This is a genomic window from Streptomyces sp. MJM8645 (assembly GCF_001625365.1).
GTDB lineage: Bacteria > Actinomycetota > Actinomycetes > Streptomycetales > Streptomycetaceae > Kitasatospora.
Map to the genome: position 1 here is coordinate 1481546 of NZ_LJJF01000001.1, position 115343 is coordinate 1596888.

The 115343-nt window shown below is 72.3% G+C and carries 107 protein-coding genes and 1 pseudogene (2 of these 108 running past the window's edge); 25 read left to right on the plus strand and 83 right to left on the minus strand.

Annotation, left to right across the window (positions count from 1 at the left end):
• From A6F73_RS06115 to A6F73_RS06185, 15 genes are all read right to left on the minus strand, one after another.
• Positions 1-232, minus strand: the beginning of a protein-coding gene (locus tag A6F73_RS06115; RefSeq protein WP_063346834.1) for a GNAT family N-acetyltransferase. The gene continues 419 nt to the left of window position 1, outside the view; 232 of the gene's 651 nt are visible here — the first part of the coding sequence; the start codon lies at positions 230-232; the stop codon falls past the left edge of the window.
• Between the two features lie 193 nt (positions 233-425).
• On the minus strand, positions 426-1640 hold the full coding sequence (locus A6F73_RS06120; protein ID WP_063346835.1) for an IS30 family transposase: 1215 nt from the start codon (positions 1638-1640) through the stop codon (positions 426-428).
• A gap of 93 nt (positions 1641-1733) precedes the next feature.
• Positions 1734-2558 carry a MetQ/NlpA family ABC transporter substrate-binding protein gene (locus tag A6F73_RS06125; RefSeq protein WP_063346836.1) on the minus strand — a complete coding sequence of 275 codons (825 nt, stop codon included), beginning with the start codon at positions 2556-2558 and terminating at the stop codon, positions 1734-1736.
• Between the two features lie 58 nt (positions 2559-2616).
• Entirely contained in the window at positions 2617-3345 is a 729-nt protein-coding gene (locus A6F73_RS06130; RefSeq protein ID WP_063346837.1) for a methionine ABC transporter permease, read from the minus strand.
• Complete coding sequence (locus tag A6F73_RS06135; RefSeq protein ID WP_063346838.1) at positions 3342-4367, minus strand: ATP-binding cassette domain-containing protein; 1026 nt, start codon at positions 4365-4367, stop codon at positions 3342-3344. Before A6F73_RS06135 ends, A6F73_RS06130 begins: the two co-directional genes overlap by 4 nt.
• A gap of 579 nt (positions 4368-4946) precedes the next feature.
• Positions 4947-5450, minus strand: coding sequence for a GNAT family N-acetyltransferase (locus A6F73_RS06140; RefSeq protein WP_063346839.1), 504 nt, complete (start codon positions 5448-5450; stop codon positions 4947-4949).
• A 489-nt stretch (positions 5451-5939) separates the two neighbouring features.
• Positions 5940-6197, minus strand: coding sequence for a hypothetical protein (locus A6F73_RS06145; RefSeq protein ID WP_159398377.1), 258 nt, complete (start codon positions 6195-6197; stop codon positions 5940-5942).
• Positions 6198-6304: 107 nt separating this feature from the next.
• Positions 6305-7741 carry an argininosuccinate lyase gene (argH, locus tag A6F73_RS06150; protein ID WP_063346841.1) on the minus strand — a complete coding sequence of 479 codons (1437 nt, stop codon included), beginning with the start codon at positions 7739-7741 and terminating at the stop codon, positions 6305-6307.
• Positions 7742-7785: 44 nt separating this feature from the next.
• Complete coding sequence (locus A6F73_RS06155; RefSeq protein ID WP_063346842.1) at positions 7786-8979, minus strand: argininosuccinate synthase; 1194 nt, start codon at positions 8977-8979, stop codon at positions 7786-7788.
• 182 nt (positions 8980-9161) lie between these two features.
• Positions 9162-9710 carry an arginine repressor gene (locus A6F73_RS06160; protein WP_063346843.1) on the minus strand — a complete coding sequence of 183 codons (549 nt, stop codon included), beginning with the start codon at positions 9708-9710 and terminating at the stop codon, positions 9162-9164.
• Between the two features lie 23 nt (positions 9711-9733).
• Positions 9734-10939 carry an acetylornithine transaminase gene (locus A6F73_RS06165; protein WP_063346844.1) on the minus strand — a complete coding sequence of 402 codons (1206 nt, stop codon included), beginning with the start codon at positions 10937-10939 and terminating at the stop codon, positions 9734-9736.
• On the minus strand, positions 10936-11811 hold the full coding sequence (gene argB, locus A6F73_RS06170) for an acetylglutamate kinase (protein WP_063350977.1): 876 nt from the start codon (positions 11809-11811) through the stop codon (positions 10936-10938). The genes A6F73_RS06165 and argB overlap by 4 nt, the downstream gene beginning before the upstream one ends.
• A gap of 143 nt (positions 11812-11954) precedes the next feature.
• On the minus strand, positions 11955-13109 hold the full coding sequence (gene argJ / locus A6F73_RS06175; RefSeq protein ID WP_063350978.1) for a bifunctional glutamate N-acetyltransferase/amino-acid acetyltransferase ArgJ: 1155 nt from the start codon (positions 13107-13109) through the stop codon (positions 11955-11957).
• Positions 13110-13123: 14 nt separating this feature from the next.
• Positions 13124-14152, minus strand: a complete 1029-nt coding sequence (gene argC / locus A6F73_RS06180) for an N-acetyl-gamma-glutamyl-phosphate reductase (RefSeq protein ID WP_063346845.1) — start codon at positions 14150-14152, stop codon at positions 13124-13126.
• A gap of 162 nt (positions 14153-14314) precedes the next feature.
• On the minus strand, positions 14315-15517 hold the full coding sequence (locus tag A6F73_RS06185; RefSeq protein WP_063346846.1) for a methyltransferase: 1203 nt from the start codon (positions 15515-15517) through the stop codon (positions 14315-14317).
• An 82-nt stretch (positions 15518-15599) separates the two neighbouring features.
• On the opposite strand from A6F73_RS06185, the gene A6F73_RS06190 reads away from it, so the two are divergent.
• Positions 15600-16025 (plus strand): VOC family protein, encoded by a 426-nt coding sequence (locus A6F73_RS06190; RefSeq protein WP_063346847.1) that lies wholly within the window; start codon positions 15600-15602, stop codon positions 16023-16025.
• Between the two features lie 85 nt (positions 16026-16110).
• Positions 16111-16485, plus strand: coding sequence for a S4 domain-containing protein (locus tag A6F73_RS06195; RefSeq protein ID WP_063346848.1), 375 nt, complete (start codon positions 16111-16113; stop codon positions 16483-16485).
• 32 nt (positions 16486-16517) lie between these two features.
• Here A6F73_RS06195 and A6F73_RS06200 read toward each other — a convergent pair whose 3' ends face one another.
• Positions 16518-17024: an FBP domain-containing protein gene (locus tag A6F73_RS06200; RefSeq protein ID WP_063346849.1), complete on the minus strand. Its 507-nt coding sequence runs from the start codon at positions 17022-17024 to the stop codon at positions 16518-16520.
• Positions 17025-17181: 157 nt separating this feature from the next.
• Positions 17182-18066 (minus strand): SAM-dependent methyltransferase, encoded by an 885-nt coding sequence (locus tag A6F73_RS06205; RefSeq protein ID WP_079135470.1) that lies wholly within the window; start codon positions 18064-18066, stop codon positions 17182-17184.
• A 275-nt stretch (positions 18067-18341) separates the two neighbouring features.
• Here A6F73_RS06205 and A6F73_RS06210 point away from each other — a divergent pair, with 275 nt between their 5' ends.
• Complete coding sequence (locus tag A6F73_RS06210) at positions 18342-19301, plus strand: polysaccharide deacetylase family protein (protein WP_079135471.1); 960 nt, start codon at positions 18342-18344, stop codon at positions 19299-19301.
• Between the two features lie 44 nt (positions 19302-19345).
• On the opposite strand, the gene A6F73_RS06215 is transcribed toward A6F73_RS06210, so the two are convergent.
• A complete protein-coding gene (locus A6F73_RS06215; RefSeq protein WP_063346850.1) occupies positions 19346-20164 on the minus strand; it encodes an SDR family oxidoreductase in 819 nt (272 codons plus the stop codon).
• Positions 20165-20446: 282 nt separating this feature from the next.
• Between A6F73_RS06215 and A6F73_RS06220 the strand changes: the two genes are divergently transcribed.
• Positions 20447-21316, plus strand: a complete 870-nt coding sequence (locus A6F73_RS06220) for a 3-hydroxybutyryl-CoA dehydrogenase (protein ID WP_063346851.1) — start codon at positions 20447-20449, stop codon at positions 21314-21316.
• Positions 21317-21385: 69 nt separating this feature from the next.
• Here the strand turns inward: A6F73_RS06220 and A6F73_RS06225 are convergent, their stop codons facing one another.
• The 11 genes from A6F73_RS06225 to infC form a co-directional block, all read right to left on the minus strand.
• Entirely contained in the window at positions 21386-22228 is an 843-nt protein-coding gene (locus tag A6F73_RS06225) for a chitosanase (protein WP_063346852.1), read from the minus strand.
• A 118-nt stretch (positions 22229-22346) separates the two neighbouring features.
• Positions 22347-23321 (minus strand): ABC transporter permease subunit, encoded by a 975-nt coding sequence (locus A6F73_RS06230; protein ID WP_063346853.1) that lies wholly within the window; start codon positions 23319-23321, stop codon positions 22347-22349.
• Complete coding sequence (locus tag A6F73_RS06235; protein ID WP_063346854.1) at positions 23318-24256, minus strand: ABC transporter ATP-binding protein; 939 nt, start codon at positions 24254-24256, stop codon at positions 23318-23320. The genes A6F73_RS06230 and A6F73_RS06235 overlap by 4 nt, the downstream gene beginning before the upstream one ends.
• Positions 24253-24684, minus strand: a complete 432-nt coding sequence (locus A6F73_RS06240) for a GntR family transcriptional regulator (protein WP_063346855.1) — start codon at positions 24682-24684, stop codon at positions 24253-24255. Before A6F73_RS06240 ends, A6F73_RS06235 begins: the two co-directional genes overlap by 4 nt.
• 153 nt (positions 24685-24837) lie before the next feature.
• Positions 24838-27339, minus strand: coding sequence for a phenylalanine--tRNA ligase subunit beta (gene pheT / locus A6F73_RS06245; protein WP_063346856.1), 2502 nt, complete (start codon positions 27337-27339; stop codon positions 24838-24840).
• The gene (gene pheS, locus A6F73_RS06250) at positions 27339-28460 is read right to left on the minus strand and encodes a phenylalanine--tRNA ligase subunit alpha (RefSeq protein ID WP_063346857.1); all 1122 of its coding nucleotides are present in this window, start codon (positions 28458-28460) and stop codon (positions 27339-27341) included. The genes pheT and pheS overlap by 1 nt, the downstream gene beginning before the upstream one ends.
• 301 nt (positions 28461-28761) lie before the next feature.
• Positions 28762-29865: an ATP-binding protein gene (locus A6F73_RS06255; RefSeq protein WP_063346858.1), complete on the minus strand. Its 1104-nt coding sequence runs from the start codon at positions 29863-29865 to the stop codon at positions 28762-28764.
• A gap of 110 nt (positions 29866-29975) precedes the next feature.
• A complete protein-coding gene (locus A6F73_RS06260) occupies positions 29976-30842 on the minus strand; it encodes an RNA methyltransferase (RefSeq protein ID WP_063346859.1) in 867 nt (288 codons plus the stop codon).
• Positions 30843-30946: 104 nt separating this feature from the next.
• Entirely contained in the window at positions 30947-31342 is a 396-nt protein-coding gene (gene rplT / locus A6F73_RS06265) for a 50S ribosomal protein L20 (protein ID WP_030055649.1), read from the minus strand.
• A gap of 109 nt (positions 31343-31451) precedes the next feature.
• Positions 31452-31646 carry a 50S ribosomal protein L35 gene (gene rpmI, locus A6F73_RS06270; protein ID WP_030055648.1) on the minus strand — a complete coding sequence of 65 codons (195 nt, stop codon included), beginning with the start codon at positions 31644-31646 and terminating at the stop codon, positions 31452-31454.
• 141 nt (positions 31647-31787) lie between these two features.
• Positions 31788-32558: a translation initiation factor IF-3 gene (infC, locus tag A6F73_RS06275; protein WP_079135472.1), complete on the minus strand. Its 771-nt coding sequence runs from the start codon at positions 32556-32558 to the stop codon at positions 31788-31790.
• A 482-nt stretch (positions 32559-33040) separates the two neighbouring features.
• On the opposite strand from infC, the gene A6F73_RS06280 reads away from it, so the two are divergent.
• A complete protein-coding gene (locus tag A6F73_RS06280; RefSeq protein ID WP_063346861.1) occupies positions 33041-33418 on the plus strand; it encodes a DUF1844 domain-containing protein in 378 nt (125 codons plus the stop codon).
• Positions 33419-33494: 76 nt separating this feature from the next.
• Here the strand turns inward: A6F73_RS06280 and A6F73_RS06285 are convergent, their stop codons facing one another.
• On the minus strand, positions 33495-34268 hold the full coding sequence (locus A6F73_RS06285) for an SseB family protein (protein WP_063346862.1): 774 nt from the start codon (positions 34266-34268) through the stop codon (positions 33495-33497).
• Between the two features lie 91 nt (positions 34269-34359).
• Between A6F73_RS06285 and A6F73_RS06290 the strand changes: the two genes are divergently transcribed.
• Positions 34360-35583: an alanine racemase gene (locus A6F73_RS06290; protein ID WP_063346863.1), complete on the plus strand. Its 1224-nt coding sequence runs from the start codon at positions 34360-34362 to the stop codon at positions 35581-35583.
• A gap of 292 nt (positions 35584-35875) precedes the next feature.
• Positions 35876-36799: a lytic polysaccharide monooxygenase gene (locus A6F73_RS06295; protein ID WP_063346864.1), complete on the plus strand. Its 924-nt coding sequence runs from the start codon at positions 35876-35878 to the stop codon at positions 36797-36799.
• A gap of 153 nt (positions 36800-36952) precedes the next feature.
• Here the strand turns inward: A6F73_RS06295 and A6F73_RS42470 are convergent, their stop codons facing one another.
• The 4 genes from A6F73_RS42470 to A6F73_RS06315 form a co-directional block, all read right to left on the minus strand.
• Entirely contained in the window at positions 36953-38134 is a 1182-nt protein-coding gene (locus A6F73_RS42470) for a DUF2510 domain-containing protein (RefSeq protein ID WP_063346865.1), read from the minus strand.
• Positions 38135-38262: 128 nt separating this feature from the next.
• Positions 38263-39051: a 3-oxoacyl-ACP reductase gene (locus tag A6F73_RS06305; protein WP_063346866.1), complete on the minus strand. Its 789-nt coding sequence runs from the start codon at positions 39049-39051 to the stop codon at positions 38263-38265.
• Between the two features lie 6 nt (positions 39052-39057).
• A complete protein-coding gene (locus A6F73_RS06310; protein WP_063346867.1) occupies positions 39058-40434 on the minus strand; it encodes an aldehyde dehydrogenase family protein in 1377 nt (458 codons plus the stop codon).
• A gap of 5 nt (positions 40435-40439) precedes the next feature.
• Entirely contained in the window at positions 40440-41825 is a 1386-nt protein-coding gene (locus A6F73_RS06315) for a glutamine synthetase family protein (RefSeq protein WP_063350980.1), read from the minus strand.
• Positions 41826-41977: 152 nt separating this feature from the next.
• Here A6F73_RS06315 and A6F73_RS06320 point away from each other — a divergent pair, with 152 nt between their 5' ends.
• From A6F73_RS06320 to A6F73_RS06330, 3 genes are all read left to right on the plus strand, one after another.
• Positions 41978-42706 carry a gamma-glutamyl-gamma-aminobutyrate hydrolase family protein gene (locus A6F73_RS06320; RefSeq protein WP_063346868.1) on the plus strand — a complete coding sequence of 243 codons (729 nt, stop codon included), beginning with the start codon at positions 41978-41980 and terminating at the stop codon, positions 42704-42706.
• 155 nt (positions 42707-42861) lie between these two features.
• Positions 42862-43929 (plus strand): cation diffusion facilitator family transporter, encoded by a 1068-nt coding sequence (locus tag A6F73_RS06325; protein ID WP_063346869.1) that lies wholly within the window; start codon positions 42862-42864, stop codon positions 43927-43929.
• Positions 43930-43987: 58 nt separating this feature from the next.
• Positions 43988-44890 (plus strand): 5'-3' exonuclease, encoded by a 903-nt coding sequence (locus A6F73_RS06330; protein ID WP_063350981.1) that lies wholly within the window; start codon positions 43988-43990, stop codon positions 44888-44890.
• A gap of 73 nt (positions 44891-44963) precedes the next feature.
• Here the strand turns inward: A6F73_RS06330 and A6F73_RS06335 are convergent, their stop codons facing one another.
• The 5 genes from A6F73_RS06335 to A6F73_RS06355 are packed head-to-tail and all read right to left on the minus strand — an operon-like array spanning position 44964 to position 48850.
• Entirely contained in the window at positions 44964-46058 is a 1095-nt protein-coding gene (locus tag A6F73_RS06335; RefSeq protein ID WP_063346870.1) for a radical SAM protein, read from the minus strand.
• Positions 46059-46071: 13 nt separating this feature from the next.
• On the minus strand, positions 46072-46605 hold the full coding sequence (locus A6F73_RS06340) for a class IV adenylate cyclase (RefSeq protein WP_063346871.1): 534 nt from the start codon (positions 46603-46605) through the stop codon (positions 46072-46074).
• Positions 46592-47200 carry an AAA family ATPase gene (locus A6F73_RS06345; RefSeq protein ID WP_063346872.1) on the minus strand — a complete coding sequence of 203 codons (609 nt, stop codon included), beginning with the start codon at positions 47198-47200 and terminating at the stop codon, positions 46592-46594. The genes A6F73_RS06340 and A6F73_RS06345 overlap by 14 nt, the downstream gene beginning before the upstream one ends.
• Positions 47201-47228: 28 nt before the next feature.
• Complete coding sequence (locus tag A6F73_RS06350) at positions 47229-48179, minus strand: hypothetical protein (protein ID WP_159398378.1); 951 nt, start codon at positions 48177-48179, stop codon at positions 47229-47231.
• Positions 48176-48850, minus strand: coding sequence for an ATP-binding protein (locus A6F73_RS06355; RefSeq protein ID WP_063346874.1), 675 nt, complete (start codon positions 48848-48850; stop codon positions 48176-48178). The genes A6F73_RS06350 and A6F73_RS06355 overlap by 4 nt, the downstream gene beginning before the upstream one ends.
• Positions 48851-49115: 265 nt before the next feature.
• Here A6F73_RS06355 and A6F73_RS06360 point away from each other — a divergent pair, with 265 nt between their 5' ends.
• Together A6F73_RS06360 and A6F73_RS06365 are read left to right on the plus strand one after the other, a co-directional pair.
• A complete protein-coding gene (locus A6F73_RS06360) occupies positions 49116-50396 on the plus strand; it encodes a helix-turn-helix domain-containing protein (protein WP_079135475.1) in 1281 nt (426 codons plus the stop codon).
• Positions 50397-50416: 20 nt separating this feature from the next.
• Positions 50417-51013, plus strand: coding sequence for a GNAT family N-acetyltransferase (locus A6F73_RS06365; protein ID WP_063346876.1), 597 nt, complete (start codon positions 50417-50419; stop codon positions 51011-51013).
• A gap of 182 nt (positions 51014-51195) precedes the next feature.
• Here the strand turns inward: A6F73_RS06365 and A6F73_RS06370 are convergent.
• Together A6F73_RS06370 and A6F73_RS42895 are read right to left on the minus strand one after the other, a co-directional pair.
• Positions 51196-51936, minus strand: a pseudogene (locus A6F73_RS06370) (transposase family protein).
• A 7-nt stretch (positions 51937-51943) separates the two neighbouring features.
• Positions 51944-52228 (minus strand): hypothetical protein, encoded by a 285-nt coding sequence (locus tag A6F73_RS42895; protein ID WP_244293309.1) that lies wholly within the window; start codon positions 52226-52228, stop codon positions 51944-51946.
• 268 nt (positions 52229-52496) lie between these two features.
• Between A6F73_RS42895 and A6F73_RS39110 the strand changes: the two genes are divergently transcribed.
• A protein-coding gene (locus tag A6F73_RS39110; RefSeq protein ID WP_244293310.1) for an IS5 family transposase occupies positions 52497-53329 on the plus strand; the annotation gives its coding sequence in 2 pieces (ribosomal slippage) (positions 52497-52823 and positions 52826-53329; 831 coding nt in all).
• Here A6F73_RS39110 and A6F73_RS06390 read toward each other — a convergent pair.
• Together A6F73_RS06390 and A6F73_RS06395 are read right to left on the minus strand one after the other, a co-directional pair.
• A complete protein-coding gene (locus A6F73_RS06390; protein WP_063346880.1) occupies positions 53297-53698 on the minus strand; it encodes a hypothetical protein in 402 nt (133 codons plus the stop codon). The genes A6F73_RS39110 and A6F73_RS06390 overlap by 33 nt on opposite strands.
• 713 nt (positions 53699-54411) lie before the next feature.
• Positions 54412-57264, minus strand: a complete 2853-nt coding sequence (locus tag A6F73_RS06395) for a DEAD/DEAH box helicase (protein ID WP_063346881.1) — start codon at positions 57262-57264, stop codon at positions 54412-54414.
• A gap of 310 nt (positions 57265-57574) precedes the next feature.
• On the opposite strand from A6F73_RS06395, the gene A6F73_RS06400 reads away from it, so the two are divergent.
• Together A6F73_RS06400 and A6F73_RS06405 are read left to right on the plus strand one after the other, a co-directional pair.
• A complete protein-coding gene (locus A6F73_RS06400; protein ID WP_063346882.1) occupies positions 57575-57949 on the plus strand; it encodes a hypothetical protein in 375 nt (124 codons plus the stop codon).
• A gap of 29 nt (positions 57950-57978) precedes the next feature.
• Entirely contained in the window at positions 57979-58371 is a 393-nt protein-coding gene (locus A6F73_RS06405) for a metalloregulator ArsR/SmtB family transcription factor (RefSeq protein ID WP_063346883.1), read from the plus strand.
• Between the two features lie 73 nt (positions 58372-58444).
• Here A6F73_RS06405 and A6F73_RS06410 read toward each other — a convergent pair whose 3' ends face one another.
• Positions 58445-59617 (minus strand): aminotransferase class V-fold PLP-dependent enzyme, encoded by a 1173-nt coding sequence (locus A6F73_RS06410; protein WP_244293311.1) that lies wholly within the window; start codon positions 59615-59617, stop codon positions 58445-58447.
• Positions 59618-59699: 82 nt separating this feature from the next.
• Between A6F73_RS06410 and A6F73_RS06415 the strand changes: the two genes are divergently transcribed.
• The 3 genes from A6F73_RS06415 (at position 59700) to soxR (ending at position 65048) form a co-directional block, all read left to right on the plus strand.
• Positions 59700-61790 carry a prolyl oligopeptidase family serine peptidase gene (locus A6F73_RS06415; RefSeq protein WP_208869054.1) on the plus strand — a complete coding sequence of 697 codons (2091 nt, stop codon included), beginning with the start codon at positions 59700-59702 and terminating at the stop codon, positions 61788-61790.
• A 159-nt stretch (positions 61791-61949) separates the two neighbouring features.
• Positions 61950-64319: an immune inhibitor A domain-containing protein gene (locus tag A6F73_RS06420; protein WP_063346884.1), complete on the plus strand. Its 2370-nt coding sequence runs from the start codon at positions 61950-61952 to the stop codon at positions 64317-64319.
• A gap of 246 nt (positions 64320-64565) precedes the next feature.
• On the plus strand, positions 64566-65048 hold the full coding sequence (gene soxR, locus A6F73_RS06425; RefSeq protein WP_063346885.1) for a redox-sensitive transcriptional activator SoxR: 483 nt from the start codon (positions 64566-64568) through the stop codon (positions 65046-65048).
• Positions 65049-65338: 290 nt separating this feature from the next.
• On the opposite strand, the gene A6F73_RS06430 is transcribed toward soxR, so the two are convergent.
• From A6F73_RS06430 to A6F73_RS06450, 5 genes are read right to left on the minus strand one after another with little or no spacing between them, the layout of a single operon-like run.
• Positions 65339-66316 (minus strand): oligopeptide/dipeptide ABC transporter ATP-binding protein, encoded by a 978-nt coding sequence (locus A6F73_RS06430; protein WP_079135478.1) that lies wholly within the window; start codon positions 66314-66316, stop codon positions 65339-65341.
• Entirely contained in the window at positions 66313-67311 is a 999-nt protein-coding gene (locus A6F73_RS06435; protein ID WP_063346887.1) for an ABC transporter ATP-binding protein, read from the minus strand. Before A6F73_RS06435 ends, A6F73_RS06430 begins: the two co-directional genes overlap by 4 nt.
• Entirely contained in the window at positions 67311-68297 is a 987-nt protein-coding gene (locus A6F73_RS06440; RefSeq protein ID WP_063346888.1) for an ABC transporter permease, read from the minus strand. Before A6F73_RS06440 ends, A6F73_RS06435 begins: the two co-directional genes overlap by 1 nt.
• A gap of 31 nt (positions 68298-68328) precedes the next feature.
• Entirely contained in the window at positions 68329-69288 is a 960-nt protein-coding gene (locus A6F73_RS06445; RefSeq protein ID WP_063346889.1) for an ABC transporter permease, read from the minus strand.
• Between the two features lie 13 nt (positions 69289-69301).
• Positions 69302-71053 carry an ABC transporter substrate-binding protein gene (locus A6F73_RS06450; protein WP_063346890.1) on the minus strand — a complete coding sequence of 584 codons (1752 nt, stop codon included), beginning with the start codon at positions 71051-71053 and terminating at the stop codon, positions 69302-69304.
• 214 nt (positions 71054-71267) lie between these two features.
• Here A6F73_RS06450 and A6F73_RS06455 point away from each other — a divergent pair, with 214 nt between their 5' ends.
• Positions 71268-72734 carry an aminopeptidase P family protein gene (locus A6F73_RS06455; protein WP_063346891.1) on the plus strand — a complete coding sequence of 489 codons (1467 nt, stop codon included), beginning with the start codon at positions 71268-71270 and terminating at the stop codon, positions 72732-72734.
• Between the two features lie 17 nt (positions 72735-72751).
• On the opposite strand, the gene A6F73_RS06460 is transcribed toward A6F73_RS06455, so the two are convergent.
• Genes A6F73_RS06460 through A6F73_RS06470 form a run of 3 tightly spaced genes read right to left on the minus strand, consistent with a single transcriptional unit; the run spans position 72752 to position 75717 of the window.
• Complete coding sequence (locus tag A6F73_RS06460; protein ID WP_063346892.1) at positions 72752-73777, minus strand: nitronate monooxygenase; 1026 nt, start codon at positions 73775-73777, stop codon at positions 72752-72754.
• Between the two features lie 48 nt (positions 73778-73825).
• On the minus strand, positions 73826-74491 hold the full coding sequence (locus tag A6F73_RS06465; protein WP_279634881.1) for a response regulator transcription factor: 666 nt from the start codon (positions 74489-74491) through the stop codon (positions 73826-73828).
• 26 nt (positions 74492-74517) lie between these two features.
• Positions 74518-75717 (minus strand): sensor histidine kinase, encoded by a 1200-nt coding sequence (locus A6F73_RS06470; protein ID WP_063346893.1) that lies wholly within the window; start codon positions 75715-75717, stop codon positions 74518-74520.
• A 164-nt stretch (positions 75718-75881) separates the two neighbouring features.
• Here A6F73_RS06470 and A6F73_RS06475 point away from each other — a divergent pair, with 164 nt between their 5' ends.
• Positions 75882-76958: an ABC transporter permease gene (locus A6F73_RS06475; RefSeq protein WP_063346894.1), complete on the plus strand. Its 1077-nt coding sequence runs from the start codon at positions 75882-75884 to the stop codon at positions 76956-76958.
• Positions 76955-77635, plus strand: a complete 681-nt coding sequence (locus A6F73_RS06480; RefSeq protein ID WP_063346895.1) for an ABC transporter ATP-binding protein — start codon at positions 76955-76957, stop codon at positions 77633-77635. The genes A6F73_RS06475 and A6F73_RS06480 overlap by 4 nt, the downstream gene beginning before the upstream one ends.
• A gap of 1 nt (position 77636) precedes the next feature.
• Here A6F73_RS06480 and A6F73_RS06485 read toward each other — a convergent pair whose 3' ends face one another.
• From A6F73_RS06485 to arc, 25 genes are all read right to left on the minus strand, one after another.
• Positions 77637-78233: a Uma2 family endonuclease gene (locus tag A6F73_RS06485; protein ID WP_063346896.1), complete on the minus strand. Its 597-nt coding sequence runs from the start codon at positions 78231-78233 to the stop codon at positions 77637-77639.
• Positions 78234-78352: 119 nt separating this feature from the next.
• Complete coding sequence (locus A6F73_RS06490) at positions 78353-79063, minus strand: GntR family transcriptional regulator (RefSeq protein WP_063346897.1); 711 nt, start codon at positions 79061-79063, stop codon at positions 78353-78355.
• A gap of 127 nt (positions 79064-79190) precedes the next feature.
• Positions 79191-80072 (minus strand): ornithine cyclodeaminase family protein, encoded by an 882-nt coding sequence (locus A6F73_RS06495; RefSeq protein ID WP_063350985.1) that lies wholly within the window; start codon positions 80070-80072, stop codon positions 79191-79193.
• A gap of 107 nt (positions 80073-80179) precedes the next feature.
• Positions 80180-81208, minus strand: coding sequence for a proline racemase family protein (locus tag A6F73_RS06500; RefSeq protein ID WP_063346898.1), 1029 nt, complete (start codon positions 81206-81208; stop codon positions 80180-80182).
• The gene (locus tag A6F73_RS06505) at positions 81208-82578 is read right to left on the minus strand and encodes an aldehyde dehydrogenase family protein (protein ID WP_244293592.1); all 1371 of its coding nucleotides are present in this window, start codon (positions 82576-82578) and stop codon (positions 81208-81210) included. Before A6F73_RS06505 ends, A6F73_RS06500 begins: the two co-directional genes overlap by 1 nt.
• 104 nt (positions 82579-82682) lie before the next feature.
• Positions 82683-83687: a proline racemase family protein gene (locus A6F73_RS06510; RefSeq protein WP_063346900.1), complete on the minus strand. Its 1005-nt coding sequence runs from the start codon at positions 83685-83687 to the stop codon at positions 82683-82685.
• Between the two features lie 116 nt (positions 83688-83803).
• Complete coding sequence (locus A6F73_RS06515) at positions 83804-84712, minus strand: dihydrodipicolinate synthase family protein (RefSeq protein WP_167745852.1); 909 nt, start codon at positions 84710-84712, stop codon at positions 83804-83806.
• Positions 84713-84790: 78 nt separating this feature from the next.
• On the minus strand, positions 84791-86263 hold the full coding sequence (locus tag A6F73_RS06520) for an NAD(P)/FAD-dependent oxidoreductase (protein ID WP_063346902.1): 1473 nt from the start codon (positions 86261-86263) through the stop codon (positions 84791-84793).
• Complete coding sequence (locus A6F73_RS06525) at positions 86244-86558, minus strand: (2Fe-2S)-binding protein (protein WP_063346903.1); 315 nt, start codon at positions 86556-86558, stop codon at positions 86244-86246. The genes A6F73_RS06520 and A6F73_RS06525 overlap by 20 nt, the downstream gene beginning before the upstream one ends.
• An 86-nt stretch (positions 86559-86644) precedes the next feature.
• Positions 86645-87814, minus strand: a complete 1170-nt coding sequence (locus A6F73_RS06530; protein ID WP_063346904.1) for an FAD-dependent oxidoreductase — start codon at positions 87812-87814, stop codon at positions 86645-86647.
• 162 nt (positions 87815-87976) lie between these two features.
• Complete coding sequence (gene tatC / locus A6F73_RS06535; RefSeq protein ID WP_244293312.1) at positions 87977-88918, minus strand: twin-arginine translocase subunit TatC; 942 nt, start codon at positions 88916-88918, stop codon at positions 87977-87979.
• 76 nt (positions 88919-88994) lie between these two features.
• Positions 88995-89312, minus strand: coding sequence for a Sec-independent protein translocase subunit TatA (gene tatA / locus A6F73_RS06540; RefSeq protein WP_063346906.1), 318 nt, complete (start codon positions 89310-89312; stop codon positions 88995-88997).
• A 315-nt stretch (positions 89313-89627) separates the two neighbouring features.
• Positions 89628-89804, minus strand: coding sequence for a hypothetical protein (locus A6F73_RS41315; protein WP_159398379.1), 177 nt, complete (start codon positions 89802-89804; stop codon positions 89628-89630).
• 54 nt (positions 89805-89858) lie between these two features.
• Positions 89859-90089, minus strand: a complete 231-nt coding sequence (locus A6F73_RS06545; protein ID WP_063346907.1) for a hypothetical protein — start codon at positions 90087-90089, stop codon at positions 89859-89861.
• A gap of 3 nt (positions 90090-90092) precedes the next feature.
• Positions 90093-91040: a WYL domain-containing protein gene (locus A6F73_RS06550; RefSeq protein WP_063350986.1), complete on the minus strand. Its 948-nt coding sequence runs from the start codon at positions 91038-91040 to the stop codon at positions 90093-90095.
• 26 nt (positions 91041-91066) lie between these two features.
• Positions 91067-92059, minus strand: coding sequence for a WYL domain-containing protein (locus A6F73_RS06555; protein WP_063346908.1), 993 nt, complete (start codon positions 92057-92059; stop codon positions 91067-91069).
• A 173-nt stretch (positions 92060-92232) separates the two neighbouring features.
• The gene (locus tag A6F73_RS06560; protein ID WP_063346909.1) at positions 92233-92616 is read right to left on the minus strand and encodes an FKBP-type peptidyl-prolyl cis-trans isomerase; all 384 of its coding nucleotides are present in this window, start codon (positions 92614-92616) and stop codon (positions 92233-92235) included.
• Between the two features lie 163 nt (positions 92617-92779).
• On the minus strand, positions 92780-94090 hold the full coding sequence (locus A6F73_RS06565; RefSeq protein ID WP_079135480.1) for an FKBP-type peptidyl-prolyl cis-trans isomerase: 1311 nt from the start codon (positions 94088-94090) through the stop codon (positions 92780-92782).
• A 242-nt stretch (positions 94091-94332) separates the two neighbouring features.
• The gene (locus tag A6F73_RS06570) at positions 94333-95319 is read right to left on the minus strand and encodes an FKBP-type peptidyl-prolyl cis-trans isomerase (RefSeq protein WP_063346910.1); all 987 of its coding nucleotides are present in this window, start codon (positions 95317-95319) and stop codon (positions 94333-94335) included.
• A gap of 135 nt (positions 95320-95454) precedes the next feature.
• Entirely contained in the window at positions 95455-96816 is a 1362-nt protein-coding gene (gene pafA, locus A6F73_RS06575) for a Pup--protein ligase (RefSeq protein ID WP_063346911.1), read from the minus strand.
• A gap of 121 nt (positions 96817-96937) precedes the next feature.
• Positions 96938-97693, minus strand: a complete 756-nt coding sequence (prcA, locus tag A6F73_RS06580) for a proteasome subunit alpha (RefSeq protein ID WP_063346912.1) — start codon at positions 97691-97693, stop codon at positions 96938-96940.
• A 31-nt stretch (positions 97694-97724) separates the two neighbouring features.
• The gene (gene prcB / locus A6F73_RS06585; protein ID WP_063346913.1) at positions 97725-98567 is read right to left on the minus strand and encodes a proteasome subunit beta; all 843 of its coding nucleotides are present in this window, start codon (positions 98565-98567) and stop codon (positions 97725-97727) included.
• A 163-nt stretch (positions 98568-98730) separates the two neighbouring features.
• The gene (locus A6F73_RS06590) at positions 98731-98949 is read right to left on the minus strand and encodes a ubiquitin-like protein Pup (RefSeq protein WP_031069167.1); all 219 of its coding nucleotides are present in this window, start codon (positions 98947-98949) and stop codon (positions 98731-98733) included.
• A gap of 174 nt (positions 98950-99123) precedes the next feature.
• A complete protein-coding gene (dop, locus tag A6F73_RS06595) occupies positions 99124-100635 on the minus strand; it encodes a depupylase/deamidase Dop (RefSeq protein WP_208869055.1) in 1512 nt (503 codons plus the stop codon).
• A 230-nt stretch (positions 100636-100865) separates the two neighbouring features.
• Positions 100866-102632, minus strand: coding sequence for a proteasome ATPase (gene arc, locus A6F73_RS06600; RefSeq protein WP_063346914.1), 1767 nt, complete (start codon positions 102630-102632; stop codon positions 100866-100868).
• Positions 102633-102917: 285 nt separating this feature from the next.
• Between arc and A6F73_RS06605 the strand changes: the two genes are divergently transcribed.
• Positions 102918-103223 carry a ferredoxin gene (locus A6F73_RS06605; protein ID WP_063346915.1) on the plus strand — a complete coding sequence of 102 codons (306 nt, stop codon included), beginning with the start codon at positions 102918-102920 and terminating at the stop codon, positions 103221-103223.
• 13 nt (positions 103224-103236) lie between these two features.
• Here the strand turns inward: A6F73_RS06605 and A6F73_RS06610 are convergent, their stop codons facing one another.
• The 3 genes from A6F73_RS06610 to A6F73_RS06620 form a co-directional block, all read right to left on the minus strand.
• The gene (locus tag A6F73_RS06610) at positions 103237-103842 is read right to left on the minus strand and encodes a hypothetical protein (protein WP_079135481.1); all 606 of its coding nucleotides are present in this window, start codon (positions 103840-103842) and stop codon (positions 103237-103239) included.
• Between the two features lie 125 nt (positions 103843-103967).
• Positions 103968-104927 (minus strand): tRNA (adenine-N1)-methyltransferase, encoded by a 960-nt coding sequence (locus A6F73_RS06615; protein ID WP_063346916.1) that lies wholly within the window; start codon positions 104925-104927, stop codon positions 103968-103970.
• 45 nt (positions 104928-104972) lie between these two features.
• The gene (locus A6F73_RS06620) at positions 104973-106193 is read right to left on the minus strand and encodes a site-2 protease family protein (protein ID WP_063346917.1); all 1221 of its coding nucleotides are present in this window, start codon (positions 106191-106193) and stop codon (positions 104973-104975) included.
• 168 nt (positions 106194-106361) lie between these two features.
• On the opposite strand from A6F73_RS06620, the gene A6F73_RS06625 reads away from it, so the two are divergent.
• Together A6F73_RS06625 and A6F73_RS06630 are read left to right on the plus strand one after the other, a co-directional pair.
• Entirely contained in the window at positions 106362-107270 is a 909-nt protein-coding gene (locus A6F73_RS06625; RefSeq protein WP_063346918.1) for a RecB family exonuclease, read from the plus strand.
• Positions 107270-107941 (plus strand): response regulator transcription factor, encoded by a 672-nt coding sequence (locus A6F73_RS06630; protein ID WP_063346919.1) that lies wholly within the window; start codon positions 107270-107272, stop codon positions 107939-107941. Before A6F73_RS06625 ends, A6F73_RS06630 begins: the two co-directional genes overlap by 1 nt.
• Before the next feature lie 99 nt (positions 107942-108040).
• On the opposite strand, the gene A6F73_RS06635 is transcribed toward A6F73_RS06630, so the two are convergent.
• The 3 genes from A6F73_RS06635 to metH all read right to left on the minus strand — a co-directional run bounded on the left by A6F73_RS06635 (position 108041) and on the right by metH (position 114376).
• Complete coding sequence (locus tag A6F73_RS06635; RefSeq protein ID WP_063346920.1) at positions 108041-109660, minus strand: ABC transporter substrate-binding protein; 1620 nt, start codon at positions 109658-109660, stop codon at positions 108041-108043.
• A gap of 353 nt (positions 109661-110013) precedes the next feature.
• Complete coding sequence (locus tag A6F73_RS06640) at positions 110014-110715, minus strand: HAD family phosphatase (protein ID WP_063346921.1); 702 nt, start codon at positions 110713-110715, stop codon at positions 110014-110016.
• Positions 110716-110869: 154 nt separating this feature from the next.
• The gene (gene metH, locus A6F73_RS06645; protein ID WP_063346922.1) at positions 110870-114376 is read right to left on the minus strand and encodes a methionine synthase; all 3507 of its coding nucleotides are present in this window, start codon (positions 114374-114376) and stop codon (positions 110870-110872) included.
• 143 nt (positions 114377-114519) lie between these two features.
• On the opposite strand from metH, the gene A6F73_RS06650 reads away from it, so the two are divergent.
• Positions 114520-115343: the 5' portion of a hypothetical protein gene (locus A6F73_RS06650; RefSeq protein ID WP_208869056.1), read on the plus strand. It continues 268 nt past the right edge of the window; 824 of the gene's 1092 nt are visible here — the first part of the coding sequence; it begins with the start codon at positions 114520-114522; the stop codon falls past the right edge of the window.

Below are 115343 nucleotides of genomic sequence, written 5' to 3' on the forward strand. Positions count from 1 at the left end.
GGTACTCGGTGACGGCGAAGACGATGCCGCGGCCGGCGGCCCGGTGGGCGGGGGCGAGGGTGCGGGCGAGTTCGGTCGCGTACGCCTCGGTGAAGGGGTGCGGCAGATCGGTCCAGGCCAGGACGAGTTCGTCCGCCATCATCGTGGCCAGGCCGGGCGCGTCGTCCTCCGCAAGGGGCCGCAGCAGAAGCCGTTCGGTGCTGATGGCGGTCTCGGGGAAGCTCGCTGCCATGCCGTCTCTCCTCGCCGGGTCGTGAACACAACACCGTACGCCCCCGCCGTGCCCCGGGTGTCACGCGGTGCGCCGCCCGCACGACGGTACGTCAGAACGCCGCCGACCAGGGCGCCCCGGGTGCATCCTGCCCGACCGGGCCCCGGACGAATCGGCGGTTTCTAGGGATCGTCGCAACACGTGGTTGGTTTGATCAGGCCGCGAGTAGTTTATGCAGGCGCTCGGCTGGGGTTTCCCAGCCGAGCGTTTTGCGTGGGCGGCCGTTGAGTTCGGCGGCGACCTCTGCGAGGTGTTGCGGGCCGTGGGTGGTCAGGTCGGTGCCCTTGGGGAAGTACTGCCGCAGGAGCCCGTTGGTGTTCTCGTTGGAGCCGCGCTGCCAGGGGCTGGCGGGGTCGCAGAAGTAGACCGGGACGCCGGTGGCGACGGTGAACGAGCCGTGGGAGGCCATCTCCGCGCCCTGGTCCCAGGTCAGCGACCGGACCAGGTGGCCGGGCAGGGACTGCACGGTGTCCACCAGGGCGTCGCGAACGTGCTCGGCGGCGCGGCCGTGGGGCAGGTGCAGGAGCATCACGTAGCGAGTGGCGCGCTCGACCAGGGTCCCGATGGCGGAGGCGCCGTCCTTTCCGATGATCAGGTCGCCCTCCCAGTGGCCGGGCACTGCCCGGTCTTCGGCCTCGGCCGGGCGTTCGCTGATCATGACCATCGGGGTGGCGAACCTGGGCCTGCGTGCGGCGGCCTGGCGGTGGGGGACGCGGCGCGCGTGGCCGGTGCGCAGGGCGCCGGCCAGCTCGCGGCGGAGCTCCCCGCGGCCTTGGACGTAGAGGGCCTGGTAGACAGTCTCGTGGACCACGTGCATCTCCGGCCGCTCGGGAAAGGTGTCCCGCAGAGCCTGGCAGATCTGCTCCGGACTCCACTTCCTGTCCAGACGGTCCTGGATGAAGTCCCGCAGCTCGGGGTTGCGGCCGATCCTGCCAGGCTTGGGACGGGGCTTTCGGGCATCGGCGCGGGCCTGTGCGGCGTGCGGGCTATAGGCCCCGCTGTCCGGGTGCCGGTTGCGGCGGATCTCCCGGCTGACCGTGGACGGGCTGCGGCCCAGCTCGGCGGCGATCGCGCGGACGGTGGCCTTCTCCCGCAGCCGGTCGGCGATGTGGAGCCGGTCGGCCTCGCTCAGGTAGCGGGACGGAGCGGAAGGCGGCACCACCGCGTTGGCCGGTGGTGCCGCCTTGTTCCTGCCCGACGGGTTGCGGCCGTTGCGCCACCGCTTGCCCGTCCGGTGGTTGATCCCCACACGCCGACACGCTTCGGCGCTACTCAGGCCCTGGTCCATGAGCCGGAAGTATTCCTCCCGCTCACGGACCAGAGGCCTCGTGGTGTGGTTCGCCCGGACCCTGCGGATCTCGAAGTCCATCGCACCCCTTGAACTGGGGTGTTGCAACGACTCCTAGAACCCAAGGGTGCGGCGGGGGCCCGGTCGGGATCAGGGCGTGGATCGGACCGCGGCTCAGAAGGCCGGGATGACCGAGCCCTGGAAGGTGTCGTCGATGTACTTCTTGACCTCGTCGGAGTGCAGCAGCTCGGCCAGCTTCTTCACGCGCGGGTCGTTCTCCTTGCCCTTCTTCACGGCGAGGATGTTGGCGTACGGGTTGCCCTCGGCCTTCTCCAGCACCAGCGCGTCGGTGGCGGGCTTCAGGCCGGAGTCGAGCGCGTAGTTGCCGTTGATGACGGCGGCGTCGAGGTCGGCGATGGAGCGGGGCAGCTGGGCGGCCTCCAGCTCCTTCCACTTGAGGTTCTTCGGGTTGCCCGTCACGTCGGCCGGGGTGGCGGCGGTGGTGACGCCGTCCTTCAGCGTGATGAGCTTGTTGTCAGCGAGCAGCTTGAGCGCGCGGCCCTCGTTGGTGGCGTCGTTGGGCAGGCCGACGGTGGCGCCGTCCGGCAGGTCGGCGATCGACTTGACCTTCTTGGAGTAGACGCCGAGCGGCTCCAGGTGCACGGGCTCGACCGAGACGATGTCGGTGCCGTGCTTCTTGTTGAAGTCCTCCAGGTACGGGACGTGCTGGAAGTAGTTCGCGTCGGCCGAACCGTCCTGCACCGCCGTGTTGGGGGTCACGTAGTCGGTGACCTCCTTGATGTCGAGCTTGAGGCCCGCCTTGGCCGCGAGGTTGTCCTTGACGTACTTGAGGATCTGCCCGTGCGGGGTGGGGCTGGCGATGACCTTGAGCGGCGCGTTCGGGTCCGAGGAGGAGGACCCGGAGCTGCCGCACGCGGCCAGCGAGAGGGCGATGCCGGCGGTGGCGAGGATGCTGGTGAACTTCAGGGCGTTGCGCACGAAAAGTGCCTTTCTGCGTGATACGGGGAGCCGTGGTCCGGTGTCGGACCCGGGAGGTCTAGGGGGCGACGAGGTCCTCGTCGGGGGCGGCCGGCGCGCGGCCCAGCAGGCGGGTCCGGCCGCCGGTGCCGCCGCGGTTGGCGAGGCGCCGGACGGCGAAGTCGCCGATCAGCTGGACGGCGGTGACGAGGATCACCAGCTCGGCCACGATGACCCACATGAAGGCGGTCTCGAAGCGCTGGTAGCCGTAGTTGACGGCGAGCGTGCCGAGGCCGCCGCCGCCGACCGTGCCGGCCATCGCGGAGTAGCTGATCAGCGTGATGATCGTGGTGGTCACCGAGGCGGCGATGCCGGGCAGCGCCTCCGGGAGCAGCGTCTTGCGGACGATCGTCCAGGTGCTGCCGCCCATCGCCTGGACGGCCTCGACCAGGCCGCGGTCGACCTCGCGGATGGAGGTCTCGACCAGGCGGGCGAAGAACGGGATGGCGCCGATGGTGAGCGGCACGGTCGCCGCCTGCCAGCCGATGGAGGTGCCGACCAGCCAGCGGGTGAAGGAGATCAGCGCGATCATCAGGATGATGAACGGCACCGAGCGGGCGATGTTCACCACGAAGGCGATCGACTTGTTGACGGCCCGGTTGGCCAGCAGCCCGCCCTTGTCGGTCAGCACCAGCAGGATGCCCAGCGGCAGGCCGAGCAGCACGGTGACGGCCGTGGAGACGCCGACCATCTGGAAGGTCTCCTGCGTGGCGGGCCCCATCAGGGCCCACATCTGGTCCCAGGTCATGCCACCGCTCCGTCCGCCGCGCCCAGTACGTCCACCTGCAGGCCCTGCTCGCGCAGGTAGCCGATCGGCACCACGTTGTCCTGGTGGCCGCCGGAGAGCTCGACCCGCATCCGGCCGACCATCCGGCCGGCGATGGTCTCCACCGCGGCGCCGAGGATGTTGATGTCGATCTGGTAGGTGCGGGCCAGCTGGGAGACGAAGGGCTGGGCCGAGGAGTCGCCCTGGAAGGTGATCTCCAGCACGGTCGAGCCGGGGTGGCCGGTGCCGAACTCGCTGAGCGGGAACAGCTCGCGGGCCAGCTCGGAGCCGGGTTCGGCCAGCAGGTCGGTCAGCCTGCCGGACTCGACCACCCGGCCGCCGCGCATCAGGGCCGCGGAGTCGCAGACGGACTTGATGACGTCCATCTCGTGGGTGATCAGCAGGACGGTGAGGCCGAGCTGCTGGTTGAGGTCGCGCAGCAGTTTGAGGATCGAACGGGTGGTCTCCGGGTCGAGCGCCGAGGTGGCCTCGTCGGAGAGCAGCACCTTGGGGTCGCCGGCCAGGGCCCGGGCGATGCCGACGCGCTGCTTCTGGCCGCCGGAGAGCTGGTTGGGGTAGCTGCGGGCCTTGTCGCCGAGCCCGACCAGGTCGAGCAGTTCGGCGGCCTTGCGGCGGCGCTGGGTGCGGTCCAGTCCGATGATCTCCAGCGGGAGCTCGACGTTCTGCTGGACGGTCCGCGAGGAGAGCAGGTTGAAGTGCTGGAAGACCATGCCGATCCGGCGCCGCGCCTCCCGCAGTTCCCGGCCGGCCCGGTTCTCGCCGCCGGACAGCGCGGTCAGCTCGACCCCGTCCACCGTGACGGTGCCGGAGGTCGGACGCTCCAGCATGTTCACGCAGCGGATGAGGGTGGACTTGCCGGCACCGCTGGTGCCGACGACTCCGTAGACCTCGCCAGGGCGGACGTGCAGGTCGACGCCGGCGAGGGCGCTCACCTCGCGGCCTCGGGAGCGGTAGACCTTCGTGAGGTCCGTGGTGGTGATCACAGCTGCTTCCGTGGGTCGGGGGCGGGCGGCGGGCGGCCACCCGACCGGGGTGCGGTCGGCGACGTGCACGGCGCTTCGCCAGGGGGATCCGGACCTGCCACCTCTTGATCGTGGCCGCTGCGCGGCCGGGCCGCGCGACGGCGTGGCCCTTACGAGTCATCGGGCGCGAGTCACGGGCACGAGTCGTCGTGGACGACCACCCGCCCATGGGTGGGCAGGCGGGGAGAAGGGGTGTGGCAGGCTGGGCGCGCTCGCACGGACGGGAACGACGCCGGGTCTCGCTTCGGGGCGCGAGGTGGGGGCACCCTCAACCGGGTGCCGGGGGCGGTGGCCCTCAGCGGTGACACATTCGACGGCACATGGCGCGCTCACCTGCCGGCAGGGTGCCGGTGGGGGTCCATTTCGTCGTCGCAGTCATGTGAGCCAGTAAATCAGATGGGTCGATTTGGACCCAATTACTTGGATGTGATGTCCGCAATGCGGACACCCGGCGCCGCCACCAGCGACGATACGGCTCGGCGCCGCCACCGGAGTGTCCGGATGGTGGCGGCGCCGTGCGGGCCGGAACGGGCGGAGGGCTCAGGCGGTCGCGGCGAGCGACACCACGGCGGGCTTCTCCAGGTGCACCAGGCTGAGCCGGTCGGTGACCGGCTCGACCGCGGACTGGCGGTAGCCCAGGCGGGTGTACAGCCGCAGGTTGCCGAGGCTGCGGTGGCCGGTGAACAGGCGGTAGGAGGTCACCGGACGGCCGTCCTCGGCGAGGCGGCGCTCCAGCGCGTCCAGCAGCCGGCCGCCCAGGCCGTGCCGCTGCATCCTCGGGTGGACGACCAGGCGCCCTATCCGGCCGACGCCCTCGGCGTCGACGTGACCACGGACGGTGCCGACCACCTCGTCGCCCAGCCGGGCGACCAGGACGTACTGCCCGGACAGTTCGGCGCGCAGGCTCTCCAGGCTCTGCGTCAGGGGCTCGATCGCCCAGTCGCCGTACAGCTCCGCCTCGGGCTGGTAGCCGAGGTACTGGAGCTTGAGGATCTGCTCCGCGTCCTCAGCGTCCGCCGCCGAGATGATCACGCTCATGCCCATGTGCTGGGGCCTCCCCATCGTCGTGCCCGGCGCGCAAACGTGAGGGTGCCGCACCGGATGTCCTGCCGGAGATGTCCCGGCCGGGGATCTGCCCTGACCGGGGGTGGCGCACGAACGTACCAGCCGCGCGGCCCGGAAGTGCCCGGGTCGACGGCGACGCGCTCACGCTCAGTATCCGAGCGATCGCGGCACCGTCAAGAGCTACGTTCGCCAGCGCTCTACCCGCGTGTCAGCTGCTCTCAACCTTCCGGGCGTTCGACGTGGCGAGGGTCACGCGGGGGCGGGGCGGGTGGTGGGGCGGCTGGTGGGCGCCGCGCGCGGGGCGTGGCCGGGGGCGGCGACGGCTCGACGTGGCGAGGGTCACCCGGGGTGGCGGAGGTCGGTGGCGGTGGCCGACGGGGGCGGCCGGGCGTGCGGAGCGTCACCCGGGCGGAGCCGCCTCCGGGGTGATCCGCGTGCGGAGCGTCACCGGCCGCTCGCGGATACCGCTCACGGGTACCGCTCGGCATGGAGGAGGATCCGCAGGCAGGCGAGGCAGCGGGAGCGGGTCGGCCCGATCGAGCCGCGCGGCATGCCGAGGCGTTCGGAGAGCTCCCGGTAGGTCGGCGGCGGATCCTCGGCGAGGGCGGCGACCAGCTCGGGGCAGCGGCCCGGCAGGCCGGCCACGGTCTCGCGGACCACGCGGCGGCGGCGTTCGGCGAGGAAGACGTCCTCGGCGGAGGGGACGGGCGGAAGGGTAGTGCACACACCGTGCATGACGGGCCGGGGCGGGCCGGGTTACGCCCGACCGGGGGTGCGGACGCCGGAGGGGCGCGACGGTCGGACCGTCACGCCCCTCCCCCGCAGACCGGCGGTCAGCCCTGGATCCACTCCTGCTGCCGCGCCAGGTCCGCCTTCACCTCGGCGAGCTGGACCGCCACCGCCGACGGCGCGGTGCCGCCGCGCCCGCTGCGCGAGGCGATGGCGCCGTGCACGCTGAGCACCGACCGGACCTCGGGCGTCAGGTGCACCGAGATCGCCGCGAACTGCTCGTCCGTCAGGTCGGACAGCTCGATGCCCTCGGCCTCGCAGACCTTGACGCAGGCGCCGGCCACCTCGTGCGCGACCCGGAACGGCACGCCCTGCCTGACCAGCCACTCGGCGATGTCGGTGGCGAGCGAGAAGCCGGCCGGGGCCAACTCCTCCAGCCGCTCCCGGTGCACGGTGAGGGTGGCCATCATCCCGGTGAACGCGGGCAGCAGCACCTCCAGCGTGTCGCAGGAGTCGAACACCGGCTCCTTGTCCTCCTGGAGGTCCCGGTTGTAGGCGAGCGGCAGTGCCTTGAGGGTGGCCAGCAGGCCGGTCAGGTTGCCGATCAGCCGACCGGACTTGCCCCGGGCGAGCTCGGCGATGTCCGGGTTCTTCTTCTGCGGCATGATCGAGGAACCGGTGGAGAAGGCGTCGTGCAGCGTGATGAAGCCGAACTCCTTGGTGTTCCAGATGATCACCTCCTCCGCGATCCGGGAGAGGTTGATGCCGATCATCGCGGTCACGAACGCGAACTCGGCGACGAAGTCGCGCGAGGCCGTGCCGTCGATGGAGTTGCCGACCGAGCCGCCCTCGAAGCCGAGGTCGGCGGCGACGGCCTGCGGGTCGAGGCCGAGCGAGGAGCCGGCCAGCGCCCCGGAGCCGTACGGGGAGACGGCGGTGCGGACGTCCCACTGGCGCAGCCGCTCGGCGTCCCGGCCGAGGGCCTGCACGTGCGCGAGGACGTGGTGGGCGAAGAGGACGGGCTGGGCGTGCTGGAGGTGCGTGCGGCCCGGCATCGCGGTGTCCGGGTGCGCCTCGGCGAGGCCGACCAGGGCGTGCTGGAGGTCGAGCACCAGGGCGCCGATGGTCTTGGCGTGGTCCCGCAGGTACATCCGGAACAGGGTGGCGATCTGGTCGTTGCGCGAGCGCCCGGCCCGCAGCTTGCCGCCGAGGTCGGCGCCGAGGCGCTCCAGCAGGCCGCGCTCCAGGGCGGTGTGCACGTCCTCGTCGGCGACGGTCCCGGTGAAGGTGCCCGCCTGGACGTCGGCGAGCAGCTGGTCGAGGCCGGCCAGCATCGCGGCGAGCTCGTCGTCGGAGAGCAGGCCGGCCTTGTGCAGGACCCGGGCGTGGGCCTTGGAGCCGGCGATGTCGTACGGCGCGAGGCGCCAGTCGAAGTGGACCGAGGCGGAGAGCCTGGCCAGCGCCTCGGACGGGCCGTCGGCGAAGCGCGCGCCCCAGAGGCGGACGTCGGCGGTCTGGTCGGCGTGCTGGTCGGCGGACATCGCGTGGGCTCCTGACGGGGAAGGGGGGTGGGGACGGGAGGGGATCAGGCGAGGTCGCGGCGGGCGGCGAGCTTCGAGGACATCCCGAAGATCTCGATGAAGCCCTTGGACATCGACTGGTCGAAGGTGTCGCCGGTGTCGTAGGTGGCGAGGTTGAAGTCGTACAGCGACTGGTCGGACTTGCGGCCGTTGACCACGGCCCGGCCGCCGTGCAGGACCATCCGGATCTCGCCGGTGACGTGCTGGTTGGCCTCGTTCACGAAGCCGTCCAGCGCGCGCTTGAGCGGGGAGAACCAGAGGCCGTCGTAGACGAGTTCGGCCCAGCGCTGCTCCACCTGCCGCTTGTAGCGGGCGAGTTCGCGCTCGACGGTGACGTTCTCCAGGGCCTGGTGGGCGGTGATCAGGGCGATCGCGCCGGGGGCCTCGTAGATCTCCCGGGACTTGATACCGACCAGCCGGTCCTCGACCATGTCCAGCCGGCCGATGCCCTGGGCGCCGGCCCGCTTGTTCAGCTCCTCGATGGCCTGGAGGACGGTGACCTTGCGGCCGTCGATCGCCACCGGGACGCCGGCGTCGAAGGTGATGACCACCTCGTCGGCCTCGCGCGGGGCGGCCGGGTCCTGGGTGTAGTCGTAGACGTCCTCGATCGGGGCGTTCCAGATGTCCTCCAGGAAGCCGGTCTCGACGGCCCGGCCGAAGACGTTCTGGTCGATCGAGTACGGGGACTTCTTGGTGGTGGCGATCGGCAGGCCCTTGGCCTCGGCGAAGGCGATCGCCTTGTCCCGGGTCATCGCGTAGTCGCGCACCGGGGCGATGCACTTCAGGCCGGGGGCCAGGGAGTTGATGCCGACCTCGAACCGGACCTGGTCGTTGCCCTTGCCGGTGCAGCCGTGCGCGACGGTGGTGGCGCCGTGCTTGCGGGCGGCGGCGGCCAGGTGCTTGACGATGACCGGCCGGGACAGCGCGGAGACCAGCGGGTACTGGCCCTGGTAGAGCGCGTTGGCCTTGATCGCCGGGAGGCAGTACTCGTCGGCGAACTCGTCGCGGGCGTCCGCGACCTCGGCCTCGACGGCGCCGCAGTCCAGCGCGCGCTGGCGGATCGCCTCCAGGTCCTCGCCGCCCTGGCCGACGTCGACGGCGACGGCGATGACCTCGGCGCCCGTCTCCTCGGCGATCCAGCCGATGCAGACGGAGGTGTCCAGTCCGCCCGAGTAGGCGAGTACGACGCGCTCGGCCACGGCTTTCTCCTTACAGCTCTACGTACAGGGTTTCCGTACAGATTTACGGCGACAGGCATAAGTATGCACTAGTCCGTATGAAACACAAAACCCCGGCCGGGGAAGTTCTCCACCGGTCGGGGTTTCGTGTCGTGTCGCGTCGTTGTGCGTCGTGACGCGTCGGGGTCTCGCGTCGGGGCGCGCTACTGCGCCTTCGCCTGGGCGAGTTGCATGAGGTGGTCGGCGAGCGCCTGGCCGCCCGCCGGGTCCCGGCTGATCAGCAGGACGGTGTCGTCACCGGCGATGGTGCCGATGATCTCGAACACCTCCGCCTGGTCGATCGCCGAGGCGAGGAACTGCGCGGCCCCCGGAGGGGTGCGCAGCACCACCAGGTTGCCGGATGCCGTCGCGGAGACCATCAGCTCGCCGGCCAGCCGGGCCATCCGGCCCTCGCTGGCCGACTCGCCCATTGGCGCGCGCGGCGTGCGGTCGCCGCCCTCCGCCGGGACGGCGTAGATCAGCGCGCCGTCCCGGTTGCGGATCTTGACCGCGCCCAGCTCGTCCAGGTCCCGGGAGAGGGTCGCCTGGGTGACCACGAGTCCGTCGTCGGCGAGCAGCTTGGCGAGCTGGCTCTGCGAGCGCACGGGCTGGCGGGTGAGCAGGTCCACGATCCGCCGGTGCCGCGCGGTGCGGGTCTGCGGCACCTGCGGCGACGGGCCTGCGGCGGACGGGCCGGAGTGGGAAACGGTCATGTGGTTATTCTCCCGGACAACGGTCAGCTCGCATCGGCCGGGGCGCCCTCGCGCACCGCCCGCAGGACGCCCGGCAGAGCGGCGAGGAAGGCGTCCGCCTCCTGCTCGGTCAGCACCAGCGGCGGGGCCAGCCGGACGGCGTCCGGGACGGCCGCGTTGACCAGGAAGCCCGCCTCCTGCGCGGCGGCCTGCACCTGTACCGACACCGGCTCGGTGAGCACGATGCCGAGCAGCAGTCCGGCGCCGCGCACGTGCGAGACCAGCGGGTCGCCGATCGCCTCGACGCCCTGGCGCAGCCGCTCGCCGAGCTTGCGGACGTGCTCCAGCAGGCCCTCGGACTCGATGGTGTCCAGCACCGCGAGCCCGGCCGCCGCGGCCACCGGGTTGCCGCCGAAGGTGGTGCCGTGCTGGCCCGGGGTGAGCAGTTCGGCGGCCTCGCCGAAGGCCAGCACCGCGCCCATCGGCAGCCCGCCGCCGAGCGCCTTGGCGAGGGTGACGACGTCCGGCTCGACGCCCTCGACGGCCTGGTGGGCGTACCAGTACCCGGTGCGGCCGACGCCGGTCTGGATCTCGTCCAGGATCAGCAGGGTGCCCGTCGCCCGGGTGATCTCGCGGGCCGCCCTCAGGTAGCCCTCGGGCAGCGGGATCGCGCCGTTCTCGCCCTGGACCGGCTCCAGGAAGACCGCCGCGGTCTCGGTGGTGACGGCCGCGCGCAGCGCCTCGACGTCGCCGAACGGGACGTGCGTGACGTCGCCGGGCAGCGGGCGGAACGGCTCCTGCTTGGCCGGCTGGCCGGTGAGCGCGAGGGCGCCCATCGTCCGGCCGTGGAAGGCGCCCTGGAGGGCGACCAGGTGGGTGCGGCCGGTCCGGCGGCTGATCTTGAACGCGGCCTCGTTGGCCTCGGCGCCGGAGTTGCAGAAGAACACCCGGCCGCCCTCCCGGCCGTCCAGCCGCAGCAGCCGCTCGGCGAGGGCGATGGTCGGCTCGGCCATGAAGAGGTTGGAGACGTGGCCCAGGGTGGCGATCTGCCGGCTGACCGCCTCGACGACCGCCGGGTGGGCGGTGCCGAGGGCGTTGACGGCGATGCCGCCGAGCAGGTCGGTGTACTCCTTGCCGTCGGCGTCCCAGAGCTTGGCGCCCGCACCGCGCACCAGCGCGATCCGCGGGGTGCCGTAGTTGTCGGTGAAGGCGTGCTGCCACCGGCCGGTCAGTTGCTCGTTCGCGGTCATGCCAGTCCCCCGGTCACGGTCTGTTCGTCGTCCGGCACGACCATCGTGCCGATGCCCTCGTCGGTGAAGATCTCCAGCAGCAGGCTGTGCTGCACCCGGCCGTCCAGGACGCGGGCGGTGCCCACCCCGGAGCGGACGGCGCGCAGGCAGCCCTCCATCTTGGGGAGCATGCCGCTGGCCAGGCTCGGCAGCAGCTCCTCCAGCTCGCTCGCGGCGAGCTGGCTGATCACGTCGTCGGAGTTCGGCCAGTCCGCGTAGAGGCCCTCGACGTCGGTCAGGACCACCAGCATCTCGGCGCCCAGCGAGACCGCCAGGGCGGCCGCGGCGGTGTCGGCGTTGATGTTGTAGACGTGGCCGTCGGCGCCGCGCGCGATCGAGGAGATGACCGGGATCCGGCCGTCGGCGATCAGCGCCTTCACGGCGCCGGCCTCGATGTTGACGATGTCGCCGACCAGGCCGATGTCGACCTGCTCGCCGTCCACCACCGCGTACCGCTTGACCGCCGTCATGGTGTGCGCGTCCTCGCCGGTCATGCCGACGGCGAACGGGCCGTGCTCGTTGAGCAGGCCGACCAGTTCGCGCTGCACCTGGCCGGCCAGCACCATCCGGACCACGTCCATGGTCTCGGGGGTGGTGACCCGCAGGCCGTTGGTGAAGCTGGACTCCAGGCCGAGCCGCTCCAGCTGGGCGCTGATCTGCGGGCCGCCGCCGTGCACCACGACGGGGTGCAGGCCGGCGTAGCGCAGGAAGACGACGTCCTGGGCGAAGGCCGACTTGAGGCTCTCGTCCACCATGGCGTTGCCGCCGAACTTGATCACGACGGTCTTGCCGTGGAAGCGCTCCAGCCACGGCAGCGCCTCGATCAGCGTCATCGCCTTGGGCAACGCGGTGTTGTTGCGGGCCTGTTCGCCCTTGGGTGCGATCTTCACGGGTGTCCCTCGTCCGAACGGGTGTCGCGCATCGGGTGTCGCGGATCAGGTGTCGCGCATCGGTGGCGCGCGTCACCTGTCGGGCATCAGGTCGAGTAGGCGCTGTTCTCGTGGACGTAGTCGGCGGTGAGGTCGTTGGTCCACAACGAGGCGCTCGCCGTACCGGCGTTGAGGTTCGCGGTGATGACGACCTCGCGGCCGGCCATGTCCACCAGGGTGCGGTCCTCGCCGACGCTGCCGTCCTTGCAGACCCAGACGCCGTTGATGGCCACGTCCAGCCGGTCCGGCTCGAAGGCGGCGTCGGTGGTGCCGATCGCGGCCAGCACCCGGCCCCAGTTGGGGTCCTCGCCGTGGATCGCGCACTTGAGCAGGTTGTTGCGGCTGATCGTCCGGGCGACGTCGACGGCCTCCTGCTCGGTGGCGGCGCCGGTGACGTCGATCCGGATGTCCTTGCTGGCGCCCTCGGCGTCGGCGATCAGCTGGCGGGCCAGGTCGGCGCTGACGGTGCGGACCGCCTCGGCGAACTCGGCCTCGTCCGGGACGACGCCGGAGGCGGCCGAGGCCAGCAGCAGCACGGTGTCGTTGGTGGACATGCAGCCGTCGGAGTCGATCCGGTCGAAGGTGGTGCGGGTGGCGCCGCGCAGCGCGGTGTCCAGGGCGGCGGCGTCCAGGTCGGCGTCGGTGGTGATCACGACCAGCATGGTGGCCAGGCTCGGGGCGAGCATGCCCGCGCCCTTGGCCATGCCGCCGACCGTCCAGCCCGCCGGGCTGGTGACCTGGGCGGTCTTGTGCACGGTGTCGGTCGTCTTGATGGCGATCGCGGCGGCCTCGCCGCCGGTCGCGCTCAGCTCCCGGGCGGCCAGCGCGACGCCGGGCAGCAGGACGTCCATCGGGAGGCGCTCGCCGATCAGGCCGGTGGAGGCGACGGCGACCTCGCCGGCGTTGAGCTCCAGCTCCTCGGCGACCTTCTCCGCGGTGGTGTGGGTGTCCTGGAAGCCGAGCGGGCCGGTGCAGGCGTTGGCGCCGCCGGAGTTGAGGACCACGGCGGACACCTGGCCGCCCTTGAGGACCTGCTCGGACCAGACGACCGGCGCGGCCTTGACCCGGTTGGCGGTGAAGACGCCGGCGGCGGCGAGCGCGGGGCCGTCGTTGACCACCAGGGCGAGGTCCGGGGTGCCGGAGGCCTTGATGCCGGCGGTCACGCCGGCGGCCCGGAAGCCCTTGGCGGCCGTCACGCCCACGTTCGTACTGTTGCTCACGGTGCGACTCCGTTCACGGGAAGGCCCAGCTCCTCGGGCAGGCCCAGGGCGATGTTCATGCTCTGCACCGCGCCGCCCGCGGTGCCCTTCACGAGGTTGTCGATCGCGCTGATCGCGATGATCCGCCCGGCGGTGGCGTCCAGCGCGACCTGGACGAGGGCGGTGTTGGCGCCGTAGACGCTGCTGGTCTGCGGCCACTGCCCCTCGGGCAGCAGGTGGACGAACGGCTCGTCCGCGAACGCCTCGGTGTAGGCGGCGCGCAGGCTCTCGGCGGTCACGCCGGGCCGCGCCTTGGCGGAGCAGGTGGCGAGGATGCCGCGCGGCATCGGGACGAGGGTCGGCGTGAAGGAGACGGTGACGGGCTCGCCCGCGACCGGGGTGAGGTTCTGCACCATCTCCGGGGTGTGCCGGTGCACGCCGCCGACGCCGTACGGGCTGACGTTGCCCATGACCTCGCTGCCCAGCAGGTGGGTCTTGGCGGCCTTGCCCGCACCGGAGGTGCCGGAGGCGGCGACCACGACGGCCTCCGGCTCGGCGAGCCCGGCCGCGTATGCCGGGAACAGCGCCAGGGACACGGCCGTCGGGTAGCAGCCGGGCACGGCGATCCGGTTGCTGCCCTTCAACGCGGCCCGGTGGCCGGGGAGTTCGGGCAGGCCGTAGGGCCAGGTGCCGGCGTGCGCGGAGCCGTAGAACTGCTCCCAGTCGGTGGCGGCGCGGAGCCGGAAGTCGGCGCCGCAGTCGACCACCAGGACGTTGTCGCCGAGCGCCTCGGCGACGGCGGCGGACTGGCCGTGCGGCAGCGCCAGGAAGACCACGTCGTGGCCGGCCAGCACCTCGGGGGTGGTGGGTTCGAGGACGCGGTCGGCGAGCGGGATCAGGTGCGGCTGGAGCGCGCCCAGCCGGGTGCCCGCGTTCGAGCCGCCGGTCAGCGCCCCGATCTCCACCTCCGGGTGGCCGAGCAGCAGACGCAGCACCTCGCCGCCCGCGTATCCGCTCGCGCCGGCGACGGCGACTCGCAACGCCATGGCGTTCCTCCTTTGTTGTGGCATGAATATACGCAGCACGGAACATTCATGCAAGGAGCTGCGGTCAGGACCCCGGAGAACGCCCGAAAACCGCCGTGCGTCCGCCCGGCCGGGCCGCCACCGGCCCGCGACCGACCCTCCCCCGACCGGGCGGACGCCGGACTACCGCTTGACCGCGCGCAGCACCACGAACTTGGGGTTGCCCGCCACCAGCTGGCAGTTCCCGAAGAGACGCCGCAGCTTGACGTGGTAACCGAGATGGCGGTTGCCGACCACCCACAGCTCCCCGCCCGGCCGCAGCGCCCGCCGGGCACCGGTGAACATCCGCCAGGCGGTGGCGTCCGTGGTGGCCTGGTGCGAGTGGAACGGCGGATTGTTCAGGACGAGGTCCACCGAGCCCGCGGGCGCCACCTCCGGCGCCAGCGCGTCGGCCGTCAGGAACTCCGCCCGGGCGTCCGGGCCCAGATTGGCGCGGAAGGTCTCCTCCGCCGACGCCACCGCCTGATGGGACTCGTCGACGAACACCAGCTCCGCACCCGGCCCGGCCAGCGCGGCGGCCGTGCCGACCACGCCGTTGCCGCAGCCCAGGTCGACCACCCGGGCCCCGGGCGCCGGGGTCGGCAGGTGGCCGAGGAAGAAGCGGGTGCCGATGTCGAGGCGCTCGGCGCAGAACGTGCCGGCGTGGTTGACCACCGTGCGCCCGGACACCGCTCCGACGTCCGGCGGCAGCGCGTAGCGGTGCGGCCACGGGCTGGGGCCGGGATCCAGCGCCGGATCCGGGGTGCAGAAGATCAGCCGGGCCTTGCGGGCGGCGAGCGAGGTGCGGGTCGGGCCGAGGATCCGCTCGAAGAGCTCGAGCGTGGAGGTGTGGATCTCGGCGACCATGCCGGCGCCGACCACCACCGTGCCCGGGTGGACGGCGGGGGCCAGCCGGTGCAGCTGGTCCTCCAGCAGGGCCAGGCTCTTGGGCACGCGCACCAGCAGGACGTCGATCCGCTCCGGCGGGGCGTCCCGGGTGGTCATTAGCCGGGCCGGGTCGACGGTGGCGCCGGCCCGCACCAGGTTGGCCAGGGTGGCCTGCCGGCCGAGGTGGGAGTCGACGATCTGCACCGGCTCGTGGGCGGCCAGCGCGGTGGTCAACGCGCCCCAGCGGTCGCCCAGGACGACGATCCGGCGGCCGACCAGGTCGGTCGCGGTGCCGGCGGCGCTGTCCGCCTCGCCCGCGAGGTGGCGCAGCAGGTACTCGTCGGCCGCGCCCCAGGCCCGCAGCCGCTCACGCGGGTCCTCGGGGAAGCGGGTGAGGTCGAAGGCGCCCCACGGCGTGCTGAACAGGGTCGCCGCGGCGGGCGTGATCTCGGGATTCATCGTGTTCTCAGGCTATCCGACGGCCCGACGGGGAACCGTTTCGACGGATACTGGAAGAGCCCGGCCGAGAGGGGTGAGGGCGATGGACTGGAAGCTCGAAGTCGTGGTGGTCCCGGTGTCGGACGTGGACCGCGCAAAGCTGTTCTACGAGGAGCTGGTCGGCTTCACGGTCGACCACGACACCCGGTTGCGCGACGGGGTCCGGGTCGTCCAGCTGACTCCCCCGGGCTCCACGTGCTCCATCGTGGTGGGCACCGGGGTCATCGGGGCGCCGCCCGGATCCGTGAAGGGACTACAGCTGGTGGTACCGAACATCGACAAGGCGCACGCCGAACTCGCGGCCCGGGGCGTCGAGGTCAGCCCGGTCCAGCACTTCGAGGCGGGCAGCCGGGTGGACGGGCACGGCGAGGCGTGGAACTCCTTCGTGTTCTTCAACGACCCGGACGGCAACGGCTGGGCGGTCCAGGAGGCTCCGCAGGCGGCCCGGATGGTGCCGGAGGCGGCGTAGCAGGCGCCGCGGGCTCGGGCGCGGGCTCGGGCCGGGCTCGGGCCGGGCTCGGGCTCGGGCCAGGCGGCTTGGGTAGGCTCCAGGGATGGCTGAACACGAGGGAAGCGTGCGGGTGGACAGCTGGATCTGGTCGGTCCGGCTCACCAAGACGCGGGCGCTGGCCGCCGCCGCCTGCCGGGCCGGACACGTGCGGGTGAACGGCGAGCGGGTCAAGCCGGCCCAGGCGCTGCGCCCCGGGGACGAGGTCCGGGTCCGCGAGGAGGGCTACGAGCGGGTCGTCGTGGTGCAGAAGCTCATCCGCAAGCGGGTCGGCGCGACGGTGGCGGCGGACTGCCTGATCGACAACAGCCCGCCGCGGCCGCCGCGCGAACTCGTCGCGACGGCCGGCGAGCGGGACCGGGGCGCCGGTCGCCCGACCAAGCGGGAGCGGCGCGACCTCGACCAGCTGCGCGGGCACTGAATCCCCTCAGCGTGCGGTGTCGGCGCGTCCCGTCATCGCGCGGTGTCGGCGAGCACCTTGGCGAGGAACGCGTCCAGGTTGCCCACCGTCCGGTCGATCTGCCGCTCCAGCGGCAGCGACTCGTCGGGCCTGGTCACCAGGGCGGACTTCTTCAGCCCGCGCACGTACAGCGAGCAGGCGAGGTCGGCGCAGATGTACGTGCCGACGGTGTTGCCCTCCCGCCCGGCCGCCCCGGCCCGGCGGGCGGCGAGCAGCGCGACGCCGGAGCCGGCGTGCGCGGTGATGCACAGCGAGCAGACGTTGGTCTTGGTGAGGCTGCGGCGGATCGTCGGCACCCGCAGCGTCACGCCGACCGGCTCGCCGCCGTACGACGCCACCAGGTAGGCCCGGTCGGGCGCGCCCTGGTCCCGCCAGCCGAGGAAGTCCAGGTTCTCCCAGGGCAGTTCCGCCAGGCCCCGGGGAAGGTTGAGCCGACTGGCCTCGCCCTTGGAGCAGTTGACGAAGGACGCGCGGATCTCGTTCTCGTTCAGGGGTTCCATGCCGCGGAAGCTAACACCGGCCCGCCCGCGCTGTCGTGCCAATTTCTCCCGGTACGCACCGGGGAGGGTGACGGGCTGTCAGTGGCCGAGCCTAAGGTGTTTGCGAGGCCGGTCCCGGCGTAGGAGGGAGGCGCCGGGGCCGCCTCGTGAACCGGGGCTACGGCTTGAACGCGACGCCCGCGTAGGCGGAGACGTCCTGCCAGCCTTCGGGGAGTTCGGTGGTGGGGACGTGGCCGGGGGTGGGGCGCCAGAGCGGGAGTTGGACCAGGCCGGGGCCGGCGAACTCGAAGTCGCCGAAGAAGGGTTCGACGCCGGCGCGCGGGCGCAGCACCAGGGGGGCGCTGGCGCTGCGGTAGATGCGGGTGCCTTCGGCGGCGCTCTCCCGGGAGGCGAAGTCGGGGCTGCCGTGGGAGAGGATCAGCGCGCTGCCGGGGGCGAGCGCGTCGCGCAGGGTGCGGACGATCTGCTGGGCGCCGTCCTCGTCGCGGATGAAGTGCAGCACGGCGACGAGCATCAGCGCGACCGGCCGGGACAGGTCGACGGCGGCGAGCAGGCCCGGGTGGTCGAGGATGGCGGCCGGGTCGCGCAGGTCGGCCTCGATGACCGAGGTGTGTCCGGCGGGGTGGCCGGCCAGCAGGGCGCGGGCGTGGGTGGCGACGATCGGGTCGTTGTCGACGTACACCACCCGGGCGTCCGGGGCGACCCGCTGGGCGACCTCGCTGGTGGAACCGACGGCCGGGATGCCGGTGCCGATGTCGACGAACTGGCGGATGCCCCGGCCGGCGGCGAACTCCACCGCGTCGCCGAGGAACTGCCGGTTGGTGCGGGCCAGCAGCGGCAGCGCGGGGTAGGCGGCTATGGCGGCCTGGGCGGCCTTGCGGTCGGCCTCGAAGTTGTCCTTGCCGCCCAGGTAGTAGTCGTACATCCGGGCGGTGTGCGGGATGCCGGTGTCGAGCTCGCTCGGCGGCTGCCAGTCGTCCGCTCTGGCCCAGTCCCAGTCGGTGCCGGTGGCCTCGCCGACGGCTGCGCTGTCCTCGTGCATCCTGTTCCGCCCCCCTCTGCCGTGCTCACTGCCGGAAATGGCACCGCCGCGGCGGTCGGCGGGCCCGCCCGGTACGACGGGGGTGACCCGCGTCCGGCCCGGCCACCCTCCCGTGGCGTGCGGTGCGCCGTGATCGTATCCGACGACACGCCGGTGAAACAGCGGGAGTTCAGGTTTACGCAACACCCGGGCAGTGGAGTGTGTGCACGTCAATGGCGGTACCGGGACGCTCCTCGGATCGCCGTGGGTGGCCGCCGTCCCTATGCTGACTGCCGATGACTGCCGACCGCCGCACCGTACTGCGCACCGCCGTCCAGCTGGCCGCCCTGACCGCCGCCAGCGGGTTCCTCAGCGCGTGTGCCTCCGGCACCCCGCGCCGGGCCGACGCCGGGGGGCTCGCCGTGCACCCGGGCACCCTCGACCCGCAGCACACCACCGACCCGGCCTGGAACGGCGGCGAGGGCCCGGCCTCCCCCGTACCGTCCGCCCCACCGGAGCCGCAGCCCACCGGGGCCGACCCGACCGCCGGTACCGACCCGGCCACCGGCGCGGAGCCGGCCGCCGGGGCCGCGACGCCGCCCACACCCCCGCCCACGCCTCCGACGCCGCCGGTGCTGCCGCCGCTCGCCGCCGGCACCCCGGTCGAGGTGGTGAACGGGCCGCGCACCAGCAAGTTCGTGGCGCTGACCTGCCACGGCAGCGGCGATCCGAAGCAGGCCACCGCGCTGCTGGAGGCCGCCGAGCAGCGCGGCATCAAGCTGACCGTGATGGTCGTCGGCAGCTGGCTCGACCAGCAGCCGCAGATGGCCCGCCGGATCCTGGACGCCGGCCACGAGCTGGGCAACCACACCCAGAACCACCTCGACCTGTCGACGATGACGGCCGCCCAGGTGCACGACGAGATCGCCCAGTGCGCCGAACGGCTGCAGCGGCTCACCGGCTCGATCGGCCGCTGGTTCCGCCCGTCCGCCGCGCAGTACGCCACCCGGACGGTGCGCGAGCAGGCGAAGGCGGTCGGCTACGAGCACGTGCTGTCCTTCGACGTCGACCCGCGCGACTACAACGACCCGTCGGCCGCCGAGTTGCAGCGCCGGGTGCTGAAGTCGGTGCGCGGCGGGTCGGTGGTCGCCCTGCACATGGGCCACCAGTGCACGGTGGACGCGCTGCCGGGCATCCTGGACGGCCTCGCCAAGGCGGGTCTGAAGCCGGTGACCGCCAGTCAGCTGTGCGCCTGACCGCTCTTCGGACCAGGAAAGACCGCGTCGGCCGAGGGGCCCGTTCAGCCCATCGGGTCGTCCGCCTTGTACGGACGCATCCGCAGCGTCCGGGCGTCCGCCGCGCGGATCTCCGCGGCCCGGTTGACCAGTTCCTCCAGGTCGTCCCGCCCGGCGTGGATGAACCGGCCGTGCAGGCCGTCGAAGCGGCCGCGGGCGGCGTCCACGGTGACCGCGACCATGTACGGGATGGAGCCCCAGGTCTGCGTGTCCTTGAACATCGGCATGGCGGCGGTCATGTCGGTTTCGACCGCGCCGGGGCTGATGTCGAGGATGACGATGCCGTGGCGGGCCAGCGAGTCCGCCATGTTGTCGGAGAGCTGGAGCAGCGCGCCCTTGGAGGTCGCGTACGCGGTGTAGTGGCCGTCCGGGCGCAGGGCGAAGCCGGAGTTGAGGTTGACCACCCGGCCGCGCCGCCGGGACACCATGCCGGGCAGGACGCAGCGCAGCAGGTTGTAGGGGCCGCGCAGGTTGGTCTCGATCACCTGCCACCACTGGTTGGCGTCGGTCTCCCAGAGCGGCACCTCGGCGCGGTCGACCAGGCCGGCGTTGTTGATCAGCAGGTCGATCGGGCCGAGGTCGCGTTCGACGACCCGGACGGCCTCGCGGACGGCGCCGGCGCGGGTGACGTCGGCGGTGACGGCGACGCCGCGGGAGCCGCGCCGGGCGCACTCCTTGAGGGTGTCGGTCAGCGTCCCGTGGGTGCGGCCGACCAGGCCGACGGCCATGCCCTCGGCGGCCAGGCCGATGGCGATCTCCCGGCCGATTCCCCGGCCCGCGCCGGTGATCAGGGCGACCTGTCCTGTGAGCGATCCCGTCGGCACCGTGTGCTCCCTTCCCGTCCCCGGCCCCCATCTGCGGCATTCTTCCGGCCGCCGCACGGGCCCGGCCCCGGGCGCACGGGCGGCGGGCCCGGCCTCACCCGTTCGGACGACTGCTCGCCCTGGCACCCGGCCGGGGAGGGGGTGACCTACTGGCCGGTACGGAGTAGTAACGTCGTCGGGACGGTGACCGGTGCACCCATTCCGGCACACCGGCCCGTTGACCAGCAGCTCGCTGGGTCACCAGTCGCTGGGCGATCCCCAGCACCACCGAAGGGCAACTGAGTGAGTGACATCGCGCGCGTCGGAGTGATCGGCTGCGGCCTGATGGGGTCGGGCATCGCGGAGGTCTTCGCCCGGGCCGGGCTGGACGTCCTGGTGGCGGAGGCCAGCGGCGAGGCGCTGGAGTTCGGCCGTACCCGGCTGACCAACTCCCTGGACACGGCGGTCAAGCGCGGCAAGCTGAGCCCGGAGGAGCGGGACGCGGCGCTGGCCCGACTGGCCTTCACCGTGGACCTGGCCGACTTCGCCGACCGCGACCTGGTGGTCGAGGCGGTCGCCGAGCGCGAGGACATCAAGGTCAAGATCTTCCAGACCCTGGACCAGGTGGTCGAGCGCCGGGACGCGATCCTGGCCTCCAACACCTCGTCGATCCCGATCGTGAAGCTGGCCGCCGCCACCTCCCGCCCCGAGCAGGTGATCGGCCTGCACTTCTTCAACCCGGCGCCGGTGCAGAAGCTGGTCGAGGTCATCCCGACGCTGACCACCTCGGCGGTGACCACCGAGCGGGTCGAGGCCTTCGCCTCCCAGGAGCTCGGCAAGGAGCCGATCCGCGCCCGCGACCGGGCCGGCTTCGTGGTCAACGCGCTGCTGGTGCCCTACCTGCTGTCCGCGGTGCGGATGTTCGAGTCGGGCGTGGCCACGGCCTCCGACATCGACAAGGGCATGGAGGCCGGCTGCGCCCACCCGATGGGCCCGCTGCGGCTGTGCGACCTGATCGGTCTGGACACCATCGTCTCGATCGCCGAGTCGATGTACGACGAGTACAAGGAGCCGCTGTACGCGGCTCCCCCGCTGCTGTCCCGGATGGTCGACGCGGGCCTGCTGGGCCGTAAGTCCGGCCGCGGCTTCTACGACTACACCGCGAGCGCCTGAGCACCGGCCGGTGGATGGCGGCGGGGCCCGGGAGCGAGGTGCTGCTCCCGGGCCCCGCTCGGCGTTGCGTCAGCTGTTGATGGCGTAACTGTCGCCGTAGACCTTCCACTTGAGCGGCGGGTTGAGGTCGAAGTTCTTCGCGTTGAGGAAGACCGACTGCTCGGTGTCGACCCGGCTGGTGTCGGAGTGGGCCTGCTCCTTCTTCATGACCACCTTGCGGGCGTCCAGGAAGGCCTTGAGGTAGGTGGCCTCGTCGCCGCCCTGGGCGGGGGTCTTGGCCTTCTTCAGGGCGGCGGCGCGGATGCCGCCGAAGCTGTCCGAGCTGTTGCCGGGGCCGTGCATGACGATGGCGTCGTAGTAGGCGAACTGGCCGAGCGCGCGCAGGCCGTCGGACTTGGCCTGGTTGACGGCGGGGTTGAAGTACACCCGGTCGCGCTCGTCGTTCTGGGCCTGCTGGAAGACCGTGTCCTTGGCGGCGGCGGCCCAGTCGTTGACGAAGGGGGTGCCGAGGCCGGCGTGCGAGGCGCTGCCGTTGACCTTCTTCAGGGCCGGCAGGTACTTGGCGAGGACGTTGCCCGGCTTGAGGTCGGTGTAGTGCTGGACGAGGTCCAGCATGTCGCCGGTGCCGGAGCAGAAGCCGATGATGCCGGCGGTGTAGCCGCGCCCGTCGCCGATGTCCTCGATGTACTTGTACTGGGCCTTCCAGTCCAGCGAGGAGTTCTCCGCGCTGGACACCAGCTGCATCGCGATGTCCTTCTTGTGCGGGTCGTCCAGCCCGACTCCCTTGAGCTGGACGGACGTCGCGGACGTCGGCGCGGCGGTGGCGGCGCCGGCGGCCGCGACCGTGAGGGGCGCGGCCACCAGGGCGGCGGCGAGGGCGATGCGGAGGGCACGGTGGTGCTGGGGACGCATACGATGCTCCGTTTCCTCGGGGGGTTAGGAAACTTTCCTAACGAGAATTAAGGGCCCTCCTTCCCCGTCCCCGCAAGGGTTTTGACAAAGTCTCTTCAAGGCTCTTCAAAGACGCAGGTCAGACCGCCCGCCTGCGCACCCACCAGACCGCCGCCGCGCACAGCAGCACCGCCAGGGCCGCCATCCAGCCGAGCTCGATGAACTGGAACGACCAGTAGCGACTGCCCGGTTGGTAGATCTCGTGCGCCGAGTAGCCGCCCTCGCTCACCAGCTTCTGGGCGCCGTAGTAGTCGTTCCCCGCGTCGTAGAGCCGCCCGATGCTCATCCGGTTCCCGGCCGGGTCGGTGATCCACGTGCTCCCCTCCCAGCGGTGGTCGACCGAGGCCTGCGCCAGCGTGTGCAAGGTGTCCTGGAGCGGGGCACGGTAGTCGAACCGCAGGGACTGGGCGACCAGCGTGGACACGACCGAGGCCGCCACCCCGATCCCCACCGCCACCACCGTCCGCCGCAGCACCGCGCCCGCGAGCGCGGACAGCGCGAAGACCAACAGGACCCGGCCGACCAGGGCGGGCGCGGCGGCCGTGAACAGCAGCGGCGTGAAGCGGCCCGACTGCCTCGCCATCGGCTCCAGCCACCAGTTGGTCACCACGCCCGCCAGCGCCGTCGCGACGGCCAGCACGCCGCCCGCGACGGCCAGCACGCCCACCGTCCACCTGGTCCGTCCGGCCCCCTGGGTCCAGGCGAAGCGGACCGTGCCGTGCTCGAACTCCCGTGCCAGCAAAGGGCCGCCGGCGAAGGCGCCGAGGGCGCCGCCGAGGAAGTAGACGATGTTCGCGCCGACCATCAGCTCGGTGCCGTACTCGCGCAGGAACCCCTTCCAGTGCTCGTTGCAGGCCCGCGTCGCCATGTCGCAGTCACCCGCGCCGGACCGGTCGAACCCGGCGTGCAGGAAGTACCCGGTGACGGCCAGCAGCAGGACGAGCCCGGCCAGGACGCCCAGCAGCACCCGCAGCGCGGGCCGGTGCCGCAGCCACGCCGCCCGCACCACCCCGGCCCGGGGCAGCGCGGCGGGAACGGCGGTGACGGCACTCATGACAGCATCGCTTTCTCGGACGTACGGACGGACGCGCGGACGGCCCCGCGCGGGCCGGGCAGGGCGGAGGCGGTCGGCTCGCGCAGGTAGGCGAGCACCAACTCCTCCAGGCCGACGCGCTGTTGGCGCCAGCCGGCGGAGACCGGGGCGTCCACGCCGCCGGTCCGCACCAGCAGGTGCGACTGCGCCCCGGCCCTGCGGTCGCGGACCACCGGCAGCCGGGCGGCGACCTCGTCCGCCCCGGCGGTCGGGCCGGTCAGCATCCGGTGGCCGGCCACCAGGTCGTCCGCCTCGCCCGCCACCTGGACCCGGCCGCCGCCGAGCACCACCAGGTGGTCGCAGCTCTGCTCCAGCTCGTTGACGGCGTGCGAGGAGAACACCACGGACAGGCCGTCCTCGGCCACGGCGGTCAGCAGCACCGCCATGAAGTCGTGCCGGGCCAGCGGGTCCAGAGCGGCCAACGGCTCGTCCAGCAGCAGCAGTTCGGGGCGCTTGGCGAGCGCCAGGGCGAGCGAGACCTGGGCCTGCTGGCCGCCGGAGAGGCGGCCGTACCTGCGGTCCAGCGGGATGCCGAGGCCCTCCAGGTGGGCGTGCGCCCGGGCGTCGTCCCAGCGGCGGTTCAGGTACCGGCCCATCCGGAGCAGGTCGCGCACGGGCACTCCGGGGTAGAGCGCGGCGTTCTGGGCGACGAACCCGATCCGGTCCAACGCCGCCGGTGAGCCCGGCAGTTGGTCGCCGAGAACGGTCATGGCGCCCTCGCTCGGCCGGGTCAGCCCGGCGGCCAGGCCCAGCAGCGTGGTCTTGCCGGCGCCGTTCGGCCCGACCAGTGCCACCACGCGCCCGGCGGGGACGGCCAGATGGCAGTCCCGCAGCGCCCAGGAGCGGCGGTAGCGCTTGCCGATCCCGCCGCAGTCGATCACGGTGTCCGCCGTCATGACGCCACCTCTCCGTTCCGCAGGTCGCGCAGCGTGTCCTCGAACACCGCGGTCATCCCGTCCTCGTCCAGCCCGGTGGCCCGCGCCGCGCACATCCAGTCCAGCAATCCCCGCCGCAGCGCGGCCCGTTCGCGCAACGGCACCACCCCGGCGGGCAGTCCGCGCACGAACGTGCCCTGGCCGCGCCGGCCGACGGCCAGGCCGCGGTGCTCCAGCTCGCGGTACGCCTTGAGCACGGTGTTCGGGTTGATCGCCAGCCCCGCCACCACCTCGCGCACCCGGGGAAGCCGGTCCCCCTCCGTCAACCAGCCCATCCGCAGCGCCTGTTCGACCTGCTGCACGAGTTGCAGATAGGTCGGGACACCGGAGGCCGGGTCCAGGCGGAACTCGATCGGAGGGGGCGGGTCGACGTCTTTATCTAGTTCCATAGTTAATGAGTTAAGTGGACATGGTGACGTTCCGTCAAGCCAAGGAAAGGCGAGGAAAGGCGAGGGATGGCTAGGGAAGGCAGGAAAAGTCGAGGAAAGGCAAAGGGCCCCGCCCGGACCGAGGTCCGAACGGGGCCCTGGGGCCTGACGGGATCAGGCGCCGCGCAGCACCGCGCCGGTGCGGGCGACGGCCTCGGCGACGGCCGCCTCGCGGGCGGCGGTCGCCTCGTCGGCGGTCAGCGTGCGGTCCGCGGCGCGGAAGCGCAGCGCGTACGCCAGCGACTTGCGGCCCTCGCCGACCTGCTCGCCGGTGAAGACGTCGAACAGCCGGATGGCCTCCAGCAGTTCGCCCGCGCCGGAGCGCAGCGCGGCCTCCACGTCGGCGGCCGGAACGGCGGCGTCGACGATCAGCGCGACGTCCTGGGTGGCCACCGGGAAGCCGGAGACCGCAGGGCCGTTGACCTTCTCGGCGCCGTCCGCGGTGAGCAGGTCGACGTCGATCTCCATCGCGCTGGTGCGGGCCGGCAGGCCGAGCGCCTTGACGACGCGCGGGTGCAGCTCACCGGCGTGGCCGACCACCCGGTCGGTGCCGGTGACGACCAGCTCGGCGCAGCGGCCCGGGTGCCACGGCGCCCGCTGCCCCTGCCGCACGGTCAGCTCGACGCCGGCCGCGCGGGCCACCGTACGGGCCGCCTGGACGGCGTCCGCCCAGGACGCCCCGGCGCCCTGGCCCCACCAGCCGGACGGCAGCCGCTCGCCCGCGAGGGCGACGGCGACCCGGCGCGGCTGGTCCGGCAGCGCGGCGTCCAGCGCGGCCAGCTCCTCGGCGCTGGGCCGGCGGTCGACGGCCGGACGCGGGGCCACGGACAGCTCGTCCTTGGGCAGGAAGACGGTGCCGGTCTCGTAGATCGCCAGGTCGGTGTTGCCGCGGCCGACGTTGCGGCGCAGTGAGCCGAGCAGGCCCGGCAGCAGCGTGGTGCGCAGCGCCGGCTCCTCGTCGTTGAGCGGGTTGACCAGCTTGACGGTGCGCCGGCGCCGGTCGTCCGGCTCCAGGCCGAGCGCCTCGAAGGCGCTCTCGCCGAGGAACGGGTAGTTGTTGACCTCGACGTAGCCGGCCCCGGCCAGCGCGACGCCGATCCGGCGGTGGACGCGCTGGGCCTCGGTCAGGCCCTTGCCCGGGGGCACGTTGGGCATCCGGGCGGGGACGTTGTCGTAGCCCTCCAGCCGGATGACCTCCTCCGCGAGGTCGTACGGGTCGGTGAGGTCGGGGCGCCAGGTCGGCGGGGTGACCTCCAGGACGTCGGCGCCGGCGACCGAGCAGCCGATCTCCTGCAGGCGCCGGGTCACGGTCTCGCGGCCGTACGCGGTGCCGGCGACCCGGTCGGGCAGGTCGGCGGAGATGGTGATGGTGCGCACCGGGTGCGGGGCGGCGATGTCGGTGACCCCGGCCTCGGCGGTGCCGCCGGCGATCAGGACCAGCAGGTCGACGGCGCGCTGGGCGGCGGCGCGGGCGGCCTCCGGGTCGACGCCGCGCTCGAAGCGCTTGGACGCCTCGGAGGGCAGCTTGTGCCGCTTGGCGGCGCGGGCGATGGCGACCGGCTCGAAGTGCGCCGCCTCGATGATCACCTCGGTGGTGCCCGGGCCGGCGGCCGGGTCGAGGATCTCGGTGGAGGCGCCGCCCATGACACCGGCCAGGCCGATCGGGCCGCTGTTGTCGCAGATCAGCAGGTCCTCGGCGGAGAGCTTGCGCTGCACGCCGTCGAGGGTGGTCAGGCTCTCGCCCTGCTCCGCCCGGCGGACCGTGATCGGGCCGCTCACGCGCTGCTTGTCGTAGGCGTGCAGCGGCTGGCCGACCTCCAGCATCACGTAGTTGGTGATGTCGACGGTCAGCGAGATCGGGCGGATGCCGGCCTTCTGGAGGCGGCGCTGCAGCCAGATCGGGGACTTGGCGGTCGGGTCGATGCCGACGACCGTGCGGGCCACGAAGCGGTCGCAGCCGGCCGGGTCGTTGACCTTGACCAGGTAGCCGAAGGAGTTGGCCGGCGGCACGTCGAGCAGCGCCGGGTCGGCCAGCGGCAGCCCGTACGCGGCGGCGGCCTCGCGGGCGACGCCGCGCAGCGACAGGCAGTAGCCGCGGTCCGGGGTGACGGCGATGTCCAGCACCTCGTCGACCAGCTGGAGCAGCTCGATCGCGTCGGTGCCGGGCTCGAACTCCGGCGGGAGCACGATGATGCCGTCGTGGTCGTCGCCCATGCCGAGCTCGCGGGCCGAGCAGATCATGCCGGCCGAGGTGCGGCCGTAGGTCTGGCGGGCCGCGATCGGGAAGGGACCGGGCAGCACGGCGCCCGGGAGCACCACGACGACCTTGTCGCCGACGGCGAAGTTGGTGGCGCCGCAGACGATCTCCTGCGGCTCGCCGGTGCCGTTGGCGTCGCCGACGTTGACGAGGCAGTGCCGGATCGGCTTCTTGAAGCCGGTCAGCTGCTCGATGGAGAGCACCTCGCCGACCACCAGCGGGCCCTTGAGGTCGCCGCCGAGCTGCTCGACGGTCTCGACCTCCAGGCCGGCCCGGACCAGGCACTCCGCCACGTCACGGCCGGTCTCGCCGGCCGGCAGGTCGACGTACTCACGCAGCCAGGAAAGCGGGACGCGCATCAGATCTCCATCCCGAACGGGAGGGTGAAGCGCACGTCACCCTCGACCATGTCGCGCATGTCGGCGACGTTGTGACGATTCATCAGGATCCGCTCCAGGCCCAGGCCGAAGGCGAACCCGCTGTAGCGGTTGGGGTCGACGCCGCAGGCGACCAGCACGCGCGGGTTGACCACGCCACAGCCGCCGAGCTCGATCCAGCCCTCGGAGGAGCAGGTCCGGCAGGGGCGGCCCGGGTTGCCGACGCTCTCGCCGCGGCACACGAAGCACTGCAGGTCGATCTCGGCGCTCGGCTCGGTGAACGGGAAGTACGAGGGGCGCCAGCGCAGCTCCAGGCCGCCGCCGATCAGCTTCTCGACCAGCACCTCGATGGTGCCCTTGAGGTCAGCGAAGGTGATGCCCTCGTCCACCGCGAGGCCCTCGACCTGGCGGAACACCGGGGTGTGCGTGGCGTCCAGCTCGTCGGTGCGGTAGACGCGGCCGGGGCAGACCACGTAGACCGGGGGCTCGCGGTCGAGCAGGGTGCGGGCCTGGACCGGGGAGGTCTGGGTGCGCAGCACCACGCCGGAGTCGGCGGAGCCGTCCGGGGCCTGCACGAAGAAGGTGTCCTGCATCGAGCGGGCCGGGTGGTCCGGGCCCAGGTTGAGGGCGTCGAAGTTCAGCCACTCGGCCTCGGCCTCGGGGCCCTCGGCGACCTGGTAGCCCATCGCGACGAAGGTGTCCTCGATGCGCTCGGCCAGGGTGGTCAGCGGGTGCCGGGCGCCGCGCGGGGCGCGGTCGTACGGCAGCGTGACGTCCACCGCCTCCTCGACCAGCACGCGGGCGTCGCGCTCCGCCTCCAGCTCGGCCTGCCGCTTGGCGAGGGCCTTGTTGACGGCGCCGCGGGCCTGGCCGATCAGCTTGCCGGCGGCGGCCTTGGCGTGCGGGGGCAGGGCGCCGATCTCGCGGTTGGCGAGGGAGAGCGCGGAACGGTCGCCGGTGTGGGCGACCTTGGCCTCCTTCAGCTCGTCGAGCGTGCTGGCGGCGGCGAAGGCGGCGACGGCCTCGTCCCGCGCCTGCTCCACCACCTCGGGCTTGAGGGCCTCGACCTCGACCGGGTCGTACGACTTGTTGGGTGCCGACATCTCTATCTTCCCGTGCTCCTGCTCGTCCGTGCTCAGGTAAGGGTGGCTGCCTCTGCGGTACGCCCGGTGTGGCCGGGGCACGGGCAGCCGTTCTCCGTACGACGGGGAAGAGGGGTGTCCGCGGCTCAGCCGCGCAGGGCGTACCACAACGCCAAAGGTCGAGTGTAGTCGCAGCGCGTAGCGCGGCTGCCTGGAAGCCCGTCCAGCGGGACCCCGGAGCATGCGTTCATGCTCCTTCAGAGCATGCTCTGCTCGTCGTTCATCTCTTTCAGAGCATGCTCTGCTTGTCGTTCATGCTCTTTCAGAGCATGAAGTCCGGAACGCTGGCGGGCAGGATAAATCGGAACCGGGCGCCGCCGCAGGGGGCCCGGTCGACCCGGATCGAGCCGCCGTGGGCCTCCACGATGCCCTTGACGATGTACAGGCCCAGGCCGGTGCCGCCGCGCTTGGAACCGCGCCAGAAGCGGGTGAAGACGCGCGGCATCGACTCCTCGGGGATGCCGCTTCCTTCGTCGCTCACGGTGACCGCGGTTCCTTCCACGATGCGGGGAGGGGTGCCCGAGCGCTCCCAGAGGGGTGCCTCGACGACCTCCTTGGCCGGTGCCACCTCGATCGTGACAGTTCCCTCGCCGTGGCGCACCGCGTTTTCCAGCAGGTTGGCCAGCACCTGGTCGACCTTGTCCGGGTCGGCCCACAGGACGGTCAGCGACTCGCTGATCCGGACGTCGAAGCGCTCCTCGGGGATGCCGGTGGCGACCTTGCGCTCGACGTGCCGGCGCACCGCGGCGGCCAGGTCGACCACCTGCTTGCGCAGCTCCAGCCGGCCGGCGTCGATCCGGGAGATGTCCAGCAGCTCGGCGATCAGCCGGGTGACCCGGTCGGCGTCGGCGTCCACCGTCTCCAGCATCAGCCGCTTCTGCCCGTCGGTGAACCGCTCCCACTTGGCCAGCAACGTCGCCGTGAAGCCCTTGACGCTGGTGAGCGGCGAGCGCAGCTCGTGGGCGACGGTGGCGATCAGCTCGGCGTGGCTGCGCTCGGTGCGGCGCCGGGCCTCGGTGCCGCGCAGCGCGACCACCACCCGCTGCGGCGGCCCCAGCGGCACGTCCCGGACGTACCGGGCGGAGACCAGCACCTCGCGGCCACCGGGCAGCAGCAGGTTGCGCTCCGGCTGGCCGGTGCGGGTGGCCAGGCCGCCGTACGGGTCGGTCAGCTGCCACCAGCGGCGGCCGTCCAGGTCCTCCAGCGGGAGGACGTCCTCCAGCCCGCTACCGAGCGCGGCCTCCGGGGGCAGGCCGGTGAGCCGGGCCGCGGCCCGGTTGAAGCAGACCACCCGGCCCAGCGCATCGGCGACCACCAGGCCGTCCGGTAGGTCGTCCGGGTCGAGCTCTGGCCCGCTGCCGACCATGGGTGTCCTCCCCGATTACCCACCGTGCCGTTCCCCCCACAGAGGCAGACCCTAGCGCCTCGCAGCCCCCTGTAGTAGGCCCTCGGCCGGTGGCGACTGGAGCGTGCGGGTCAGGCGTTCGAGCGGCAGCCGCCGGGCGAGCGCTGCGCCCGGGCCGAGGCGTACAGGCAGACGGCCGCGGCGGTGGCCAGGTTGAGGCTCTCGGCGTGCCCGTGGATCGGGACGCGCACGACCTCGTCGGCCAGCGCGCGGGTCTCCTCCGGGAGCCCCCAGGCCTCGTTGCCGAACACCCACGCGCCGGGCGCGCCCAGGGTGCCCTCGTCGAGCTCCTGGTCCAGGTCGCGCTCCCCCGCGCCGTCCGCGGCGAGCACCCGGACCCCGGCCGCGCGCAGCTGCGCGACGGCCTCCTCGACCGGCACGCCGACCGCCACCGGCAGGTGGAACAGGCTGCCGACGGAGGCCCGGACGGCCTTCGGGTTGTACAGGTCCACCGAGGCGTCGGTGAGCACCACGGCGTCCGCGCCGGCCGCGTCGGCGGTGCGCAGCACGGTGCCGGCGTTGCCGGGGTCGCGGACGTGGGCGAGGACCGCGACGAGCTTGGGGCGGGCCTTGAGCACCTCGGCGAACGGGGTGTCGATGAAGCGGCAGAGCGCCACGATGCCCTGCGGGGTCACCGTGTCGCAGATGTCGGCGATCACCTCGTCGGTGGCGGTCAGCACCGGCAGCCCCTCGGCCAGCGTCGCCTCGACGAGGGCGGCGTGCCGCTCGGCGGCCTCCGGGGTCACGTACACCTCGACCACGGCGTGCTCGGCCGATTCCGGCAGCTGGCCGAAGGCGACGGCCTCCCGGACGGCCTGCGGGCCCTCGACCAGGAAGCGGCGTTCCTTGGTGCGCTGGTTCCGCTTGGCGAGCCGGCGGGCGGCGACGACGCGCGGCGAGCGCAGGGAGGTGAGCAGGGGGGTGTCGGTGCTCGGCATGGTCTCGTTCTCTGTGGCGGGCGGCGCTGAAGATCCGGGGAAACGCAGAACCGGACCCGCAGGGAGCCTGCGGGTCCGGTCAGAGCTCAACTGATCTCGGAAGATCAGGCGGCGTCGGCGGCAGCCTTGGGGGCGTTCACGTCGGCCGGCAGCGCCTTCTGGGCGACCTCGACCAGCGACGCGAACGCGCCCGGGTCGTTGACGGCCAGGTCGGCCAGCATCTTGCGGTCGATCTCGACGCTGGCGGCCTTCAGGCCCTGCACGAAGCGGTTGTAGGTGATGCCGTTGGCACGGGCCGCAGCGTTGATGCGCTGGATCCACAGCTGACGGAAGTCGCCCTTGCGCTTCTTGCGGTCGTTGAAGTTGTAGACCAGCGAGTGGGTGACCTGCTCCTTGGCCTTGCGGTACAGGCGCGAGCGCTGGCCACGGTAGCCGCTGGCGCGCTCCAGGATGACCCGGCGCTTCTTGTGGGCGTTGACTGCCCGCTTGACGCGTGCCACTTGATTACTCCTTGGGTTGGACCACGGACTACTTCACGTGGTCCGTCATTCGAATGGGTCGGGAAGGATCAGCTGCCCCGCTCACGGCTCGCGCCGGGCGGGAGGGCGATCACTTGCCGAGAAGCTTCTTGATCTTCTTGGCGTCAGCGGGGGCCAGCTCGACGGTCCCGGCCAGCTTGCGGGTCAGCGTCGAGGGCTTGTGCTCCAGGAGGTGGCGACGGCCGGCGCGCTCGCGGAGCACCTTGCCAGAGCCACTGATCTTGAAGCGCTTGCTGGCGCCACTGTGCGTCTTCTGCTTCGGCATTTCGCCGTATCTCCTCGTCGGTCCCGTCCGCGCCCGCGCGGCCTGCGCCACGCGGGCGTGAACTGGATGGATCTGTGTGACCGGGCGGGGCGCCCCGTCACCTTGGGGCCGGTCTCCCGGGCCGCCCTGGCCGGTGAAGGCTCAGGCGCCCTGGGAGGCGGCCGGCTGCTCGACCGGAGCGTCGGCCTCGACGGCCGGCGCCTCGGCCGGGGCGTCCTGTGCCTCGGCCGCCTCGGTCACCTCGTCGTCGGCGACCTCGTCATCGGCGACCTCGTCGTCGACCAGCAGGTCGTCGTCCAGCAGGTCGTCGTCCGCAGCGGCGTCGGAGCCGGGGGTACGGCCCTGACGCTCGGCCTTGCGGGCGTCGGCGAGGGCGCGGGCCTCGGCCATCGCCTCGGTCTTCTTCTTGTGCGGGCCAAGAACCATGATCATGTTTCGGCCGTCCTGCTTCGGCGACGACTCGATGAAGCCCAGGTCCTGGACGTCGTCGGCGAGCCGCTGCAGCAGGCGGAAGCCCAGCTCGGGGCGGGACTGCTCACGACCACGGAACATGATCGTGATCTTGACCTTGTCGCCCTGCTTGAGGAACCGGACGACGTGACCCTTCTTGGTGTCATAGTCGTGCGGGTCGATCTTCGGCCGGAGCTTCATCTCCTTGATGACCGTGTGCGCCTGGTTCTTGCGCGCCTCACGGGCCTTCATGGCCGACTCGTACTTGAACTTGCCGTAGTCCATGAGCTTGCACACCGGCGGCCGGGCGGTCGCCGCGACCTCGACCAGGTCAAGGTCGTACTCCTGCGCGAGCTCCAGCGCCTTGGCAAGCGGCACGATGCCGACCTGCTCGCCGCTGGGACCGACGAGTCGCACCTCCGGGACGCGAATCCGGTCGTTGATGCGGGGCTCGGTGCTGATGGGGCCTCCTCGGTTGCACCTTCTGCGATGCGGCCGTCGGACGGCGGACGCACGTAGTGGACTCGACCACTGGGCGGGGCTTCATTCGTGCTGCGCTGCCCGGCACCTGTTCGGCACCGTGTGCACCGCGACACGAAAAAAGCCCCGCTCGGTACAAGCGGGGCTCCACACAATCCGGGGGCAACACCCTGGTGAGGAGCGCTGCTGCGACTCGGCGCCGTGGCGCCCGTCGCGGACCGGGACCCGTCGACCCTGAGGTCGACCAGGTGGGAGACTTTCGCGGTTGCCCTCTCGGGCCTCCTGGGTGGAGCCTCCTCTTGCTGGCCAGGTGCCCATACGGGATCCCGGCCGGTCAGTCTCGAAGCATACAGCGCTGCGGAGTCGAACGCTATTCCGCCCCACCTCACCACCTTTGTCCGCCTCCGGAAGGGCCCTTGTACGCTCCAGGGGTACTGACACCGGCACGACGGAACGAGCCCCCCTTGAGCAGCGAGCCCACCAAGACCCCCGGCGCGGACGACGACGCGATCGGCTTCGACGACCTCACCCGGGACATCGCCGAGGTCCCGGCCGTCGAGGTGATCACCACCGTCGCGGTGCACCTGATGAGCGCCGCCGCGGTCAAGTGCGGCCTGGCCGAGGGCGGGGAGAAGGACAAGGACCTCGACGAGGCCCGCAAGCTGATCACCGCGCTGGCCGGGCTCGTCACCGCCGGCGCCCCGGAGATCAGCAACTTCCACGCGGCGCCGCTGCGGGACGGCCTGCGCTCGCTGCAGCTGGCCTTCCGCGAGGCCTCCATCGTCCCGGACGCGCCGGGCACGGGCCCGGGCGAGAAGTTCACCGGGCCGGTCTACTCCTGACCCGGACGCGACTCGGGGGCGGTGCGTCACGCGACGCACCGCCCCCGACGCACTTCCTACGGCTCCCTACCGCTCCCTACCGCCGGTAGAGCGGCTCCCCCGGCAGCTCCGCGCTCGCCGGCAGCACCGCGAGGTCCAGCCCCCGGTCCAGCCGCACCCGCAGCACCGGGTCGGCGGCCACCGCCCGCCCGACCCGCTGCACGGCCGCCTGCAGCCCGTCCTGGTCCAGCGCCGGGTCGAACACCACCGCGAGCACCCCGTCCGCGCCCTCCGAGGCTGCCAGCAGCCCGGTGAGCACCTGCGGCTCGGCCGCCAGCAGCCCGCGGACCGCCTCGCGCACCTCCGGGTCCCGGGCCGGCGGCAGGAACGGGCGGTTCTCCGCGAGCGCCCGCAGCCGGGCACCGCTCAGCTGGAACGGCACCGGCCCGGCCGGGTCGACCAGCAGGGTGTCGGCGCGCTCGGAGAAGGCGACCATCGCGGCCTGCGGGGCCGCCGTCGGCGCCGGGCGGGCGTCGGCACGCCAGCGGGCGAGCGAGTCGAGCGAGGTGAAGGCCGGCAGCGCGCGGCGCCCGTCCGGGGCCTCCAGCACCGGGACGGCCATGTCGCTGGTCTTCTCGTGCTTGTGCCCGTGCGCGTCCACCTCGACCTCGCCGAGGATCGCGACGATCGGGACCATCAGCCGGGTGGGGGTCAGCGCCGCCAGCACCTCCGGCTCGGCCGCGCGGTCCTGCGACCAGCGGGCGAGGGCCTCGGCGAGCGCCGGGTCGGCGGTGCCGTCGTCGTCGGAGAAGCCGGGGTTCGGGATGCCCTTGCCGACGAACGCCGGGTTGGAGAAGTCTTTGCGGTCCACCCGCCCGACCCTATGCCACCGCGCGCGAGCCGCCCCATTTCCCTGCACGCGGGGCCTACCCACCGGTAGTGCGGTGTGGCACCCTGCGCCCATGGTGATCCTCGACGCACCCGCGACCGCCCCCACCCCGGTCTCCGACCGCCTCCGGTACGACCGGGCCACCGCGCACCTGGACGGGCCGGTGGCCGTCGTCGACCTCGCCGCCTTCGACGCCAACGCCGCCGACCTGGTGCGCCGGGCCGCCGGCAAGCCGGTCCGGGTGGCCAGCAAGTCGGTACGCTGCCGGGCGCTGCTGGACCGCGCGCTGGCCGTGGACGGCTTCGCCGGGGTGATGAGCTACACCCTCGACGAGTCGCTCTGGCTGGCCCGTACCGGCGTGCGCGACGTCCTGCTCGCCTACCCCTCCGCCGACCGGTCCGGCTACACCGAGCTGACCGCCGATCCGGCGCTCGCCAACGAGGTCACCGTCGTCCTCGACGACCCCGCCCAGCTGGACCTGATCGACAAGGCCCGCGGCGGCGACGCCGAGGTGCGGGTCTGCCTGGAGCTGGACACCGCGCTGCACCTGCTCGGCGGGCGGGTCCGGGTGGGCGCCCGGCGCTCCCCGCTGCGCACCCCCGAGGACCTCGGCGCCTTCGCCGAACTCGTCCAGCACCGCCGGGGCTTCCGGGTGGTCGGCCTGATGGCCTACGAGGGGCACGTCGCCGGGGTGGGCGACCAGGTGCCCGGCCGGCCGCTGCGCTCGCAGCTGATCCGGCTGATGCAGGCCAGGGCCAGGACCGAACTGGCCGAGCGGCGGGCGGCCGTGGTCCGGCGGCTGCGGCGGGTGGCCGAGCTGGAGTTCGTCAACGGCGGCGGTACCGGCAGCGTGGAGTCCACCGTGGCCGAGCGCGCGGTCACCGAGGTCGCGGCCGGCTCCGGGCTCTACCTGCCCCGGCTGTTCGACAACTACCGCTCGTTCCAAGGCCGTCCGGCCGCGCTGTTCGGCCAGCCGGTGGTGCGCCGCCCCGGCGTCGGCGTGGTGACGGTGCTCGGCGGCGGCTACCCCGCCTCCGGCGCGGCCGGCCCGGACCGCTCGCCGGTGCCGTACCTGCCGCAGGGGCTGCGCTACGACCCGATGGAGGGCGCCGGGGAGGTGCAGACCCCGCTGCTCGGCGCGGCCGCGGACGACCTGCTGATCGGCGACCGGGTCTGGTTCCGGCATGCCAAGGCGGGCGAACTGTGCGAGCGCTTCACCGAACTGCACCTGATCGAGGGCGACCGGATCGCCCGGACCGTCCCGACGTACCGGGGCGAGGGGAAGGCGTTCCTGTGACCGGCCTGCGGCCGGCGGCGGCCTGACCGCCCGAACGGCCGTCCGACGACCTTTCCGGAGCCTTAAGCGGGCCCGATGGAACGCCTAACCCGGCCGTTCCGTCGGGCCTTTGCCCTGTTCGGGGGCCTACAGTCCGTCAGGAAGCGTGGCGCGCACGACTATTGCCAGCTGGTCCAGACCAATCATACGCTCTGGCCAGGGGTCCGCGGTCCGGGCCGGCGGCCCCCGAACGGGCAGGCGTGTCCGCTCCCCCCACACCCGCCCGGAACGACGGTCAAGGAGTCCCCACCCCATGTCCATCAAGCGAAGTGCCCTGTCCGTCGGCGCGGTCGGCGCCGCGGCCCTCGCGGTGGCCGTTTCCACCGCAGGCACCGCCAGCGCCCACGGCACCATGACCAACCCGGTCAGCCGGGTCGCCGCCTGCTACGCCGAGGGCCCCGAGCACCCGGTGTCCCAGATCTGCAAGGACCTCGTCGCCGCGAGCGGCACCCAGCCGCTGTACGACTGGAACGAGGTCAACATCGCCAACGCGGCCGGCAACCACCAGGCGCTGATCCCGGACGGCAAGCTCTGCTCGGCCAACCGCGACAAGTACCAGGCCCTGGACTGGCCGCGCACCGACTGGCCGGCCACCGCCGTCAAGGCGGGCGCCTTCACCTTCCAGTTCCGCACCACCGCGCCCCACGTGGGCACCCAGACCGTCTACATCACCAAGCCGGGCTACGACCCCACCAAGCCGCTGAAGTGGTCGGACCTCGACCCGACGCCGGTCGCCCAGGTGCAGGTCGACCGCACCGCCACCAACGGCTTCTACACCTACGCCGGCACCCTGCCGCAGCGCACCGGCCGCCAGCTGCTGTACACGGTCTGGCAGCGCAGCGACAGCCCGGAGGCGTTCTACAGCTGCTCCGACGTCGACTTCGGCGCGGCCACCGCGGCCGGCGCCCCGGCCGTCTCGGCGCTCACCGCGCAGGCCCCGGCCGCGCCCAGCGACGCGCAGATCGCGGCCGACGCTCCCAAGTCCACGGTCGCCCACCACGGCCACGGCGGCGACCCCAACTCCCCGGCCGGCGCCGTGATCCCGACCGCCGCCGCGGCCGTCGGCACGTCGGCCACCGGCCCGCTGCTGCTGGCCGGCGCCGCCGCGATCAGCGTGGGCTGGGCCGGCATGGTGCTCCGGCGCCGTCGCGTCGAGGCTGTTCGACGCGACTCCTGACGCCGGACGCGGGGCCGGGGCGGCCAAACCCCCGTCCGGCCCGGTTCCGCGGCTCCACCCCGTCCGGAACGAACGGCGGCGGCCCACCCGGAGAGTGCTCTCCGGGTGGGCCGCCGCCGTGTGAGGAGCGGGTGGCTCAGGTGCTGGTGCCGCTCAGGTGCTGGTGCCGCCGGTGCCACCGGTGGCGCCGCCGGGGAGCCCGCCGCCCGGGATGGACGGCAGCTTGCCCTTGAAGTCGGCGATGCCGTTGACGATGGTGTCCATCAGGCCGACGTCCGGCGCCTTGTCGGCGATGTCGAAGCCGAAGTGCACGGAGATCAGCGACTTGCCGTCGGTGGACGGGAAGACCACCGTCTGCACGTAGCCGTTGTTGCCCTTGGGCGCGTCGACCTTCCAGCGGACCAGGTAGCCGTCCTGGCCGTTGACCTTGACCGCCTCGGACTTCAGCTCCTGGTGCCCGGTGATGGCGCCGTACGAGTCCTTGGCCGCCTTGTCGATGTCGGCCTTGGCGGCCGCCTGGGCGTCGGTACCGCCGCCGTCGATCCGGCCGGTGGTCACCCCGCCGAGGCTGCACAAGCCGTTGCCGTCCGGACACTGGTACGAGCCGACGACGACCGAGGCGTAGCCGTCGTTGGTGTAGCCGCCCTGCCAGCCGGAGGGGACGGGCAGGGTGAGCCCGTTCACCAGGTCGATCGCGTTGCCGGCGCCGGGCCTGGCCTTGCCGCTGCCGCCGTTCCCGTTCCCGCCGTTCCCGCCGTTCCCGCCGTTTCCACCGGTCCCGTTGCTGCCGTCGCCGCTACCGCCGTTGTTGTTGCCACCGTTGCCGTTGTTGCCGTTCCCGCTGCCGCCGTTCCCGTTGCCGCCGAGGCCCGGGAAGCCGTTCCAGGGGCCGTTCTCGCCGTTCGGCACGGCCTGCCGGGCACTGCGCTGCGGGCGGTTGTCGCTCTGGCCGTCCATCGCCAGGAAGGTGATCCCGGAGCCGGTGCCCAGGCCGAGCAGCGCCGCGACGGTGGCGGCGATCATCATCGGGGACGGCCGGCGCCGGGGCTTGCGCGGCGGCGGTGCCTCGGAGCCGTAGGCGGTGCCGAAGGGCGGCGGCTCCGGGTAGCGGACGGTCGGCCCGCTGTCCAGCACCTCGCCCTGCAGCACCGTGGGCTCGCCGGCCGGCCCCGGCCCCGGAGCCCCGGCCGCCGGGGGCACCGGCTCCGGGGCGTCCGAGGGTGCGGGCCGGGTGCTGGCCGTCCAACCCCTGCCGTCCCACCAGCGCTGCGGCCTCGGGTCGCCGCCGGTGTCCTTCGGGTCCGGGTACCACCCGGCGGGAATCTGCTCGCTCACAACAGAGAATCTAAAGGCACGCGGATAAGCGCGAAATCAGCGCGGCCTCGAATTCCGGTGGTTTTCGATGAGATTACGGTGAGAAGGGGCGCGACGGGCACGCTCAGGACCGTCGGGCCCGCCCGGGGCTACAGCGGGGTCACGTAGGCGCCCGAGATGCCGCCGTCCACCAGGAACTCACTCGCCGTGATGAAGGACGAGTCGTCGCTCGCCAGGAAGGCCACCGCGGCGGCGATCTCCTCGGCCCGGGCGAACCGGCCCAACGGGATGTGCACCAGCCGGCGGGCCGCCCGCTCCGGGTCCGTGGCGAACAGCTCCCGCAGCAGCGGGGTGTCCACCGGCCCCGGTGACAGCGCGTTCACCCGGATCCCCTCCCGGGCGAACTGCACGCCCAGTTCCCGGGACATCGCCAGCACCCCGCCCTTGGAGGCGGTGTACGAGATCTGCGAGGTGGCCGCACCCATCCGGGCCACGAAGCTGGCCGTGTTGATGATCGAGCCCCGCCCGTGCCGCCGCATGTACGGCAGCGCGGCCTTGCAGCACAGGTACACCGAGGTCAGGTTGACCTCCTGGACCTTGCGCCAGGCGTCCAGGCCGGTGGTCAGGATCGAGTCGTCCTCCGGCGGCGAGATGCCCGCGTTGTTGAACGCGACATCCACGCTCCCGTACGTCTCGTACGCCTCGTCGAACAGCGCCTCGACCATGTACGGGTCGGTGACGTCGGTGTGCACGAACAGGCCGCCGACCTCCTTGGCGGCCGCCCGCCCGGACTGCTCGTCCAGGTCCGCGCAGACCACCTTCGCGCCCTCCGAGGCGAGCCGGCGGGCGGCCGCCAGGCCGATCCCGCTGCCGGCGCCGGTGATCACGGCGGTGCGGCCGACCAGGCGGCGGCACACCGGGGCGTCGTTCTCCGTCATCGGCTGCTACTCCTCGCTGTGGATGAAGACGTTCTTGGTCTCGGTGAAGTGGCGCAGCGCGTCCGGCCCCAGCTCCCGGCCGACCCCGGACTCGCCGTAGCCGCCGAACGGCGTCCAGTACCGCACCGAGGAGTGCGAGTTGACCGACAGGTTGCCCGCCGCGACGCCGCGGGCCAGCCGCAGCGCCCGGCCGAGGTCCCTGGTCCAGATCGAGCCGGACAGGCCGTAGCGGGTGGCGTTGGCCAGCCGCAGCGCGTCCGCCTCGTCGGTGAACGGCAGGACGGCGGCGACCGGGCCGAAGATCTCCTCGGTGACGGCCGGCACCTCCGGGTCGGCCGGCGCGATCACCGTCGGCGGGTACCAGTAGCCGGGCCCGTCCGGCACCGCGCCGCGGGCCAGCACCGGCAGGTCCGGGGTGACGTAGGAGGCGACCCGGCGCACCTGGGCGGCCGAGATCAGCGGGCCCAGCCGGGTCTCCGGGTCCGCCGGGTCGCCGGTGCGCAGCGCCTCGACGGCGGGCAGCAGCAGCGCCAGGAAGTCGTCGTACGCCTCGCGTTGGACCAGGATCCGGCTGCGGGCGCAGCAGTCCTGGCCGCTGTTGTCGGCGAAGGACATCGGGTCCGCGGCGCGGGCCAGGTCGGCGTCGGCGAAGACGATGCTGGGGCTCTTGCCGCCCAGCTCCAGGGTGACCCGCTTGGCCCGGGCCGCGCAGCGGGCGGCCACCTCCTTGCCGACCACGGTCGAGCCGGTGAAGACGATCTTGCGGACCGCCGGGTGGTCCACCAGGGCCCGGCCGGTCGTCCCGCCCGGGCCCGGCAGCACCTGGAACAGGCCCTCCGGCAGCCCTGCCGCCAGGGCGAGTTCGGCCAGCCGCAGCGCGGTGAGCGGGGTCGCCTCGGCGGGCTTGAGCAGGACCGCGTTGCCCGCCGCCAGGGCCGGTGCGAAGCCCCAGGCGGCGATCGGCATCGGGAAGTTCCACGGCGCGATCACCCCGACCACGCCGACCGGCTCGTGGAAGGTCACGTCCAGGCCGCCGGCCACCGGGATCTGGCGGCCGGTCAGGCGTTCCACTCCCCCGGCCGCGTACTCCAGCAGGTCCCGGACGTTGCCGGCCTCCCAGCGGGCGTTGGCCACGGTGTGTCCGGCCTCGCGCACCTCCAGTGCGGCCAGTTCCGGCACGTGCACCTCGACCTGGTCGGCGAACCGGCGCAGCAGCCGGGCCCGTTCGCCCGGTGCCAGCGCCGCCCAGGCCGGCTGGGCCTTCGACGCGCGCTGGACCGCCGCGTCCACCTGCCCCGCGGTGGTGTCCGGGACGGTGGCGAGCACCTCGCCGGTGGCGGGATTGCGGACGGTGCTGACGGTGGGGTCGGTGGGGTCGGTCATCGGCCTCACATCCGTTCGAAGGATCGGTAGCGCTCCCAGTCGGTGACGGTGCCGTCGAAGGCGCACTGCTCCACCCGGGCCATGTTCAGGTAGTGCTCGACCACGTCGTCGCCGAAGGCCACCCGGGCCAGCTCGCTGTCGCCCCACAACTCCGCGGCCTCGCGCAGCGAACCGGGCACCCGGGCGTACTCCTCGACGGCGTAGGCGTTGCCCAGGCACGGCGCCGGCAGCTCCAGTTTCCGCTGCAGCCCGTGCAGGCCGGCCGCGATCATCCCGGCCACCGCCAGGTACGGGTTGACGTCCCCGCCCGGCACCCGGTTCTCCATCCGCAGGCCCTGGCCGTGGCCGACCACCCGGTAGGCGCAGGTCCGGTTGTCCCGGCCCCAGGCCACCGCCGTCGGGGCGAACGAGCCCTGGCGGTAGCGCTTGTAGGAGTTGATGTTCGGCGCGTACAGCAGGCTGAACTCGCGCAGCGCCGTCAGCTGGCCGGCCAGGAAGTGCCGCATGGTGTCGGTCATCCGGCCGTCCCGGTCGGCGAAGGCCGGCGCGCCCACCGCGTCGCGCAGCGACAGGTGGATGTGGCAGCTGTTGCCCTCGCGCTCGTTGTACTTGGCCATGAAGGTCAGCGCGCACCCCTGCTGCGCGGCGATCTCCTTCGCGCCCGTCTTGTAGACGCTGTGCTGGTCGCAGGTGGTCAGCGCGTCCGCGTAGCGGAAGGCGATCTCGTGCTGGCCGAGGTTGCACTCGCCCTTGGCCGACTCCACCACCAGCCCGGCGCCCGCCATCTCGTTGCGGATCCGGGACAGCAGCGGCTCCACCCGGGCGGTGCCCAGCATCGAGTAGTCCACGTTGTACAGGTTCGCCGGCGTCAGGCCGCGGTAACCGCCCAGCCAGGCCTGCTCGTAGGTGTCCCGGAACACCAGGAACTCCAGCTCGGTCCCGATGTCGGCCGCCAGCCCGTACTCCGCCAGGCGCGCGATCTGGCGGCGCAACAGCTGGCGGGGGGCCGCGTCCACCGGGTGGCCGCCGTGCCGGGCCAGGTCCGCGGTCACCTGCGCGGTGCCCGGCTGCCAGGGGGTCAGCCGCAGGGTGCCGAGGTCGGGGCGCATCGCGAAGTCGCCGTAGCCGGTGGCCCAGGAGGAGAAGGCGTAGCCGTCGACGGTGTTCAGGTCGACGTCCACGGCGAGCAGGTAGTCGCAGGCCTCGGCGCCGTGCTCGACCACCTCGTCCAGGAAGAAGCGGGCAGCGAAGCGCTTGCCCTGCAGGCGCCCCTGCATGTCCGTGAACGCCAGCGCCACGGTGTGGACCTCGCCGGTGTCCACCAGCGTGCGCAGTTTGTCCAGGGTCAGCGGCGCCCGGGGCGGCACGCCCGCGGCGGCGTTCTCGGGCATGACGGAACCCTCCACGATCACTCTTCGAGTTCAAGCGGTCACAGCGAACCGTACGGCCTGCGGCGGACGGCGCGGAAGAGGGCGGACAGGTGTGGCGCGCCGACATGCGTGGTTGACGGGGGATCAGGCGGTGCGGGGGGAGAATGCCCGCCATGGATCGCAGGCCTTTCATCGGCGTCAGCACCTACCTGGTCGACGCGAGTTGGAGCAACTGGCAGGGCCGCCGGGTGGCCCTGGTGCCCGAGCGGTACACCGCGTACGTCCAGGAGTCCGGCGGGATCGCGGTGCTGCTCCCGCCCGACTCCCCCGACCGCGCACCCGAGGTGCTCGCCCGGCTCGACGCCCTCGTCATCGCGGGCGGGCCCGACATCGACCCCGCCTACTACGGCCAGCCCGCCCACCCCCGCACCGAGGTCGACTCCCCCGAACGGGACCGGTGGGAGTCGGCCCTGCTGCGGGCGGCCCTGGCGGCCGGGATGCCGCTGCTGGGGATCTGCCGGGGCATGCAGGTGCTCAACGTCGTCTGCGGCGGGACGCTCGTCCAGCACCTGCCGGACGTCGTGCCGGTCGACGTCCACGGCGGCGCGGACGGCGGCTACGGGACGCACCTGGTGCGGCCGGTGCCGGGGACGCTGCTCGGCGGGCTGCTCCCGGAGAGCGAGGTGGAGGTGCCGACCTTCCACCACCAGGCCGTCGACCGGGTCGGGGCCGGCCTGCGGGTCTCGGCCCACGCGCCGGACGGGACGGTCGAGGCGGTCGAGGGCCCGGGGTTCACCCTCGGCGTGCAGTGGCACCCGGAGCAGGGGGAGGACCTGCGGGTGATGCGGGCCCTGGTCCGGGCGGCCACCGCGGCGCAGTTGGACACCGCGCTGATCGGGTAGCCGGGGCCCGCCCGCCCGGGCGGAACGGACCGCTCAACGGCAACGACAACGGTCACCAGTACAGCCTTTGGATCTTTGTCCGTTCTGCGGTTCACTTCGGGTGCAGGGCGATCGCGCCCCTCCCCTCCCCACCCGTGCGTCCAGAGAGGACTTCGATGGCCGGGCACGAGCATTCCCACACTGATCATGCGCATGACCACAAGCACGCGCACGACCACGGCGGACACCGGCACGGCGGACTCGGCGGCCACGGAGGCCACTCGCACGGTGTCGCCGCCGACGCCGACCGCCGCTGGCTGCTCAGCGCCCTCACACTCATCGTCGTCTTCATGGCCGGAGAGGTCGTCGTCGGCTTCGCCGCGAAGTCCCTGGCCCTGATCTCCGACGCGGCGCACATGCTCACCGACGCCGCCTCGATCGTCCTCGCGCTGGTCGCGATGCGCCTCGCCGCCCGCCCGGCCCGCGGCGGCTACACGTACGGCCTCAAGCGCGCCGAGATCCTGTCCGCCCAGGCCAACGGCGTCACCCTGCTGGTGCTGTCCGCCTGGCTGGGCTACGAGGCCGTCACCCGGCTGTTCGAACCGCCGGAGGTCGCCGGCTCACTGGTGCTGGTCACCGCACTGATCGGGATCGTCGTCAACCTGGCCGCCGCCTGGTGCATGTCGAAGGCCAACCGCAGCTCGCTCAACGTCGAGGGCGCCTTCCAGCACGTGCTCACCGACCTGTACGCGTTCATCGCCACCGCCGTCGCCGGCGCCGTCATGCTGACCACCGGCTTCGTCCGGGCCGACGCGATCGCCTCGCTGGTCGTCGTCGCGCTGATGCTCAAGGCCGGCATCGGCCTGGTCCGCGACTCCGGGCGGATCTTCCTGGAGGCCGCCCCGGCCGGCATCGACCCGGACGCGGTGGCCGACCGGATGGTCGCCCAGCCGCTGGTCGAGGAGATCCACGACCTGCACATCTGGGAGATCACCTCCAACCAGCCCGCCCTGTCCGCACACATCCTCGTCACCCCCGGCGGCGACTGCCACGCCGTCCGGCGCGAGCTCCAGCGCGGACTGGCCGACGAGTACGGCATCACCCACAGCACGCTCCAGGTCGACCACGTCGGCGAGGACGCGGCCGGCGCCCTGCTCCAGATCGCCGCCCCCGGCGAACAGCCCGCCGAACACTGCGCCGACGCGCACGGCCCGGTCCACCGCGCCGGCCCGCACGAGCACTGAAGCCGCCCTCCTGTCGTCGCGGTGCGGCATGATCTGACACGTGACCGCACCGCGACTGATGCTCCTCGACTCCGCCAGCCTGTACTTCCGGGCCTACTACGGCGTGCCGGACACCCTGCGCTCCCCCCAGGGCGAACCGGTCAACGCCGTCCGCGGCCTGCTGGACTTCATCGCCCGGCTGGTCCACGACCACCGCCCCGACCAGCTCGTCGCCTGCATGGACGCCGACTGGCGCCCGCAGTGGCGGGTCGACCTCCTCCCCTCGTACAAGACCCACCGGGTCGCCGAGGCGGCCCAGGACGGCGAGGAGGAGGTGCCGGACACGCTCGCCCCGCAGGTCCCGGTGATCGAACAGGTCCTGGACGCGCTCGGCATCGCCCGCGTCGGCTCCCCCGGCTACGAGGCCGACGACGTGATCGGCACCCTCACCGCCCGCGCCGAAGGGCCCGTACAGATCGTCACCGGCGACCGCGACCTGTTCCAACTGGTCGACGACGCCCGCGAGATCACCGTGCTCTACCCGGTCAAGGGCATGGGCAACCTCCAGATCACCGACGACGCGCTGCTCCTGGAGAAGTACGGCGTGCGCGGCGCCCAGTACGCCGACATGGCCGCCCTGCGCGGGGACCCGAGCGACGGCCTGCCCGGCGTCAAGGGCATCGGCGAGAAGACCGCCGCCCAGCTCATCAACGAGTACGGCGACCTCACCACCATCCGCGCCGCCGCCCTCGACCTCTCCTCCAAGCTCACCCCGGCCCGCCGCCGCAACCTCGTCGAAGGCGCCGCCTACCTCGACGTCGCCCCCACCGTCGTCCGCGTCGCCCCCGACGCCCCCCTCCCCACCTTCGACCCGGCACTCCCCCACGAGCCGCTCGACCCGATGACCCTCGAAGACCTCGCCACCCGCTGGGGCCTCGGCACCTCCCTCGACCGCCTCCTGGAATCCCTCGCCACCCGCTGAGGCCGCACGCGAGAGGGCCCGCACGTTCGAGTCGAACGTGCGGGCCCTGGATACCCGACCGACAGCCAGAGACTCAGGCGGCGGCACCGTACTCGCTCGTCAGCCGCCGGACTTCGGCGTCCTTGAAGGCCTGCACCTCTTCCACGATCCCGCTCTTCGACAGATCGGCCACGGGGACGCAGAGGTCCATGCGCTGGATGCAGACGCCGAGCATGTACTCCCCCTGTTCGGTGAGGTACAGGCGGATGCCGTAGTAGCCCTCCTCGCAGTCCGTGTCGTTGTTGAACCGGCACGACGCGCAGGTGTCCGGGAGCCTTACGGGCAGCAGCCGCTTCACGTAGACCGCCCGGCCGCCGAGCGCCCGGTACAGGGTGCGCTCGTCGGAGGTGCCGGCGGTGAACGTCCGAAGCACCGGTTCCGCGCCGACCCGGGCCAGCGCTTCGGAGATCGCCGCGGTCGAATCCGCCCCGTCCTGGATGCTGGTGAGCATCCGCACATCCGCGAACTGGCCGTACGACTCGACCAGGTTGACGACCCGGTCCACGTGGGCCATTCCGGGAACGACGATGTTCACCGAGACCTTCACACCGTTGGAGACGGCGGACCGGACGGTCTGTTCCGCTGCCCGGATCTTCGCCTCGGCCAGGCCCGCAGACCTGAAACGCTCGGACTGAACGGCCTGGAGCTCTTCGGCGGTGGTACCGAAGACCGAGACGTTGACCCGGTTGAGGCCGGCCGCCGAACACTCCGGCATGACCTGCCGGCCGCGTTCCCCATTGCTGGTCATCCCGACGCTCAACCCCATGCCGGACAGCGCCGCGACCAGCGCGGGCACCTCCGTGTGGAGGGTGGGCTCCCCTCCCGTGAGGTGAACCTCGTCGGCGTCGAACGCCCTCGCCACAGTTCGCACCGCCCGCCGGAAGGACATGTCCGGGGCCATCCTGGCGGCGAGGAAACCGACACCGTTCGTCTCGCTGTAGATCGACACGCGCCCGGTCCTGCCCGGGCCCGCGCCGAAGGGCAGTTCGGCGCGGCCCTGATTGTCGACGGTGACCGGCGTTCCCTCGTTGTGGCAGAACGTGCAGGCCAACCCGCAGTCGTCGATCACCTTGATGCGGATGGTCCGGTCCCGGACGACCCGGACTGCCGGGCGTTGGGTAACTGACAAGGCTCGTCTCCTGTCATTCGAACGTGAGCCGGGGAATCGCGTCGATGTCGATCCCGTACCGGCGGTAGACCTTGGTCGTGTTCTCGCTCGTGAGCTTCTCCAGAGGAAGCTTGAGAGCGAGGGCGGTCGCATGGACGTGTTCGGCGCTGTCGCCCTCGATCTCCAGGTACGGGGGGATCAGCGGCCAGTGGTCGATCTCGACGGCCGCGCCGCCGAGCGTCCAGGAGGACCGGCGGTTCTCCTGGTACGCCTTCGGTTGGTAGCCGAGCTTGCCGAGGAGCGTGTTCGTGGCGTCGAAGCCGCCGACGGTCGTCTCCGTTTCGGTCACGCCGTCGATCGCATCGGAGTGGATCTCCTTGACGCACAACGTGACGTCGGTGCCGGTGTCACGCAGCCGGACCCACGCGCCCGGCCGACCGGGGATGTCGTAGACGTAGCGGCGCTGGAAGCGGTCGACCACGTGCTCAGCCCCGGCCTCGGTCAGGAGCACGCGGATCTTCTCCGGATCGACGTTGAGGATCTTCGCTTCGAACTCAGTTGCGGTCATGGGGAATTGCCTTCCTCAGCGCGATACGGGCAGATGAGCGCACGGTGTCGGCGATACTGCGAGCCACCTCACCAGGCGTGCGGTCGGTGCCGTCGACCCGCAGCAGTCCGAACGCCCGGTACACACGGGAGCTTTCGGCCACGTTCGATTCCTCCCGCCGGTGCCAGGAGCTCAGCGTTCCCAGCTCGGCCCGCCGACGAAGCCGCTCCTGGCGGACGCGTTCGTCCACCTCCAACAAAATCGGCACGTGCGGGACGAGAGCCCCATCCGGGTACTCCGGCACACAGTCGTGACCCATCGCCCTGTGTGTGGCGATGGTGCGCGGGAAGTAGGACTCGACCACCACCGTCCGACCGCCCTTGATGAGCACCCTGGCGGTCTCGGACTTGATGTGGTTGGCCATCATCCACCAGTGGAACCGCGCCGGCAGGATGTCGGCGGCGTCGACTTCCACACGCATGCGGGGGAACGTCGGCAGTGTCCCGTCGGTGAGGTGAACGCCATTGACCAAGGCGGCGACCAGCGGGGCGACGGTGGTCTTCCCACTCGCGCTGAGACCGTCGACGGTGATGAAGAACCCTCGGGTCACGTCCATGTGAACTCCATATCCCTGTTCGGACTTGTCATCGCAGCCCCCAGTTCCACGGGGCCGGGTGGGCACCGCGCAGGCAGGTGATCCGGTGGGCCGCCTCCTGGCGGAGGTTGGCGTCGAGGTGGGCGCGGCGCACCGTGTCCATCACCGTGGTGAGGACGACGATGTCGCGTACGACCTGGTAGCCGGACCAGGCGCCGATGTAGGGGTGGTCCAGGGGCTGGCCCTCCCGGTCGTACGAGAGGTAGGTGTCGGCGTAGGTCCGGTGGTCTTCGCGCGGGCCGATGAGCAGTTCGGAGCGCCAGCGGGCGGCGACCAGGTCCCACTCGCGATGGCCGCGCGTCAGCGGGCAGCGCAGCAGGAGCCCGACGTGGACTCCGTCGTCGTGGCAGGGGGCCATCCCGAGGGCGCCGAGGATGACGGTGTCCGGTGTCGGCCAGTCGAGGTAGTCCCACTCCTCGCGCAGTTGGGCAGCGTGGTCGCGCAGGAAGCTGTGGGAGGCCTCGTTCAGCGGAGCGTCGCCCAGGCCGTCCAACAGCCCGGCGAACGGATCGTGCTCCCTGAGCCACGGGGCCGCCCTGGGGTCGGTCCGGTGCGTGAGGGCGGTCACCCATGCGGACAGGGACGTGTCGGCGCTCGGCTTCCCGGGGTCCTCCCAGAAGGTCACGGCCCGGCCCTCGGCAGACGCGCGGACGTCGGTGCACCGGGGGGAGGTGACGGGGACTTGATGCTGTCGCAGGAACTGCGCGCCCTTGATGAGCGCCCCGGCCTCGTCCAGGTCGGGGTGGACGATGGCGAGCGCGCGTGAAGTCGGCAGCGACCACAGATGGTTCGGGCTGTCGCTGACCAGCTCGGCCTTCGCGACGTCGCCACCGGTGGCCACGCCCGCCTGCGTCAGTGCCTCGAAGGACGCCGCAATGTCCAGTCTGCGGGCCGGGGTTGTGGTCTTGAGTAGCGTTCTGGTGCGCGGTCCGACGCTCACGGCGCAGTCCTCGGGTACGGGAGTGGGTGGAGGGACGAGATGGGCGAGAACGGCGAGAAGAAGCATCGATCCGGGGCAGCGATTCCGCGAAGTGCCCCTGCCCTGCCAGCCTTCACAAGGGCCCCACGAGCGTCCTGGCCTTCCGTCCCGGAGACGCCGAGGGGCGAACTGGACGCCGCGAGCGTGTGCGCCCCTCCGACTACGACGGCGCCCGAGCCCAGCATCGCGATCTGCAAGCCGCCCCGCTCGCCCGCGAGGGCCGGCGCTGGGGCGGCGGGTTGGGTGGGCTCGTTGAATTCCAGCTCGAACCAGACCTCGTTGCCGTCACCCAGGCGATTCCAGCCGAAGCGAGTGGAGAGCGCCTTCACGAGTTCCAGGCCTCGTCCGTGCTGGTCGGTCTCCACAGCTGTCCGAAGCTGCGGAGATCGGCTTGCCCGGTCGATCACGGCTACTCGCAGCAGCTCCTTGTCGATCTGCAACGAGACCATGAACGTCGTACCCGTCGCATGCCTGATGGCGTTGGTCGCCAGCTCGGAGACGAGAAGCAGGACAGTGTCCTCCAGGTCCTGGCCGAGAACCAGGCCAAACCCGCGAAGGATCCTCCGTGTGGTGCGTCGGGCCGTGCTGGCGCTGACGGATTCGGCCGACAGCTCAAACTCAGAGGTGGGCATGACATTCCCTCCGGGGGTGGCTCCAGTGCAGGGGCGGGACAGGACTACTGCGAGGCGGATACGCCACTCCGTGACGAGTCGAATCCGCTCCGTAGTGGACGCTCATTCCACCAGCGCCAGTGAAGGCCGGGAAGGACATGGAGCCAGACATCGACCGGACATTCACCGGACATTCCGCGTCCACAACGGTGAATCCGGACGGAATCCGACCGAAGGACTGAATCCCTCTCTATGTTTGGTACGTGATGCTGCATAAGGCGCTGCCGTGAGCAGGCGGACCCCCAAAAGCCGGAACCAGCTGCTGTACGAGGCCCGAAAGCGACTGAACCTCACTCAGGCTGCCGCCGCTGAAGCGGTGGGGGTGAGCGAACGGCAGTGGCGACGCTGGGAGACAACACCCGGCCCGGACGTCCCCCGCGCACCGGAGGTCCTCCGGTCGCTATGCGAAGTGTTCCAGGTCTCGTACGACAAACTGGGCTTCGTGTCGCCGGTAGATCTTTCGCCGGGTGGCGCAGGCGTCTTGGAAGGAGTCATCATCCCGCCTGTGAACCGACGTGACGCACTGGCAGCCGGAGTGGCTGCCGCCCTTGGCGGATTGCCCTGGCTCTCACCGGTCGTCGGCGTTCGGCCGACCGAGCCTCTCCGGATCGGTGAGGACGAGGTCGAGGACCTACGCGCGGTCCTTCAACACCTCGACGCATGGGATCAGCGCTTCGGCGGCGACAGCCTTTGGCGCTCCGCCAGACACACCCTGCACTACATCCACGGGCTCCTGGACCGGGGGACGTTCTCCACGGGGGTCGGCGACGAACTCCAGGCGATGCAGGGCTCACTGACCACCTCCATCGGCTGGTACTGCTACGACGCCGGACGAACCCAAGACGCATCTGTCTACTGGTCCCAGGCCCTCAACACCGCATTGCTGTTCAACAACTCGCCGCTGGCCATCCGCACGCTGTCCGTCATGGCGAGGCAGGCCGTCGACCTCGGCAAGGGCCGTGACGCCGTCCGCTACGCACAGATCGCTGCGACCCGACTCGGCCCCTGGGTACCGCCCCGCGTCCACTCGCTCCTGGCCATTCGTGAGGCTCAGGGGCACGCCGCTCTGGGCGACGCGGCCAGTACCAACGAAGCGATCCTCCGTGCGTGGCGCGGGTTTGAGCGGGGCGCCAGCGAGGACGATCCGGACTGGGCTCGGTTCCTGAACGAAGCAGAGTTGGTCTGTCTGGAAGGGATGTGCCGCAGCGACCTCGGCGAACACGAGAAGGCCATCCACCTCCTCAGCCGGTCGGCGGAGTTGCAGGACGCCGCGCACGACCGCAACCGCGGAATGTGCCTGGTCCGCCTGTCCGGAGCGGCTTTGTCAGCCGGCAACCTGGACCAATCGATCGACGCTGCCGAACGGTCCGTCCGGATGATCGGCAGTGGCATGACCTCCCGCCGGAACAAGCAGGTGCTGCTCGGCATCGCCAACGGGCTGCACCGGTTCAACGACAACCCCCATGCCCGGCACACGATCGAACGCATTACCCAGTCTGCCGCCTGACCAGCAAGGAAGCTCCTCCCATGCCCATCGCCGAGCTCCGCCTCAACCGCCACACCCCCGACGCCACCGTACGGGCGCTGGACGACCTGGTCGACCTCTACACCCACGTCTACAACGTCCCGCCGTACATCGGAGACCCTTTCTTCTCCGTCGATGCCTTCCGTGACCGACTGCTCGGCGCCACCGAGCTGAACGGCTTCGAGTGCCTGACCGTGCACAGCGGCGAGACCGTCGTCGGCTTGGTCCACGGCGTCACCCTGCCGGCCGAACGCACGTGGTGGACGTCCCTCGGTGACCAGCGCCCGGAGGCGATGGTCACCGCCGCCAAAGCCGAAGGCGTGGCCTGGCTGCGCGAACTGATGGTCCGACCTGGCTATGGAAACCAGGGAATCGGTCGGCGCCTGCACGACGAGTGGATCGCCGAACGGCGACAGCGCTGGACGGCACTCACCTGCATCCCGGACAACGAGCCTGCACACGGCGCCTACCGGCGGTGGGGCTACGAGATCATCGGGCGGATCAAGCACGCCGACGACAGCCCCGTCTACGACGCGATGGTTCTGCCCGCGACGGGGGGCCCGGTCCCAGAAGGGGGCTCGCCGCGTCAACGGCCTTGAGGTGGCGGGGCTCGCACCTCCCTTAGTTGCGTTTCCCCGTCCTTGCCCACCACCCATCGTCGCCGCACGGAGAGTTGTGGTTGGCGGCCTCGCTCAGGTTGAGCGAGACCGCCAAAGGGCTGTCCCGTAATTGACCTTTGGATGTCATGGATCGGCCTCTGCGGATGGGTGGTCGAGCCCTCTCACGCTGCCTGAAGGAGGTTGTGGAGGCGGGCGATGCCGAGCATGGCGTGGTGAACGCCATCGCCCCTGAGACGGCAGTCGCGGAGGATCTTCCAGGTTTTCATGCGGGCGAAGACGTGCCCGTCTCGCGCTCATGCTTTCTTGTGGTCGCGGTTGTGTTCGGTCTGCCACTCGGCGAGTTCGCCGCCCTTGAGCCGACGGTGTGGGATGACCAGCCCGGTTCCGGAGTAGCCGCCGTCGGCGATGGTGGTTGTCTTGCCGACGGCGGCTTTGGCACCGGATTCCGCCTAGGCCTTCCAGTCGTTGCGGTTGCCCGGGAGGGGCTTGCCGACCGCGACGACCTGGTGGTTGGTGGAGTACCGGTAGTTCTTGGACTTCTCCGCGACGGCATGGTCACGGGTGGGCACCAGGGTGCCGTCAACGATCGGGACCGTGCCCTTGCGGAACCGTTGCCGGGGCTTGAATGCGAGCAGGGGGCCGACGTGGCCGATGATGCGGTCGGCCGCGGACCTGGAAACGCCGAACAGTGGCGCCAGCTGTCGCGGCGTCAGGTTCGTACGCCAGTAGGCCGCGACCAGCAGGACCCGGTCCTCCAAGGGAAGACTCCATGGCCGACCCGGACGCACCGCTTCGGCGCCCTCGCGGCGTAGCACCGTCATCAGCTTGCGGAGGTCCTGCGGGCTCAGCCCGGTGAACGGGGCTATCCAGGACAGCTTCGACGCCGTGATCACACCAGCCATAGTGAGATCACGGCATCGAGCATATGGCTCGAGTGCGGAGGTCACCGGACCAGCTCTCACAACGGACGCTTCCTGATGCGAAGTCCATCTCAAGGCCCATCCGCCCCGTCAGCGGCTCCCAGTCCTCTCGGACTCCGAGCACGACTTCCCCAATGCGGCTCGCCAGCGGAGTCTCCTCGTCAACGGGTCGCACGTCGATCCGGCCCCAGCCGCCCATGTCGTAGCCCTCGTACGGCTCGGACGCCTCAACCACAAGGCACCAGTCCGTTCCGCTCATGATGTGGGTGGACACCCCCTGGTCATCGATGAGCCACAGATCGACAGGGGTGTCAGATTCTCGTCCCTCATATACGTGCCAGGACGCCACAAGCCGCACCAGCCGACGACCGATCAGTGACGCGGGATCGATGCCAGGTCCGTGAGCTGGACATACGGGGTTCGAGGGCTCCATCCAGGCACCGTACCGTCGTCCTCGCCCCGGCTCACCCGCTTAGAACTCCTAACGAAATGATCTTCGAGATGGTTGGATCGCTCCTGGAGTGACGATTCGGGGGTGTGGGGTGGCTCGGCCGAAGCCGTGGCATGTTGACGACGAGTTGTGGGCGGTGATCGAGCCGCTGCTGCCCAAGGTTGAGCGTCGGGTGCGGCATCCAGGACGGAAGCGGCATCCGGACCGACTGGTGTTCCAGGGCATCCTGTTCGTCCTGCACACCGGGATCAGCTGGGAACATCTCCCGCAGGAACTCGGCTTCGGGTCGGGCATGACCTGCTGGCGCCGCCTGGCCGAGTGGACGGAGGCTGGCGTCTGGCCCCGGCTCCACGAGGTCCTCTTGGCCAAGCTCCGCAGCGCGAACGCCCTGGACTTCTCCTGGGCGGCTGTGGACGGCTCTCACATCCGGGCGTTAAAGGGGGATCCAAGACGGGACGAAGTCCTGTCGACCGGGGCAGAACGGGCAGCAAGCACCACCTGATCACCGACGCCACCGGTATCCCGCTCGCCGTCACCCTGACCGGCGGCAACCGCAATGACGTCACCCAGCTCATTCCACTGCTTCAGGCGGTGCCGTCCGTTCGCGGCAAGCGCGGCCGGCCCCGGCGCCGCCCCGACGTCGTGCTCGGTGACTGCGGCTACGACCACGACAAGCACCGCCGTCTGGTCCGGAACCTCGGCGTGAAGCCGCTCATCGCCCGCCGAGGCACCGAGCACGGCTCCGGACTCGGCACTCAACGCTGGGTCGTGGAACGCGCCTTCGCCCACCTGCACTGGTTCCGCCGCCTGCGCATCCGCTGGGAGATCCGCGATGACATCCACGAAGCCTTCCTGAGCCTGGGATGCGCACTCATCTGTTGGCGCCGTCTCTCACGGCCGGTCCGGGACTCCCCTGCTCAGTAGCCATTCCCTGACGCTCGGGGAGCTGTCCAGGAGCTGGCTGACCTGCATACCCTCGGCCCGTGAGGTCACTCTCGACAGAGGTGTGAAGTCACCAGGCAGGATATCCAGCAGGCTCATCACGCGGTCTCCCGCATGAAGCGTGATGAGCAGTTCGCACCGAATCTGACGCGGGATGCCGGGGCGGTGCGGCAGGCTGTTCCACAGGGCTGGCCACAGATAGTGGGTTCCATTGGACGCCGCATTCGCCTGCACCCATACCGGGTCCAACCGCTGGTTGAGGCCGAGCTGGCATGCCCGCTCCTCCAGCCTGACCAGCGAGGTCGTATCGAGGACCTTCAACTCCCGAGGCACCGGCTCATCCGAGTTCATCGCCCCATGCTGCCCGATAGCACCCCAGTGACTGGAACCGACCCATCGAAGATCATTTCGTTAGGAGTTCTTATAGGGGACAGCCCTAAGGTCAAGCATGGTGTCGAGATCGCCGTCTGGATCGCGCAAGGCAAACAGCAAAAGCCGTAACACCGGGTTCTGATGCCGGTCATCGAGCTCTCAAGACCGGGCCAGAGGCTACTCCCCACCCCTCCTTCGGAGCAGGAAGTCGACCGAGTCGACTTTCACAACCCCGCATTATTCCGTTGTCGCTTCTGCCCCTGCCGATGGCAGGGGCAGAAGCACTTCGAACCCTTCTCCTTCCACGAAGGAGGTGGGTTGGGACGGCTTAATTCGAAGCGCGGTCGCCGCTTCGGCAACTGCCGAAGCGGCGGCGGAGGCAAAGAGGTGGGGGGTGGGGGGTGGGGGGTGGGGGGTGGGGGGTGGGGGGTGGGGGGTGGGGGGTGGGGGGTGGGGGGTGGGGGGTGGGGGGTGGGGGGTGGGGGTGGGGGGTGGGGGGTGGGGGGTGGGGGGTGGGGGGTGGGGGGTGGGGGGTGGGGGGTGGGGGGTGGGGGGTGGGAAGCCGCCAGGCCCGCAGGCCTGGCGGCTTCCCACCCGAGTCATCGATAAGGGGCCACCGTTGGACCGGTGAGCAACCATGCGAAGGGGCCCGCACGTTCGGGGTGAACGGGCGGGCCCCTGGCGTTCGGCGGTCAGCCCACCGAGGAGTAGGCGATGATGCCGCGGCGCAGGCCGTCGACGGCCTTGCGGGCCGTCCGGCGCAGTTCGGCGTCCTCGCCGGCCGCGTCCTGGATCTGGCCGAGGACGTCGATCAGTTGCTTGGTCCAGCGGACGAAGTCGCCGGCCGGCATGTCGGCGTCGCGCAGCACCTGGTCCAGGCTGTGGCCGAGGGCCCAGCGGTGGGCGGCCCAGGCGAAGCCGAGGTCGGGCTCGCGCTGGCCGACGCCCTCGGCGGTGTTGATCCGGTGCTGCTCCTCCAGGGCGTCCAGGTGGCCCCAGATCCGGACCATCTGGCCGAGCGCCTCCTTGGCCCCGCCCTCCGGCACCCGGGGGGCGGTGGCGTCGTCGGACTGGCGCGCCTCGTAGACCAGCGCCGAGGCGCAGGCGGCGAGTTCGGCGGCGTCCAGGCCGCTCCAGACGCCTTCGCGGATGCACTCGGAGGCGAGCAGGTCGAGTTCGCCGTAGAGCCGGCCGAGGCGCTTGCCGTCGTCGGTGACGGTGTCGCCGCTCAGGTAGCCGAGGTCGGTGAGCAGCCCGCAGACGCGGTCGAAGGTGCGGGCGATGGTGTGGGTGCGGGAGCGCATCCGGCGTTCCAGCGCCTCGGTGTCGCGGTGCAGGCGGTGGTAGCGCTCGGCCCAGCGGGCGTGGTCCTCGCGCTCGTCGCAGCCGTGGCAGGGGTGCTGGCGCAGTTCGGTGCGCAGCCGGGTGATCTCCTGGTCGTCGGCGGCGGCCGCGCGGCCCCGGCGGAACCGCTCGGGTTCGAGGTGGCCGGCCTTGGTGCGCAGTGCGGAGGCGAGGTCCCGGCGGGACTGCGGGCTGCGCGGGTTGAAGGACTTGGGGATGCGCACCCGCTCGACGGCGGCGACCGGGTACGGGAAGTCGATCATGGCGAGCCGCTTGACCTGCCGCTCGGCGGTGAGCACCACCGGGCGGGGCCCGTCCTGGAAGTCGGGGTGGCGGCCGACCCGGCCGTTGCGGCTGACCGGCGGCAGGCCCGGGTCGAGGACCAGGGCGAGACCGGCGAACTTGCCGGTGGGGACGTGGATGACGTCGCCCGGCTTGAGCTGCTCGATCGACTCGACGGCGGCCGCACGGCGCTGGCCGCTGCCCTCGCGGGCGAGTTCGTTCTCCCGGTCCTTGAGCCGGCGGCGCAGGTCCATGTACGCGTCGAAGTCGCCGAGGTGGCAGGTCATCGACTCGCGGTAGCCCTCCAGCCCCTCTTCGTTGCGCTGGACCTGGCGGGCGATGCCGACCACCGAGCGGTCGGCCTGGAACTGGGCGAAGGAGGTTTCCAGCAGTTCGCGCGAGCGGTGCCGGCCGAACTGGGAGACCAGGTTGACGGCCATGTTGTAGGACGGCCGGAACGAGGACTTGAGCGGGTAGGTGCGGGTGCCGGCCAGGCCGGCCAGCGCCTCCGGGTCGAGGCCGCGCTGCCAGAGCACCACGGCGTGGCCCTCGACGTCGATGCCTCGGCGCCCGGCCCGGCCGGTGAGCTGGGTGTACTCGCCGGGGGTGATGTCGGCGTGGGTCTCGCCGTTCCACTTGACCAGCTTCTCCATGACCACCGAGCGGGCGGGCATGTTGATGCCGAGCGCCAGGGTCTCGGTCGCGAAGACGGCCTTGACCAGGCCCTTCACGAACAGCTCCTCGACCACCTCCTTGAACCGCGGCAGCATCCCGGCGTGGTGGGCGGCGATGCCGCGCTCCAGCCCGTCCAGCCACTCGAAGTAGCCGAGGACGTGCAGGTCCTCGTCGGGGATGTCGGCGCAGCGCTCCTCGACGAAGGCCCGGACGACGGCGCGGTCGGCGTCCTTGTTGAGCCGCAGGCCGGAGCTGAGGCACTGCTGGACGGCGGCCTCGCAGCCGGCCCGGCTGAAGATGAAGGTGATCGCGGGCAGCAGGCCCTCGGCGTCGAGCCGGTCGATGACGTCCACCCGACCCGGCGTCCAGACCCGGCCGGGGCGCCCGTTGGGCATGCTGCGGCCCCGGCCGCGGCCGAACCGGTCGCGCGGGTTGCGGTCCAGCTCGGAGCGGGCGAGCCGGACCAGCTCGGGGTTGACGGCCTTGCCCGGGTTGCGCGGGCCGTCCTTGGGGCGGCCGTCCCGGTCGGGGTTGGCGAACAGGTCGTACATCCGGTTGCCGGCCATCACGTGCTGCCACAGCGGCACGGGCCTGGTCTCGGAGACGATCACCCGGGTGCCGCCGCGCACGGTGTCCAGCCAGTCGCCGAACTCCTCGGCGTTGGAGACGGTCGCGGAGAGCGAGACGAGGGTGACCGACTCGGGGAGGTGGATGATGACCTCCTCCCAGACGGCGCCGCGGAAGCGGTCGGCGAGGTAGTGCACCTCGTCCATGACGACGTAGCCGAGGCCGTCGAGGGTGCTGGAGCCCGCGTAGAGCATGTTGCGCAGCACCTCGGTGGTCATGACCACCACGGGGGCGTCGCCGTTGACGGTGTTGTCGCCGGTGAGCAGGCCGACCTTGGCGGCGCCGTAGCGCTTGACCAGGTCGCCGTACTTCTGGTTGGACAGCGCCTTGATGGGCGTGGTGTAGAAGCACTTGCGGCCGCCCAGGAGGGCCAGGTGCACGGCGAACTCGCCGACGATGGTCTTGCCCGAGCCGGTGGGCGCGGCGACCAGGACGCCCGAGCCGGCCTCCAGCGCCTCGCAGGCCTCCAGCTGGAAGTCGTCCAGCGGGAAGTCGTACAGCTGCTGGAAGCCGTGGAGCGCGGTCGCCTGCTCCTTGGCCCGGCGGCGGCTGGCCGCGTACGCCTCGGCGGGGCTGAGCTCCTGGTCGTCGTGGGGCTGGGGCTCAGGGGTGTTCATCGCCGTCCGGGTGTGGTTGGTGTGATCTCGCATCTCAGCGAGAGGTTACCCGGCGGCACTGACATCGATAGCACCGTTTTTCCGTGCGACTTTCCGTACGGCTTCCGCACGGCTTCCATGGGACGGGATCGGCCGCGGGATCATTCCGGGATCGCTTCCCTCTCACATCCATAGTTGCAAACATCTTCAAGTGATCAGAGTCCGACCAGCTTCGGACGTCTCCGGTCATCCCCGGTGGACGGCCGCCGGTCTCCCTACCGTCGTTGCCACGGCGGAGCCACCGCCACCAACTCACGGGAGGACACCGACGATGGCGAACCTGGAGACGTCCCTCAAAGAGGCCATGGGGATCGACGGCGCGATCGGCGTCGCCCTGGTCGACTACGGCAGCGGCATGGCGCTCGGCAGCCTCGGCGACGGCGGCGAACTGGACCTCAACGTCGCCGCCGCCGGGAACACCGACGTGGTCCGCGCCAAGATGCGGGCGATGGAGATGCTCAACCTGCACGACAACGAGATCGAGGACATCCTGATCAGCCTCACCAACCAGTACCACCTGGTCCGACCGATCACCACGCCCACCGGGCGCGGCCTCTTCCTCTTCCTGGCGCTCAACCGCGGCCGCTCCAACCTCGCGATGGCCCGCCACCAGCTCAAGCGGATCGAACTCTCGCTGGAGATCTGAGCGGACCGACCCCAGGGAAGGGGGGACTCGTGGCGGTAGCGCTCTACCAGGCCAAGGCCGAGTTCTTCCGGATGCTCGGCCATCCCGTCCGGATCCGGGTGCTGGAACTGCTGCAGGCCGGACCGACGCCCGTCCGCGGGCTGCTCGCCGAGCTGGAGGTCGAACCCTCCAGCCTCTCCCAGCAGCTCGCGGTGCTGCGCCGGTCCGGCATCGTCACCGCCACCCGGGAGGGCAGCACGGTGGTGTACGCGCTGGCCGGCGGCGACGTCGCCGACCTGCTGCGAGCGGCCCGGCGGATCCTCACCGGGCTGCTCGCCGACCAGAACCTGCTGCTCGCCGAGCTGCGGGCCAGCTCCGAACGGGCCGGCTCCGAGCGAGCCGGATCCGACCGAGGCAGCTCCGAGCGGGCCGGCCCGGAGTAGCCGCGTGCGGACCGGGAACCGCCCGGAGCCGGCCCGGAATAACCGCGCGCGCAGGCCGGCCCCCGCGCGCCGGTCAGCCCTTCAGCAGGTCGGCCAGCCCGTCCGCCAGCCGCTCGTACTCCCGCGGCCGGTTGTACAGCTGCGCGCTGACCCGCAGCACCCCGCCGCCGGCCCACGGGCGGATCGCGATCCGGGTGCCGAGCCGCTGCCAGACCTCGTCCCGCAGCGGTTTCACGTCCTGCTCCGCCTCGACGCACCCGGCCGGCAGCCGGACGGAGCGCATCCAGACCCCGGGCGTCGCGGGCAGCGGCGCCAGGCCGGCCCGCTCGGCGAGCACCCGCTGGCCGTACCCGGCGAGTGCGGCGTTGTGCGCGGCCACGGCCTCGGGGCCGAGCTCGCGCAGCAGCTCGAAGCCGGCCGGGGCGGCGAGCCAGCCCGTGTAGTCGCAGGTGCCGCGCCATTCGACGTTCCACGGGAAGCCCCGGTCGTGCTCCCAGGAGAAGGTGAGCGGGCGTACCCGGTCCACCCACTCCGGGCGGACGGCGAGCACGCCGGTGCCGCGCGGGGCGAAGGCCCACTTGTGCAGGTTGCCGAACCAGAAGTCGGCGTTCGGGTCGACCGGGGCGGGCAGCATGCCGGGGGCGTGGGCGCCGTCCACGACGGTGGTCACGCCGCGCTCGCGCAGGTCGGCGAGCAGACCCGGGCCGGCGATCAGGCGGGCGGTGGGCGAGGTGATCTGGTCCAGCACCGCGACGGTGACGCGCTCGTCGACGGCGGCGAGCACCGCCTCCCGGACGGCCTGCTCGTCGGGGGTGTCCAGCGGCAGTTCGACCTCGACCACCTCGGCGCCGGTCTCGGCGGCCCGGCGCTCGGCGGCCCGGGTGACCACGCCGTAACCGTGGTCGGTGACCAGGATCCGGTCGCCGGGCGCGAACGGGATGGTGTCCAGGGCGATCGCGACCGCCTCGGTGACGTTGGAGACCAGGGCGAGCCGGTCCGGGTCGACGGCCAGGTCGGCGGCGATCCTGGTGCGCGCCGCGCCGACCCGGGCCGGCAGGTCGGCGAAGAAGCCGTCCGGGTCCAGCTCGTGTTCGGCGCGCAGCCGCTGCTGCGCCCGCTGCACGGGGACGGGCACCGCGCCGTACGAACCGTGGTTCAGGTGCGCCGCGTCCGGCGAGATGCCGAACAGCCCGTCGGCCGCGGGCAGCGGGGCCGGGGGTTCGACGGTCCACAGGTCCTCGATCACGGCATCCTCCCCATTGTGGTGTGTGACATTTCACATGACAGGGTACTGGTCGGGTGGCGCGCTCCGATACGACGATCGGGCCGTGACCATCACCGACCCCTTCCTGTCGCTCAGCGCCCGCACCGGCCGGTTCACCTTCGGTGCGCCGCGCGCGTTCACCCTCGCCGAGGACGGTACCCGGCTGCTGCTGCTCCGCTCGACCGGTTCCGAGGATCCGGTCGACCGCCTGTACCTGCTCGACGCCGCCACCGGCGAGGAACGACTGGTCGCCGACCCGGCGGTCCTCGCCCCCGGACGCACCGGCCGCCGCGACGACCTGCCCGCCGTCGAACGACGGCTGCGCGAACGCACCCGCCTGGTCGCCGCCGGCATCGGCACGTACGCGGCCACCGCCGACCTCGCGACCGCCGTCCTCGTCCTCGACGGCCGGCTGTTCCGGATCGACACCGCCACCGGCGCCGGCACCGAACTGCCCGTCGCCGGGCCCGCGTTCGACCCCCGGCCGGACGCCGGCGGCGAACGCGTCGCCTACGTCGCCGACGACGCCCTGTACGTCACCCCCGACCTCGAACCGCTCTCCCCCGCCGACGGCGCCCGCTGGGGCGTCGCCGAGTTCGCCGCCGCCGAGGAGCTCGGCCGCTCCCGCGGCCACTGGTGGCGCCCCGACGGCGGCGCGCTGCTGGCCGCCCGGGTGGACGAATCCGCCCTCCCCCGGCGCTACTTCGCCGACCCCGCCCACCCCGGCGAGCCCGCCGAGGACTTCGCCTACCCGCAGGCCGGCGGCCCCAACGCGGACGTCCAGCTCTGGGTCCTCGGCCTCGACCGCAGCCGGGTACGGCTCCGCTGGGACGCCGCCGCGTTCCCGTACCTCTGCGCCGCCACCTGGGCCTCCGACCAGGAACTGCTGCTCACCGTCGCCGACCGGCTCCAGCAGCACGTCCTGCTGCTGACCGCCGACCCGGCCACCGGCGAGACCCGCGAACTCTCCCGCACCACCGACGAGTTCTGGGTCGACGACCTGCCCGGCACCCCCGCCCGGCTGGCCGACGGCCGGCTGCTCACCGCCCACGACACCCCGCAGGCCCGCGGCCTCGCCCTGGACGGCAAGCCGCTGGACACCACCGGACTCCAGATCCGCCGGGTGGTCGGGCACCTGGACGGCCGGCTGCTCTGCGAGACCGGCCAGGGCGACCCGGCCGACCAGTACGTCCACCTGGTCGACCCGGACGGCGGCGCACCCGAACCCGTCACCACCGGCCCCGGCGTGCACTCCGCACTCGCCGCCGGCCGCACCCTGCTGCTCACCACCGCCGACGCCGACGGCATCCGGCGCCGACTGCTGCGCGACGGCTCGCTCGACGCCTCACCCGACGGCCCCGCGCTGCCACTCACCGACCTGAGCGCCACCCTCCCCTACCGGGTGCGGCCACGGCTCGCCCGGGTCACCGAACTCGGCCTGCCCACCGCCGTGGTGTACCCGCGCAACCACGTCCCCGGCCGCCGGCTGCCGGTGCTGCTGGACGTCTACGGCGGGCCCGGCTTCCAGGCCGTGGCGGCCGAGCCGCGCCGCTGGCAGCTCCGCCAGTGGTGGGCCGACCAGGGCTTCGCCGTCGTCACCACCGACAACCGCGGCACCCCGTTCGTCTCGCCGGAGTTCACCCGGGCGATCTTCCGCCGCTTCTCCCAGGTGGCACTGGACGACCAGGTGAACGCCCTGCAGGCGCTCGCAGGGCAGCACCACGACCTCGACCTCGGCCGGGTCGGCGTGCGCGGCTGGTCGTACGGCGGGTACTTCGCGGCGCTCGCCGTGCTGCGCCGCCCGGACGTCTTCCACGCCGCCTGCGCGGGCGCCCCGCCCACCGACTTCCGGCACTACGACACCGCGTACACCGAGCGCTACCTCGCGCTGCCGCAGGACAACCCGGAGGGCTACGCCGACGACTGCCTGGTCACCGACGCGCCCGGGCTGACCCGGCCGCTGCTGCTGATCCACGGGCTGGCCGACGACAACGTCCACCCCTCGCACACCCTGCTGCTCTCCGAGGCGCTCACCAAGGCCGGCCGGCCGCACAGCGTGCTGCCGCTGCCGGGCGTCACCCACATGACCCCGGGCGGGGTGAACGAGCAGGTCACCCAGGCCGAACTCGCCTTCCTGCGGGCGTCCTTGGGCTGAGCCGCCGGATTCACGGGCAGGGGCGTCGCACCGGTGGTGCGGCGCCCTTCGCCTTGCCCGCACCTCTTCCACGTGACCCGTGACATGTGAAATATTACCTGCGCTTCACCGAACGATTACTCCACCCCCAAACCCCATCCCCCGGAAAGGACCGGTCAGTTGCGCAGACTGTCCGCCGCTCTTGCGGCCGCGCTCACCACGAGCGCGATAGCCGCCACCCTGCTGGGCACCCCCGCCCACGCCGCTCCCCCTGCCCCCGCCACGATCGCCGCGGCCGAACGCGGCACCGAGGCAGGCGGCGCCGAAGCCCCGCCCGCACCGCTCGCCCCCCAGGAGCGCGAGCGCCAGGCGCTCCGCACCAAGGCCCTGGAACAGCTCAACCAGGGCTCCGTCGCCAAGACCGCCGGCAAGCGGGCCCCCGCCAAGGTGAAGGTCGGCAACGACTACGTCCAACTGGCGCACCAGCGCACCGACAAGGTCTTCGTGATCCTCGCCCAGTTCGGCGACGAGGTCGACAACACCACCCAGTACAACGGCCAGCCCCGCTACGGCGGCACCCCCGGCCCGCGCCACGACCAGATCCCCAAGCCGGGCAAGGGCGACAACCACACGCTGTGGGAGCCGGACTTCAGCCGCGACTACTACCAGAAGATGTTCTTCGACGACACGCCCGGCACCGTGTCCATGCGCAACTACTACCGCACCCAGTCCTCCGGCCGCTACGACGTCCAGGGCACCGTCAGCGACTGGGTCACCGTCCCGTACAACGAGGCCCGCTACGGCAGCAACAAGGGCCCGCAGGGCTCCGGCGCCTGGACCCAGGGGCAGGAGTTCATCCGGGACGCCGTCAAGGCCTGGTACGACGGCGAGATCGCCAAGGGCCGCAGCGTGGCCGACATCAAGGCGCAGCTCGCCCAGTACGACGTCTACGACCGCTACGACCACACCAAGACCGGCGAGTTCAACCAGCCCGACGGCTACCTCGACAACGTCATCGTGGTGCACGCCGGCGTCGACGAGACCTGGGGCGGCGGCGCCCAGGGGGCCGACGCGCTGTGGGCGCACCGCAGTTGGACCTTCCCCGACGCGACCGGCCGGACCGGCCCGGAGGGCAACAAGATCGGCGGCGCGCCGGTCGGCGACACCGGCCTCTACGTCTACGACTACGTCCAGGCCGGCGAGAACAGCGGCGTCGGCCTGTTCGCCCACGAGTACGGCCACAACCTCGGCCTGCCCGACCTGTACAGCACCAGCGGCGGCGACAACAGCGTCAACTTCTGGTCGCTGATGTCCTCCGGCTCCTACCTGGGCAAGGGGCCGAACACCACCGGCGGCTACCCGGGCGACCTCGACGCCTGGAGCAAGCTCCAGTTCGGCTGGCTCGACTACGACGAGGCGCAGGCCGCCACCCGGTCCAGCCACGCCCTCGGGGTGAGCGGCTACAACACCGACCAGGCCCAGGCGCTGCTCGTCCACCTGCCGGACAGCACCACCAGCACCGACCTCGCCGACCCGTACGAGGGCGCCAGGCAGTGGTGGAGCGACACCGGCGACAACCTCGACAACTCGCTCAGCCGGGACGTCGACCTGCGCACCGCCACCGGCCCGGCCGCCCTGGACGCCGCCGCCTGGTACGACACCGAGCAGGACTACGACTTCCTCACCGTCGAGGCCTCCACCGACCAGGGCAAGCACTGGACGGCCCTGGGCGGCACCGTCGACGGCGCGCCGATCGGCAACACCAGCGCAAACACCCCCGGTCTCAGCGGCAGTTCGGGCACCTACCGGAAGCTGCACCTCCCGCTGGACGGCTACCTCGGCCAGCAGGTCCGGCTGCGCTTCCACGCCACCTCGGACGGCAACACCCACGGCCGGGGCGTGCTCGTCGACGCCGTGAAGATCACCGCCGGCGGCACCGAGCTCTTCGCCGACGGCGCCGAGAACGGCGCCAACGGCTGGACCGCCACCGGCTTCACCGTCATCACCGGCCGCACCGCCGTCAAGCAGCACCCGCGCGCCTACCTCGCCGAGAACCGCCGCTACACCGGCTACGGCGCGTTCCTGAAGACCGGCCCGTACAACTTCGGGTACAGCGGCGTCGCGGGCAAGGCCGACATCGTCGACACCTACCCGTACCAGGAGGGCGTCCTGCTCTGGCTGTGGGACACCGCGTACGGCGACAACAACACCAAGGACCACCCCGGCGGCGGGCTGATCCTGCCGATCGACGCCCACCCGGCGGCGGTCCGCTTCTCCGACGGCACCCTGGTCAACGGGCGGGCGCAGACCTACGACGCGCCGTTCTCGCTCAAGCCGACCACGGCGTTCACGCTGCACAAGGGCGGCGTCGCGGTGCGGATCCCGTCCGAGCCGGCCGTCCCGGTCTTCAACGACCACACCGGCACGTACACCGACCCGGCCCTCCCGCAGCTCGCGGTGAAGGTGCCGGACACCAACACCAGGATCGAGGTCGTCCGGGAGTCCCAGGGCGGGCGGATCACCACCGTCCGGGTCGGCCCGGCCTCGTAGGAACCCCCAGCGAAGGCCCCGGGCCCCCGACGAAAAGGGGCCCGGGGCCGGCTCATGGGCCTCACCGCGCCCGGAGGGCGGTTCACGCCGACCTCCGACGAGGCCGTTCGGCGCCGACTCCAGGGGGTAACTGTCCTGCTCGGCAGGGGTGGTACCGCTCCGCGCAGCGAATGATCCGACCACGTCCGGTACGCTTGATCTTCAACAGGACTTGAAGTCAAGGAGTCAAGGAGTCGAGGAGCAGGCATGGACACCGGACCGGTCGACCTGCTGAGCGTCGGCGAGGTGGCCCGGCGGGCCGGGATCGCCACCTCGGCGGTGCGCTTCTACGAGGACCAGGGGCTGATCTCCTCCGAACGGTCGCCGGGCAACCAGCGCCGCTACCGGCGGCACGTGCTGCGCCGGATCTCGCTCATCCTGGTCGCCAAACGGCTCGGCATCCCGCTCTCCGAGGTGGCCGAGGTGTTCACCGGGCTCCCCGAGGACCGGATGCCGGGCAAGCACGACTGGGACCGCATCTCGCGGCGCTGGGCCGAACAACTGCGCGCCCGGCGGGCCGAGTTGGAGCGGCTGGAGGAGGAGCTGACCGGCTGCATCGGCTGCGGCTGCGTGTCGCTGCGCCGCTGCCGGGTGCTCAACCCCGGGGACGAACTGGCCGCCGAGGGGCCCGGCCCGCGCCGGCTGCTGCCGGGCACGGCGGGCGAGGCGGGCGGGCCGTCCGGACCGTGAAAACGGCCGGGCCCTGAGAACGACCGAACCGTGAACACGGCCGGGCCATGAGAACGGCCTGACCGTGAACACGGTGGAACCCGGTCGGACGCGGCCCTCGTGAGGTTCCCCGCCGCGCCCGACCGGGCGTCTGCGGCGAGGGATCGCGTCCCTCGCCCGTTGGGTGCCGTACCGCCCGGCGTGGGGGCAACTGGGCGGTACGGCGGCTCTGGTCAGCCGGCCTCAGCCGGCTCATGAAGGCCCGCGAAGGCCAGCGAAGGCCCGCGAAGGCCCGCGAAGGCCTCCGGGAATCAGACCTCCGGGAAGTGGCAGGCCGCCTCCCGGCCGCCCGGCCCGGCGATCCGCAGCAGCGGGCGGTCCGTGCGGCAGATCTCCTGCGCCTTGGGGCAGCGCGGGTGGAAGGAACAGCCGGACGGCGGGTTCGCCGGGCTCGGCGGGTCACCGAGCAGCACGATCCGCTCCCGCGCGCGCTCCGCCGCCGGGTCGGGCAGCGGGACGGCGGACAGCAGCGCCCTGGTGTACGGGTGCGCCGGGCTGCCGTACACCTCGGCCTTGTCGCCGATCTCGACGATCCGCCCGAGGTACATCACCGCCACCCGGTCGCAGACCCGCTTGACCACCGAGAGGTCGTGCGCGATGAACACGTACGCCAGGCCGAGTTCCTGCTGGAGCCGCTCCATCAGGTTGACCACCTGGGCCTGGATGGAGACGTCGAGCGCGGAGACCGGCTCGTCGGCGATGACCAGCTTCGGCGAGGTGGCGAGCGAGCGGGCGATGCCGATGCGCTGCGCCTGGCCGCCGGAGAACTCGTGCGGGTAGCGGTCGATCTGCTCGGGGATCAGCCCGACCAGTTCCATCAGCTCGCCGGCCCGCCGGCGCGCGTCGGCCGCGCCGAACCCCTGGAGCAGCAGCGGCTCGGAGATGATCCGGGCCACCGTCTGCCGGGGGTTGAGCGAGGAGTACGGGTCCTGGAAGACCATCTGCAGGTGCCGCCGGTGCGGTCGCAGCCGGGCCTGGGAGAGCCCGCCGATCTCGGTGCCGTCGAAGGTGACGGTGCCGGAGGTCGGGTCGAGCAGGCGGACGATCATCCGCCCGGTGGTGGACTTGCCGCAGCCGGATTCGCCGACCAGGCCGAGCGTCTCGCCCTTGCCGACGTCGAAGCTGACGCCGTCGACGGCGCGGACCGGGGCGCCGGGGCGGCCGGTGCGCCCGCGTCGACCGGGGAAGGTCTTCACCAAGTCCCTTACGGACAACAGGGTTTCGGTCATGGCCGGGCTCCTTCCGACACCAGCGGCAGGTGGCAGGCGGCCTGGTGGCCGGGGGCGAGCGGGCCGAGCTCGGGTCGTTCGGCCAGGCAGCGGGCGTGTTCCTCGGCGGTGGCGGCGTCGGTGCGGGCGCAGCGCGGGGCGAAGGAGCAGCCGGGGGCGGGGGCGATCAGCGACGGCGGGCTGCCGGGGATGGCCCGCAGCGGGGCGTCGTCGGTGTCGTCCAGGCGCGGCAGCGAGTCCAGCAGGCCGCGGGTGTACGGGTGCCCGGGGGTGGCGAACAGCCGGTCCACCGACGCCTGTTCGGCGGCCCGGCCGCCGTACATGACCAGCACCTCGTGGGCGACCCGGGCGACCACGCCGAGGTCGTGGGTGATCATGACGACGCCGAGGCCGCGCTCCTGCTGGATGCGGGCGATCAGGTCGAGGATCTGCGCCTGGACGGTGACGTCGAGGGCCGTGGTGGGCTCGTCGGCGATCAGCAGTTCGGGCTCGCAGGCGAGGGCCATGGCGATCATGACGCGCTGGCGCATGCCGCCGGAGAACTGGTGCGGGTACTCGTCGACCCGCCGGGCCGGCTCCGGGATGCCGACCTCGGCCAGCATTTCGAGCGCCCGCGCGCGGCCCGCCCTGCGGTTGGCCTTGAAGTGCACCCGGTAGTGCTCGGCGATCTGCTCGCCGACGGTGTAGAAGGGGTGCAGGCTGGACAGCGGGTCCTGGAAGATCATCGCGATCCGGCGGCCCCGGACGGCGCCCAACGCCCGTTCACCGAGCCCGTTGAGCTCCATCCCGTCGAGCCGGATCGAGCCGGTGACGGCGGCGCCTCGGTGCAGGCCCATGACGGCGAGCGAGGTGACGGACTTGCCGCTGCCGGACTCGCCGACCAGGCCGAGGGTCCGCCCGGCCTCGACGGCGAAGGAGATGCCGTCCACCGCCCGGACGACGCCCCGGGGCGTGTCGAAGGAGACCCTGAGGTCGTCGACCTCCAACAGAGTCATCAGTACCTCACTCTCGGGTCGACGTACGCGTAGAGCAGGTCGACCAGCAGGTTCGCGGCGACGATGAAGGAGGCCGCGAGCAGGGTGACGCCGAGGATGACGGGCTGGTCGGAGCGGACCAGCGCGTCGTAGAACAGCCGCCCGACGCCGGGCAGGCCGAAGATGGACTCGGTGATGACGGCGCCGGCCAGCAGGCCGCCGAGGTCCATGCCGAAGATGGTGAGGATCGGCGTCATCCCGGAGCGCAGCCCGTGCTTGACGGCGACGGTGCCGGGCGGCAGGCCCTTGGCCCGGGCGGTGCGGATGTACGGCTCGGCCATCGCCTCGATCATCGAGTTGCGGCTCTGCCGGGCGTACATGGCCGCGTACAGCAGGGCCAGGGCGATCCACGGCAGCAGCAGGTTGGAGGCCCAGGCGACCGGGTCGTCGGTGAACGCGTGGTACGCGGGGTACGGCAGCAGGCCGGCCGTCCGGACGACGCCCCAGATCAGCATGATCGAGGTGAAGTAGACCGGCAGCGACGCGGCGCCGACCGACGCCACCATCAGCGTCCGGTCGGTGAGCCCGCCCTTGCGCAGCGCCGAGGTGACGCCGGCGCCCAGGCCGAGGACCAGCCAGAGCACGGCCGCGCCGATGGCGAGCGAGACGGAGACCGGCAGGCGGTCGGTGAGCAGGTCCCAGACCGGCAGCGAGTACTCGTAGGAGTAGCCGAGGCAGGGGAAGCCGCAGTGGGTGGCGCTGGCGCCGCTGCCGTAGTCGCGCCCGGCGAAGATGCCGGTGAGGTAGGTGGCGAACTGCTCCCAGACCGGCTTGTCCAGGCCCATCGCCGCCTTGACCTCGGCGACCCGGTCGGGGCTGCAGGTCTTGCCGCAGGCGGCCACCGCCGGGTCGGAGGGCAGCAGGTAGAAGATGGTGAAGGTGATCGCGCAGACGGCCAGCAGGATGCCGGCCGCGGCGAGCAGTCGGCGCCCGAGGTAGAGGATCACGACCGGCCTCCTCGGGGGTCGGGGGAGAGGATCACGACCGGCCTCCTCGGGGGTCGAGGATGTCGCGCAGCGCGTCGCCGAGCAGGGTGAAGGCGAGCACGGCGAGGAACAGGAAGACCGTCGGGATCAGGAAGTACGTCGGGTCGGTCTCGTAGTGGACGATGCTCTCGGCGATCATCTGACCCCAGGACGGGGTCGGCGGGCGCACGCCCACGCCGAGGTAGCTGAGCGCGGCCTCGGTGGCGATCATGCCGGGGACGAGCAGCGTGGTGTAGGCGATGATCGGCCCGGAGACGTTCGGCAGGATCTCCCGGGTGAGGATCCGCCAGGAGCGGGCGCCGCCGACCTTGGCCGCGTCGACGTACTCGCGGTGCTTGAGCGAGAGGGTCTGGCCGCGGACCACGCGGGCGATGCCGGGCCAGCCGAACAGGCCGATCACCAGGGTCATCAGCAGGATCCGGTTGACGTCCTTGGCCACCGACATCATCGAGATCATGAAGATCAGGGACGGGAAGGACATGGTGAGGTCCATCAGCCGGGAGAGCACGGCGTCGGTGCGGCCGCCGAAGTAGCCGGCGGCGATGCCGGTCAGGGTGCCGGCGACCACGACCAGCACGGTGGCGGTGAACGCGATCAGCAGCGAGGTCTGGCCGCCGTGCAGGACCCGGGCGAACAGGTCGCGCCCGGTCGCGGGTTCGACGCCCAGCCAGTGCCGGGTGCCGATCCCGCCGAAGTCGCCGATCGGCAGGCCGCCGAGGTAGGGGTCGATCGCGCGTTTGTCGAACTCGTCGGGGGTCCAGCCGCCGAGCGCGCTCAGCGGTCCGGCCAGGGCGGTCAGCAGGACCAGGAGGGCGACCGTGACCAGGCCGAAGCGGGCCGAGCCCCTGGCCCACAGCTGGTCCCAGACCAGCCGCCACGGCCCGCGGCCGGCGGCCTTCGCGGGGCCCGCCGCCGCGACCGGCGCGGCGGCGGGCTCAGTGCGTGTGCTCATCGCGGACGGCCCCTCAGCCCTTGCTCTTCGAGGGGTCCTTGAGGCCGATGGTGGCGAAGTCCCACTGGCCGGTCCAGACCGGGTGGCCGAAGGCGCCGGCCACGTTGGTGCCGGCCAGCAGCGGGCGGCGCAGCCAGAGCAGCGGCACGGTGGGCGCCTTCTTCAGCAGGTCGTCGCTGAGCTGCATCCAGGCCTTGTTGGCCTCGGCGACGTCGCTCATCGCGTTGATCTGGTCGATCCGGTCCGAGGTGGCCTGGTCGCGGAACTGCTCGACGTTGCCCTGGTTGCCCTTCTCCTTGATGGTGCGGCCGTCGAAGACCTGGGGCAGGAAGGTGGCACCCGACGGGTAGTCCGGGCACCAGCCGAGGATGGCGAGGTCGGGCGCGTTCTTGGTGTCGCCGATGGTGTCGTAGTAGACCGACGGGTCGGCGGTGGTGATGGTGACCTGGATGCCGACCTTGGCCAGCGACTGCTGGAGCGCCTCGGCCCGGGTCTTGTCACCGGAGGAGACGGTCAGCGAGACCTTGAGGTCGGTCTTGCCGGCGTCCTTGAGCAGTTGCTTGGCCTTCTCCGGGTCGCCGGTCGGGGCGATCTTCAGGGTGTCCTGCTTGGTGCCGCCGGTCAGCGCGGGCGGCAGGTAGGAGGTGGCCACGTCGGCCGTCGCCGGGCCGCCGAACGCCGTGACCTGGGCGTCCCGGTCCACCGCGTACATCAGGGCCTCGCGCACCTTGGGGTCGTCGAACGGCGCCTTGGAGGTGTTGGGGTAGAGCATGTCGGTGCAGCCCTGCTGCTCGGCGATCAGCCGGCTTTTCACGTCCGGCTTCGGCAGCACCTTGGAGATGGACTCCGGGCGCAGCGTCGCCCACTCGATCGTGGAGGCGTCCTCGCCCTCGCTCGCGATGATCCGGTCGTCGATCTGACCGGCCTTGAGCCCCTCGACGACGACGATCTTGTCCGGGTAGGCCTTGCGGACGGGGTCGGTGGACTGGTCCCAGTTGGTGTTGCGGACCAGCGTCAGCTGCTTGCCGCGGTCGTAGGTCTCGATCTTGTACGGGCCGGAGGAGAACGGGCGCAGGTCGTACTGGGTGCCCTTGTCCTGGGCTTGCGGCACCGGGGCGAAGGTCGGCAGCGTCGCGGTGGAGGAGAACTCGGCGACCGGGCGCTTCAGGTGGAAGACGACGGTCTTCTCGTCCGGGGTCTCGATGCTGGCCAGGTGCTCGCCGTTCAGCGGGCCCTTGTAGTTCTCGCCGCCGGCCAGGTACTGCTGGGCGTAGTCGGGGCCGCCGGTGAGGTCCGGGGCGAAGGAGCGCTCGACGTTGTACTTGACGTCGGCGGACTTGATCGGCGTCCCGTCCTCGTACTTGACGCCGTCCTTGAGGGTGAAGGTCCAGGTCTTCCCGCCGTCGGAGGAGCGGCCGAGGTCGGTGGCGAGGTCGGGGACGAGCTCGCTGCCGGCGGCGCCCGGCTCGGCCTTGAAGGTGACCAGGGTGCGGTAGAGCAGCCGGATGCCGAAGTCCATGTTCGGCATGGTCCAGTTGCGGACCGGGTCGAGGTGGGCGAAGTCCTGGTTGGACAGGACGGTGAGGGTGCCGCCCTTGACCGGGGTGCCGCCGACGATCGAACCGGACTCCGCCCCCGGGCCCTTGGTGCTGCCCGCCGCCGCGTCGGCGCCGCTGTCGCTCTTGTCGTTCTTGCAGGCCCCGAGGCCGAGGGTGAGGGTCGCCGCGAGGGCCGCCGCGAGGGCGGCGTGGGTGCGCCTGGTCATGTGCAACTCCGCTGTGGGGGGCCTGCCGTGAAGCCCGTGGTCCGCCCCGGGAGGTGATCCGGGACCCGACCGGGAGGCGACCTTCGAGGTCTGGCCGCTCCGCGGTGTGACCCGTAACATAGTAATGTGAAATTGCACTGCACAAGAGGTGACGCCTCCCGTTACCGAGCTGTGTCCGGGCCACACCACCCCCGCCCCTCCTAGGAGTTCACCGGTGACCCACCGCCAGACCGGCCTCAACACCGGGAGCCACGACCTCCCCGTCTCCCCCGCCCTCGACGCCTTCATGGGCACCCGCTGGGCCGCCACCCCCCTCCCCGCCGACCAGCGCGCCCCCGGCCACGACCGCCTCCCCGGCCGCCACGCCCGCCTCTCCACCACCTTCCCCGGCGAACGGCTGATCGTCCCCGCCGGCCGGCTCAAGGTCCGCTGCAACGACCTCGACCACCGCTTCCGCCCGCACAGCGCCTACGCCTGGCTCACCGGCCTCACCGGCGAGGACCAGGCCGACCACGTCCTCATCCTCGAACCGACCGGCCCCCACGGCCACGAGCCGGTCCTGTACCTGCGCCCCCGTTCCCCCCGCGGGGGGCACGCCAACGGCGCCGAGTTCTACCGCGACCGCCGCTACGGCGAGTTCTGGGTCGGCCGCCGCCCCGACCTCGCCGAAGCCGCCACACTCACCGGACTGCGCACCGAACACCTCGACGACCTCGACAAACTCCTCACCGGCCCCCAGCCGCCCACCCGCGTCCTCGCCGGCACCGACCCCCTCGTCGACGAGAGCACCGGACGCCCCGGTGCCCACACCGCACGGGACGGCGAACTCGACGCCGTCCTCGCCGAGTTGCGCCTGGTCAAGGACACCTGGGAGATCGACCAGCTACAACTCGCCGTCGACCACACCGTCACCGGCTTCCAGGACGTCGTCCGCGCCCTGCCCACCGCCCTGCGCCACCCCCGCGGCGAACGCTGGATCGAGGGCGTCTTCGACCTGCGCGCCCGCGCCGAAGGCAACGGCACCAGCTACACCACCATCGCCGCCTCCGGCGCCCACGCCTGCGTCCTGCACTGGATCCGCAACGACGGCGCCCTCGACCCGAACTCCCTGCTCCTGCTGGACGCCGGCGTCGAAACCGACACCCTCTACGCCGCCGACATCACCCGCACCCTCCCGCTCAGCGGCACCTTCACCCCCGTCCAACGGCAGGCCTACGACCTCGTCCTCGCCGCCCAGAGCGCCGGCATCGCCGCGCTACGGCCCGGCGCCCGCTTCCGCGACTTCCACAACGCCGCCATGCGGGTCATCGCCGAAGGCCTCGCCGACTGGGGCGTCCTGCGCATCCCCGCCGAACAGTCCCTCGCCGAGGACAACGGCCTCCACCGCCGCTACACCCTCTGCGGCAGCGGCCACATGCTCGGCCTCGACTACCACGACTGCGCCAGGGCCCGCGCCGACCGCTACCTCGACGGCACCCTGGAAGCCGGCATGGTCCTCACCGTCGAACCCGGCCTCTACCTCCAGCCCGACGACGAAACCCTCCCCCTCGAACTCCGCGGCCTCGGCATCCGCATCGAGGACGACCTCGTCATCACCCCCGACGGCGCCCACCTCATGTCCCACGCCCTCCCCCGCACCGCCCCCGCCATCGAATCCTGGATGGCCGACCTGCTCGGCTGAGCCCGGGGAGCGGCCGCTCACACCGCCCGCGCGGACCGCCACAGCTCCGCGATCAGGGCCGCCGCCGGGCCGGTGCGGGTCTTCCGGTGGGCGGTGCCGGCCCAGAGGTGCATGGACTGGAGGTCGGCGCGGCGGGTCGCGGCGGCGCGCAGCGGCTGGGTGAGGTGGTGCACCTCGGGGTAGGCGGGCGGGGCGTACGGGCCGTGGCGGTCGATGAAGGCGTTGCGCAGACCGCGGGCCGGGCGGCCGGTGAAGGCCCTGGTGACGGCCGTCTCCGGGAGTTCGGTGAGCGCCGCCCGGTGCGCGGCCGAGGTACCGGACTCGTCGGCGCGCAGCAGGGCCGTCCCCAGCTGCACCGCCGCCGCCCCGGCCCGCAGCGCCGCCGCCACCGCCGGTCCGTCGCCCAGCCCGCCGGCCGCGATCAGCGGCAGCGCCGTCACCGCCCGGACGGCGGGCAGCAGCTCCAGCAGCGGGACGTCGCCGGGCTCGTCCCCGATCCGGTGGGTGGCGCGGTGCCCGCCGGCCTCCGGGCCCTGCACGCACAGCGCGTCCATCCCGACCGCCTCCGCCGCCCGCGCCTCCGCGGGCGTGGTGACGGTGCCGACCTGGAACGACCCGGCCGCGCGGACCGCCGCCGCCTCCTGCGGCGTCGGCAGGCCGAAGGTGTACGAGACCACCGGGACCGGGTCCGCCAGCAGCACGGCGAGCTTGGCCTCCCAGTCGTCCCGGTCCGGCCCGATCTCCTCGGGCAGCGCCACGCCCCACCGCTCGGCCTCGGGCCGCAGCCGCTCCCGGTAGGCGGCGACGGCCGCCGGATCGCCGGGCGGGGCCGGGACGAACAGGTTCACGCCGAACGGCCCACCGGTCAACTCCCTGACCAGCGCGACCTGTTCGGCCATCGCGGCGGCGCTCCGGTACCCGGCGGCGAGGAACCCCAGCCCGCCGGCCCGGTTCACCGCCGCCACCAGCTCCGGGGTGGACGCCCCGCCCGCCATCGGCGCGCCGATCACCGGCACGGAAAGTTCATCGAGACGGACGGCCATCGGGGTCCTCCACTCCGGGATACGGTTCGAACCCGGCCCACCCTACGCTCAGCGGATCAGCCCCCGCCCGCGCGCCGCCCGCACCGCCGCCGTCCGCGAGTCCACCGCCAACTTGGTGTAGACGTGCACCAGATGGGACTTCACCGTGGCCTGGCTCAGGTGCAGTCGCTGGCTGATCTGCTGGTTGGTCAGCCCGTCCGCGACCAGCCCCAGCACCTCGGTCTCCCGCGCGCTGAGCGCCGCCGACGGCGTCCGCATCCGTTCCAGCAGCCGGTCGGCGACGCTCGGCGCCAGCGCCGAGCGGCCCGCGGCGGCCGCCCGGACGGCTTGGGCCAGTTCCTCCGGCGGGGCGTCCTTGAGCAGGTAGCCGGTGGCGCCGGCCTCCAGCGCGGGCAGGGTGTCGGCGTCGGTTTCGTAGGTGGTGACGACGAGGACCCGGGGCGCGCCCGGCCGGGCGGTGATCGCGGCGGTCGCCTGGGCGCCGTTCATGGCCGAGCCGGGCCCGAACTGGAGGTCCATCAGCACCACGTCGACCCCGCCCGCCGCGGCCAGTTCGACGGCCCGTTCGGCGGTCGCGGCCTCGGCGACGATGGTGAAGTCCGGCTCGCCCTCCAGGACGGCCCGCAACCCGGCCCGCACCACCGGGTGGTCGTCCGCCAGCAGCAGCCGGATCACCGTGCCGCGCCCGCGCCCGCCGTCACTGCGCTCGTTCACGGTCCGCTCTCCCTCGTTCCGCCCGTTCACGCCCCGCCCTCCGTCACCGGCAGCTGCACCGCGAGCGCCGTGCCCCCGCCGGGCGCCGACTCCACCGTGAAGGTGCCGCCGAGCGCCCGCGCCCGGGCCCGCATCGACGGCAGCCCGAACCCGCCGTCCCCTCCGCTGCGCCCGGCGACCGCCACCGGGTCGAATCCGGCCCCGTCGTCGAACACGTCCAGCGCCACCTCGCCCTCCATGTAGCTGAGCGTCACCTCGGCGTGCGAGGCGTGCGCGTGCCGGACGGTGTTGCCGAGCGCGGACTGCGCGATCCGCAGCAGCGCGACCTCCTGCGGCACCGGCAGCCGTACCGGGTCCCCGGAGACGTGCAGTTTCACCGGCAGGCCGCTGTGCGCCGCCGTGGTGGCGCACAGCCGTTCCAGCGCGACCGGCAGCGGGTCGCCGTCGAGCGCGGGCGGGGTGAGCGCGCGGACGAACCGCCGGGCCTCGTCCAGGTTGTCCTGGGCGGCCTGCCGGGCCTGCTCGACGTACCCGGAGGCGGCCTCGGTGCGTTCCGGCAGGGCCCGCTGGGCGGCCCGCAGCAGCAGCTGGATGGAGCTGAGGCTCTGCGCGAGGGTGTCGTGGATCTCCCGGGCGAGGCGCTCGCGTTCGGCGAGCACCCCGGCGGTGTGGTGGGCGGCCGCGGCGTCGGCGCGGGCGGCGGTGAGTTCGTCGATCAGCCGGCGGCGCTCCTCGCTCTCCCGGTACAGCGCCTGGTAGCCGAGCACGGTGGCGGTGGCGACGGCCGCGCCGAGCGCGGGTCCGATCGCGGCGGGCAGGCTGAAGGTGTGCTGGTGCCAGGACCAGGCGGCGATGGCGGTGGCGGCGGTCAGCCCGACGGCGGTGAGGCCGCCGCGCCGCCCGAGCAGGTGCAGTTCCAGGAAGTACAGCGGGAACGCCAGCCACACCCCGTCCTGGGTGGCGATCAGCACGCCCACCCAGGTGACGCCGAGCAGTGCCAGCCACAGCGCGGCGGCCCGGCGCGAGCGGCGGACGGCGGCCAGCCGGGGGCCCACGGCGTACACGGCGGCCATCGCGGTGGCCGCGGCGGCGACGGGCAGCGGGTCGCCGTCCCGGCCGACGGCGGCGCGGGCGACGGCCAGGGCGAGCAGGCCCGCCACGAGCAGGTGCAGGCAGACCTGGAGGACGCGGGCGACGGGGGTGGTGCGGGATCGTTCGGTCGCCATCCGTCCAGCCTAGGTTCCGGATCGGGCCCCGGCATCAATCAAAAGGTTGAACTCCGCTTCTGCCCTTTGATGCCGAGGATGCAATCCGCGGTGCGATGCCCGCGGGGCCCCTTCTCCGGGACGGTGGAAGCGTCGGAAACACTCGTTCAGCAGGAAGGCCCACCGTGTTCGTCGCCTGGAGGGATCTGGGGTTCGCCAAGGGGCGGTTCGCCCTGATGGGGACCGTCATCGTGCTGATCACCGTACTGGTCGGTCTGCTGTCCGGACTGACCGCCGGACTCGGCCGGCAGAACATCTCCGCGATCACCGGCCTGCCCGCCGACCACCTGGTGTTCGGTGAGCCCGCCGACGGGCAGAAGCTGTCCTTCACCGATTCCCAGGTCACCCCCGAGCAGTGGCAGGCCTGGGCGGCCGAGCCGGGCGTCACCTCCGCCCAGCCGCTGGGCATCACCACCACCAAGGCCGCCGCCGGCACCCGCACCACGGCGCTGTCCGCCTTCGGCGTCCCGGACGGCTCCGCGCTGGCCCCGCAGGGCGCCCGGATCGCCCCCGGCCAGGCCGTCCTGTCGAAGACCGCCGCCAAGAACCTGGGCGACCTCGCCCCCGGCGCCGACCTCACCCTGGCCGGCCACCGCCTCCGGGTCGCGGCCGTCGACGGCGACGCCGCGTACAGCCACACCCCGGTGATCTGGACCAGCCTCACCGACTGGCAGCAGGCCGTCCCCGGCGGCGCCGGCCACGCGACCGTCATCGCGCTCACCACCGCCAAGGGCGCCGACCTGCACGGCGCCGACGCCCGCCACGGCACCGAGACCCTCACCCGCGACGACGCCCTCGCCGCGATCGGCTCCTACACCTCCGAGAACGGCTCGCTCCAGCTGATGCGCGGCTTCCTGTTCGCCATCTCGGCCCTGGTGATCGGCGCCTTCTTCACCGTCTGGACGATCCAGCGCAGCGGCGACGTCGCGGTGCTCAAGGCCCTCGGCGCCTCCACCCGCTACCTGCTGCGCGACGCCCTCGGCCAGGCCGTCCTGCTGCTGGTGCTCGGCACCGCCGCCGGCACCGCGCTCGCCCTGGGCGCCGGCGCGCTGATCGGCTCCGCCGTCCCCTTCGTCCTCGACGCCCCGACCCTGCTGCTGCCCGCCGCCGTCATGATCGCGCTCGGCGCGGTCGGCGCCGCCCTGTCCATCCGCCGGATCACCTCCGTCGACCCGCTGACCGCCCTGGGGAGTGCCCGATGAGCCTGACCCTCGACCGCATCACCCTCACCTACCCGGACGGCGACGGCCGGCTCACGGCGCTGGACGACGTGTCGCTGACCGTCCCCAAGGGCTCGATCACGGCCGTCGTCGGCCCGTCCGGCTCCGGCAAGTCCAGCCTGCTGGCGGTCGCCGCCACCCTGATCACCCCGGACTCCGGCCAGGTCGTGGTGGACGGCACCGACACCACCGGCCTCGGCCGCGCCGAACTGACCGCGCTGCGCCGCACCCGGATCGGCATCGTCTTCCAGCAGGCCAACCTGCTGCCCTCACTCACCGCCGTCGAACAGCTCCAGGTGATGGCCCACCTGGACGGCCGCTCCCCGCGCACCGCCCTCCCCCGGGCCCTGGACCTGCTGGGCGCCGTCGGCCTGCGCGACCAGGCCGCCCGCCGCCCGCACCAGCTCTCCGGCGGTCAGCGCCAGCGCGTCAACATCGCCCGCGCGCTGATGAACGACCCCACCGTCCTGCTGATCGACGAACCCACCAGCGCCCTCGACCACGAACGCGGCGCCGCCGTCCTCGACCTCATCACCGACCTCACCCACCGCCGCGCCACCGCCACCGTCCTGGTCACCCACGACCGCACCCACCTGACGGCCGTCGACCAGATCGCCGAAGTCCACGACGGCCGCCTGACAGTGCCGGCAGCGGCCTGAACTACTTCAGCGGTCCGAGCACGTCGTCCACCGACAGCGTCACCGACGCCCCGATCGACTCCGGCAGGGTGAACGACTGCCCCGGGTGGTGGACGGCGTGCACGCGGTACTCGCCCTCCTGTGGGTCAGTGAGCACCATGACCCGCTGGTTCGTCCGGTCCACGATCACGTAGACGGCTACTCCAGCGGCGGCATAGACGAAGGGCTTCCGTTTCAGGTCGTCGCTGATGTTGGACGACGTGACCTCCAACACCAGCCGGAAGACCGCCGGGTCGTAACAGTTGTACTCGATCAAGTGGTCATCGATGTCGGCGTCGACGATCGCCAGGTCGGGAACGGCGTAGTCCGACGGCCCATCCGGCAGCCAGATGCCAACGCCCTGAATGACGTCGACCTCATCCCCGTCGAGGCCGGCGGCGAACAGCACACGCATGAGGCGACTCAGCGACTTGCCGTGTGAAGCATTCGGCGGCGGCGTCACGGTGATCTGGCTCCCGACGATCTCGACCCGGTGCCCGGCGAACTGGTTGGAGATCAGCTCGGCGACTTCGAGCAGCGTCGGCTGCTCGATGGGCTCTTCCACTGCTGCGGCGGACATGGATTTCCTCCTGGCTGCCGATGTCGAGAACATCATCGTAGGGCGCGAACGCATTCCGCCGCCCGATCCCCAGTCTTCACCCGAACGGGCGGTTTAGCCCCGGTTAGCCCCGGTTGGCCCTACCGCGCCCGCAGCTTCAGCGCCGGGCGGGCCTCCTCCGCCGCCTCGTCCTGCCCCGCCCACAGCGAGCGGACGTGGCTGAGGTGGCGGGTCATGCAGGCCTCGGCCGCCTCGGCGTCGCCGGCCAGCATGAGGTCGAGCAGTTCCAGGTGCTCCTCCGCCGAGGAGGTCAGCTCGCCGCGCTCGTCGAGCCGGTTGAGGCCGTACAGCCGCGAGCGCTTCCGCAGGTCGCTGACGACGTCGACCAGCCGGGCGTTGCCGGCCAGCCCCAGCAGGTCCAGGTGGAACTGCCGGTCGGCCTCCAGGTACCCGATGAGGTCGTGCTTGCGCGCGGCCGCGACGATCTCCTCGGCCTGCGGGCGCAGCCGCTCCAGCTGCTCCTTGGTCGCCGTGCGCGTCACCCGGCCGACGGTGGGGACCTCGATCAGGGCACGGATCTCGGTGTAGTCGTCGAGGTCACGCTCGGTGAGCTCGGTGACCCGGAAGCCCTTGTTGCGGACGGCCTCGACGAGGCCTTCGCGGGCGAGGTCGAGCATGGCCTCGCGGACAGGGGTGGCGGAGACGCCGAAGTCGGCGGCGAGCGCGGGTGCGGAGTAGACGACGCCGGGGCGCAGTTCGCCGGAGATCAGGGCCGCCCGGAGCGCGTGGGCGACCTGGTCGCGAAGCCGCTCCTGTACGGAGATCAGGGTGCGGGGTTTGAGGTCGGCCATGGTGTTCCTCCGGGTGGGTGCAGAACACCAGCGTACAATGTCACGTTACGTTGAGTGCGCAACATTTCGTGATTCGGACACCTGCCCTCCGGCCGCGCCGACCCTGGCAGCCGGGAGCGCCCGGCACCTACCCCTGCCGGTACACCTCCGCCGCGACCGCCAGGTCCTCCCACGCCATGCCGACGCTCTTGAAGAACCGCGGCCGTCCCGCCGGCACCAGCGCGTCGCCGCGCACCAGCTCGGCCAGGTTCCACAGCTGCCGGCCGGCCACCCCCGCCATGATCAGGTCGCCGGCCTCGCGCGCCGCCACCGTCCGCGCCTCCACGTACAGCTCGGCCCGCTCGACCAGCACCTCGTCCACCTCCCGCGCGTCGGGCTCGTGCGAGCCGACGGCCGCGACGGCGGCGTGCTCGGGCACCAGGGCGCCGTCGAACAGCGGCGTGCGCGCGGTGGTGCAGCAGACCACCAGGTCCGCTTCGGCGACGGCCTCCGGCCCGCCGACCCCGGCCGCCAGCCCGAGCCCGCGCCCGTACGCGGCGAGGGCCCCGGCCCGTCCGGCGTCCCGCGCCACCACGGTGAGCCTGGTCAGCGGCCGGACGGCCAGCAGCGCGTCCAGGTGCCCGTACGCCTGCGGCCCGGAGCCGAACAGCACCAGGTGTTCGGCGTCCGGCGCGGCCAGCCGGCGCAGCGCGACGGCGGTGACGGCGGGTGTGCGCAGCGTGGTGAGCGCGGCGCCGTCGAGCAGGGCGAGCGGTTGCAGGGTGGGCCCGTCGAGCAGCAGGTAGCTGCCGGTGATCCGGGGCAGCCCCCGGCCGGGGTTGGCGGGCGCGACCCCGGCGATCTTCACCCCGGCGTACGGGCCGGCGGCGGCCGGCATCATCAGCAGTTCGCCGGCCGGGACGGGGACGGCCGAGCGGGCCGGTGCCGGCTCCGGGTCGAACCCGTCGAGCAGCACCCGCTCGATCGCCGCCACCGCGGCCGCGGGCCCGACCCCACCAACGCCCGGCACGGCGTACTGGAGCGGCTCAGCCGCCGTACCGGGCGGCACAAGAGGCGGCACATGAGACGACGCATGAGGCGGCGCAGCAGGGTCCGCAGGCGGATTCGCAGGAGCGGTCACAGCAGGAACCCCGCCCCCAGGTCGTCGTCCGGTTCCAGGACGAACGCGTGCTCGCCGGTGCGGTGGGCGCTGCCGGTCACCTCGGTGACGACGCCGCCGTCCAGCGGGTCGCCGCCGGGCAGGACGCGGCCGGTGAAGACCGTCCCGATGACGGACTCGTGCCGCAGTTCCTCCCCCGGCGCGAGCCGGCCCTCGGCGGCGAGGACGGCGAGCCGGGCGGAGGTCCCGGAGCCGCAGGGCGAGCGGTCGATCTGCCCGTCCGCGAAGACGGTGACGTTCCGTTGGTTCAACACGCCGTCCTCCGAGACGAATTCGTCGAACAGGATGACCCCGTACACGCCCGACAGCAGCGGGTCGCTCGGGTGCGCCACCGCCGCCGCGCCGGCCAGCAGCTCCCTGATCTCCCGCCCGGCGGCGGTGAGTTCGGGCAGCTGCGCGGGCTCGACCGCGAGGCCGAGGGCGGCCGCCGGCACCGAGGCGTAGCAGGCGCCCGCGTGCGCCACCGCGACCTCCACGGTGCCCCGCGAAGTGGCCAGCGGCAACTTCAGGGCGGCGACCCGGGTGGGCACGTTGCGGAAGGTGACGCCGGTGGTCCGCCCGCCGGCCCGGTGCACCAGCGCGGTGACCCGGCCGGACGGCACGTCGATCCGCACCCGGGCCACGCCGTCGGCGGGGGCCGCGACCCGCCCGGAGTCCACCGCCCAGGCGCCGAGCGCGATGGTGCCGTGCCCGCAGGCCGTCGAGTAACCGTCCTTGTGCCAGAACAGCACCCCGAAGTGCGCCTCGTCGTCGTCCGGCGGCACCAGGAACCCGCCGTACATCCCGGCGTGGCCGCGCGGTTCGCGGCTGAGCAGCTGCCGCGCGTCGTCCAGCGCGCTCGGCCGGGGTGCGGTCGCGCTGCCGCCGGCGCCGAGTGCGATGGCCCGCCGTTCGGCGACGCTGTCGCCGGGGATCGCGGGCACGCCGTCCAGCACGATCCGGAACGGCTCACCGGCCGCGTGGTAGTCGATGGTGCGGACGAGCATCAGGCGCCCCCGCCCGGCAGCAGGCTGACCGTGCGGCTGACGGTGTAGAAGTCCAGCGCCGCCTGGCCCTGTTCGCGCTCGCCGTGGGCGGCGCCCTTGGCGCCGCCGAACGGCAGGTGGAAGTCGACGCCGCTGGACGGCGCGTTGACCCGGATCATGCCCGCGTCCAGCCGGTCGGCGGCGGCGAGCGCCACGTCCAGGCTGCGGGTGTGCACGGAGGTGGAGAGGCTGTGCGGGGTGTCGTTGGCGAGCGCGATCGCCTCGTCGAGGTCGGCGGCGGCGTGCAGCAGCGCGATCGGTCCGAAGAACTCCTCGCGGGCCAGGGGGTGTTCGGCCGGCACGTCGGTGAGCAGGGCCGGTTCGAGGTACCAGCCGTCCCGCTCGGGTGCCCGGCCGCCGGTGAGCAGGGTGGCCCCGGCGGCGACGGCCGAGTCGACGGCGGCCGTCAGCCGGTCCCGGGCGGCGGCGTTGATGACCGGCCCGCAGGCCGTGTCGTCGACCAGTTCCAGCGCCTTGACCAGGGCGTCGCGCAGCGGCTCGTACGCGGCGCCGACCGCGATCACCCGGCTGGTGGCGGTGCACTTCTGCCCCGCGTACCCGGCGATGGCAGCGGCGAGGTGGGCGGCGGCCTGCGCGAGGTCGGCGTCCGGCAGCACCAGCGCGGCGTTCAGCCCGCCGAGTTCGGCCTGCACCGGGACGCCGCGCTCGGTGGCGGCCCGCACCACGGCCCGGCCGACGCCGGTCGAGCCGGTGAAGGAGACCACGTCGGCCGTGTCGACCAGCGCCGCGCCCTCCTCGGCGCCGCCCGGCAGCACGGTGAACACGTCCTCCGGCAGCCCGGCCCCGGCGGCCAGTTCGGCCAGCCGCAGCGCGCAGGCGGTCGCCTCGGGCGCCGGCTTGAGCACCGCGGTGTTGCCGACCGCCAGCGCCGGCGCGGCCTTCCAGGTGGGGATCGCCAGCGGGAAGTTCCACGGCGCGATCAGCCCGGCGACGCCGTACGGGCGGCGCCGGGTGAGCAGCAGCCCGGGCCCGGCGGCGGTCTCGTGCACCGCCCCGGACGGCGCGAACGGCGCCTGCGCGTAGTAGCGCCAGATCGCCGCGGTGCGGGCGACTTCGCCGCGTGCCTCGGCGAGCGGCTTGCCGACCTCGCGCACGATCAGCCCGGCCAGTTCGTCCGCGTGCGCCTCGACCGCTTCGGCGATCCGGCCGAGCGCCGCCGACCGGGCGCCCGCGCCGGCCGCGAGCCAGCCGGGCTGGGCGGCCCGGGCCCGGGCGACGGCGGCCCGGACGGCTTCGGCGCCGGGTTCCTCGACGGCGACGACGAGGTCCGCGGGGTCGGCGGGGTTGTACGAGGTGATGGTCACGACCAGCAGCCCTTCGAAGGTGGTTCAGCGGACGTCTGAGCGGGCCCCTCCCCCGAGGCCGGCTCCTCTTTCAAACGGCTTCAGACAGCTTCAAACCGCTTCAGACAGCTCTACAGCAGGAACCCGGCCGGGAACGGGTCACGCGGGTCGAGGAAGTACTGGGCGGTGCCGGTGACCCAGGCCCGCCCGGTGACGGTGGGCACCACGGCGGGCCGCCCGGCCACCTCGGTCTCCTCGACCAGGCGCCCGATGAAGGTCGTCCCGATGAAGGAGTCGTTGCGGAAGTCGCGCCCCAGCGGCAGTTCGCCGCGCGCGTGCAGCTGTGCCATCCGGGCCGAGGTGCCAGTGCCGCAGGGCGAGCGGTCGAACCAGCCGGGGTGGATGGCCATCGCGTGCCGGGAGTGTTCGGCGGTGGAGCCGGGGGCGAGCAGCTGGACGTGGTGGCAGCCGTGGATGGACGGGTCCTCCGGGTGCACCGGGCGGTCGGGGCTCGCGTTGATGGCGGCCATCAGGGCCAGTCCGGCCTCCAGGATGTCCTGCTTGCGCTCGCGCTCGAAGGGCAGCCCGAACTCGGCGAGCGGCAGGATGGCGTAGAAGTTGCCGCCGTACGCCAGGTCGTAGCCGATCGTGCCGTACCCGGGCACCTCGATCTTGGCGTCCAGCGCGGCCGAGTAGGACGGCACGTTGCGGATGGTCACCGCGGTGGCGGCGCCGTCCTCGACCCGCACCTCGGCGATCACCAGTCCGGCGGGCGTGTCCAGCCGCACCGTGGTGACCGGCTCGACCACCGGCACCATGCCGGTCTCGACCAGCACGGTGGCGACGCCGATGGTGCCGTGGCCGCACATCGGCAGCAGGCCGGAGACCTCGATGTAGAGCACGCCGAAGTCGGCGTCGGGCCGGGTCGGCGGCTGGAGGATGGCGCCGCTCATCGCGGCGTGGCCGCGCGGCTCGTACATCAGCAGGGTGCGGAAGTGGTCCAGGTGCTGCTGGAAGTGCACCCGGCGCTCGGCCATGGTGGCGCCGGGGATGACGCCGAAGCCGCCGGTGATGACCCGGGTCGGCATGCCCTCGGTGTGCGAGTCGACGGCGTGGAACACGTGACGGCTGCGCATGGCTCTGACGACTCCCGTCGGAGTGGGCGTACGGAGGTGGTGACCGTACGCCGGATCGGGTGGGTGGGGCCGGGCCGGCTGCCCCCTCAGCCGGCCCTGGTGACGAGGTCTCCCGGTTAGGCCAGGCCCTCGGCCAGCGCCTTCTCGGTGGCCGCGCGGACGGCCGCCTCGATGTCCGGGGTCAGCGGCTGGCGCGGCGGGCGGACGGGGCCGCCGGGGCGCCCGGCGATGTCCATGGACAGCTTGATGGCCTGGACGAACTCGGTCTTGGAGTCCCAGCGCAGCAGCGAGTGCAGCGACTTGTACAGCGGCAGCGCGGTGTCCAGCTCGTGCGCCACGGCGGCCCGGTACAGCGCGACACTGGCCTCCGGCAGGGCGTTCGGGTAGCCGGCGATCCAGCCGACCGCGCCGGCCAGCGCCAGCTCCAGCAGCACGTCGTCGGCGCCGATCAGCAGGTCCAGCCCGGGGGCCAGTTCGGCGATCTCGTAGGCCCGGCGGACGTCGCCGCTGAACTCCTTGACCGCGACGATCGAGCCCTCGCCGTGCAGTTGGGCGAGCAGCGCGGGGACGAGGTCGACCTTGGTGTCGATCGGGTTGTTGTACGCGACGACGGGCAGTCCGGCCTTGGCCACGTCGGCGTAGTGCGCCCGGACGGACGCGTGGTCGGCCCGGAAGGCGTTCGGCGGCAGCAGGAGCACGGAGCCGGCGCCGGCCTCGGCGGCCTGCTCGGCCCAGCGGCGGGACTCGGCGCTGCCGTAGGCGGCCACGCCGGGCATCACCCGGGAGCCGTCGCCGGCCGCCTCGACGGCCACCTCGACGACGCGGGCGCGCTCCTCGGCGGTGAGCGTCTGGTACTCGCCCAGCGAGCCGTTGGGGACGACGCCGTCGCAGCCGGACTCGATCAGCCAGCGGACGTGCTCGGCGTACGCGTCGTAGTCGACGGAGAGGTCCGGGCGCAGCGGGATCGTGGTGGCGACCATGATGCCGCGCCAGGGCCGGGCGGTGTCGTGTGGGGTGTTGGACACGATGAGCTCCTTGGTGAGGTGTGACATTTTATTAGAGGAGACGGGCCGGAGACAAGAGTCCCCGGCCCGCAACATGCCCTAAGGCGTGTCGCCGGCCTCGCCGAACGACCCGGACGACCCGGACGACCCGGACGACCCGGCTGGCCCGGCCGCCAGCTGCGACAGCGGCACCGGGCAGGCCAGCGGCCGCCGGTCCGGCCCCGGCTCACCCGAGCCGGCCAGGCAGGCCACGGCCGGACCGCACATCCGGCCCTGGCACCAGCCCATCCCGGCCCGGGTGAGCAGCTTGACGGTGCGCGGATCGCCCGCGCCCAGCTCGTCCACGGCCTCCCGGATCGCCGAGACCGGCACCTCCTCGCACCGGCAGACGTCGGTGTCCGGGCGCAGCCAGCCGGTCCAGCCGGGGCCGGGCCGGTGGGCCGCGGCCATCAGGTCGGCGAAGTTCCGCAGCCGGGCCCGGCGGCGCAGCAGTGCGGGCTTCGGCAGCCGGTCGGCCACGGCGTGCGCGGCCAGTTCGCCCTCCACGATCGCGAGGTCCGCGCCGCCGACGCCGTTGGTCTCCCCCGCCGACCAGAGGCCGGGCACGGTGGTGCGCAGCCGGGCGTCGACCTGGAGCCCGGCCGCGCCGTCCGGGGCGGTCCTGGTGGCCGCGCCCAGTTCGGTGGCCAGGTCGATCTGCGGCAGCAGCCCGTGGCCCACGGCGACGGCGTCGCAGGCGATCCGGCGTTCGGTGCCGGGCACCGGCCGCCAGTCGGCGTCCAGCCGGGCCACCGTGACGGCGGTGACCCGCTCGGTCCCGTGCGCCTCGACGACGGCACTGCGCGGGCGCAGCCGCACGCCGTGCCGCAGCAGCGTGCTCCCGTGGCCGGCGCCCTCGACGAGCTTGGCGGGGACGGCCGCCAAGGCGCCGGGGCGCCGGGCGTAGCCGAGGTAGTCGGTGGCCTCGACGACCGCGGGCACCTCGGCCCCGGCGGTGACCAGCGAGGACGCCGCCGCGAGCAGCAGCGGCCCGCTGCCGGCCACCACGATCCGCCGTCCGGGCAGCACCAGCCCGGCCTTGAGCATCGCCTGTGCGCCGCCCGCGGTGACCACCCCGGGCAGGGTCCAGCCGGGGAAGGGCAGCTGGCGCTCGTACGCACCGGTGGCGAGCAGCACGGACGCGGCCGGGACGGTGGCCCGGTCGGTGGCCTCCGGTCCGCGCGTGACGTGCACGGCGAAGCCGTCGCCGGTCCGCTCCAGCGCCCACACCTGGTGGCCGCCGAGGAAGCGGACCCGCCCGGCCCGCTCGTGCGCGGCGAGCCGGTCGGCCAGTCCGGTGTAGACGGACCAGCCGTGGTGGAGCCGGTCCGGGCGGGCGGCGCCGAGGCCGGGCGCGGGGTGCCGGTAGTACTGCCCGCCGGTGCTGCGGCCGGCGTCCAGCAGGACGCAGCGCAGCCCGAGGTCGGCGGCGGTCACGGCGGCCGCGAGCCCGGCCGGGCCGGCGCCGATCACCGCGAGGTCGGGGCGTCGGGCCGCTTCGGCGGCGGTCCGGTCAGACGGCGAGGTCGGCACGGCCGTTGCCCTCCTGGGTGGTGACGGTGGTGCCGGGTTCGGCGGGGAGCAGGCAGGTGCGCTGGTTGGGGCGGCCGTCGACGGTGGCCAGGCAGTCGAAGCAGGCGCCGATGCCGCAGAACACCCCGCGCGGCCGGCCGCCGACCCGGGTGGTGCGCCAGGCGAGCACACCGTCGGCCCAGAGCGCGGCGGCGATCGACTGTCCGGGCAGGGCCGGGACGGGTCGGCCGTCGAACTCGATGTGGTGGGCGGGGCCGGGTTCGGCCCGGACCAGGTCGGCGGGGGTGCGGCGCATCGGCGGCTTCTCCGTTCCGGGGTTGGTCGACGAACGAGGGCGATCGACAGAGCGAGGCAGTCGGCAGGCAGACAGCAGTCCCGGGCTCAGGCCCCGGCGTCCGCCGGGAAGCGGTCCGGGCGGAACGGCGCGAGGTCCAGTTCCGGCTGCTTGCCGGTCAGCTGCTCGCTGATCAGCAGGCCGGTCGCCGGGGCCAGCCCGATGCCGGCGCCCTCGTGCCCGCAGGCGTGGTAGAGCCCGGGCGCCCTGGGGTCCTCGCCGATGGCTGGCAGGTGGTCCGGCAGGTACGGGCGGAAGCCCCGGTAGGTGCGCATCACGGTGACGTCCGCGAGCACCGGGAAGAGCGCCGCGGCCTGGGCGGCGAGCCGCCGCAGCACCTCCTGGGAGAGGGTGCGGTCGAAGCCGACCCGTTCGCGGCTGGCGCCGATCAGCACGGGCCCGCCGGGGGTGCCCTCGACCACGGCGGAGGTCTGCAGCCCGGCCGAGCCGCTGGCGACGTCGGCGACGTAGTCAGCGGCGTAGACCTTGTGCCGGACGATCCGCGGCAGCGGCTCGGTGACCAGGACGAAGCCGCGGCGGGGCATCACCGGCAGGTGCACCCCGGCCAGCCGGGCCAGTTCGCCGCCCCAGGTGCCGGTCGCGTTGACGACGGCGGGGGCGTCGAGGCGGCGGCGGTCGGTGCGCACTCCGCGCACGGCGCCGTCCGGCCCCCGGTGCACGGCGGTCACGGTCTCGCCGGTGATCAGCTCGGCGCCCATCCGGCGGGCCTCGCGCAGCAGGTGGGCGGCGGCGAGGGCGGGCTGGACCTGCGCGTCCTGCGGGTAGTGGAAGCCGCCGGCGAGGCCGGGGGCGAGGTGCGGCTCCAGCTCGTGCAGCCGCTCGGCGGGGACTTCCTCGGCGGTGACGCCGGCGGCGGCCTGGCCGACGGCGAAGGCCCGCAGGGCGTCCTGACCGGCCGGGGTGGAGGCGATCACCACGCCGCCCTTGGGCTCGTACTCGACGGCCGCGCCGAGGTGTTCGGCGAGGTCGTGCCAGAGCCGGGTGCTGAGCAGGGCGAGGTCGAGTTCGGGCCCGGGCTCCTTGTCGGAGACCAGCAGGTTGCCCTCGCCGGCGCCGGTGGTGCCGCCGGCCACCGGTCCGCGGTCGACGACGGCGACGGTGAGCCCGGCGCGGGCCGCGTAGTAGGCGCAGGCGGCGCCGACCACGCCGGCGCCGACCACGACGACATCCAGGGGAGGTCTCTGCGTCTTGAGCACGTCAGTAATATGTCACATGCCATCCATCGTGCCAAGACCACCCGCCGAATCCCGAACCGGGCCGGAGCAGCCAAAAGGCCGGGCTCACCGGGCCGGAGCAGCCAAAAGGCCCCGGCCCACCGCGTCGGGCGGCGGGCCGGGGCCTCAGGGTGCGCTACCGGCTCAGGTGATGTCGTCGATCTGCTCGTGACGGGCGGCCGGCACCGGGGCGCCCGCCGTCGGCGCGGCCGAGGCCTGGACCATCTCCGTACCGGCCACCGGCTGCACCGAGAGGTCCAGCTCCGAGGCCTCCTCGTCGCTCAGCCCGGCGTCGGGGTTGCGGCGCTCCTTGCGCCTGTCGTTGAAGATCGCGATGCCCACCGCGAGGAAGTAGAACGCCCAGATCGGCGCGGCCAGCGTGAGCATGCTCACCGGATCGGCGCTCGGGGTGGCGAAGGCGGCGAAGACCGTGATGCCCATGACCATGCCGCGCCACCAGCCGAGCAGCCGCTTGCCGGTGACCATGCCGACCATGTTCATCATCACCAGCAGCAGCGGGAACTCGAAGGCCAAGCCGAAGACCAGCACCATCCGGGTGGCGATGTCGAGGTAGTCCTCGGGCGGCAGGATCGGCGTGGTCTTGTCCGGGGTGAACGAGATCAGCACGTCGACGGTGGTCGGCAGCACCAGGATGGCGCAGCCCACACCGGCCAGGAAGAGCGGCGCCCCGCACAGCATGAAGATGACGGCGTACTTCTTCTCGTGCCGGTGCAGACCGGGTGCCACGAAGGCCCAGACCTGGTAGAGCCAGATCGGCACGGTCGCGACCACACCGGCCGTCAGCGACACCTTGAGCATCCAGGTGAAACCGGCGGTCAGACCGATGTTGGAGACCTGGGCGCACTTGCCCTTGAACTGGTTGGCGGTCTCCGCGGTGCAGCGCGGCAGCGGCTCCAGCAGGAAGTTCTCGATCTGCCTGTGGTAGAACGCCGCCACGATGGTGATCACCACGATCGCCAGGACCGACTTGACCACGCGGTTGCGCAGTTCCCGCAGGTGGTCGGTGAGGGCCATCCGCCCCTCAGGATCCTTGGACGCCTTCGACGCCTTGGAGAGCTTGCTCAACCCCGGTCCTCAACTCGTGCGTCGAGGCCCGCCGGTCGACGGGCCTCCGTGGTCGCGTTCGTCACGTGCGCCGCGCTCAGCGCGGGCGGTCGCCGTCGGCCGCGGACGGCCCGGCGGCGGGCTCGGCCACCGGGCGGGCGGTGCCCGAGGCGCCCGGAGCGGCCTGGATGGTCCTGGCCGCGGTCGTCGCCGAACCGCCGTCGACCCGGGGCGCCGGAGGCGGCGTCGCGGCGGCGTCCTCCTCGGCGCCGTCCGAGCGCATGGCCTTGGTCTCGCTCTTCAGGATCCGCATCGACTGCCCGAGCGAGCGAGCCAGGTCGGGCAGCCGCTTGGCGCCGAACAGCAGGACGGCGAAAATCACGACCACCACGATCGCGGTCATCGAGATGCGCATTGCGCGACCAACCTTCACTCATGGCGACCCGTCGGGCCCCCCGCCGCGGATGGTAACCGCTGCGGATGACGCCACGACGACGGCCGCCCGAACAGGACAGCGGCCCCGGTTCGCAGTTCAGGAGCCATCTGCAGGAGCCATCTGAGAGCGTAACCCGCCCCCGCCTCCCCGCAGCAGCCCCCGTACCACCGACGGCCCTCCTGTGCTACCGAACAGGCACCACCGAACGGGCGCTACCAAACGGGAACAACCGGACGGCCACCACCGGACGGCCTCACCCGGCGGACACCACCGGACGGGCACCACCGGACGGCCCTACCGCCCCGGTACGGCCTCCGCCAGCTCCCCCGCCGCCTCGGCCAGCGCCCGCGAGGCCGCGTCCACGCCCTTGGCCAGCGCCCGCACGTCCAGCCAGAGCCGGATCGCGAGCACCCCGAGGACCAGCAGGCCCGCGGTGGCGAGCAGGACGGCGGCGACGAGCATCCAGGACATGCGCCCCACCCTATCGGGCCCGGCCCCCCGGCCGGGTCCGCGGGAGAGCGCCCGCTACCCCTCGGCCGGGACGAGCCGCATGGTGCGGACCCCGGCCCCGACGAGCGCCGCGACGATCTTCTCCCCGGCCGGCTTGCGCACCGCCGCCCCGCAGAGCGGGCAGCCGAAGCTGTAGTGCGCCTGGGCCGGGGTGCGACCGAGGGTCAGCCGGAACTCCTCCGCCGGGAGCTCGACCTTCTCCCGGCACTCGGAGCAGTACACCTTGAATCTGGTCCCGGGCTCCACCGATCAGACCCGCCCCTCCCCGTCGGCAACGGTCTGCTCCCCGTACGCGGCCAGCGCCTCCAGGGCGGCCGCGCGGGCCTGCCCGGCCAGCTCGGGCGGCGAGACGATCCGGCCGTCCCGGCCCAGCCGCAGCGCCAGCGGGCGCAGCTGGGAGGGGTCGGCGCTGCGCAGGGTGATCCGCAGCCCGCCGTCGGGCAGTTCCTCGGCCCGGTCGTGGGTGTAGTACTCGGCCACCCAGCGCCCGCCGGAGGAGACCTCGACGACCACCTCGGGGTCGTCCGCGGACGGGTTGACCAGCCCGCCGCTCAGATCGCGCGGCTCGCGCCGGGGCGGGTCGGCGGGGACGTCCAGCACCCGGATCTCGGCGACCCGGTCCAGCCGGAACATCCGGTGGTCCTCGGAGGTGCGGCACCAGGCCTCGAGGTAGGTGTGACCCTCGGTGAGCAGCCGGATCGGGTCGACCTCGCGCTCGGTCATCCCGCCGCGCCCGTGCGAGTAGTAGCGCAGCCACAGGCGGCGCCCCTCGCTGAGCGCGCGGTCGATGTCGGCGAACACGTGGCCCTCCGCCTCGAAGGTCACGCCGACCCGGGCGCTGCCGGCGGCGCTCTCGCCCGCCGCGTTCTCGATCTTGACGACGGCCCGGGTGAGCGCCTCCCGGTCGCCGGCCCGCAGGCCGGGCAGCCCGGCCACCGCACGGGCGGCGACCAGCAGCGCGGTGGCCTCGTCGGCGGCGAGGCGCAGCGGCTGCGCCACGTCGTCGACGTTGTGCCACCAGATCCGCTCGCCGTCGGTGTCGATGTCGAGCAGGTCGCCGCCGCGGAAGCTGGTGCCGCACATCGGCAGCACGTTGAGGTCCCCGATCAGCTCGCGCTCGGAGATCCCGAACGCGCGGGCCACCTCGGCCACCTCGGCGCCGGGGCGCTCGCGCAGGTAGGTGACCAGCGACAGCATCCGCCGCGTCTGGTCGATCGCGTTGCTCACGCCTGAACCCCTCCGCTTCCATTCACCACGTCCAGACCGGCCACGGCCCGCAGCCGGTCGATCACGTCGGCCCGCAGCTCCTCGGGCCCGAGCACCAGCACGTCCGGCCCGAACTCGGCGAGGTCGGCGCCCAGCCCGTTGCCGTACGGGATCTCCAGCTCGTCCCAGCCGTCGTCCACCCGCGCGCTGCTCAGCGCCTTGGTGCGCAGCGGGAAGCCCGCTCCCCGGCGGACCCGGACGGTGGCGGTGGCGGTGGCGCCCTCGCCCGCGAACTTGGCGACGGTGGCGCGGACGTCGACGTGCTCGGGCACGGTGCCGAGGAAGGCGCCGGCCTTGGCCCGGACCTTGCCGGTGATCCGGCTGAGCCGGAACACCCGGGCGTCGCCGCGGTCGCGGTCCCACCCGGCCAGGTACCAGTGCCCGCGCCAGCACTCCAGCGCCCACGGCTCGACGGTGCGCAGCTCGCCGGCGGCGGCGCCGGCCTTGCGGTACTCGAAGCCGACCGGGCGGCGGTCCCGGGCGGCGGTGAGCAGCGGCTCGAACGCGGCCTCCCGGGCGGGGATGCGCGGCTCCAGGGCGGTCCGGCCCTCGGGCTCGGCGAACGGCACCCCGGCGGCGCGCAGCTTCTGCAGCGCGCCGCTGGCCGCGCCGGACATCTTGGCCTGCTGCCAGACCCGGGCGGCCAGGGTCAGCGCGGCCGCCTCCTCGGCGTCCAGCGCGATCTCGGGCAGCCGGTTGCGGTCGGCGCGGGCCAGGTAGCCGAGTTCGCCGTCCAGGGCGCTCTCGTCGACGTCGATCACCAGGCCGAGTTCGCGCAGGTCGTCCTTGTCCCGCTCGAACATCCGGTTGAAGGCGTCCTCGCTGCTGTTCTGCCAGGCCTCGCGGTACGCCTCGATGGATTCCCGCAGCTCCTTCTTGGAGAGCGGACGTCTGGTGTTCATCAGGCACAGGGCGAGATTCATCAGCCGCTCTGCCTTGGCGATCGCCATCGCTGACCCTTCCGGTGTGCCGCGCGTGCGCGGGGTGCGCGGGGTGCGCCCGCCGGGAGGTCGTCACCCGGCGGGACCGACCGTACCGGTAGCGGTACGCAGTGCAAAAGCCGCCTCCGGAGACGACCGTGGGCCGAACCCCGATCGGGGTTCGGCCCACGGTGTGGAACGACTCAGACGCCGATCAGGTCGACGACGAAGATCAGGGTCGAGCCCGCCGGGATGAGCGGGGTCGGCGACTGGTTGCCGTAGGCCAGGTGCGACGGGATGGTCAGCTCGCGGCGGCCGCCGACCTTCATGCCGGCGACACCGCGGTCCCAGCCCTTGATGACGCGGCCGGCGCCCAGCGGGAACGAGAACGGGGCGGTGCCCCGGTTCCAGCTGGAGTCGAACTCCTCACCGGTCTCGAAGGTCACGCCGACGTAGCGGACCTTGACGACCTGGCCCGACTTGGCCTCATCGCCGTCACCGACGACGATGTCGCGGATCTGCAGGTCCGCCGGGGCGTCGCCGATCGGGAAGTCGATCTCGGGCTTCTCGTTGAGGTTGACGCTCACAGTCCCTCTTCTCACGTTTCGCATTGCAGTCACGACCAAGCGGCGGGCGCCCGCACCCCCGGTCCGTTCCCGGACCACGGTACGGGCGCCCACCGCCCGGGGTGGTCCGGCCACGCGGCCGGACCTGAAGGTCACACGCACACCATTGTCACCCGAAAGTGGATCAGCCCTGACCGGCGTCCAGGATGTCCACCACGAAGACCAGCGGTGCGCCCGGCGGGATGTCGCCCTGGCCCTTGTCGCCGTACGCCAGCGCGGCCGGGATCACCAGTTCCACCCGGCTGCCGACGGTCTGGCCCACCAGCCCCTGGTCCCAGCCCTGGATGACCTGGCCACCGCCGACCGGGAAGGAGAACGCCTGGCCCTTGCTGAGCGAGGAGTCGAACATCTTGCCGTCCTTGAACAGCGCGCCGGTGTACTGGACGACGACCTTCTCGCCCTTCTCCACCGCCGGCCCGGTGCCCTTGATCAGGACGTGCGACTTCAGCTCGGTCGGGTCCTTCGCACCGGCCACCGGGGTGATCTCGGCCGGCTTCTTGCCGTTGTCCTTGACCTGCGGGAAGTCCGCGGGCGGCGGCGTGACGGTGCCGCTCACCACGGAGTCGGGCGCGTTGGCGTTGCGGATGTCGATCACGAAGACCAGGTCGTCCTTCGCCCCGATCGACATGTCGGCCTTGCCCTGGGAGCCGAACGCGGCGGCCGGCGGGGCCACCACGAGGACCCGGCTGCCGGCCTTCTTCCCGACCACGGCCTGGTCCAGCGCCGGGATCAGCGCGTCGGTGCCGGCCTGGAAGATCTGCGGCTTGCCGTTGTTGTCGTACGAGCTCGGGATGTCCTTGCCGGTGGTCCAGTCCTTGGCGGTGTAGTCCACCGAGGTCCAGGAGTTCTTGTCCACCTTGGGGCCGGTGCCCTCGGTCAGCACCTTCACCACGAAGGAGCCGTCGGAGGCCTCGCCCGGCACCTGGATCTCGGCCTTCTTGCCGAAGTCACCGGTGACGGTGGGCAGCACCTTGGCGCTGTCCTTGATCGGCGGCACCGGGTCGGCGGTCGGCGTGGGCGGCGCGCTCTTGGCGGCGTCCGGCTTGGCGGCGGTGTCCGACTTGCCGTCCTTGTTCACCAGGTACAGCGTCACGGCGCTGCCGGCCAGCAGCAAGGTCAGCACCGTGCCGAGGATCACGCCCAGCCGGCCCACCCCGGGCGGGTTCTCGTCGTACCCGGCCTCCGAGGTGTCGCCCCGACGCACGGTGGAGGCGAAGATCTGCGGGGTGTCGTCCGTCTTGGTCCCGCCCGAGGCCCGCGGCTGCTCGCCGGGCTGCGCCCAGCCGGCCTGCTGCTTCAGGATCGACGGCGGGACGACGATCGACTCGCCGTCCCCCGGGAGCGGGCCGCCGGGACGCGAGGCGGCCGGGTCACCCGCGGAGCTGTCGTTCGCCGCGGTGTCGGCCCCGCCCGGGCTCGGCGTCTTCTCAGTCATGACTCCCCATCCATCTCGCCACGAGGTCTTCCAGGTCTGCGACCGGCGTGCTGACTGCCGGTCTGCCGTCGCACCGTCCGCCCCGGACCTCGACGCCGGGCGGCGCCTGCCACAGTGCGAGGGCAGTATGACAGCTCAGGATGAGGGCGGACGCTTCGTTGTACGAGCGTCCGCCCAAGCGTACGGAATCCCCGGGGGGACTTCCTAGAGCGTGTCCGCCCTAAACCGCTTCCCTGGCTTCCCTAAACAGCTTCCAGGATGTCGATCACGAAGACCAGCGTCGAGTTGGGCGGCACCGAGCCCTGCGCCTGGTCCTTGTAGCCGAGCGCGGGCGGCACCACGAGCAGGATCCGGCTGCCGACGGTCTGGCCGACCAGCGCCTTGTCCCAGCCCTCGATCACGCTGCCGGTGCCGATCTGCACCGCCTGCGCGCCCCCGTGCGTCCAGGAGGAGTCGAACTGCTGGCCGTTGTTCCAGAGCACCCCGGTGTACTGCACCACCAGGGTCTGCCCGCTCTTGACCTGCTTGCCCTCGCCCTTGATCAGCACCGCCTGCTCCAGGTCGGTGGGCGCGGCCTGCCCGGCCGGCACGGTGATCGTCACCGGGGCCTTGCCGTTGTCCTTGACCTGCGGCATCGTCGCCGGCGGCGGGGTCATGGCCCCGGTCAGCGTGGAGTCCTGCGGCAGGCTCTCCATGATGTCCAGGACGAACACCACGGTGTCGCCCTTGCTGACGCCGAGCTGGGTGCTGCCCTGCTCGCCGAAGGCCGCCGCCGGTGGGGCGACCACCAGCAGCCGGCTGCCGACCTTCTTGCCGATCACGCTCTGGTCCAGCGCCGGCACGAGCTGTCCGCTGCCGGCCTGGTAGAGCTGAGGCTTCCCGTTCGGGTCGTACGAGCTGGGCAGGTCCTTGCCGGTGGTCCAGTCCTTCGCGGTGTAGTTGACCGTCACCCAGTCGCCCTTGTTGACCGTCGACCGCTCGCCCTCGGTGACGGTGTTCACCACGAACTGGCCGCCGGGCTGGCCCTCCGGGAGGGTGATGGTGGCCTTGCTGCCGAAACCGCCCTCCGAGAGCGTGGGCATCGGCGACGCCTCGCCGACCGGCGCGGGCACCGTCGGAGGCGCGCTCGCCGCGGACGGAGTCGCCGGGCCGGCCGCCTTGGGCGAACTGCTGCAGGCGACCGCCAGCAGCAGGGGCAGGGTGAGTAGCAAACCGGCGGTGCGGCGCACGGTGGTCCTAACTGTCGATCGAGGTCGGCTCTCCTGACTTCGACGGACAGCGTATGCCCGGACGGTGTCCGGCCCCGGTAGACACCACCGGGGCCGGACACCGCCTTGATCACAAACCTGGGGCCCCTGCGGGGGTCACATCCCGGCGATCAGCTTTTCCACCCGCTCGTCCACCGAGCGGAACGGGTCCTTGCAGAGCACCGTGCGCTGCGCCTGGTCGTTCAGCTTCAGGTGCACCCAGTCCACCGTGAAGTCCCGGCGCTGCTCCTGCGCCCGGCGGATGAAGTCCCCGCGCAGCCGGGCCCGGGTGGTCTGCGGCGGGATGGACTTGGCCTCGAAGGTCTTGAGGTCGGTGGTCACCCGCTTCGCCTGGCCCTTGCCCTGGAGCAGGTAGAACAGGCCGCGCCGGCGGTGGATGTCGTGGTACGCCAGGTCGATCTGGGCCACCCGAGGGTTGGACATGCTCATCTGGTGCTTCTCGCGGTAGCGCTCGATGAGCTTGTACTTCATGATCCAGTCGATCTCGGTGGCCACCTGGTCCAGGTTCTCGGTGCGGACGGCCTCCAGGGTCCGGCCCCACAGTTCGAGCACCTGGCCGATGGTGCCGGTGTTGATGCCCTTGCGGTCGGCGAACTCCAGCGCCTTGGTGTAGTACTCCTCCTGGATGTCCAGCGCGCTGGCCTCGCGCCCGTTGGCGAGCCGCACCTGGTGGGTGCCGGTGAGGTCGTGGCTGACCTCGCGGATCGCCCGGATCGGGTTCTCCAGGGTGAGGTCGCGCATCACCACGCCGGCCTCGATCAGCCGCAGCACCAGGTCGGTGGCGCCGACCTTGAGCAGCGTCGTGGTCTCCGACATGTTGGAGTCGCCGACGATCACGTGCAGTCGGCGGTAGCGCTCGGCGTCCGCGTGCGGCTCGTCGCGGGTGTTGATGATCGGGCGGGAGCGGGTGGTGGCGGAGCTGACGCCCTCCCAGATGTGCTCGGCGCGCTGGCTGACGCAGTAGACCGCGCCGCGCGGGGTCTGCAGCACCTTGCCGGCGCCGCAGATCAGCTGGCGGGTCACCAGGAAGGGGATCAGCACGTCGGCCAGCCGGGAGAACTCGCCGTGCCGGGCCACCAGGTAGTTCTCGTGGCAGCCGTAGGAGTTGCCGGCCGAGTCGGTGTTGTTCTTGAACAGGTAGACGTCCCCCGCGATGCCCTCCTCGTGCAGCCGCCGCTCGGCGTCGACCAGGAGCCCTTCGAGGATCCGCTCGCCCGCCTTGTCGTGCGTCACCAGCTCGGTCACGTCGTCACACTCGGGGGTGGCGTACTCGGGGTGGGAGCCGACGTCGAGGTACAGCCGGGCACCGTTGCGCAGGAAGACGTTGCTGCTGCGGCCCCAGGAGACGACCCGGCGGAACAAGTACCGCGCCACCTCGTCCGGCGACAGCCTGCGCTGCCCACGGAACGTGCAGGTCACGCCGTACTCGTTCTCCAGCCCGAAAATCCGGCGGTCCATGAGCACTCCATTCTGTGTCGGAGCTGTCCGAAACCGCCTCCACGACGACTGGGCCGCCGCAGGGGCACCGGAGTCCCGTACGGCCTCCTTCCGGCCGCCGTACGGGACTCCGCAGGCACTGCTACTCCGGCGCGGTGTCCGCCGGGTTGTCCTCGTCGTCCGACTCGGCGGACTGGTCGCCGTCGAGCAGCCGGGCGAGCTGGTTGCCCAGGATGCGCTTGAACTTGCGCTGCTGGAACCGCTGGCGGTCGAGGACGGCCACCTCCAGCTGCTCCGGGGTGAGGGCGCGCGGGCTGCCGCCGTTGGGGTCGCGGGCGAGCGAGTCCACGGCGGCCCGGACCACCTCGGTGAGGCCCATCCCGGCCTGGTGGCGCTGGCCCAGGTAGTTGCCGATCGAGTCGGCGTTGCCGCCGACCACGACGTAGTTCTTCTCGTCGACGATCGAGCCGTCCGGGGTGAGGCGGTAGATCTGGTCCTCGTCCGCGGTGCGGCCGACCTCGGCCACGATCAGCTCGACCTCGTAGGGCTTCTCGCCGACCGAGGAGAAGATGGTGCCGAGCGTCTGGGCGTAGACGTTGGCCAGGCCCCGGGCGGTGACGTCGGCCCGGTCGTAGGAGTAGCCGCGCAGGTCGGCGTAGCGGACGCCGCCGATGCGCAGGTTCTCGAACTCGTTGTAGCGGCCGACCGCCGCGAAGGCGATCTTGTCGTAGATCTCGGAGACCTTGTGAAGCGCTCTGGAGGTGTTCTCCGCGACGAAGACGATGCCGTCGGCGTAGGTGAGCACGACCACGCTGCGGCCGCGCGCGATGCCCTTGCGGGCGTACTCCGCGCGGTCCGCCATGGCCTGCTGGGGCGAGACGTAGAACGGTGTCGACACCGGCGGTCGTCCCTTTCCTGAGAGGTGATGGCTAGAGCAGCGGGGCCTGCGGGCCGTTGGGGTGCGAGCGGCGCTCGTCGGTGATCGCGACCGCGATCTCGGTGACCTCCGCGTCGGCGAGCCGGCGGAAGCCTTCCTCGGTGATCAGCGAGACGATCGGGAAGATCTTGCGGGCGAGGTCGGGGCCGCCGGTGGCGGAGTCGTCGTCGGCCGCGTCGTACAGCGCCTGGACGACCAGTGTGGCGGCCTGGTCGGCCGTCAGGCCGTCGCGGTAGAGCTTCTTCATCGAGCCGCGGGCGAAGACCGAGCCCGAGCCGGTGGCGGCGAAGCCGCGCTCCTCGGAACGCCCGCCGGTGACGTCGTAGTTGAAGATCCGGCCGCGGCCGAGGTCCAGGTCGTAGCCGGCGAACAGCGGGACGACTGCCAGGCCCTGCATCGCCATGCCCAGGTTGCCCCGGATCATGGCGGTGAGCCGGTTGGCCTTGCCCTCCAGCGAGAGCACCGCGCCCTCGATCTTCTCGTAGTGCTCCAGCTCCAGTTGGAACAGCCGGACCATCTCGATGGCGAGGCCGGCGGTGCCGGCGATGCCGACCGCGCTGTACTCGTCGGCCGGGAACACCTTCTCCATGTCGCGCTGGGCGATCACGTTGCCCATCGTCGCCCGGCGGTCACCGGCGATCACCACGCCGCCGTCGAACACCGCGGCCACGATGGTGGTCCCGTGCGGGGCCTCGATCACGGCCCCCGCGGGGAGCCCGCGGTGGCCGGGGATCAGCTCCGGCCGGTGCTCGGCGAGGAAGTCCACGAAGGAGGAGGACCCCGGGGTCAGGAAGGCAGCCGGTAGACGCCCGGTGCCACGAGTGTTGGCTTCCACACGATTCCTTCCAGGTAGCTTGAAGCTCGCGTTGCCCGCACCCTACCCGCCCGGAGATCACTGTCCACGCGCGCAGGGGGCCGGTGCCGGACGGCCGGGCGGCCCTTGCCGCCCGACCGCCCTCGACGGTCTCGACCGTGAATTCCCGAATACCGGGGACGGGCTATTGCCCGCCCTTCTGCACGAATCCGCGGACGAAATCCTCCGCATTCGACTCGAGGACCTCGTCGATTTCGTCCAGCACCGCGTCGACGTCGTCGCTCAGCTTTTCCTGGCGCTCCTTGAGGTCGTCGGAATTCTGGGTTTCCGCGGCCTGCTCCTCGACCTCCTCGGAGGAGCGGTTCGCCCGCTGCTGGCCGCCGCCGGTGTCCTTGCTCGCCATTTCCCTCACCCCGCTCGATTCTTCTGGCACGGTTTGGTCGTTGCTTGCTGCACCGACCCTATACACAAGGTGCGACTGCCGCTCCCGGTTTGCCGGTGGCGCTTCCTGTCCAACACCCGCTGCCACCCCGGATGATTCCCATTCGGCGGACGTTCACCCATGGTGATCGAAAAGTTACCCGCCGGAGAGGACCCGCAGCAGGTCCTCCGCGGTGCGACAGCGGTCCAGCAGTTCCTTGACGTGGTTGCGGGTGCCCCGCAGCGGCTCCAGCGTGGGCACCCGCTGCAACGAGTCCCGGCCCGGCAGGTCGAAGATCACCGAGTCCCAGGAGGCCGCGGCGACGTGGTCGGCGTACTGCTCGAGGCAGCGCCCGCGGAAGTACGCCCGGGTGTCCTCCGGGGGCTTGGAGACGGCCCGCTCGACCTCCGCCTCGGTCACCAGCCGCTCGAAGCGGCCGCGGGCCACCAGCCGGTTGTAGAGGCCCTTGTCGGGCCGTACGTCGCTGTACTGGAGGTCGACCAGGTGCAGCCGCGGGTTCTCCCACCCCAGGGCGTCCCGGCTGCGGTAGCCCTCCAGGATCTCCCGCTTGGCGATCCAGTCCAGTTGCCGGGAGAGCGACATCGGATCGCGCTCCAGCCGGCCGAGGACGTCCTCCCAGCGGGCCAGCACGTCCAGTGTCTGCTCGTCCGCGTCGGTGCCGAAGCGGTCCTCGACGTACTTGCGGGCCAGCTCGAAGTACTCCAGCTGGAGCTGGACGGCGGTGAGTTTGCGCCCGTTGCGCAGGGTGATCAGGTGCTTGAGCGTGGGGTCGTGGGAGACCCGGTGCAGGGTGCGCACCGGCTGGTCGACGGCGAGGTCGGAGGCGATGAAGGAGTCCTCGATCATCGACAGGACCAGTGAGGTGGTGCCCAGTTTGAGGTAGGTGGAGATCTCGGAGAGGTTGGCGTCCCCGATGATCACGTGCAGCCGGCGGTACTTCTCCGCGTCGGCGTGCGGTTCGTCCCGGGTGTTGATGATCGGGCGCTTGAGCGTGGTCTCCAGGCCGACCTCGACCTCGAAGTAGTCGGCCCGCTGGCTGATCTGGAAGCCGTGCGTCGAACCGTCCTGGCCGATGCCGACCCGGCCGGCGCCGGTGACCACCTGGCGGGAGACGAAGAACGGGGTGAGGTGGCGGACGATGTCGGCGAACGGCGTCGCCCGCTTCATCAGGTAGTTCTCGTGGGTACCGTAGGAGGCGCCCTTGTTGTCGGTGTTGTTCTTGTACAGGTGGATGTTCTGCCCGTTGGGCAGTTCCAGCGCGCGTTGCGCGGCGGCCGCCATGATCCGCTCGCCGGCCTTGTCCCAGAGCACGGCGTCGCGCGGGTTGGTGACCTCTGGCGAGCTGTACTCGGGGTGCGCGTGGTCCACGTAGAACCGGGCCCCGTTGGTGAGGATGACGTTGGCCAGGCCGATGTCCTCGTCGGTCAGCTGGCTGGCGTCCGCCACCTCGCGTGCCAGGTCGAAGCCCCGGGCGTCACGCAGCGGGTTCTCCTCCTCGAAGTCCCAGCGGGCCCGCCGCGCCCGGTGCATCGCCGCCGCGTACGCGTTGACGATCTGGGACGAGGTGAGCATGGCGTTGGCGTTGGGGTGCCCGGGCACGGAGATCCCGTACTCGGTCTCGATGCCCATCACGCGCCGTACGGTCATGCGGCCCTCCTTGCCCGGTGCGCCGCCCCCCACGGGCGGAGCACGCCGACGTACCGCTGAACAACACCGGCGCCGGCGTTCTGCCCGCGATCGGTGGGTCGAGCCTAGAACCCGGCACCGACGGGCGGACCCCGAGACGCGCCGTCCGGCTGCGGGGCCGCGAGGCGCCACAGCCGGACGGGGTGCGTGCTGTTCCGGGGACCGCCGGGCGGCCCGGTCTCACCGTGTGCTTACAGGTACTGCCCCGTGTTGGCGACAGTGTCGATCGAGCGGCCGGACTCGGCGCCCTGCTTGCCGGTGACCAGCGTGCGGATGAAGACGATCCGCTCGCCCTTCTTGCCGGAGATGCGGGCCCAGTCGTCCGGGTTGGTGGTGTTCGGGAGGTCCTCGTTCTCCTTGAACTCGTCCACGCAGGCGGCGAGCAGGTGGGAGACGCGCAGACCGCGCTGACCGTGGTCGAGGAAGTCCTTGATGGCCATCTTCTTCGCGCGGTCGACGATGTTCTGGATCATCGCGCCGGAGTTGAAGTCCTTGAAGTACAGGACCTCCTTGTCACCGTTGGCGTAGGTGACCTCCAGGAAGCGGTTCTCCTCGGTCTCGGAGTACATCCGCTCCACGACCGACTGGATCATCGCGGCCACCGTGGTGCCCAGGGAGCCGTCGTGCTCCTTGAGGTCGTCCGGGTGGAACGGCAGCGACTCCTTGAGGTACTTGGAGAAGATGTCCCTCGCGGCCTCGGCGTCCGGGCGCTCGATCTTGATCTTGACGTCCAGGCGGCCGGGCCGCAGGATCGCCGGGTCGATCATGTCCTCGCGGTTCGAGGCGCCGATGACGATGACGTTCTCCAGGCCCTCCACACCGTCGATCTCGGCGAGCAGCTGCGGGACGATGGTGTTCTCCACGTCCGAGCTGACGCCGGAACCGCGGGTGCGGAACAGCGACTCCATCTCGTCGAAGAAGACGATGACGGGCGTGCCCTCGCTCGCCTTCTCCCGGGCCCGCTGGAAGACCAGGCGGATCTGCCGCTCGGTCTCGCCCACGTACTTGTTGAGCAGTTCGGGGCCCTTGATGTTGAGGAAGTAGCTCTTCCCCTGGGGGCGTCCGGTGACCTCGGCGACCTTCTTGGCCAGCGAGTTGGCGACCGCCTTGGCGATCAGCGTCTTGCCGCAGCCGGGCGGGCCGTAGAGCAGCACGCCCTTGGGCGGGCGCAGCTCGTACTCCTTGAAGAGGTCGGCGTGCAGGTAGGGCAGCTCGACCGCGTCCCGGATCAGCTCGATCTGGTTGCTCAGTCCGCCGATCTGGCGGTAGTCGATGTCCGGGACCTCTTCGAGGACCAGCTCCTCGACCTCGGACTTCGGCACGACCTCGTACACGTAGCCGGAGCGGGGCTCCAGCAGCAGGGCGTCCCCCGCCCGGATGGTGAGCTCGCGCAGCGGTTCGGCGAGGCGCACCACCCGCTCCTCATCGGTGTGGCCGACGACCAGGGCGCGTTCGCCGTCCTCGAGGATCTCCTTGAGGGTGACGATCTCACCGATGCGCTCGAAGGCCATCGCGTCCACGATGTTGAGGGCCTCGTTGAGCATCACCTCCTGGCCGCGCCGCAGTTCGTCGAGGGCGACGTTGGGGCTGACGTTCACGCGGAGCTTGCGCCCCCCGGTGAAGATGTCGGCGGTGCCGTCCTCGTTGGCCTCGAGGAAGGTGCCGAACCCGGCCGGGGGCTGTGCCAGCCGGTCCACTTCCTCCTTGAGGGCCACGATCTGGTCGCGGGCCTCTCGCAGGGTGGAGGCGAGCCGTTCGTTCTGGGCGGACACTCCGGCCAGGTTGGTCTGGAGCTCGACGATCCGCTCTTCGAGGATCCTCGAATTGCGCGGCGAGTCGGCGAGCTTGCGGCGCAGCACAGCGATTTCCTGCTCAAGGAACGAGACCTGAGCGGCCTCGTCGGAACCACGAGCGGGCCTGCCGGTGCTGCGGTTGTAGTCGTCATCGTGGGCTGCCACGGTCCTCACCTCCTCCGGGGAGCTGGACGCTTCCAGACCCTACCTGGGACCAGGGGTCCGTAAACCCCTAGATCAAGAAAGATGGAACGGGCGTGTCCGATCTTCGCCCCAGCGTGCTTCCCCTCTGCTAAGGGGATACCCACCGCTCACCACCCAAAGCGGGCCAGATGTATCGTCGAGCGAAGTGATATCCGATCGCGACCGGGCACCTGGGTCCGATCGTTGTACGAATGGCGGGATTGCCCCCGGAAAAGGGGCGACCCGGGACAGAAACGGCAGGGGACCATGTCGGTAACCGAGCAGACGGCCACGGCGGCCGAACAGCTGGAGGTGTGGATCGACCAGGATCTGTGCACCGGCGACGGCATCTGCGTGCAGTACGCACCCGAGGTCTTCGAGCTGGACATCGACGGCCTCGCCTACGTGAAGGGGCCGGACGACGAGCTGCGCCAGCAGCCCGGGCAGACCGCCCCGGTGCCGCTGACGATCCTTCAGGACGTGGTGGACTCGGCGAAGGAGTGCCCCGGCGACTGCATCCACGTGCGCCGGGTCACCGACCGGGTCGAGGTGTACGGGCCGGACGCGGACTGACGCGTCCTCCCCCTCAGGTCTGGCTGACCGGGGCGGCGGTCTGGGAGCGTTCCCAGCCGCCGCCCTTGCGCATCCAGGTGAGGTCGAGTGAGATGTCAGGGCGGAAGCGCGGCACCTCGTCGCTCGAATACCCCTGCGCGTGACCGGTGATGGCGCCGTCGGAGCGCAGCGCGAGCCGGCCGAGGGTGAGGTTCTCGCGCTCGGAGAGGAGCGTGGCCAGCACCACCGGGCGCTCGCCCGGGCCGAAGCCGAGCAGGTAGACGGCGTCCGGCGGCGTGCCGTTCTCGGCCGCGCAGTGCGCGGCGACGACCGTGCCGGGCCGCCCGTCGCCCAGGTCGGCCGGCATGCTGATGGCCGTCGCGACCGGGAACGGGCCGCAGTCGAGCGGAAGTTGGGCCTTGGCCGGGTCGGGGGCGGCGCTCGCCCCGAGGGCCTTGGGAGTGCCGTGCAGGGGCACCGGGGTGCCGGTCGCGGGGCCGGCGGCGAGGGCCGAGGCCACCACCGCGCCGCAGCCGGCCAGGGCCAGGGCCCAGTGCCAGGGGGCGGTGCGCGCGTGCCCGGGCCCGGTGCGGCCCCGCGGTGTCTGCTGTCCAGCCGTCGTCCCGACCGCGGTCTCCACCAGGCGTCCCCTCCAGTGCTCCCAGGAGCTGGTCTGCGTGCGCGAGCATCGTCCCACACGCCGACGGCCGAAATGCCGAGGGGTGGCACGAGCAGGCTCGTACCACCCCTGGGAAGCGATCCCGGTCAGCCCAGGTCGGGCTGCTCGGTCTCGACGGCGCGGGCGGCGGCACGGGCCGCGGCGCGCTCCCGCAGAGTCGACTCCGAGCCCCCGTTGTCGTAGTCCTCGCCGTACGCGCCCTTGGCCGGGCGGCGGCGGCGCAGCGGCGGCTCGACGCCGTCGGCGAGGCGGCGGGCGGTGAGCAGGAAGCCGGTGTGGCCGATCATCCGGTGGTCCGGGCGGACGGCCAGGCCCTCCAGGTGCCAGGTGCGGACCATGGTCTCCCAAGCCTGCGGCTCGGTGAAGGTGCCGTGGTCGCGCAGTGCCTCGACGGTCTTGGACATCTGCGTGGTGGTGGCCACGTAGCAGCAGATCAGGCCGCCGGGGACGAGCGCCTTGGAGGCGACGTCCAGGCACTCCCAGGGGGCGAGCATGTCGAGGATGACGCGGTCGACGTCGGCCTCGACCAGGTTGTCCTGGAGGTCGCCGACGGTGAGCTTCCACGCCGGGTGCGGCCCGCCGAAGTAGCGCTCGACGTTGCCCTTGGCGATGTCGGCGAAGTCCTGCCGGCGCTCGTACGAGGCCAGCATGCCGGTGTCGCCGACGGCGCGCAGCAGGTAGGTGGAGAGCGCGCCCGAGCCGACACCGGCCTCGACGACGCGGGCGCCGGCGAAGATGTCGGCCATGGCCAGGATCTGCCCCGCGTCCTTGGGGTAGATCACGGCGGCGCCGCGCGGCATGGACAGGACGTAGTCGGGGAGCAGGGGGCGCAGCGCGAGGTACGGGACGTTCCCCGTGGTGCGCACGACCGTGCCCTCGGGGGCGCCGATCAGCTCGTCGTGCGGGAACGCACCCTTGTGGGTGTGGAACTGGTTCCCGGCCTGGAGCGTGAACGTGTAGTGGCGGCCCTTGGGGTCGGTCAGCTGGACCTGGTCCCCGACCTGGAAGGGCCCGCGTCGGCGGGTGGCACCGGTCGGTTCGGACATGCGGTCAATCCTAAGGGAAGCGGACGGTCCGCCCGACCAGAGTGATCACCGGCCGGCGACGGCGGCGGTGAGGCGCTGCTCGATGTCGGTGAGCGCGGCGACGCCGAACACCCGGCCGTCCGCCTCGACCACCAGGTACTCCCCGGCCGGGGTGGCCTGGACGGCGCGCAGCAGGTCCTCGCCGCCGAGGTCGGCGTCCAGCCGCAGGCCGGGTTCGAGGTCGCGGGCGAGCGGGCCGACGGCGACCCACGGGCGGCGGTGCTCGGGCACCGCGCGGACGGCGGACTCGCGGACGATGCCGATCGGGTCGCCCCGGCCGTCCACCACCACGACCGCGCCGGCCTGGGCCTCGCGGGCCCGGCGCAGCGCCTCGCCGAGCGGGGTGTCGGCGGTGACCTCGACGGTCCGGCGGGCGAGCTCGCGCAGCCGCAGGCCGGGCAGCACCTCCTTGAGCCGGGCGTTGCGCAGGCTCCCGGTGGCGCCGTTCCAGATGATCGCGGCGAGGACGGCGGCCAGCACCGCGTCCACCAGGGTGTCGGTCGTGGTGCGCTCGATCCCGCGGGCGGCGCTGAACAGCGGCAGGCCGATCAGCACCACGACGGCCAGTGCCCGGCCGACCCAGGCGGCGGCGACCGTGCCGGTCATCGCCTTGCCGCTGATCGCCCAGACGACCGCGCGCAGCATCCGGCCGCCGTCCAGCGGCAGGCCGGGCAGCAGGTTGAACGCGGCGACGACCAGGTTGGAGACCATCAGCCCGGTGAGCAGCACCCCGGGCACCGTGGAGAGCTCCACGGCCTGCATCGCGAGGTAGAACACGCCGCCGAGCACCAGCGAGAGCAGCGGGCCGACGAAGGCCAGCCAGAACTCGCGCCACGGGCTCTCGGCCTCGTTCTCGATCTCGGAGACGCCGCCGAAGAACTGGAGCTGGATCCGCCGTACACCGAGCCTGTAGCGCAGCGCGACCAGGGTGTGAGCGAGCTCGTGCACCAGGACGGAGGCGTAGAAGGCGACCGCGAAGAAGAATGCGAGCAGGTAGCGGGCGGCGCCGAGGTCCGGCAGGACGTCGCCGAGCTGGCCGCCGAACACCCAGGTGATCAGCGCGGCGATGACGAACCAGGAGGGGGTCACGTAGATGGGCACGCCGAAGGGGCGGCCCACCAGGAGGCCGCTGCCGCGCTCGGGCGGCCTGGGCGGTCGCCCTGCCGGGCGGCCGCCGTCGTCCTGCGGTGGCTGGTCGGAGGTCTGCTGCCCCCTGCTGTCGCTCACCGTGATCCCTTCGGTCGTCTGCCCCGTCGTGCCCCGGTGCGCCCACGCTACGTGATCGCGGCCCTCCGGTGGCGTGCGGCCCTCTGTCAGGCTTCATACCCACTGTGCCGCGCGGTGTGGCAGCACCGTGGCAGCAGGATGACAGCGAAGGGCAATAGGGTCGGAGGCATGCAGCAGACCGACACCACCAGCGCCGCCGGGGCCCCGGCGCGCCCGGCGGCGCCCCCGACCGGCCTGTCCCCGTCCCGGGCGGGGGACTTCCTGACCTGTCCCCTGCTGTACCGGCTGCGGGTGATCGACCGGCTGCCCGAGCCGCCGAGCGCGGCGGCGACCAGGGGCACGCTGGTGCACGCGGTGCTGGAGCGGCTCTTCGACAGCCCCGCGACCGAGCGGACGCCGGAGCGGGCGCTGGGCCTGCTGCGCCCGCAGTGGGAGCGGCTGCTGGGCGAGCGCCCGGAGCTGGGCTCGCTGTTCCCGGACGATCCGGACGGCGCGGCGCTCGCCCGCTGGCTGGCGGACGCCGAGAAGCTGGTCGGCCAGTGGTTCCGGCTGGAGGACCCGACCCGGCTGCACCCGGTGGAGCGCGAGCTGTACGTGGAGACGGCCCTGGAGTCGGGGCTGCTGCTGCGCGGCTACATCGACCGGGTGGACGTCGCCCCGAGCGGCGAGGTCCGGCTGGTGGACTACAAGACCGGCCGGGCGCCCTCGCGGGACTTCGAGGGCAAGGCGATGTTCCAGATGAAGTTCTACGCGCTCGTGGTGTGGCGCTGGAAGGGCGTCGTCCCCAAGCGGCTCCAGCTGGTCTACCTCGGCGGGGGCGGGGACGTGGTCAGCTACGACCCGGACGAGGCCGACCTGCTCGCGGTGGAGCGCAAGCTGCGGGCGCTCTGGGAGCGGATCACCCACGCGGTGGCCACCGGGGAGTTCCCGGCGACCCGCAACCGCCTCTGCGACTGGTGCGACCACCAGGCCAGTTGCCCGGAGTTCGGCGGCACTCCCCCGCCGTACCCGCTGCCGCTGTCGCGTACGTCTGACGAAGACGATCCCACGGGGGATCAGATGAGCAAGGAGTCCTAGTGACGATCCGAGTGCTGCTGGTCGACGACCAGCCGCTGCTGCGCACCGGTTTCCGGATGATCCTGGAGGCCGAGTCCGACCTGGTGGTGGTCGGTGAGGCCGGCGACGGTCAGCAGGCGCTGGACCAGGTGCGGGCGCTGCAGCCCGACGTGGTGCTGATGGACATCCGGATGCCCAGGATGGACGGCGTCGAGGCGACCCGCAGGATCGCCGGCCCCGGGCGGGACGGCCCGGCCAAGGTGCTGGTGCTGACCACCTTCGACCTGGACGAGTACGTGGTGGAGGCGCTGCGCGCGGGCGCCAGCGGCTTCCTGCTGAAGGACGTCCCGGCGGAGGAACTGGTGCAGGCGATCCGGGTGGTGGCGGACGGCGCGGCGATGCTGGCGCCGAGCATCACCCGCCGGCTGCTGGACATGTACGCCACCAAGCTGCCCTCGGGCGAGGAGGCGCCGCCGCAGGCGCTGAGCGCGCTGACCGAGCGTGAGCTGGAGGTGCTGAAGCTGGTGGCGCGCGGGCTCTCGAACGCGGAGATCGCGGCCGAACTGTTCGTCAGCGAGACCACCGTGAAGACGCACGTCGGCCATGTGCTGACCAAGCTCCAGCTGCGCGACCGGGTGCAGGCGGCGGTGTACGCGTACGAGAGCGGGCTGGTGCGCCCGGGCGCCCTGTAGGCCCTGTCCGGCCGAACGTGCCGGCGGCCCGCCCGCCTTCCCCGTGCACCCAGGGGGAAGGCGGGCGGGCCGCCGTGTTGAGGGGTGTCGTCCGGTCGCCTACTTGCCGGCGCTGCGGCTGATCTCCCAGAAGCGGAACACGCCGGTGGTGTCGATGGTCGACTCGACGCCGGTGATGTACGAACGCGACGCGAAGAAGCCCTTGTTCTGGTACAGCGGGATGAGCGGCGCGTTCTCGGCGACGATCTGCTGGATCTGGGCGTAGCCGGCCACCGCGGCGCTGCGGTCGGCCTGCTTGAGGCCGTCCGGCACCAGCTTCTGGCTGATCCGCGGGTCGTCCCAGCCGTGGTGGTAGGCGCCGCCGTCGATGAGCAGCGGGGCGATGTAGTTGTCCGGGTCCGGGTAGTCGGCGAACCAGCCGATGAGGTACGCCTGGTAGCGGCCCTCGGACCAGCCGGACCGGTACTTGTCCCAGTCCGGCTCCGTCTGGACGGTCACCTGGAACAGGCCGCCGGCCTCCAGCTGCTTCTTCAGGGTCTCGGGCTCGGCGCTGCCGGCCCGCGAGCGCGACCAGGTGAGGGTGAGCTTGACCGGGAGCTGGACCTTGGCGTCGGTGAGGATCTTCTTGGCCTTGCCGCTGTCCTGGTCGCCGTAGCGGTCGAAGAAGGCCGTGGTGTGGCCGGTGACGCCGGCCGGGACCATCGCGTACAGCGGCTGGACGGTCCGGGCGAAGACGTCGCGGGCGAGCGACTTGCGGTCGAGCAGCTGGGCGGCGGCCTGGCGGACGGCGACGTTGCCGGCGACCGGGTCCTTGGTGTTGAAGACCAGCGAGCGGGTGTCGTTGCTGTCGCCCTCGACGACCTGGAGGTCGGTCTTGCCGCCCTGCTGGTCGGAGTGCATCTGGGCGGCGGTGTTCGGGTCCAGGCTGTTGTCGGTGAGGTCGACGTCGCCCTTGTCCAGCGCGGCCTTCAGGTCGGCGGGCTTGTCGAAGTACCGGACGGTGAACTTGCTGTTCCGGAGCTTGGCCTCGCCGTTGTACTTGTCGTTGGGCACCAGGACGACCTTGCCCAGCTGCTTGGCGGTGTCGCCGTTGCCGCCCATGACCTCGACCGTCTCGAAGCGGTACGGGCCGGAGCCGATCAGCTTGTCGTTGGGGACGACCTTGTCGACCGGGTAGGCCTGGTGGTCGAGGATGGCGCCGGCCGGGCCGGCCAGCTTGGCCGGCAGGGTGGCGTCGGGCGTGGAGAGGTGGAAGACCACCTCGGTGTCACCCTTGGCCTCGACGCTCCTGATCGAGGAGAGCAGGGGGGCCGCGCCGTTCTGGTCGTTGATCTTCTTGGTGCGCTCGATCGAGAACACCACGTCGGCGGCGGTCAGCGGGTGGCCGTTGGAGAACTTCAGGCCGGTCCGCATGGTGCAGTGGTACTGGGTGGCGTCGCCCGCGGTGAACTCGCAGGACTGCGCGGCGTCCGGGGAGGGGGCGCTGGAGGCGGCCGGGAAGGTGAGCAGCGACTGGAAGGTGTTGCGCAGCAGCAGCCAGGAGCCGGAGTCGTAGGCGGCGGCCGGGTCCAGCACGCCGGTGAGCTGGGTGGTGCCCATGACGATCGCCTTGCCGCCGTCCCCCTTGACGGCGTCGGTGACCGATCCGCAGCCGGCCGCCGTCACGGCGACAAGACCGGCGCAGCCGAGTACTGCCAGGCGTTCAGCTGAAGTCTTCACGGGGCGCGTCCTTCTGGGTGCGGTCCGACCGGGGCCGGCGGCCCGCGTCGAGGGCGCTCCGGGTGCGGAAGGCGTGCGCGGGCCTGACGCCCGTACGACCGCGGGCGGGACGGGGTTGCCCGTCGTCGGCGGTGGCAGGGCGCGAGGGAGGGGAACGAACTGGAGTAGCGTGCCATATCGAACACGCACGACCGATACCCGTGCAGATGACGTTTGGGACACGGTGGTTGAGGGCATCGCGAAACACCCGACGAGTTGTCAGGCAATGCCCTTTTTCTCCCCGGGCGGGCGTCGGCGGCGGCCGGATCCGGCCGCTTACCGGCGAGTAGGCCACCCTCGCAATGAGATGACAATCACACCCGCGAAGTGACCAGCGAGCGCAGCAGTTCAAGATCGACCTGCTCCAGCGAGGAGCGCACCAGCCGCCCCGGGGCCGGCTCGATCGGCGCCACCGAGGGCACCGCGATGACCGGGCAGCCCGCCGCCTCGGCCGCCCGCACCCCGGTCGGCGCGTCCTCGACCACCACGCAGCGGGCCGGGTCCGCGCCCAGCCGCCGGGCCGCCTCCAGGTACGGGTCCGGGTGCGGCTTGGTGCGCGGCACCTCGTCCCCCGCGACCGTGAAGGCGAAGTGGTGGGAGCCCAGCGAGCGCAGCACGATGTCCACCACGTGCCGGTGCGAGGCGGTCACCAGGACGGCCGGAATCCCGTGTGCGGCCAGGGTGTTGAGGAGGCGTTCGGCGCCCGGCATGAGCGGCACGCCGCCCGCCAGCAGGTCGACGAAGCGCTGGTTGATCAGCACCGTCAGGTCCGCCGGGGCGAGGTCCACCCCGGTGGTGCCGACCAGGTAGTCGATCACCCGCGTCATCGGACCGCCGACCACCTGGGCCCGGTCCTCGTCGGTCAGCGCGTGGCCCAGCTCGGCGAACAGGGTGACCTCGGCCTGCCACCAGAAGTCCTCGGTGTCCACCAGCGTCCCGTCCATGTCCAGCAGCACCGCCTGCAGGCCGCGGCCGTCCCCGCGGTCGAGGATCCGGGCGGCGGTGGAGGTGGTCATGGCGGGAGTCCTTCCGTCGGTACCCCCCGGGCGCGTTCGAGCACCCCCCGGGGATGGCGCGGGCCGGCCCGCTGGTGAGCGGACCGGCCCGTTCAGGATCATCCAGGATACGCCCGGTTCGCCCGAAAAGAGCGAACGGAACGAGGCGCCCGGGTTACCGGGCGTTGAAGTACTTCGCCTCCGGGTGGTGGATGACGATCGCGTCGGTGGACTGCTCCGGGTGCAGCTGGAACTCCTCGGAGAGCACCACGCCGATCCGCTCGGGCTTCAGCAGCTCGGCGATCTTGGCGCGGTCCTCCAGCTCCGGGCAGGCCCCGTAGCCGAGCGAGAAGCGGGCGCCCCGGTACTTGAGCGCGAACATGTCCTTGACGTCCTGCGGGTCCTCGCCGGAGAAGCCCAGCTCGTAGCGGACCCGGGCGTGCCAGAACTCGGCCAGCGCCTCGGCCAGTTGCACCGACAGGCCGTGCAGCTCCAGGTAGTCGCGGTAGGAGTTGTCGGCGAACAGCTCGTTCGCCGCCTCCGAGATCCGGTTGCCCATGGTGACCACCTGGAGGCCGACCACGTCCCGCACGCCGGTCTCCTCCGGGCGGAAGAAGTCGGCCAGGCAGAGCCGGCGCCCGCGCCGCTGGCGGGGGAAGGTGAAGCGGGTGCGCTCGGTGCCGTCCTCGTGGAAGACGATCAGGTCGTCGCCCTTGGAGTTGGCCGGGTAGTAGCCGTAGACCACGGCCGCCTCCAGCCAGCCCTCGGTCTGCAGCCGGTCCAGCCACATCCGCAGCCGCGGCCGGCCCTCGGTCTCCAGCAGCTCCTCGTACGAGGGCCCCTCGCCGCTGCGGGCCGCCTTCAGGCCCCACTGGCCCTTGAACAGCGCGTCCTCGTCCAGCCAGGAGGCGTAGTCGGCGAACGGGATGCCCTTGACGATCCGGTCGCCCCAGAACGGCGGGGTCGGCACGGTGTTGTCGACGGTGACGTCCGAGCGGATCTGGCCGAGGTTGACCTCCGGCTCCTCCACCACCTCGACCCGGGCGTGCCGGCGCTGCTTGAGCTCCGGCAGGCTCGCGCCGGGCACGCCGCGCTTGACCGCGATCAGCGCGTCCATCAGCCGCAGGCCCTCGAAGGCGTCCCGGGCGTAGCGGACCTCGCCCTCGTAGATCTCGTGCAGGTCCTGCTCGACGTAGGCCCGGGTGAGCGCGGCGCCGCCCAGGATCACCGGGTAACTCGCGGCCAGCTTGCGCTGGTTGAGCTCCTCCAGGTTCTCCTTCATGATCACGGTGGACTTCACCAGCAGGCCGGACATCCCGATGACGTCCGCCTTGTGCTCCTGCGCGGCGTCCAGGATCGCCGAGACCGGCTGCTTGATGCCCAGGTTGACCACGTTGTAGCCGTTGTTGGACAGGATGATGTCCACCAGGTTCTTGCCGATGTCGTGGACGTCGCCCTTGACGGTGGCCAGCACGATGGTGCCCTTGCCCTCGCTGTCGGACTTCTCCATGAACGGCTCCAGGTGGGCCACCGCGGTCTTCATCACCTCGGCGGACTGGAGCACGAAGGGCAGCTGCATCTGGCCGGAGCCGAACAGCTCGCCGACCACCTTCATGCCGGACAGCAGGGTGTCGTTGATGATCTCCAGCGCGGGCCGCCCGGCCAGCGCCTCGTCAAGGTCGGCCTCCAGGCCCTTGCGCTCGCCGTCGATGATCCGGCGCTGCAGGCGCTCGTCCAGCGGCAGCGCGGCCAGCTCCTCCGCCTTGGACGCCTTGACCGAGGCCGAGGAGACGCCGTCGAACAGCTCCAGCAGGTGCTGCAGCGGGTCGTAGCCGTCCCGGCGGCGGTCGTAGACCAGGTCGAGGGCGGCCTCGCGCTGGTCCTCGGGGATCCGGGAGATCGGCAGGATCTTGGAGGCGTGCACGATCGCCGAGTCCAGGCCGGCCTCCACGCACTCGTGCAGGAAGACCGAGTTCAGCACCACCCGGGCGGCCGGGTTGAGGCCGAAGGAGATGTTGGACAGGCCCAGCGTGGTCTGCACGGCCGGGCGGCGGCGCTTGAGCTCGCGGATCGCCTCGATGGTCTCGATGCCGTCCCGGCGGGACTCCTCCTGGCCGGTGGCCAGGGTGAAGGTGAGGCAGTCCACCAGGATCGAGCCCTCGTCGACGCCGTAGTCGGCGGTCAGCTCGGTGATCAGCCGCTCGGCGATCTCGACCTTCTTGTCGGCGGTGCGGGCCTGGCCCTCCTCGTCGATGGTCAGCGCGATCAGGCCGGCGCCGTGCTCGCGGGCCAGCGAGGCGATCCGGCCGAAGCGCGAGTCCGGGGCGTTGCCGTCCTCGTAGTTGACCGAGTTGAGCACCGCGCGGCCGCCGAGCGCCTCCAGGCCGGCCCGCAGCACCTGCGGCTCGGTGGAGTCCAGCACGATCGGCAGGGTGGAGGCGGTGGCCAGCCGGCCGGCGATCTCCTTCATGTCGGCGACGCCGTCGCGGCCGACGTAGTCCACGCACAGGTCCAGCAGGTGCGAGCCGTCCCGGATCTGGTCGCGGGCGATCTCCACGCAGGCCTGCCAGTCGCCGGCCAGCATCGACTCGCGGAACTTCTTCGAGCCGTTGGCGTTGGTGCGCTCGCCGATCGCCAGGTACGAGGTGTCCTGGCGGAACGGCACCGCCTGGTACAGCGAGGACGCCGAGGACTCCGGCTGCGGGGTGCGCGGGGTGACCGGCCGGCCCTGCACCCGCTCGACCACCTGGCGCAGGTGCTCGGGCGTGGTGCCGCAGCAGCCGCCGACCAGCGAGAGGCCGTACTCGCGGGTGAACACGTCGTGCGCGTCGGCCAGTTCGGCCGGGGAGAGCGGGTAGTGGGCGCCGTCCTTGCCGAGCACCGGCAGGCCCGCGTTCGGCATGCAGGACAGACCGATCCGCGCGTTCTTGGCCAGGTAGCGCAGGTGCTCGCTCATCTCGGCCGGGCCGGTGGCGCAGTTGAGGCCGATGTAGTCGACGCCGAGCGGCTCCAGGGCCGTCAGCGCGGCGCCGATCTCGGAGCCGAGCAGCATGGTGCCGGTGGTCTCCACGGTCACCTGCACCAGCACCGGCAGGTCCAGCCCGGCCTCGGCGAGGGCGCGCTTGGAGCCCAGGATGGCGGCCTTGGTCTGCAGCAGGTCCTGGCTGGTCTCGACCAGCAGTGCGTCGGCGCCGCCGGCGATCAGGCCCGCCGCGTTCTGCTGGAAGCCGTCGCGCAGCGTCTCGTACGGGGCGTGGCCGAGGGTGGGCAGCTTGGTGCCGGGACCGATCGAGCCGAGCACCCAGCGGGTGCGGCCGTCCGCGGCGTGGGCGTCGGCCACCTCGCGGGCGATCCGGGCGCCGGACTCGGACAGCTCGAAGATGCGCTCCGCGATCTCGTACTCGCCGAGTGCGGAGAAGTTGGCGCCGAAGGTGTTGGTCTCGACGCAGTCCACGCCGACCCCGAAGTAGGCCTCGTGGACGGAGCGCACGATGTCGGGCCGGGTGGCGTTGAGGACCTCGTTGCAGCCCTCCAGGTTCTGGAAGTCCTCCAGCGTCGGATCCTGTGCCTGGAGCATGGTGCCCATCGCACCGTCGGCGACCACCACCCGGGTGGCGAGCGCTTCACGCAACGCGTTCGCGCGGCTCTGCTGAGTGATGGACGGATTGGCTGCAGTGGCCATGGGGCTTCTCCCTGGTGCGACGGCTGTCGGCTTTGCGGGCCCGCTTACTCGGGCCCGCACGTGGCCAGGGTATCCGGCCCGCGCCCCGGCCTGCGGTCGCATTCCGTATCCTGAGCGTTCGACCGCAAGGGGGGAGCAACCGCGTGGGCCGATTCCCGACCGTCGCGCGACGCGTCACGGGGGCCCTGGCGGCCCCGTTCCGGGCGTTGCGCAAGCGCTGGCGGAGCTGGTCCTGGTGGCGCCGGGCGCTGCTGGCACTGGGCCTCGCGGCGGCCGTACCGGCGGCCGCGCTCGGCTCCGCCTTCGTCGCGATCCGCTTGCACTACACCGGCGACCCGTCCGCCGAGGCCCGCACCCGCGGCCGGGACGCGCTCTGGCTCGGCCACGCCTGGGTGGACGGCCGCAAGGGTGAGGCCGACGTCGCCGCGCTGGTGCGGCAGCTGGCCGGCACCGGCGTCCGCGACCTGTACGTGCACACCGGCCCACTGGAACACGACGGCTCGCTGCCGCCCGCCGTCCACCCCCGGGGCCGCTGGTTCACCGACGCGGTGCACCGGGCGCTGCCGGACGTCCGGGTGCAGAGCTGGCTGGGCGACGAGGTCAAGCCGGAGAAGGACGCCCTGGACCTGGAGGACGCCCCCACCCGGGACCGGGTCACCGCCTCCGCCCGGCAGGTCCTGGACCTCGGCTTCGACGGCGTGCACTTCGACATGGAGCCGATCCGGCCCGGCAGCGCCGGCTGGCTGGCCCTGCTCGACCAGGTCCGCCCGGTCACGGCCGGGCGCGGCGCGGCGCTCTCGGTGGCGGTCCCGCAGCTCGACCCGGTGCCCGGCCTGCACACCGCCGGGATCCTGCTCACCGACCACGGCAAGTGGTGGGACCAGGCGTACTTCACCGAGACCGCCCGCCGGGTCGACCAGGTCGCCGTGATGGCGTACGACACCAGCATGCCGACCGAGCCGCTGTT

Coding starts and splice junctions, on each gene's coding strand:
- A6F73_RS06120 (WP_063346835.1), bottom strand. CDS start 1,640: ATGGACTTCGAGATCCGCAGGGTCCGGGCGAACCACACCACGAGGCCT.
- A6F73_RS06130 (WP_063346837.1), bottom strand. CDS start 3,345: ATGACCTGGGACCAGATGTGGGCCCTGATGGGGCCCGCCACGCAGGAG.
- A6F73_RS06140 (WP_063346839.1), bottom strand. CDS start 5,450: ATGGGCATGAGCGTGATCATCTCGGCGGCGGACGCTGAGGACGCGGAG.
- argH (WP_063346841.1), bottom strand. CDS start 7,741: ATGTCCGCCGACCAGCACGCCGACCAGACCGCCGACGTCCGCCTCTGG.
- A6F73_RS06160 (WP_063346843.1), bottom strand. CDS start 9,710: ATGACCGTTTCCCACTCCGGCCCGTCCGCCGCAGGCCCGTCGCCGCAG.
- A6F73_RS06165 (WP_063346844.1), bottom strand. CDS start 10,939: ATGACCGCGAACGAGCAACTGACCGGCCGGTGGCAGCACGCCTTCACC.
- argB (WP_063350977.1), bottom strand. CDS start 11,811: ATGACGCTGATCGAGGCGCTGCCGTGGCTGGAGCGCTTCCACGGCAAG.
- argC (WP_063346845.1), bottom strand. CDS start 14,152: ATGGCGTTGCGAGTCGCCGTCGCCGGCGCGAGCGGATACGCGGGCGGC.
- A6F73_RS06185 (WP_063346846.1), bottom strand. CDS start 15,517: ATGAATCCCGAGATCACGCCCGCCGCGGCGACCCTGTTCAGCACGCCG.
- A6F73_RS06190 (WP_063346847.1), top strand. CDS start 15,600: ATGGACTGGAAGCTCGAAGTCGTGGTGGTCCCGGTGTCGGACGTGGAC.
- A6F73_RS06195 (WP_063346848.1), top strand. CDS start 16,111: ATGGCTGAACACGAGGGAAGCGTGCGGGTGGACAGCTGGATCTGGTCG.
- A6F73_RS06200 (WP_063346849.1), bottom strand. CDS start 17,024: ATGGAACCCCTGAACGAGAACGAGATCCGCGCGTCCTTCGTCAACTGC.
- A6F73_RS06205 (WP_079135470.1), bottom strand. CDS start 18,066: ATGCACGAGGACAGCGCAGCCGTCGGCGAGGCCACCGGCACCGACTGG.
- A6F73_RS06210 (WP_079135471.1), top strand. CDS start 18,342: ATGACTGCCGACCGCCGCACCGTACTGCGCACCGCCGTCCAGCTGGCC.
- A6F73_RS06225 (WP_063346852.1), bottom strand. CDS start 22,228: ATGCGTCCCCAGCACCACCGTGCCCTCCGCATCGCCCTCGCCGCCGCC.
- A6F73_RS06230 (WP_063346853.1), bottom strand. CDS start 23,321: ATGAGTGCCGTCACCGCCGTTCCCGCCGCGCTGCCCCGGGCCGGGGTG.
- A6F73_RS06235 (WP_063346854.1), bottom strand. CDS start 24,256: ATGACGGCGGACACCGTGATCGACTGCGGCGGGATCGGCAAGCGCTAC.
- A6F73_RS06240 (WP_063346855.1), bottom strand. CDS start 24,684: ATGGAACTAGATAAAGACGTCGACCCGCCCCCTCCGATCGAGTTCCGC.
- pheT (WP_063346856.1), bottom strand. CDS start 27,339: ATGCGCGTCCCGCTTTCCTGGCTGCGTGAGTACGTCGACCTGCCGGCC.
- pheS (WP_063346857.1), bottom strand. CDS start 28,460: ATGTCGGCACCCAACAAGTCGTACGACCCGGTCGAGGTCGAGGCCCTC.
- A6F73_RS06255 (WP_063346858.1), bottom strand. CDS start 29,865: ATGGTCGGCAGCGGGCCAGAGCTCGACCCGGACGACCTACCGGACGGC.
- A6F73_RS06260 (WP_063346859.1), bottom strand. CDS start 30,842: ATGCCGAGCACCGACACCCCCCTGCTCACCTCCCTGCGCTCGCCGCGC.
- rpmI (WP_030055648.1), bottom strand. CDS start 31,646: ATGCCGAAGCAGAAGACGCACAGTGGCGCCAGCAAGCGCTTCAAGATC.
- A6F73_RS06290 (WP_063346863.1), top strand. CDS start 34,360: ATGGTGATCCTCGACGCACCCGCGACCGCCCCCACCCCGGTCTCCGAC.
- A6F73_RS06295 (WP_063346864.1), top strand. CDS start 35,876: ATGTCCATCAAGCGAAGTGCCCTGTCCGTCGGCGCGGTCGGCGCCGCG.
- A6F73_RS06305 (WP_063346866.1), bottom strand. CDS start 39,051: ATGACGGAGAACGACGCCCCGGTGTGCCGCCGCCTGGTCGGCCGCACC.
- A6F73_RS06310 (WP_063346867.1), bottom strand. CDS start 40,434: ATGACCGACCCCACCGACCCCACCGTCAGCACCGTCCGCAATCCCGCC.
- A6F73_RS06315 (WP_063350980.1), bottom strand. CDS start 41,825: ATGCCCGAGAACGCCGCCGCGGGCGTGCCGCCCCGGGCGCCGCTGACC.
- A6F73_RS06320 (WP_063346868.1), top strand. CDS start 41,978: ATGGATCGCAGGCCTTTCATCGGCGTCAGCACCTACCTGGTCGACGCG.
- A6F73_RS06325 (WP_063346869.1), top strand. CDS start 42,862: ATGGCCGGGCACGAGCATTCCCACACTGATCATGCGCATGACCACAAG.
- A6F73_RS06330 (WP_063350981.1), top strand. CDS start 43,988: ATGCTCCTCGACTCCGCCAGCCTGTACTTCCGGGCCTACTACGGCGTG.
- A6F73_RS06340 (WP_063346871.1), bottom strand. CDS start 46,605: ATGACCGCAACTGAGTTCGAAGCGAAGATCCTCAACGTCGATCCGGAG.
- A6F73_RS06345 (WP_063346872.1), bottom strand. CDS start 47,200: ATGGACGTGACCCGAGGGTTCTTCATCACCGTCGACGGTCTCAGCGCG.
- A6F73_RS06355 (WP_063346874.1), bottom strand. CDS start 48,850: ATGCCCACCTCTGAGTTTGAGCTGTCGGCCGAATCCGTCAGCGCCAGC.
- A6F73_RS06365 (WP_063346876.1), top strand. CDS start 50,417: ATGCCCATCGCCGAGCTCCGCCTCAACCGCCACACCCCCGACGCCACC.
- A6F73_RS06390 (WP_063346880.1), bottom strand. CDS start 53,698: ATGAACTCGGATGAGCCGGTGCCTCGGGAGTTGAAGGTCCTCGATACG.
- A6F73_RS06395 (WP_063346881.1), bottom strand. CDS start 57,264: ATGAACACCCCTGAGCCCCAGCCCCACGACGACCAGGAGCTCAGCCCC.
- A6F73_RS06400 (WP_063346882.1), top strand. CDS start 57,575: ATGGCGAACCTGGAGACGTCCCTCAAAGAGGCCATGGGGATCGACGGC.
- soxR (WP_063346885.1), top strand. CDS start 64,566: ATGGACACCGGACCGGTCGACCTGCTGAGCGTCGGCGAGGTGGCCCGG.
- A6F73_RS06430 (WP_079135478.1), bottom strand. CDS start 66,316: ATGACCGAAACCCTGTTGTCCGTAAGGGACTTGGTGAAGACCTTCCCC.
- A6F73_RS06435 (WP_063346887.1), bottom strand. CDS start 67,311: ATGACTCTGTTGGAGGTCGACGACCTCAGGGTCTCCTTCGACACGCCC.
- A6F73_RS06445 (WP_063346889.1), bottom strand. CDS start 69,288: ATGAGCACACGCACTGAGCCCGCCGCCGCGCCGGTCGCGGCGGCGGGC.
- A6F73_RS06450 (WP_063346890.1), bottom strand. CDS start 71,053: ATGACCAGGCGCACCCACGCCGCCCTCGCGGCGGCCCTCGCGGCGACC.
- A6F73_RS06460 (WP_063346892.1), bottom strand. CDS start 73,777: ATGGCCGTCCGTCTCGATGAACTTTCCGTGCCGGTGATCGGCGCGCCG.
- A6F73_RS06470 (WP_063346893.1), bottom strand. CDS start 75,717: ATGGCGACCGAACGATCCCGCACCACCCCCGTCGCCCGCGTCCTCCAG.
- A6F73_RS06480 (WP_063346895.1), top strand. CDS start 76,955: ATGAGCCTGACCCTCGACCGCATCACCCTCACCTACCCGGACGGCGAC.
- A6F73_RS06485 (WP_063346896.1), bottom strand. CDS start 78,233: ATGTCCGCCGCAGCAGTGGAAGAGCCCATCGAGCAGCCGACGCTGCTC.
- A6F73_RS06490 (WP_063346897.1), bottom strand. CDS start 79,063: ATGGCCGACCTCAAACCCCGCACCCTGATCTCCGTACAGGAGCGGCTT.
- A6F73_RS06500 (WP_063346898.1), bottom strand. CDS start 81,208: ATGCTCGTCCGCACCATCGACTACCACGCGGCCGGTGAGCCGTTCCGG.
- A6F73_RS06510 (WP_063346900.1), bottom strand. CDS start 83,687: ATGCGCAGCCGTCACGTGTTCCACGCCGTCGACTCGCACACCGAGGGC.
- A6F73_RS06525 (WP_063346903.1), bottom strand. CDS start 86,558: ATGCGCCGCACCCCCGCCGACCTGGTCCGGGCCGAACCCGGCCCCGCC.
- tatA (WP_063346906.1), bottom strand. CDS start 89,312: ATGCGCATCTCGATGACCGCGATCGTGGTGGTCGTGATTTTCGCCGTC.
- A6F73_RS41315 (WP_159398379.1), bottom strand. CDS start 89,804: ATGTCCTGGATGCTCGTCGCCGCCGTCCTGCTCGCCACCGCGGGCCTG.
- A6F73_RS06550 (WP_063350986.1), bottom strand. CDS start 91,040: ATGCTGTCGCTGGTCACCTACCTGCGCGAGCGCCCCGGCGCCGAGGTG.
- A6F73_RS06555 (WP_063346908.1), bottom strand. CDS start 92,059: ATGGCGATCGCCAAGGCAGAGCGGCTGATGAATCTCGCCCTGTGCCTG.
- A6F73_RS06565 (WP_079135480.1), bottom strand. CDS start 94,090: ATGACTGAGAAGACGCCGAGCCCGGGCGGGGCCGACACCGCGGCGAAC.
- pafA (WP_063346911.1), bottom strand. CDS start 96,816: ATGGACCGCCGGATTTTCGGGCTGGAGAACGAGTACGGCGTGACCTGC.
- A6F73_RS06590 (WP_031069167.1), bottom strand. CDS start 98,949: ATGGCGAGCAAGGACACCGGCGGCGGCCAGCAGCGGGCGAACCGCTCC.
- dop (WP_208869055.1), bottom strand. CDS start 100,635: ATGACCGTACGGCGCGTGATGGGCATCGAGACCGAGTACGGGATCTCC.
- A6F73_RS06605 (WP_063346915.1), top strand. CDS start 102,918: ATGTCGGTAACCGAGCAGACGGCCACGGCGGCCGAACAGCTGGAGGTG.
- A6F73_RS06615 (WP_063346916.1), bottom strand. CDS start 104,927: ATGTCCGAACCGACCGGTGCCACCCGCCGACGCGGGCCCTTCCAGGTC.
- A6F73_RS06625 (WP_063346918.1), top strand. CDS start 106,362: ATGCAGCAGACCGACACCACCAGCGCCGCCGGGGCCCCGGCGCGCCCG.
- A6F73_RS06640 (WP_063346921.1), bottom strand. CDS start 110,715: ATGACCACCTCCACCGCCGCCCGGATCCTCGACCGCGGGGACGGCCGC.
- metH (WP_063346922.1), bottom strand. CDS start 114,376: ATGGCCACTGCAGCCAATCCGTCCATCACTCAGCAGAGCCGCGCGAAC.